Origin of the sequence: Emticicia aquatilis (assembly GCF_014644295.1) — a bacterium.
GTDB lineage: Bacteria > Bacteroidota > Bacteroidia > Cytophagales > Spirosomataceae > Emticicia > Emticicia aquatilis.
Map to the genome: position 1 here is coordinate 519,043 of NZ_BMKK01000003.1, position 115,343 is coordinate 634,385.

Annotated in this window: 84 protein-coding genes (2 of these 84 only partly in view); 24 read left to right on the plus strand and 60 right to left on the minus strand. The window is 38.6% G+C overall.

Annotation, left to right across the window (positions count from 1 at the left end; translation table 11 throughout):
- The 7 genes from IEX65_RS09510 to IEX65_RS09540 all read right to left on the minus strand — a co-directional run.
- Positions 1-4,228 carry the 5' portion of a LamG-like jellyroll fold domain-containing protein gene (locus IEX65_RS09510; protein ID WP_188765809.1) on the minus strand. 3,314 nt of this gene lie to the left of the window's left edge, so only the first 4,228 of its 7,542 coding nucleotides appear in the window; it begins with the start codon at positions 4,226-4,228; its stop codon lies beyond the left edge, outside the window.
- 33 nt (positions 4,229-4,261) lie between these two features.
- Positions 4,262-5,251 (minus strand): DUF8740 domain-containing protein, encoded by a 990-nt coding sequence (locus IEX65_RS09515; RefSeq protein WP_188765810.1) that lies wholly within the window; start codon positions 5,249-5,251, stop codon positions 4,262-4,264.
- Positions 5,252-5,309: 58 nt separating this feature from the next.
- On the minus strand, positions 5,310-5,618 hold the full coding sequence (locus tag IEX65_RS09520; protein WP_188765811.1) for a LytTR family transcriptional regulator DNA-binding domain-containing protein: 309 nt from the start codon (positions 5,616-5,618) through the stop codon (positions 5,310-5,312).
- Positions 5,619-6,015: 397 nt separating this feature from the next.
- Positions 6,016-8,649 (minus strand): 3-coathanger stack domain-containing protein, encoded by a 2,634-nt coding sequence (locus tag IEX65_RS09525; RefSeq protein ID WP_188765812.1) that lies wholly within the window; start codon positions 8,647-8,649, stop codon positions 6,016-6,018.
- Positions 8,650-8,774: 125 nt separating this feature from the next.
- Positions 8,775-9,170 carry a response regulator gene (locus tag IEX65_RS09530; protein WP_188765813.1) on the minus strand — a complete coding sequence of 132 codons (396 nt, stop codon included), beginning with the start codon at positions 9,168-9,170 and terminating at the stop codon, positions 8,775-8,777.
- Between the two features lie 176 nt (positions 9,171-9,346).
- On the minus strand, positions 9,347-10,081 hold the full coding sequence (locus tag IEX65_RS09535) for a LytR/AlgR family response regulator transcription factor (protein ID WP_188765814.1): 735 nt from the start codon (positions 10,079-10,081) through the stop codon (positions 9,347-9,349).
- A complete protein-coding gene (locus IEX65_RS09540) occupies positions 10,078-13,146 on the minus strand; it encodes a sensor histidine kinase (protein ID WP_188765815.1) in 3,069 nt (1,022 codons plus the stop codon). The genes IEX65_RS09535 and IEX65_RS09540 overlap by 4 nt, the downstream gene beginning before the upstream one ends.
- Before the next feature lie 210 nt (positions 13,147-13,356).
- Between IEX65_RS09540 and IEX65_RS09545 the strand changes: the two genes are divergently transcribed.
- Positions 13,357-15,363 carry a tetratricopeptide repeat-containing sensor histidine kinase gene (locus tag IEX65_RS09545; RefSeq protein WP_188765816.1) on the plus strand — a complete coding sequence of 669 codons (2,007 nt, stop codon included), beginning with the start codon at positions 13,357-13,359 and terminating at the stop codon, positions 15,361-15,363.
- Entirely contained in the window at positions 15,360-15,986 is a 627-nt protein-coding gene (locus IEX65_RS09550) for a response regulator (protein WP_188765817.1), read from the plus strand. The genes IEX65_RS09545 and IEX65_RS09550 overlap by 4 nt, the downstream gene beginning before the upstream one ends.
- Before the next feature lie 61 nt (positions 15,987-16,047).
- Here IEX65_RS09550 and IEX65_RS09555 read toward each other — a convergent pair whose 3' ends face one another.
- The 9 genes from IEX65_RS09555 to IEX65_RS09590 form a co-directional block, all read right to left on the minus strand.
- On the minus strand, positions 16,048-16,974 hold the full coding sequence (locus IEX65_RS09555; RefSeq protein ID WP_188765818.1) for a hypothetical protein: 927 nt from the start codon (positions 16,972-16,974) through the stop codon (positions 16,048-16,050).
- Positions 16,975-17,116: 142 nt separating this feature from the next.
- The gene (locus IEX65_RS09560; RefSeq protein WP_188765819.1) at positions 17,117-17,926 is read right to left on the minus strand and encodes a C1q-like domain-containing protein; all 810 of its coding nucleotides are present in this window, start codon (positions 17,924-17,926) and stop codon (positions 17,117-17,119) included.
- Positions 17,907-18,035: a hypothetical protein gene (locus IEX65_RS28120; RefSeq protein ID WP_262891843.1), complete on the minus strand. Its 129-nt coding sequence runs from the start codon at positions 18,033-18,035 to the stop codon at positions 17,907-17,909. The genes IEX65_RS09560 and IEX65_RS28120 overlap by 20 nt, the downstream gene beginning before the upstream one ends.
- Positions 18,036-18,063: 28 nt before the next feature.
- Positions 18,064-20,343: a VWD domain-containing protein gene (locus tag IEX65_RS09565; RefSeq protein ID WP_188765820.1), complete on the minus strand. Its 2,280-nt coding sequence runs from the start codon at positions 20,341-20,343 to the stop codon at positions 18,064-18,066.
- Between the two features lie 30 nt (positions 20,344-20,373).
- Positions 20,374-21,237: a C1q-like domain-containing protein gene (locus tag IEX65_RS09570; protein ID WP_188765821.1), complete on the minus strand. Its 864-nt coding sequence runs from the start codon at positions 21,235-21,237 to the stop codon at positions 20,374-20,376.
- Between the two features lie 119 nt (positions 21,238-21,356).
- The gene (locus tag IEX65_RS09575) at positions 21,357-23,258 is read right to left on the minus strand and encodes a histidine kinase (protein WP_188765822.1); all 1,902 of its coding nucleotides are present in this window, start codon (positions 23,256-23,258) and stop codon (positions 21,357-21,359) included.
- Positions 23,255-24,007, minus strand: a complete 753-nt coding sequence (locus IEX65_RS09580; RefSeq protein ID WP_188765823.1) for a LytR/AlgR family response regulator transcription factor — start codon at positions 24,005-24,007, stop codon at positions 23,255-23,257. The genes IEX65_RS09575 and IEX65_RS09580 overlap by 4 nt, the downstream gene beginning before the upstream one ends.
- Positions 24,008-24,079: 72 nt before the next feature.
- Positions 24,080-24,730, minus strand: a complete 651-nt coding sequence (locus tag IEX65_RS09585) for an acetoacetate decarboxylase family protein (protein ID WP_188765824.1) — start codon at positions 24,728-24,730, stop codon at positions 24,080-24,082.
- Between the two features lie 74 nt (positions 24,731-24,804).
- Positions 24,805-25,329 carry an NADPH-dependent FMN reductase gene (locus IEX65_RS09590; RefSeq protein ID WP_188765825.1) on the minus strand — a complete coding sequence of 175 codons (525 nt, stop codon included), beginning with the start codon at positions 25,327-25,329 and terminating at the stop codon, positions 24,805-24,807.
- A 257-nt stretch (positions 25,330-25,586) separates the two neighbouring features.
- On the opposite strand from IEX65_RS09590, the gene IEX65_RS09595 reads away from it, so the two are divergent.
- The 6 genes from IEX65_RS09595 (at position 25,587) to IEX65_RS09620 (ending at position 30,170) form a co-directional block, all read left to right on the plus strand.
- Positions 25,587-25,871, plus strand: coding sequence for a DUF3817 domain-containing protein (locus IEX65_RS09595; protein WP_188765826.1), 285 nt, complete (start codon positions 25,587-25,589; stop codon positions 25,869-25,871).
- 88 nt (positions 25,872-25,959) lie between these two features.
- A complete protein-coding gene (locus IEX65_RS09600) occupies positions 25,960-27,054 on the plus strand; it encodes a sensor histidine kinase (protein WP_188765827.1) in 1,095 nt (364 codons plus the stop codon).
- A gap of 110 nt (positions 27,055-27,164) precedes the next feature.
- Positions 27,165-27,857 carry a LytR/AlgR family response regulator transcription factor gene (locus tag IEX65_RS09605; RefSeq protein WP_188765828.1) on the plus strand — a complete coding sequence of 231 codons (693 nt, stop codon included), beginning with the start codon at positions 27,165-27,167 and terminating at the stop codon, positions 27,855-27,857.
- A 114-nt stretch (positions 27,858-27,971) separates the two neighbouring features.
- Entirely contained in the window at positions 27,972-28,661 is a 690-nt protein-coding gene (locus tag IEX65_RS09610; RefSeq protein WP_188765829.1) for a pirin family protein, read from the plus strand.
- Between the two features lie 150 nt (positions 28,662-28,811).
- Positions 28,812-29,552, plus strand: a complete 741-nt coding sequence (locus tag IEX65_RS09615) for a dioxygenase family protein (protein WP_188765830.1) — start codon at positions 28,812-28,814, stop codon at positions 29,550-29,552.
- 111 nt (positions 29,553-29,663) lie between these two features.
- Complete coding sequence (locus IEX65_RS09620) at positions 29,664-30,170, plus strand: hypothetical protein (RefSeq protein WP_188765831.1); 507 nt, start codon at positions 29,664-29,666, stop codon at positions 30,168-30,170.
- Position 30,171: 1 nt separating this feature from the next.
- Here the strand turns inward: IEX65_RS09620 and IEX65_RS09625 are convergent, their stop codons facing one another.
- A complete protein-coding gene (locus IEX65_RS09625; protein ID WP_188765832.1) occupies positions 30,172-34,887 on the minus strand; it encodes a translocation/assembly module TamB domain-containing protein in 4,716 nt (1,571 codons plus the stop codon).
- A 153-nt stretch (positions 34,888-35,040) separates the two neighbouring features.
- Here IEX65_RS09625 and tsaD point away from each other — a divergent pair, with 153 nt between their 5' ends.
- The 3 genes from tsaD to IEX65_RS09640 all read left to right on the plus strand — a co-directional run bounded on the left by tsaD (position 35,041) and on the right by IEX65_RS09640 (position 37,518).
- A complete protein-coding gene (gene tsaD / locus IEX65_RS09630) occupies positions 35,041-36,042 on the plus strand; it encodes a tRNA (adenosine(37)-N6)-threonylcarbamoyltransferase complex transferase subunit TsaD (RefSeq protein ID WP_188765833.1) in 1,002 nt (333 codons plus the stop codon).
- A gap of 97 nt (positions 36,043-36,139) precedes the next feature.
- A complete protein-coding gene (locus IEX65_RS09635) occupies positions 36,140-36,988 on the plus strand; it encodes a helix-turn-helix domain-containing protein (protein WP_188765834.1) in 849 nt (282 codons plus the stop codon).
- Positions 36,989-37,071: 83 nt separating this feature from the next.
- Positions 37,072-37,518 (plus strand): nuclear transport factor 2 family protein, encoded by a 447-nt coding sequence (locus IEX65_RS09640; RefSeq protein ID WP_188765835.1) that lies wholly within the window; start codon positions 37,072-37,074, stop codon positions 37,516-37,518.
- A 3-nt stretch (positions 37,519-37,521) separates the two neighbouring features.
- Here IEX65_RS09640 and mtgA read toward each other — a convergent pair whose 3' ends face one another.
- The 12 genes from mtgA to lnt (IEX65_RS09700) all read right to left on the minus strand — a co-directional run bounded on the left by mtgA (position 37,522) and on the right by lnt (IEX65_RS09700) (position 50,739).
- Entirely contained in the window at positions 37,522-38,319 is a 798-nt protein-coding gene (gene mtgA / locus IEX65_RS09645) for a monofunctional biosynthetic peptidoglycan transglycosylase (protein WP_188765836.1), read from the minus strand.
- 45 nt (positions 38,320-38,364) lie between these two features.
- Positions 38,365-39,261, minus strand: coding sequence for a PhzF family protein (locus IEX65_RS09650; RefSeq protein ID WP_188765837.1), 897 nt, complete (start codon positions 39,259-39,261; stop codon positions 38,365-38,367).
- A gap of 11 nt (positions 39,262-39,272) precedes the next feature.
- Positions 39,273-40,307: an SBBP repeat-containing protein gene (locus IEX65_RS09655; RefSeq protein ID WP_188765838.1), complete on the minus strand. Its 1,035-nt coding sequence runs from the start codon at positions 40,305-40,307 to the stop codon at positions 39,273-39,275.
- Between the two features lie 126 nt (positions 40,308-40,433).
- Complete coding sequence (locus IEX65_RS09660) at positions 40,434-41,702, minus strand: PQQ-dependent sugar dehydrogenase (protein ID WP_188765839.1); 1,269 nt, start codon at positions 41,700-41,702, stop codon at positions 40,434-40,436.
- A 65-nt stretch (positions 41,703-41,767) separates the two neighbouring features.
- The gene (locus IEX65_RS09665; protein ID WP_188765840.1) at positions 41,768-42,652 is read right to left on the minus strand and encodes a sterol desaturase family protein; all 885 of its coding nucleotides are present in this window, start codon (positions 42,650-42,652) and stop codon (positions 41,768-41,770) included.
- A 101-nt stretch (positions 42,653-42,753) separates the two neighbouring features.
- Positions 42,754-43,056: a LytR/AlgR family response regulator transcription factor gene (locus IEX65_RS09670; RefSeq protein WP_188765841.1), complete on the minus strand. Its 303-nt coding sequence runs from the start codon at positions 43,054-43,056 to the stop codon at positions 42,754-42,756.
- A 10-nt stretch (positions 43,057-43,066) separates the two neighbouring features.
- Positions 43,067-43,684, minus strand: a complete 618-nt coding sequence (locus IEX65_RS09675; RefSeq protein ID WP_188765842.1) for a hypothetical protein — start codon at positions 43,682-43,684, stop codon at positions 43,067-43,069.
- 50 nt (positions 43,685-43,734) lie between these two features.
- Positions 43,735-45,282 (minus strand): apolipoprotein N-acyltransferase, encoded by a 1,548-nt coding sequence (lnt, locus tag IEX65_RS09680; protein WP_188765843.1) that lies wholly within the window; start codon positions 45,280-45,282, stop codon positions 43,735-43,737.
- Positions 45,275-46,672: a phage tail-like protein gene (locus IEX65_RS09685; protein ID WP_188765844.1), complete on the minus strand. Its 1,398-nt coding sequence runs from the start codon at positions 46,670-46,672 to the stop codon at positions 45,275-45,277. The genes lnt (IEX65_RS09680) and IEX65_RS09685 overlap by 8 nt, the downstream gene beginning before the upstream one ends.
- A 63-nt stretch (positions 46,673-46,735) precedes the next feature.
- Positions 46,736-47,194, minus strand: a complete 459-nt coding sequence (locus IEX65_RS09690) for an amidohydrolase family protein (protein ID WP_188765845.1) — start codon at positions 47,192-47,194, stop codon at positions 46,736-46,738.
- A 147-nt stretch (positions 47,195-47,341) separates the two neighbouring features.
- Entirely contained in the window at positions 47,342-49,069 is a 1,728-nt protein-coding gene (locus IEX65_RS09695; RefSeq protein ID WP_188765846.1) for a 7TM diverse intracellular signaling domain-containing protein, read from the minus strand.
- Positions 49,070-49,215: 146 nt separating this feature from the next.
- Complete coding sequence (lnt, locus tag IEX65_RS09700) at positions 49,216-50,739, minus strand: apolipoprotein N-acyltransferase (protein WP_188765847.1); 1,524 nt, start codon at positions 50,737-50,739, stop codon at positions 49,216-49,218.
- A 74-nt stretch (positions 50,740-50,813) separates the two neighbouring features.
- Between lnt (IEX65_RS09700) and IEX65_RS09705 the strand changes: the two genes are divergently transcribed.
- From IEX65_RS09705 to IEX65_RS09715, 3 genes are read left to right on the plus strand one after another with little or no spacing between them, the layout of a single operon-like run.
- A complete protein-coding gene (locus IEX65_RS09705) occupies positions 50,814-50,981 on the plus strand; it encodes a hypothetical protein (protein ID WP_188765848.1) in 168 nt (55 codons plus the stop codon).
- Positions 50,968-51,147: a PIN domain-containing protein gene (locus IEX65_RS09710; RefSeq protein ID WP_188765849.1), complete on the plus strand. Its 180-nt coding sequence runs from the start codon at positions 50,968-50,970 to the stop codon at positions 51,145-51,147. Before IEX65_RS09705 ends, IEX65_RS09710 begins: the two co-directional genes overlap by 14 nt.
- A 19-nt stretch (positions 51,148-51,166) precedes the next feature.
- Positions 51,167-51,337 carry a PIN domain-containing protein gene (locus IEX65_RS09715; protein ID WP_188765850.1) on the plus strand — a complete coding sequence of 57 codons (171 nt, stop codon included), beginning with the start codon at positions 51,167-51,169 and terminating at the stop codon, positions 51,335-51,337.
- A 6-nt stretch (positions 51,338-51,343) separates the two neighbouring features.
- Here IEX65_RS09715 and IEX65_RS09720 read toward each other — a convergent pair whose 3' ends face one another.
- On the minus strand, positions 51,344-52,915 hold the full coding sequence (locus IEX65_RS09720; RefSeq protein ID WP_188765851.1) for a phage tail-like protein: 1,572 nt from the start codon (positions 52,913-52,915) through the stop codon (positions 51,344-51,346).
- Positions 52,916-53,021: 106 nt separating this feature from the next.
- A complete protein-coding gene (locus IEX65_RS09725) occupies positions 53,022-56,453 on the minus strand; it encodes a beta strand repeat-containing protein (RefSeq protein ID WP_188765852.1) in 3,432 nt (1,143 codons plus the stop codon).
- A 132-nt stretch (positions 56,454-56,585) separates the two neighbouring features.
- On the opposite strand from IEX65_RS09725, the gene IEX65_RS09730 reads away from it, so the two are divergent.
- Entirely contained in the window at positions 56,586-58,412 is a 1,827-nt protein-coding gene (locus IEX65_RS09730) for a sensor histidine kinase (RefSeq protein WP_188765853.1), read from the plus strand.
- Entirely contained in the window at positions 58,381-59,016 is a 636-nt protein-coding gene (locus IEX65_RS09735) for a response regulator (protein WP_188765854.1), read from the plus strand. The genes IEX65_RS09730 and IEX65_RS09735 overlap by 32 nt, the downstream gene beginning before the upstream one ends.
- 3 nt (positions 59,017-59,019) lie before the next feature.
- Here IEX65_RS09735 and IEX65_RS09740 read toward each other — a convergent pair whose 3' ends face one another.
- The gene (locus IEX65_RS09740; protein WP_188765855.1) at positions 59,020-59,580 is read right to left on the minus strand and encodes a DinB family protein; all 561 of its coding nucleotides are present in this window, start codon (positions 59,578-59,580) and stop codon (positions 59,020-59,022) included.
- A 91-nt stretch (positions 59,581-59,671) separates the two neighbouring features.
- Between IEX65_RS09740 and IEX65_RS09745 the strand changes: the two genes are divergently transcribed.
- On the plus strand, positions 59,672-60,169 hold the full coding sequence (locus tag IEX65_RS09745) for a DUF2237 family protein (protein WP_308424952.1): 498 nt from the start codon (positions 59,672-59,674) through the stop codon (positions 60,167-60,169).
- A 96-nt stretch (positions 60,170-60,265) separates the two neighbouring features.
- Here the strand turns inward: IEX65_RS09745 and IEX65_RS09750 are convergent, their stop codons facing one another.
- On the minus strand, positions 60,266-60,844 hold the full coding sequence (locus tag IEX65_RS09750) for a DUF2911 domain-containing protein (protein ID WP_188765856.1): 579 nt from the start codon (positions 60,842-60,844) through the stop codon (positions 60,266-60,268).
- Positions 60,845-61,020: 176 nt separating this feature from the next.
- Between IEX65_RS09750 and IEX65_RS09755 the strand changes: the two genes are divergently transcribed.
- A complete protein-coding gene (locus IEX65_RS09755; protein ID WP_188765857.1) occupies positions 61,021-62,325 on the plus strand; it encodes a hypothetical protein in 1,305 nt (434 codons plus the stop codon).
- A gap of 273 nt (positions 62,326-62,598) precedes the next feature.
- On the opposite strand, the gene IEX65_RS09760 is transcribed toward IEX65_RS09755, so the two are convergent.
- Positions 62,599-64,785 carry an alpha-galactosidase gene (locus IEX65_RS09760; RefSeq protein WP_188765858.1) on the minus strand — a complete coding sequence of 729 codons (2,187 nt, stop codon included), beginning with the start codon at positions 64,783-64,785 and terminating at the stop codon, positions 62,599-62,601.
- 153 nt (positions 64,786-64,938) lie between these two features.
- On the opposite strand from IEX65_RS09760, the gene IEX65_RS09765 reads away from it, so the two are divergent.
- Positions 64,939-66,048: a DEAD/DEAH box helicase gene (locus tag IEX65_RS09765; protein ID WP_188765859.1), complete on the plus strand. Its 1,110-nt coding sequence runs from the start codon at positions 64,939-64,941 to the stop codon at positions 66,046-66,048.
- Between the two features lie 91 nt (positions 66,049-66,139).
- On the opposite strand, the gene IEX65_RS09770 is transcribed toward IEX65_RS09765, so the two are convergent.
- From IEX65_RS09770 to IEX65_RS09810, 9 genes are all read right to left on the minus strand, one after another.
- Positions 66,140-67,030: a hydroxypyruvate isomerase family protein gene (locus IEX65_RS09770; protein WP_188765860.1), complete on the minus strand. Its 891-nt coding sequence runs from the start codon at positions 67,028-67,030 to the stop codon at positions 66,140-66,142.
- A gap of 362 nt (positions 67,031-67,392) precedes the next feature.
- Positions 67,393-68,661: a beta-1,2-mannosidase gene (locus IEX65_RS09775; protein ID WP_188765861.1), complete on the minus strand. Its 1,269-nt coding sequence runs from the start codon at positions 68,659-68,661 to the stop codon at positions 67,393-67,395.
- A gap of 218 nt (positions 68,662-68,879) precedes the next feature.
- Positions 68,880-69,884: a bifunctional heptose 7-phosphate kinase/heptose 1-phosphate adenyltransferase gene (locus IEX65_RS09780; protein ID WP_188765862.1), complete on the minus strand. Its 1,005-nt coding sequence runs from the start codon at positions 69,882-69,884 to the stop codon at positions 68,880-68,882.
- A 10-nt stretch (positions 69,885-69,894) separates the two neighbouring features.
- Complete coding sequence (locus IEX65_RS09785) at positions 69,895-70,311, minus strand: putative toxin-antitoxin system toxin component, PIN family (protein ID WP_188765863.1); 417 nt, start codon at positions 70,309-70,311, stop codon at positions 69,895-69,897.
- Positions 70,308-70,535: a DUF8507 family protein gene (locus tag IEX65_RS09790; protein WP_188765864.1), complete on the minus strand. Its 228-nt coding sequence runs from the start codon at positions 70,533-70,535 to the stop codon at positions 70,308-70,310. The genes IEX65_RS09785 and IEX65_RS09790 overlap by 4 nt, the downstream gene beginning before the upstream one ends.
- 203 nt (positions 70,536-70,738) lie before the next feature.
- Positions 70,739-71,962: a DUF2264 domain-containing protein gene (locus IEX65_RS09795; protein ID WP_188765865.1), complete on the minus strand. Its 1,224-nt coding sequence runs from the start codon at positions 71,960-71,962 to the stop codon at positions 70,739-70,741.
- Positions 71,963-71,987: 25 nt separating this feature from the next.
- Positions 71,988-73,367 (minus strand): alpha-L-fucosidase, encoded by a 1,380-nt coding sequence (locus IEX65_RS09800; RefSeq protein WP_188765866.1) that lies wholly within the window; start codon positions 73,365-73,367, stop codon positions 71,988-71,990.
- Between the two features lie 154 nt (positions 73,368-73,521).
- Positions 73,522-74,568, minus strand: coding sequence for an isoaspartyl peptidase/L-asparaginase family protein (locus tag IEX65_RS09805; RefSeq protein ID WP_188765867.1), 1,047 nt, complete (start codon positions 74,566-74,568; stop codon positions 73,522-73,524).
- 196 nt (positions 74,569-74,764) lie between these two features.
- Complete coding sequence (locus IEX65_RS09810; protein WP_188765868.1) at positions 74,765-76,012, minus strand: ROK family transcriptional regulator; 1,248 nt, start codon at positions 76,010-76,012, stop codon at positions 74,765-74,767.
- Positions 76,013-76,416: 404 nt separating this feature from the next.
- Here IEX65_RS09810 and IEX65_RS09815 point away from each other — a divergent pair, with 404 nt between their 5' ends.
- The 4 genes from IEX65_RS09815 to IEX65_RS09830 all read left to right on the plus strand — a co-directional run bounded on the left by IEX65_RS09815 (position 76,417) and on the right by IEX65_RS09830 (position 82,688).
- Positions 76,417-79,818, plus strand: coding sequence for a DUF7133 domain-containing protein (locus tag IEX65_RS09815; RefSeq protein WP_188765869.1), 3,402 nt, complete (start codon positions 76,417-76,419; stop codon positions 79,816-79,818).
- Between the two features lie 62 nt (positions 79,819-79,880).
- Positions 79,881-80,759: a PIG-L family deacetylase gene (locus IEX65_RS09820; RefSeq protein WP_188765870.1), complete on the plus strand. Its 879-nt coding sequence runs from the start codon at positions 79,881-79,883 to the stop codon at positions 80,757-80,759.
- A gap of 38 nt (positions 80,760-80,797) precedes the next feature.
- The gene (locus IEX65_RS09825) at positions 80,798-81,805 is read left to right on the plus strand and encodes a sugar phosphate isomerase/epimerase family protein (protein ID WP_188765871.1); all 1,008 of its coding nucleotides are present in this window, start codon (positions 80,798-80,800) and stop codon (positions 81,803-81,805) included.
- Positions 81,806-82,022: 217 nt separating this feature from the next.
- Positions 82,023-82,688, plus strand: coding sequence for an SH3 domain-containing protein (locus IEX65_RS09830; protein WP_188765872.1), 666 nt, complete (start codon positions 82,023-82,025; stop codon positions 82,686-82,688).
- A 3-nt stretch (positions 82,689-82,691) separates the two neighbouring features.
- Here the strand turns inward: IEX65_RS09830 and IEX65_RS09835 are convergent, their stop codons facing one another.
- The 8 genes from IEX65_RS09835 to IEX65_RS09870 form a co-directional block, all read right to left on the minus strand.
- Positions 82,692-84,218, minus strand: coding sequence for an FG-GAP repeat domain-containing protein (locus tag IEX65_RS09835; RefSeq protein WP_188765873.1), 1,527 nt, complete (start codon positions 84,216-84,218; stop codon positions 82,692-82,694).
- A 116-nt stretch (positions 84,219-84,334) separates the two neighbouring features.
- Positions 84,335-86,050, minus strand: a complete 1,716-nt coding sequence (locus tag IEX65_RS09840) for a GMC oxidoreductase (protein WP_188765874.1) — start codon at positions 86,048-86,050, stop codon at positions 84,335-84,337.
- Positions 86,051-86,164: 114 nt separating this feature from the next.
- Positions 86,165-86,695, minus strand: coding sequence for a gluconate 2-dehydrogenase subunit 3 family protein (locus IEX65_RS09845; protein ID WP_188765875.1), 531 nt, complete (start codon positions 86,693-86,695; stop codon positions 86,165-86,167).
- 111 nt (positions 86,696-86,806) lie between these two features.
- Positions 86,807-87,685 (minus strand): alpha/beta hydrolase, encoded by an 879-nt coding sequence (locus tag IEX65_RS09850; RefSeq protein ID WP_188765876.1) that lies wholly within the window; start codon positions 87,683-87,685, stop codon positions 86,807-86,809.
- A gap of 223 nt (positions 87,686-87,908) precedes the next feature.
- Positions 87,909-89,564 carry a carboxylesterase/lipase family protein gene (locus tag IEX65_RS09855; RefSeq protein WP_188765877.1) on the minus strand — a complete coding sequence of 552 codons (1,656 nt, stop codon included), beginning with the start codon at positions 89,562-89,564 and terminating at the stop codon, positions 87,909-87,911.
- Between the two features lie 121 nt (positions 89,565-89,685).
- Positions 89,686-90,615 carry a sugar phosphate isomerase/epimerase family protein gene (locus IEX65_RS09860; protein ID WP_188765878.1) on the minus strand — a complete coding sequence of 310 codons (930 nt, stop codon included), beginning with the start codon at positions 90,613-90,615 and terminating at the stop codon, positions 89,686-89,688.
- 59 nt (positions 90,616-90,674) lie between these two features.
- Positions 90,675-92,357, minus strand: coding sequence for a carboxylesterase family protein (locus tag IEX65_RS09865; protein ID WP_188765879.1), 1,683 nt, complete (start codon positions 92,355-92,357; stop codon positions 90,675-90,677).
- A 184-nt stretch (positions 92,358-92,541) separates the two neighbouring features.
- The gene (locus tag IEX65_RS09870; protein WP_229250600.1) at positions 92,542-95,370 is read right to left on the minus strand and encodes a PQQ-dependent sugar dehydrogenase; all 2,829 of its coding nucleotides are present in this window, start codon (positions 95,368-95,370) and stop codon (positions 92,542-92,544) included.
- A gap of 268 nt (positions 95,371-95,638) precedes the next feature.
- Between IEX65_RS09870 and IEX65_RS09875 the strand changes: the two genes are divergently transcribed.
- Positions 95,639-96,367 carry an NUDIX hydrolase gene (locus IEX65_RS09875; RefSeq protein ID WP_188765881.1) on the plus strand — a complete coding sequence of 243 codons (729 nt, stop codon included), beginning with the start codon at positions 95,639-95,641 and terminating at the stop codon, positions 96,365-96,367.
- A 103-nt stretch (positions 96,368-96,470) separates the two neighbouring features.
- On the opposite strand, the gene IEX65_RS09880 is transcribed toward IEX65_RS09875, so the two are convergent.
- The 9 genes from IEX65_RS09880 to IEX65_RS09920 form a co-directional block, all read right to left on the minus strand.
- Positions 96,471-97,133, minus strand: coding sequence for a DUF6966 domain-containing protein (locus IEX65_RS09880; RefSeq protein ID WP_188765882.1), 663 nt, complete (start codon positions 97,131-97,133; stop codon positions 96,471-96,473).
- A gap of 5 nt (positions 97,134-97,138) precedes the next feature.
- Positions 97,139-98,734, minus strand: coding sequence for a TonB-dependent receptor (locus tag IEX65_RS09885; RefSeq protein ID WP_188765883.1), 1,596 nt, complete (start codon positions 98,732-98,734; stop codon positions 97,139-97,141).
- A gap of 54 nt (positions 98,735-98,788) precedes the next feature.
- On the minus strand, positions 98,789-102,370 hold the full coding sequence (locus IEX65_RS09890) for a CRTAC1 family protein (RefSeq protein ID WP_188765884.1): 3,582 nt from the start codon (positions 102,368-102,370) through the stop codon (positions 98,789-98,791).
- 167 nt (positions 102,371-102,537) lie between these two features.
- Positions 102,538-104,334, minus strand: coding sequence for a RagB/SusD family nutrient uptake outer membrane protein (locus tag IEX65_RS09895; RefSeq protein ID WP_188765885.1), 1,797 nt, complete (start codon positions 104,332-104,334; stop codon positions 102,538-102,540).
- Between the two features lie 54 nt (positions 104,335-104,388).
- On the minus strand, positions 104,389-107,565 hold the full coding sequence (locus IEX65_RS09900) for a SusC/RagA family TonB-linked outer membrane protein (protein ID WP_188765886.1): 3,177 nt from the start codon (positions 107,563-107,565) through the stop codon (positions 104,389-104,391).
- A 672-nt stretch (positions 107,566-108,237) separates the two neighbouring features.
- Complete coding sequence (locus tag IEX65_RS09905) at positions 108,238-109,974, minus strand: RagB/SusD family nutrient uptake outer membrane protein (RefSeq protein ID WP_188765887.1); 1,737 nt, start codon at positions 109,972-109,974, stop codon at positions 108,238-108,240.
- 93 nt (positions 109,975-110,067) lie between these two features.
- A complete protein-coding gene (locus tag IEX65_RS09910; RefSeq protein ID WP_188765888.1) occupies positions 110,068-113,292 on the minus strand; it encodes a SusC/RagA family TonB-linked outer membrane protein in 3,225 nt (1,074 codons plus the stop codon).
- Between the two features lie 514 nt (positions 113,293-113,806).
- Positions 113,807-115,021 (minus strand): dipeptidase, encoded by a 1,215-nt coding sequence (locus tag IEX65_RS09915; protein ID WP_188765889.1) that lies wholly within the window; start codon positions 115,019-115,021, stop codon positions 113,807-113,809.
- A gap of 41 nt (positions 115,022-115,062) precedes the next feature.
- Positions 115,063-115,343: the end of a glycosyltransferase gene (locus IEX65_RS09920; RefSeq protein ID WP_188765890.1), read on the minus strand. It continues 955 nt past the right edge of the window; 281 of the gene's 1,236 nt are visible here — the last part of the coding sequence; the start codon falls outside the window, past its right edge; the stop codon is at positions 115,063-115,065.

Genomic DNA, 115,343 nt, shown 5'->3' on the forward strand with positions numbered 1-115,343 from the left:
CCCTATCAATTGTAAGAGTTACCTCTTGTGGCTCGTCAGGAGCTACTGTAAATGTTACAGGTTGCGTAAGTGGTTGTCCATTTAGTCTAATTATTGCTCCATTAGGATTTGAGGCTGGGTCAACAGATAAATCATAATTCATGATTTGTCTTGTTGGGCTTTCATTACCAATTTGCAGTCTATAAACAGCCGCAGTGTTTGATGGTACGTTTACTTTTGAAACTCCGTCCAAACTTTTTAATACGGGGGCAGACCTGCGAGCTGTGACACCCTGTTCCCAAGGACAAGAGGTTTCGGCTGCATTAATTTTAAAAGTAGGAGAATCCCATCTTTTGCCATATCTTACTTCAACGCTGTAGTTATCTCCAACATCATCATCCTCTAAGTGATATGATAGAACTTTAGACTCTTGATTGGTTTCTGTATCATTATTCGATTTAGTATGCTCGTATTTTAATTTTACGTTTCCACTAAAGCCTGATTCGTTTACCTCCAAACCATAGGTATAAGCAAACTCGGCAAATCCTACACTTTGGAATTCAAACGAGTTTTCGGTTGAGTTATCAGTTGCCCTTGACCAATCTCTTACAGCTCCTGCATCAAAAGAAATGCTTTCTATGAGTTCTCCTGTAAAATAGTCAGCATGATTTGCTGCTACAATTTGATACCAAAGGTTTGCAGATAATGAGTCCTTTTTGGTTTTTAAACTGTATAGACTCGGAATAACATCATTGAGGATTTGAAACTCACTGTAAATAAAAGTTGTTGCGATATTCTCTCTTCCAATAATTGGTTTTGCTTTTATCGTAAACTTACAGTTCTTAAAGTCATAATTAAGTTCGTCAGCAATACCATACTCAACGTTTTTGGCAGTACCAATATACACGTCTCCTCCCATTGTACTACCAACTACTTTATCATTAGCGGATGTACTGATGGTTTCGGTTGCAGTAATACAATTATTAGTTACGCTGGAGTTAACCCAAGTTTGATTCGACCCTCCATTTACTGAAAATGTATTGGTAATCTTAGTTTCCAAAGATGCAGCTCCAAAAAAGCTGACATTTTGTTTAGTACCTAACTTTAATTCCAATGTAGCTTCTTGATTTGCCACATTTGTTACCGTTCTTACATGTTGATTACATTTTGTTGTCCCTTTTTCCCACGTTGCGTAACTTGCATCACCAGGGGGGTCTCTGAGTATAAACTCAGGAATTTCAGGGTCACGGGTTGTAAAGGTTGTAATTCTTGGTTTTTGCCCTAAAACGATAGCGGATGTTGTATCAGTAGCGAGTGCTCCATTAACATCAGCAGTTACTGTCAAAAGCTTTTTATACGGTAAAATTAAGTTCGGTAAGCCTGGAGAAAACACATACTTGTAAGTATCGGCTTGCATGGTTAAGGTATCTACTTTTCCATCAGCTATATCGTTTGTGATGGTTAATTTAGCATTAGATAAATAACACTTACCCCCATCGTAGTTTTCATATACACGAATATTGGTTTGTGCTTGGCCAAATGATGGTAGTAATTTTACTCCACAATTATTAGCAGCAAACTCTGCAAGTTCAACTTTAGGTGGAGCAATATAGATGAAATCAACATTAGCAGTTTGATTATCTCTTAAATCAACTTGCTGACCACCCTTAGCCTGAAAGTAATTGTAAATAACTGAGTTCGAGTGTTCTACTACACTTATTCTGAAGGCACGAGCTGGTAAGTCTTTGAACATAAACTTTCCGTCTGGGTTTCTTAGAGTATCGGTTTTTTCAAAGCATCCATCTAATGTAGCCACTTTAATTACAACTCTCGAACCATTAGGAATGATTGATTTGCGGCAAATATCATTTCCTGCTACTTGGCCTGTTATGGTTCTCTTCGTGTTATCTAAAAAGACAATACCTGCTTTAGGGGCTTGGATTTTGCGAATTTCAAAGAAACTTGGAGAAAATAGGTGGTCTTTATAAGATGCACTTAGTTTAATTGTTCGACCTGGCTCAAAATCGGCTGACCATTTACCATTTCTGTCAGTTCTGATTGGGGGGAAGTTTTCCTGCCCATTAACCAAAATATTAATAGAGTCAGCGAAACAAAACGTATTGGAGAATCGTACATACCCCGAAACATTAACAGTAGATACGTCTTTAAAATCAATATTACCAACCGCTGTATTACTTGTGTTTAGATTTACAACTCTTACATTTGGCTCAAATTCATGAGGTTTGGTTTCTTTTCTACGAGCATTATTACTCCAAGAAGCCTTTAGAATAGTTCCTTCACGTGGAACCGATGCTCCGAAGTTAATGGCTGCATAGTCATAAACTTTTGTATCACTACCTTCATTTAGGTCAAAATGGCTAAACAAAATGTTGGTCGTTGAATCTTGCGGAACTCCCAAGACATAATGTTCTTGAATTACGTTTTGTGGAAGGGCGGTTTTGTAGATATAAAACTCATCAACCAAACCTGTATAAAATTTACCAGTAGTAGCATTGGTTGAGTTAGTCGCCAATAGCCACGGATTACCATTTTTCCAGTTGGATGTTCCTGTAAACGATACTGTTCCTTTTAATTCTCCTTCTAAATAGATTTTTGCATTACCCGCTGTGTTGTCAAGTGAAACAGCCAAATGGTAATACTTAGCTCTGATAGCTCCTAAATCAGTAATTGTCCCATTTAGATTTAAGAAAAGCTTGCCATTTTCAATGTAGGCTTCGTAAAGGTTTCCTTTTGAAAGTACAGTTTGACGAGATTTAATATCGAATGGATAAAATAGCACTTCAACCGTTGAGGTATCTGGCATATCATAATCGGTCAGATTTCCGTAAGATTTATCAGCCGCATTAAACTCAAGAGCCGAATTGAACTCAAAGTTTTTTATCGGAGTAGCTCTAAAACCTTCGTTTTGGCTATAATTTATGCCATCAATGACATAGTAGCCCGTTACGTCGGTTATACCGGCACTATACACCTCAGGTTTATCAGAAGAGAAAGTAGCACCGTAGATATTGGCGTTGGTTGGTATTGCGGTATTATCAAAAACTTTTGCACCTACGCCTTCATCCATTTTCCAGTACGAAACCAGCCCACTTTCAGATTTTGATACCGAACGGTTTTTGGTTGAGTTTACCTCTGTTTGGGTTAGCGGACGGTTATAGACACGTATATCATCAATTTTACCTTTAAAGAAACCATCATTTCCAATCTTACTACCAATATTTAAGTAGTTTTTCTCACGCACAATGCTGGCAGGTTTTGTGCCAACAAATTCACCATCTACCATGACCGACATTGCCGCACCGTTATACACCATCGTGACTTGATGCCAATCTGTTACGTTGAATGGGTTAGTCGGTAGATTTGGTAAATAATATTTCAAAGAATCGCTACCTGTGCCATTACCAATATGAAAAACATACCCTTTCGGTTCATTATTTTTGGTAGTGGTAATCCACCAGTTTTTATTGATAGTGCTACCCCAGTCAATGATACCACCTTCGTTGTTTACATCACCCAATTTTACATAAGCTGAAACCGTGAATTTATCCGTCGGAAATTCATCATGGTAGGTTACACAAAGTTCATCGTTTACCCCATCAAATGCCATTGAGTTTCCTGTTAGGGGGGTAAGACGCACTTCTACTCCTGGTACTGGATTGCCAGAATTAGTAGAGACTTTTCCGCTCACGACTCCATTCGGGTTTACAAAACCTACATATTTAGAGGGGCTACCCGTACCAAAAACGTTTTTAGCTACAATACTATATTCGTAATATTCGCCCGCCTGGGTATTAAAATCTAAAAACTCACGTACGTTTTCACCCAAATCGGCCAAGAAAGAGCCATCACGGTATAATATAAAACCCGTTGGGGGAGTAGAAAGCGGGTTTACATTCCACGAAACCTTAATTCTATCCTTAAAATCTCCTTGTGAAGCTATTAAGATTGGAGGTTGTGGAGGCAAATAAAAAGGACTATAAACTCCAAATCCTCCTTGAAAACTTTGCGAAAGCATATTACGTGGCGAAGCTAAAGGCTGGCCCATCACAAAAGTAGAGCGGTTGAATGCCGAATAGGCATTCGTGACAGAGCCATAATTGAAATACAGCTCGCCGAATATTTTTTTATTCTCGTTTGGGTCACAGAGCGTATCGGCTTGGGCAAAAGTTTTTTGCCAACCAAACAGCATTAGCCAACCCAAGAGAATGTAGAGGATTCTCTTTTGCATAAAATTTTTAATTTAAGAATTGACTAATGAATCTTAATTGATACGGATATATACCCAGAAGTTTAAGTTGTCGGGGCGGGTTTCGTTGCCACCCGCAGAACTTGTATTACCTGTAGCAGAACCATAAATAGAGTGTGAGTGACCACCTGCTGATTCAGTAAACAAGCTATTCCATGTTAAGTCCGCTGCACCACTTCCTGTTATCCTTATACCATGTTGAGAAAGACTTAAGTTTTCATTTGCTGCTTTAAATCCACCTACACCATTTGCCCCAGAGTTAATTCTTAGATTATGCGAATGAGACCCATCAGAGTTTGTACCACCACTAATTGATAAATTTGCTGAGTGAGTGTGGCTTCTATAATCTTCAACTTGTACTTGGGCAATCGGGCTATTTGTATCTCTATTATCATCGTAGTTCGTACTATTAGCAAATTCTTGGCTTCTGATAAACAAACCACCACCATTAGGTAGTGAAGTCATTCCCGTAATTTGGCGTAATTTATCGGTTGCAGCCAATGCACGTCCATCCATCGGCACCCAACAGTTTCCATTTACAGCGGCAAATTGCGTAGGATTTAATATTGAATGTTTCACATCTCCCACGGCACCTGAACAAACAACTTCTTGTGCTTTTGGCGAGCCAAGCGAGTAGGGAGCAAAAGTAAGCTCTGTACGTGGCGTAAGTTCAGTTCCTTGTACGGTTACACCAACGTAGTAAGTAGAGGCACCCCAGTTAAGGTTTTCAAGTGATACAGTTTTACCAAGGTGGGTGCTATATACACCGCCAAAGACATTAATGGTTTGGTCTTCTGTCCACTCGGCGGTTCCACCTGCTTCTTGTGTATAAAGCTTGAAAGTGATTGTCTGCTGGCCATCGGCAACTGCTTTGCCATTGGCATCTTTTAAGAAGCCTTGTAGCGATATTTTCTTAGCTTGCTGAGCTGACGCTTCAAAAGCAAAAAACAGACTGAGAGTAAATACTAACGGAATTAATTTCGAAAGTGTAAAGGATGTTTTCATTGTATTTGTAATTTAATTTAAGACAAAAGAATTTATTTGGATATCTGATAAAAGAGAATTAGGAAAATGCAGTTTTGTGCTTGCGGCGAGAATACGTGAATTTTGAATTGTCAGCCAACTCAACCTCCTGTACTCCCTGCTGACTGATTACTTTTTGCGGGTTTATCAGTACGCCTTTATTGATTCGCTGGAAATCTTGAAAAACACTCTGCCAATAGCTAAGGCTATAGCTAACAATAAGCTTCTTTCCGCAGTCGAACTTAACTTCGTTGTAAGGCTCTTGCCCGAGATGCTTGATGTAGAGAATATTCTGGTGTTCGGCTAATTTAATGACCCTTGTCTTACGCCGTGGTGTATTGCTGCTCATATTGCCTGTGTGTTCTTAATTTTTACTTTTTGAGTTTTTGACTGTGCAAATGTAGGGAGGCGTTTTTTTTCCTTGACTTAGGGGTAAACCCCTGTTTTTTTTCCTAAATCTGAACAAATTGAATGGCTATTAACCTTGCCATTTTCTATACAAATATTTACTTATATTGTATGATGAGCAATAGGCTTGCAGGTTCTACACCGTGAACGGTAAGAATATAATACGTGAATGGTAGAACTTATTACGTGAAAGAATTCAGCGAAAAGCGAAGGAGAATGCTTATAAGTACTTTTTTATGTAGAAACAGAAGTTGTTATTAAGAAAAAAGAGTACCCAAAGAGAAGATATTTTCTTGGATACTCTTGAATTGATATTGGTTGTTTTTTAGTATATACGATTAGTTAGTACACCCCTGAATATACGCTTGGAAAACTGTACCATTGGCTGCTTCAAAGGTTGTTCCACCGCCGTTGGTACTGGGTTTTAATTCTACTGATTTACCTGCTTTCATTGTTACGGTAGCAGTGCCAGTAATTTTATTGCTTGCCGAAATGCTCTCTGAGGCTTGGAAAGTTGTCGTACCAGTTGCTTTATCATCGGCTGTACTAATCAAGACTAATGTTGTTGGGCAAGGCGTACTGTTTTGGTTGAGTTTTGTTGTAAAAATGCCTCTTCCGTGAGTGGCAACAGCAACTGTGTTATCAGAAGAACGATAGCGTAACATATCGCATCGTACATTGGCCAAGCTGGCGTTTGTCGGAGACCATTGTGGGTTGGTTGCCGTAATATCACTCGTTGACCAAACACCCAGTTCAGTTGCCAAAAGTACCTGTTTGGTATCAACAGGGTTAATGAGTGCATATCTAATCGGTATATTTTGTAAACCATACCCTGTTTCGTCTTTTGATGTCCAGTTTGTACCACCATTTACCGTATAAAATACCGACTTGATATTATAGTTAGATTTTGTGACTACCATTGTTTGGCCACCATTGGCAAAGTCAATACTTGATACATTTCCTACGGAAGTATTAGCTTTATCCATAATTTTTGTAAGCGTAATAGTTTGGTCGGCATCAGGAAGATTTGCTGTTTTATAAACATCTCCATCGGAGGTTCCGATGTACAAAGTATTCGATGGCCCTACTTTGATAACTGATATTTTGAGGGCTGTAAGAGCTGGTAAACCTGCATCTAAGGTATATACCACACGAGCAACCGCATAATTAGGAGCTGTTCCCGAAATAAGGTATCGTCGTATTTTGTTTTCGGTGACCGACTCATTTTTTATAGAGTAATCGGTATAGAGTTTATTGTTAGGCGAATCATAATCTGCGGCATTAATAAAACTACCTCTTTCTTTATCGTTATCAAGAGCAATTGCCCCTGTTTTGTTAGTTGGACCATTCGGAAAAAGCTCAACATCTAAGTTTGTATAGCTTGCAATAAGGATATTGGAATCTTCTTGGTCAATAAAGCAGAGTCCACCATCACCGCCTTTTATCTCGAAACCATTTCCTAAAGTGCCATAGTTTGAGGTAATCGTTTGTGAACCATTATCTTGAGCTCCACCCATTACTAAACCCGCATTAGCTGCTCCAGCCATTGCAACACCAAAAAATTGTGTTACGTTGTAGCCATTTGTTCTACGCTGAAAATCAGGTGCAGTAGCTGTGGCATCGCCCCACTCAGCTGAATAAAAAACTCCACCATCATTACCAAATATAGCTTCATTCGGAAAACCAGGGCGTGCTGCGAAAGCATGATTATCCACAAAAAACTTATTGGTTGGGGGATAAAAATAATTAGACCCATATTCAAATTTCCATGCTGGATTTCCACTTACTGAAACGCCTCCTGTATAAGAAATTCCAATCGTAGTGCCACCTGCATAAATGACATTTGGGTCGGTTGGTTTTATTCCCAATACAAGATTATATGTGCCTTGTTTACCCGTAAAAGGTGGTTTGGGGTTTGATTCTCCATCAACATCGAGAGGTACAATTACATCTGTCCAATTAGCCCCAGCATCAACACTTTTCTTGAAAAAAGCAACTCTTGAACCCGCCGCTACTGCATAAATTACTTGAGAATTTCCACTTGTACTTGGGGCAAGTGCTAATTCGACTCTACTTGGTGCGAATGTACCCGCTGGTGTGATAGTTGTAAAAGCACTGGCCGTATTATCGGTTGACTTATATATTTTGGGGTTGTTTACTCCTCCTTCGGCAATGTAGAGAATCCCGTCACTACCCATTTTCATATCAGTTATAATGCCAGGATTGTTGTAGTCAATGGCTGGAGCTCCAGTACCAGTCAAAGTAGCCCATGTTGTACCGCCATCGGTTGATTTCAATACCCCTTGAAAAGTAAGTGCAAAAACGTGTCCTTGGGCATTAACTACTATATTCAATACTTCTCTCCAACTGGAAGCAAGAGTAGTACTATTTACATAGTCGGGTATAGTAGAGGTCAATAGCGACCAGCTTGTACCACCATTGGTTGATTTCCAAATGCCACCACCACCTGTGCCAGACGCCCCCGTATTATCTGTTTTATCTGATGCACTTCTTTCGCCTGTGCCTACATACATAATTTGGGTATTGCTGGGGTCATAAGTAATGCAGCCAATGGCTATATTATCCCAAAAATCATTCACTTTTGTCCATACTGTGGTGTTGGTAGTAATATCATTATTGTACCATAATCCACCAGAAACACCACCTGCCCACACTTTCTTTTTGTTGGCATCGTTTGGGTCCCACATTAAGGCACGAGTACGCCCACCCACATTATTTGGCCCACGTTCTACCCAAGTTATGTTTGGAATTGGAGCCATCAATTTTATCATTTTCGACATGATTGCTCTCGATTTTTCGAGTTCATGGCGAGGCATTAGACCTGTCTTGGGGTCTTTTGTTCTCTCGTATTCAAATCTGGCCCTTTCTTCGGGGTTTTCTTTTTCTTCTTGTGATATAGCAAAAAACGGAATACTCAACAAGAGCAAGTATAAGTAGAGGTTATTTTTCATAATAAAAGGTTCTTTCTCTGTAAAATTAGTATGTTTTTAAGTTTTTCTTAGAAAAGGTGCGTAGTAACAGGCATTTTTTATTGAATGGTAAATATCAAGGCTTTTAATATTTTGAATACTTATTTTCAACTATCTAAGGCATACAAATTACGTTTCGAGAATAAAAACGATTCGATATGGGTTTTGAAAATATACTCATCGACTGGTTTTTGAAGATAAAATTTAGTGAAGTGTAGCGATTTGTATTGATTATAATAGACTTGACTTTCGTAGGCACTGCAAATAATCACCCAAGTTGAGGCGTCTTTCAGAAACTTTATGAGGTCGATGCCTGTGACTGATTCTTGTAGCTTGATGTCAACAATAATGAGCATGTATGACCGCTTCGAGACTTCGTTTAGGAATTCTTTCGAGCTGCTTATATAAAGTGTTTCGATTTCGGGAAACTGATTGAGAATCATCTCAATAGAAAGTTGGTCGCTCAGAGAATCCTCTAAGACCAAACAGTTGAATTGTTTCATTATTTATGTGCCTGATTCAATGCACAAAGGTTCTGAACTATTCAAAGAAATGCAATACCAGCTTCCCTGTCATTGCGTGAATGGTAGCTTTTATTACGTGAATGGATGTTTTTTTAGCGTAATTGGTAATCTTGAGTATGGCCCCGAAACATTCGTATATTGATGATGGTTCTACGTTAGACAGCTTTATCAATATACTTATCAATAAATAATTGTTTGTTGCTTCTACTAATCTGAATTTGGTGCTTGTCGATTTCGATATAATTTTCTTTGATATTGATGCGTCGGACGGCATTCATGTTTACCAAAGAATTGCGATTTGCTTTCTCGAAGTAATATTCTTTCAATAAATCTTCAAATGTTTTTAACGAAGTATAAGTAGTATATTTAGTTTTATCAGTGTAAACCGTTGTGGCGTGGTCGGCGGTTTCGATAAGTATAATATCGGTATAGGATACTTTGTAGAGATAATTGCCTTGCTTGAGCATAACGTAGTTGTCGGGAATAATGGTTGTACTCACCGCAGCAGTTTGTTCTTCCTTTTGATTAAACAAAAACGACTCAAGGTTGGTCTTGAATATAAATTCGTCAATTGGTTTTTTGATGAAAAACTTATTGAACTTCAATGACTTATACTGCTCATAATAATCTTTGCTATCCATCGAACTCGAAATGATAACCCACGCCGAAGTATCGGTAATTGAATGAATCAAATCAATACCTGTGAGCGAATCTTGTAGCATAATATCAACAATGAAGATGTGATACTTTTGCTTCGATAATTCCTGCAAAAATCCCTTCGGAGTGTTGACATAAGTTGCACGAATTTCGGGGAATTGGTCCAAAACCATCTCGATAGCCAGCTGGTCGTTGAGGGTATCCTCCAATACTAAGCAGTTGTAATATCTCATTTGTGTTTAGGTAATGTTTCAAATTGCAGTCTGGCGATAAATGTATCTTTACTCTCCAGTTTATCAAGTTTTATGCCCGCTTTTTCTAAGAGGGGTAACAATAAAGTCAGTCCCAGGCCTAAGCCGTTGTGTAATATACGATTTTCGTTACCCCTTTGGTTTTCTATCTCTAAAAAATAATTACTGTCTGATACAAGAACCGAAACTTTAATTTTTGATTGTGGAGTTGAATGTACAATGGCATTAAAAAGTAAGTTTCTTAGTATGATTACGAGTAAACCATAGTCGAATTTTGCCCATATATCGGCATTAACGATTTCAAACGAAAGAGATTTTTCATTCAATTCATCGGTATAAATATCAAAAATCTGATTGATGAGTTCTCCTAAATTTCGCTCTGTGAGATTCAACTCCCAGTTTTTATTGGTACTTTTTACCCAATAGACCAGTTCATCAATGAGCCACAATACTTTTCGACTTTTGTTTTCGGTTTCTTTGCCGAGCAAGAAGAGCCTTTCGTGGTCATTTTTTTGAGTGAGATATGCCAGTTTTTTAGATAAATCATAGAAACTTTGTATCGGATAACGAACGTCATGTACTAACAGTGAAAGCAAAGTTTCTTTCAGTGTCAAGCTTTCTTTGAGTGAGTGGGTTTGTTCATCTACTTTCTTTTGCAGAAGCTCATTGCGTAGGCGTAATTGATAAGTAGAGTAGGTGATAACTCCCCAAATTAAAAGACCTAAAATAATCAATACGATTGGTGCAAAATACCATTCAAAATACAAAGGTTTTTGTCGATTAATGGTTAGTTTTTGGATACGGGCCTCAGTAAAATTATCGCAACTCACAACTCTGATTTCGATGTTTGTTGTACCGTGGTCAATGTTGTTGAGTAATAATTTTCGGTCAGATAGTGGCACCCAGTCACTCTCTACCGACTTATCGCTGCGGTAGTAGTATTTTTTGTTACAATCATACTTATAATCTTCGTATGCAAGTATCAGTTCGATACTGCTTTCGCTGCGTTCGAGGTCAAGAGATGATTGATTGAAGTTAGTAAATTCTCGATTTTTTGACAACCCTTCGTAGGTATATAAGGCATCTATTTTTATATCAAATTGTTTTTCTTTTTGACTCGAAAAATTGATTGGGTTTATTACATTCAGCCCGTTGATTCCACCAAAATATAAAATATCATTATCGTCTTGGTAATGTGCCAATCGATTACACTCTTTGGTCGTAAGGCCATCGGTTTCGGTATAAATTTTTAGTAAAATCCCTTTGTCGTCAAAGTGCCAAACCCCTTCATCTGAGCTGGCCCAAACTCCATTATTTGTGCGATAAGCCGACAGGTATTTTTTTCTCTGAAAATCAATATCTTGTATAAAAGGACTTGTGATTCGTTTGGTCAAATCATAAACCCAAATACCGCTAATGCTGGAAATGAGTAGTTGATTTGCTTCTTTTTTGTCTTTTCGTATCGAAAAACAAGTCATTTGAAAATCTGCTTGTTTGGGAAACGGTATTTTCTCAAAAACTTCATTGTTTTTCAATCGGTATAAACCCGCTTCTGAAGCCACCAAAACCTCGTTTTCGTTGACCACAAAGAAGTCATAAATAATAGAGTTTTTTAAGGTTTTATCAATCTTAGGATATTGCTTGGTTTGTTTTCTTTTCTTATCGTAGAAGATAATTCCCTTCTTTTCGAGTCCCAATAAAAGTCCGTCTTTATACTGAGCAATCGACCAAATTTTGGTGCTATCGAGTTGGCATAAAGTAATGTCTTTGTTTTGTTGCAAGTCTGTTTTAAACAAGGCGTTTTCGCCAAAGAGCAAATCGCCATCTTTGTCTTTTAGTACCGATAAAATGAAGCGGTTATCAGCTCCTATTTCTTTCTCAAATTGTTTGATTGATACGACCTTATCGGTTTTAAGATTTATCAACTGCCTTCTTTTGTTGGTGTTGACAATGAGTCTTTCATCGTCGATTTTTAAGATAGCTCGGCACGAATAATTATCATTGATTTTATCGGGTTGAGAATTTTTTAAAAAAGTCTTTATTTTTTGCTCAATTAGCCTAATGATATGCACACCATTATTGGTCGTCAGAAACAAATTTCCCTTGTTATCGCTGACTATATCATGAATCAAAAAGTCAAACTTTTCTCTTTTGAGCAAAACCATATCTTTATTGAAAAACTCAATGGCATTACCTTGGTTTACGACGAAGAAATCTTTGTTTTTATCATAAATGATATTTCCTAAATAACTGTCTTTTGAAACCTCAAAACGCTTACTGAAAGTACCTCCAACTTCAGTTAGTTCGATAACTCCTTCGGTGATATGTGCTACATAAAATAGACGATTATCAAATTCCAGAATTGACCTGATGAACTTAGCTTTGAGTGGCTCTTGCCTAATGATTTTGCCATCAGTATTTAGATGTATGAGGTGCGTATCGCTTCGAGAGTCTTTTTCGGTACATACAACTATGCCTTTTGTGCCAGCATAAAGTAGTTTGACTGGCGTTTTAGCCAGTGTAGCAAGCAAACTTAGCTTTTTTGTTTTTAGGTCGAAACGATATATCTGCCCAACTTTTGTGCTGATGTATATTTGTCGCTTCGAGTCGGCTATGATTGAGTGAATAGGAAGGTTTTGACCAATGTATTTTTCAATAGCAACCGAGGTCTTATTGATGGGATTGAAAATGACACATCGCTGAATATTAAACGGGTAATACCACTCGAAGTTTTCGGTGAGCCAAAAATTCCCCTCGGCATCTTCGATGGCAGAATTATAGCCTTTGTTTGAATAGGCATTGGCAAATTCAAAGTTTTTAATGTTTCCGTTTTCTAACAGACCAATTTTGTTGTTAGTCAAAAACCAAACATTGTTCTTAGAATCAATGAGTGTGGAATTGACGTGGCTATCACTTAGACCATCGTTATTGGTCAAGTGTTTTCGGATAAGTGCCAAATCATAGTGAACAGTTTGGCCAAAAAGAAAAGTACTTAAGAAAAAAAAGCTTAAAAAAAGCAATTTTTTGCTCAAAAAACGTGGTTTCATTGTGGCTTGGTTATTAGGTCGTAAAACTAAGTAAAATGCGAAATACAAAAAACACCTTCTGATAAGTATTTTTTGTTTTGTTTCGATACATTTTCACTGTGCAAATTTATAATTATAGTATTTTGCTGGATACAAGGGGAAACCCCTGTTTTTGTCTGAGGTATGATTAGTAGGATATTTTAAAACTATATTTGCTTTTTTAAAGGCTGTATGAAAGATTTAAGAGAGTGTTGGCTACTGCTTTTGTTAGTGGCATTTGTAATTTCTATCGGGCAAGGATGTAGCAGCGATGGCGACAAAACAATGAGGAAATCTGAGATTCAAAAATCAGATAGTATTCATAATTGGCTACTTAATGATAAAAATTACGTCAATAAAGAGCAATATCGAAAGGTGTTTATGAAGCATTTTGATGAGGCTATTGCAAAGAAAAACTATGATGAGGCAAAGATGTTACTCGTGGATTATGGAGATATGATTTTTCCGCTTCATGCTTACGATAGCCTTTATCATCGTACATTAAATAATTTTATTGATAAACACAATGAAACACTTCTCAGTGATTCGACAAGTGCAACACTTTACTATCTAAGTGCTAATCAATATCATAATTTGAATCAAGTTGAAAAGATGCGTTTGTTCACCTTGAAAGGATTAGAGAAATGCAATTTTGCTCATGCCGAAAATATGATAATAAGGCTCAAGAACTTCATGGGTTTGTATTATACCGAAAAAAGCCAGCCCGAAAAAGCGATACAGGTTTTTATGGAGGTAATTCCTTTAGCCGAAAAACTAAAAGCCTACAGACGTTTGGGGTCTCTGTATAATAATATGGCATATTGCTATGATATGCTCTATGCCTCAACGGAGTCGGCAAGAATGTATGAAAAGTCGGCGAAGAGTTTTTTGCTGGCCAAGGATACCACTAATTATCTTGATTTATCAATAACCTATGCCATTAACCAACTATTTTTCTCTAACGATACACTCAAGACAGTTCGTTTGATAGATTCTTCTTTGGCGGTATTTGCAAAGTACAAGCAGGCCAGAGGTATGGACAGTTGCAATGCTAATAATGGCTTGGCCTATAAATATTATTTGACTAAGCAGTATGAAAAAGCCAAATATCATATTGATAAAAGTACAGATTACTTCAAATCGGTAGGTAATGAAGAACTCTTGCCTTATAATCAGAATTTAGCAACACTTATTTACTTTGCTCAACACAAGAAACTTGAAGATTCGCCCAAAGTGGAAGAGTTAGCCAAGCAACTTTTGGCAGACGAGAGCTACTATGATGCGATAGAATTATACGGAATTTTATATGCCAATGCCAAGACACAAGGTAATTATGCCAAGGCTCTTGAGTTTCGCAATAAAGAAGTAAGCTTGAATGATTCCTTAACCGTTAAAAATCAAAAAGGACAATTGTTTGAGTTAGAAAAAAAATACGAAACTCAAAAAAAAGAACAAGAGATACTAACTCAGAAGAACGAAATTTCTCAAAAAAATACCTTTATCGCTTTATTGGTGGCTTCGCTTGCGGGGTTAGTTCTGATAATTATAGTTTATTACTTGTGGCAAAAACAAGCGAAACTTAAACAAGAAAAAGAAAATGGTATGAATTTTACGAAGCAACTACTCGAAAATACCGAAGAAGAACGCAAACGCATTGCCAGCGATTTGCACGATAGTATCAGCCACGAATTACTCAATCTTAAATCTATCTTTACGCAAGATTTGGCAGTGGTAAACACAAAGATTGATACAATAATCAACGATATTCGAGGTATTAGCCGAAATCTCCACCCTGTGATGTTTGATAAAATTGGACTCGTACCGAATATCGAACAGTTGGTCGAACGAATCCAGAATCAGAATAATTTCTTTATAAGTACCGATATATCTTATGCAGGAAAACTCACTTCGGCCGACGAATTACAGATTTATCGTATCATTCAAGAAGCTCTCACTAATGTCATTAAATATGCTAATGCTCATGCTGCCAAGATTACTATCGAAGAACAACCCGATAAGATACTTGTCGAGCTGAGAGATAATGGACATGGATTTAATGTAAAAGAAACCCTAAATAGCGGAAAAGCTTTTGGGCTGCATAACATCATCGAACGAAGCCGTGTAATTGGTGGCGAAGCCAACATTACTTCATCACCGAATGGTACAATTATTACGATTAACATACCCAAAAAATTATGAGAATACTTATTGCCGACGACCACCCTTTTACACTTATGGGTACAAAAGGTTTTGTAGAATCGTTGGGCTACAAAGTAGAAGACATCTGTTCAAATGGAATTACGGCCTATAATCTCATTAATACGCATCAACCTAATATAGCCATTCTCGACATCAATATGCCAGGCATGGATGGCCTCGAAGTACTCGAAAAAGTACATAGGCAGAAGCTAAAAACCAAGGTTATTTTGCTTACAATGCACAAAGAAATGACGATTTTCAAGAAAGCAAATCAGTTGGAAGTGTCGGGCTATATTCTGAAAGAAAATGCCCAAGAAGAGTTACAGTTGTGTTTGGAAGCCGTGAAAAAAGGGAATCAGTATGTCAGTAAAAACCTCGAAAATGATTTATTGATAGATAATTCTCAGGGTAGTAGCGATGAACTTTTAAATAAATTGAGTTTTACGGAAAAGAAAATTCTCGAACTAATTGCCCAACAAAAAACCTCGAAACAAATAGCCGAGATGCTATTTATCTCCGAAAAAACCGTTGAAGGACATCGAACCAATATTATTCAGAAGCTCGAACTACCAAAAGAAAAAAATGTGCTATTAGTTTGGGCGAGTAAATATTTTAAAGGATAGCTTTTTCTAATCTAAGAGTTAAAAAAGCGTCGGCAAATTAGTAGTTTGCCGACGCTCGAATTTAATTTTTCAACAATCCGCCACCACCTGCGGCTTTCATCACTTCTTTCAAATCGGCTTGGTCGTTGAAGATTTCTACTTCAATATTCTCGAAACTACCGTTTTCAAACTTATTGGTTTTGGAGGCTCTGCCCAGAATTTTTATTTCTCGTAGTTCGCCATAAACTTTACCAGAAATGATGGCTTTATTGCCAGAAGTTTGCCATTTGCTAATCTCAACCGTGAAATCAGTATCTGCTTTACCATTCACAAAACCGTAGATGGTCGTATTATTTTTATTACCATCGGCCGCTCCCGAAAAATTGATTTCCATGTCTTTAGGACTATACTTGGCAGGAGACTCTTTGGGATTGAAAATCTGAATAGTCAATGTGCGGTCATCGGGTGAATCAACGCTGCCAAATTGGAGTTGCAGATATGGTTTGTCAATATAATTTTTCACTCCTTTTCTCCATAATGATGCCCCTTTGTAAGTCCCTTTCCCTCGGAAAGACTTTCCATCGAGCGTAGTCTTGAAATTGACACTCGCCGAAAGTTTTGCATCAGTTTCGGCTTTCATTGCACCAGTATTTACCTGAAAACCAGCAGGGTAGGCTTTGTAGCCTGCTATTAGATAGTCTTTACCTTTTGATGGGTCTTCGGTAAATTTTACATCAAAAAAACCGTATTCACCTGCCTTGACAGCATTAACTTCTTGACGATTATCTCCTTGAATTTTTACGATTGTACCTGTGAATTTTCTGCCCGTAGGGGCGTAAATTTCGAGTTTGTCATTCTTCTTAATTATTCCTGTTAATACTTTTATATTTCCATATTGAAGCAATGGGTCGTCAGAAAGGAACAAAGTGCCGATTTCGGCAGTGAATGATTGGGAATAGCTCCACAACCCCCAGAGAGAAAATATTAGTGTTAAGATGATTTTTTTCATGAGTTTGAAAATTTAATTTATTCAAAATGAGCTATTTAGTTATTTTATTGAAATACAGATTTGCTAACTGTAAGTATAAGTACACGAAAATCAGGTTTTATTAGACATAAAACCCGATTTTCAATAAGTGTATAAATAAATATCAATAGACCTTATGCCCCATAAATCGAATGGATTTATCACTGACATCTCCTAAAGTTAATGCCTCTCCAGTTACGTTGTTTTTTTGAAAAACCCTCACCTGAACATAGTCGTTGGCATTGAGGTAAATATCTGCACTCAAATTGCTTCCTCCCCGGGCTGTTGCATTAGTGGTTGTGGTATTAAAATGATTGAGTCGGGAGATGTATGGAGTTCCATTTTTTAGAAGAGTGATTTCTAAATAGCCAGAATTTACAGCACTAACCCAATACATAACTGGTATCACAACATCAAAATGATAAACTCCAGCTGAAGGTGCCGTAAATCTGCCAGTTGATTCGCTAAACACTGGGGGGCCACCACTCGCATAGTTATAATCGGCTATGTCAAAAGACGCAAGTGTTTGGCTTGTATTATTATTGAGCAAAATTAAAGCTCCCAAAGGTGCAGAAAAACCAATGTTAGGATTGAAATTAACCGAAGCCCAAACAGGTGTACCGTTCCCAAGAGACATCAAAACATCACCTAAGGTTCCTGCGTTTCCACCCACTCGCATAGCACCGACCAAATTCATCCCAGCCCCCATATTAAACCTTGAATATGCCGTAATTCCAGTACCATCTCCAAAAATCTTAAGCCTTTGGGTGTCGCCAGTATAAAAACTTAAATCATGTGCGTTTTTTGTTCCAATCTCAAAATTACTGTTTATTGCTTGCAAATACCCTTTGAATACTGCTCCTTCATAAAAGGTTATGTAAGGGGCATTTCCTTGGAATCGAGCCACTTCACCACTATCGAGCCACTTCACCACTATTGAATATATGCAATGGAATTGATGAGAGAGTATTTTGACCAATGCCGATAGAGTAAGGCAAAGCTTGTACCTGTGCGATACTACGTAAGCCTATAAAGGCAAACATGAGAGATAAAATAGTTCTTTTCATGGGTTTATTTTTGAATTTTAATGTCGATGTCATAGTAAGAAATTTTGGAAACTGGATTGATGCCAGTTCCTATGACTCTGAAAAGCCCCTGCTTGCCGTCTGCCGTAATGAAGGCAAATACATTTTGGTTATCAATGCCTTTACTGAAGTCTTCGATTACAGCTACGCCATTTTCATAATCTGAATTTTTATTCAATTTATTCTGCAAAAGGCTACTAATTCCAGCCGAATTCTGAACATTGTAGAAATCTAAATTGCTGATTTTGAGTTTAAATGCTTTGTCCGAACCATTCGAGATTTGAATCATGCCTGTGTTCCAGATGTTCCATGAGATTGATTTGAGGTAATCATTCAAAGAACCAACTCCACACGAAATTCCACAGGTTTTCAGAAAACCGAAAGTACAAATCGAATTCTGAATGATGTCATAATACGCCACGCCATCAATGGCTTTATTTGTCTTAGATTCAGCAAAAGTGTAAGTTTTACCTGTATCAAAATCAATCACATTTTTAATATCGCTTTGGTTTTGGCGAGTACCGACTTCGACTCGTACATTCTGAAAATAATTGATGTCCGCAGCCACAGGAAGACTTGTAAAAGAGGCCAGACTTTGAACCCATTTGGCAGATTCGGCAAAGGCAATATCGCCCGTAAGGCTCACATCATAGACGCACTGGCTCAGATATGGCTCACGGTTGATACCCGCCTGACGGCAACGACTTTCGGCTTGCTGAATGGCCGTCAGGCTAAATACAAACTCTTGATATGGGAATTTGGTATCGGTAAAACTCAATGAATTTTTGCCGCTTTCGTAAGTAAAAATAGACTCAGCTTGTTTGATTCGCCACGCATCAGCATAGGCGGGGTACAAGCCTTTAAACGAGCGGTCGGTCAAGGCTTTGCCATCAGTCAATACCAAATCGTTGTTTCTGTTGCCGTCAAAATCTCCTAAAAGACCTTTTAATTTGCCTTTTCGAGCGTCATTCAAATAAACCAAATAATCAATTCGAGATTTATACCTGATAATAACCTCATCTTTGGTGGATGAATAGACTCTGATTTCTTCGGCATTTTTGGTAACCAAAGTATTATCCGAAAGGCGTTTTGACACGAAAGCATCATTTTGAGCTTCACCATTAATCAATAGCCTAAATGGATTTGAAAATACATTTACCACATCTTTATCGAACCTTACGGCAATTCCTGTATTGATTGTTGCTCTTTTCTCGGTAGCATTTACAGGTTCTTGTCTTACTTGAATTAAAAATTTATCAGTAGTTGATTGCACAGCAGTAAACTCGCCATGACCCATAAAATCGTAAGCAAAACCATCGTGGGTTGTAAGGTGTGGGTCGCCATGCCCTCCGCCTACGCCGTCGAGTAAACCTGGGGTTTGGAGTTCGTCGTTGCACTCACAAGCCTTACGTGTGAGCCACGTATTTGCTACGGTCTGGCCACAGTTCGATAAGGCTTGCCCTGTTTCAGTAACAATATTTGTGAAACAATCTCTTTCTGCTCCGCCTGCTTCGGGGCATTGGATGGCTGGACGATTGTTTTGAAGATTATCAATCAATTTCTTGGTTTCGCTACAAGCATCGAGAGCAGTGCGACCTGCTGTGAAAGTAGCAAGAATGCCCAGTTCGGGTGCTGCCAAAAGTGCTGCCCCAGCCGTAATACATCCTGCAATATTTTGCCCGATGTATGCTCCAGCAGCAATTCCACCAATGGTTTTATCGCAAGTCAATACACTATTCGGGCGACCATTTTTGGTATAATCAATGCCATTTGCAAAATAGGCTTTGGCTTTTTGTGCCAATTCGAGGTTACCTTCATACATTATTTCGCCTTTCTTCGAGGAAACTTCTTGACCATCGGCTTTTTTCTTTACCGAAATATCTACTTTATTCGACTGGTAATTGGAAAATTCAATGATAAAACCATTCGATGTTTCGGCTTTTGAAGGCAAGAAATCGGCATTGAAATCATACTTTATCCAACCGTTGTTGGTAGTATTGACCAAAATCAATTTATCGAGATTGGTCATTTCTCCTCTGGCGTTTTTTTTGCCTGCCGCTATGACTTGTAGCTTTTTATCTTCATAAGAAGCCACATAGCCAACCGCAATATTGGGGTTGGTTATGATGGCTTGCTGAGCAGTCGTCAATGAAGCAGGTTCACCCAATTTGAAGGTTGGATTAGTAGTATTTCCACTTCTTGGGACATTATCTTTTGAGCAAGCAAGAAATAAAAATATAGATAAATAAGAAATTATTTTTTTCATCTTAGTGATTCCAGTTTTGGAGGTATCAATTTAAAACACTTTGTACCCTGAAATTGTCCTATTCCCGTTATAACCACCACTGATATTGAGGGTACTACCAGAGATTTGCAAGAATGTAAAATATACAATATCGTTGCTTTGTAAAGCCATTTGAAAAGTACATTCTAAATTTTCTGAATAGGTATTACCAGAATTTACCCTTAGAATTTTGTTAATTTGCTCTCTTTGTACGAAATTCTTATAGGCCCTTATTATTGCAGGTACACCATTATATGAAGCTGATGAAGGATATTGAATCTTTACGGTAAAACTGTAAAGACCATCAGAAGGTGCAGTAAACTCTCCAGTCGAATTATCAAAATTATTGCTAAAATCATAACTCTCTACTAAGCCTGATAATAATACGTCGGTGTTATTAGGTATTGATAAACCACTACTTAAGTAAGAATCAAAACCAACTTTCCTATTCTCCCAAGTAGGCGGGTTTGCCGAGCCTTTTGAAACCAAAATCATTCCATCGGTACCACTATTTCCTCCAGCAGCCTGTAATGAACCACCTAAAAGCTGAATACCGTTATTGAATGTAACTTTCCCAGTCGAGCCACTAATATTCATTCGTTGGGTATCACTTGTATAGAAATCCATGTCGTAGTTGTTTTTTGTGCCTATTTCGAATCTAAGCCCAATAGCTTGTAGATAACCATTCATATTGAGACCATCGTAAAACGAAACATAAGGCCAAGTTCCCTGAAACCGAGCTACTTCGCCACTTTTGTTGATATGAAGCGGAATGCTTGAATTAATGCCAGTACCGATTCCGATGGAGTTTGGAAGTGTTTGTACTTGTGCTATAAGCGATTGTGTAAGAAACAATAAGAATAGTGTTTTTTTCATGGGTATTTAAGAATTTTGTTCTCAAAACTCCTAAAACCTATAAATATCTACAAGCCACAATGAGTAACTGGTGGCTATGAGTTGATAACTTGCAGGAAATGGCAGAAAATCGGTAAGGCTTATTTCGGAATCGTGAGGATAACCTTTGTGCCGACTGGCTGATTTTTTGAATCGAATTTGTCCATTATTTGACAGCTAATATCCCAACCGTGAATTTTATTGAGGAGTTTCAATCGTTCATCATTGATTTTTAAACCCATTGATTGATGTCCGTCTGAATTGCTTTTTAGTTCGGCGGCACGATTTCGACCGATTCCGTTATCATCAATCAGAATTTCTATGTTTTCTTCCAAATCTCTTACGATGAGCTGTAAAGTACCTTTTTCTTTCTTGTTGGTTAAGCCGTGCTTGATGGCGTTTTCTATATAAGGCTGGAGAAGCAATGCTGGAATCATTATGTTTTCTGTGTCAATTTCGGGCGAAATTTCAAAAATGAAGTCAAATTTTTTCTGAAAACGTAGCTGCTCTAGTTTCGTATAGAGTAAAATTGTGTCAAGCTCTTCTTTAAGCGTAACAACTTGCTCTTTTGATTTCTGCAAAATCGAACGAATTAGTGTCGAGAAATCGGTCAGATAATCGGCTGCTTCATCGGTTTTGTTTTTGATGATATAGCTCTTGATAGAATTAAGGCTATTGAACAAAAAATGTGGATTTATTTGCAAACGAAGCGTATTAAGTTCAGACAACGAAACGGCTTGTTCCAAATCGTTTTTCTGATGAATAACTTCGGTAGCTTTATAGGCCAAACCCATCGAGAAAAATAAAATTTCGAGCAAAATACACGCATTAAAATATACATTTGGGTAGTGGTCGAGCAAATCAGAGCTTTGCGGAACCCAGTTCATCCAGCTCGAAATAAACCCAAAAATGCCACCCAAAAGCAAAAAAGTACTACCAATTTTAACATATAAAGCCAATTTAGTTTTAATTTGATAAACATAAAACAACATCAACGCCCCAAAAACTGATAAGAAAACCTGTGTGAAAACACTGAGATAAATTTCCCAGTCGTATCGCTGCAAAATGAGTGTAAAAAGTAATTCCAGTACAATCAAAAAGCTAATACCTTTGAGGAAAAGGTTGCTCAGTTTGCCGATGCGTGAGTGGGTGCGTGCGTAAGCCAGAAATTCGGCAATAAATAAAAAGTAACATAGCTGAGTCACGAGTACATAAAAGTTTTGTCGGAGTGAAATCAGCAACAAAGAAGAATATTTCAACAGGAAAAAGCCGTAAGAGGAGTGTTCAAACCCCCAAGCAACAAAGGCCGACATGGCAAAAAGGTAAAGCGAATAATACAAAATATAGCGTTGTCGGTTGAGTAAATATTGCAGGAATGTAAATAAAGCCAAAAACAATAAAATTCCGAGAAGAGCATAATTGCTGCCAATTGCAAAACGGTTGTCGTAAAGGTCGCTTTCTTTCTTTTTGGCTTCCCATTCATAAGTAACTATCGTGGGCTGGACTCGTATTTTTTTTAGCGAAAATTGGGTGATTTCTACATAAAAATCATAAGTGGCTTTGGGAGGAATAATGATAGGTAAATATTGTCCATCAAACCTGAAAGGACGTTGTTGGTCGGGTAGTAGTTTATCATTACTTGCTTGACTTACAAGTTTCTGATTATCAAACACATAGATGCTGGTTTGAAAGCTGCTCCCTGCCGAAAACAAAGCTTTTAAAGTATCAGTTTTTGAAGGGTTTCTTAGCTGAAATCGAAGCCAAACATTGGCTTTATATCTTGAAATATGATTAAAATCGGGTAGTTTCTTGAAGCCTTGAAATTGACTTTTTCGAATATCATTAATCGTTTTTTGCTTGGTTGAATCCAATAAAAAAAGCGTTTGGTCTGACAAATCAATGATTTCTTTTCGCTGAAAACTGCTGTCAATTTCAATCGCTTTCTGAGCGAGTAAAGGCAAGCAAAAGCTCCAAAGCAGTAGTATGAAAATGCTTTTTTTCATGCACCAAATTTTACCATGCTCATCAATTTGGTTTTGTTGGCTCTCGAAACCTGCAAGGTTGTTCCATCATTCAAAATCACCGAGCCTGTATCGCCCTTGATGTATTTACGCACGTGTTCGAGATTCACCAAATACGAATTATGGATTCGAGCAAAAGTAGAGTCATTCAAGATGCCTTCAAACTCTTTGAGGGTTTTCGAAATCATTATTTTTTCTTGGTTTTGCAGCACAATCGTGGTGTAATTGCCATCAGCTTTAGCGTAGGTAATCTGCTGCATATTCACAAATTCCAAACCCTCGAAAGTTGGAATGGCCACTTGCTGCCGTTTCTGAATATCTTTTTGCATATTTGCCAGCAAAAGAGCAATGTTTTGCTTCATATTGATGTTTTTTTGCTTGCTTCTTATCTTTTCGGTGGCTCGCAAAAGGCTTTCTTTGGTAGTGGGTTTTACCAAATAATCAACGGCACAAAAATCAAATGCTTTAAGGGCAAAATTATCGTAGGCGGTTACAAAAACCACATCAAAGTCAATATTCGAGACTTGTTTCAGTAAATCGAAACCATTGAGAAGGGGCATTGAAATATCCAAAAAGAGGGCATCAAAAGTATTTTGATTGATAAAATTTACGGCCTCAATCGGATTATCGAACTTTTGTAGAATCTGAAAATCGGGGCAGAAACGCTTCAATTCGGCCTCCAGAATATCCAAACACTCGGTTTCGTCATCTACTAAAATTACAGAAATCATTGCTTTTAGAAATAGGTTTTAATCCAAATTTATTGTTTTTTCCTATCTTAAGCAATTGATTATCGGTAAAAACTAAAAATACTTGCTGGTAATTTCGGGGTGCGGAAATTCCATTTCAAAATCGCTAACGGCCAAGATAGATAAAGGTTTTAGCTGCGAAATAGGCGGGAAGTATGATGAATCAACTTCAATATTGAGCAATTTGGTAAAGGATGCTTTGCCTTTGGCGGGTGAATTGGTTATCAATAAATCATTGCCAAGTTTTTGGGCAAGTTTCAGTGGGAAAAATTTAGTAGTAATCGGAAATTTGAACGAACGTTTGTGAAGATGAACTTTGAAGAAGGTTTTTCCAGCAATCATTACTTCTACAACTTCTTCTTTTTCGCTCAATTTAGAGATTCTAAAATCGGCTAATTCCTTCGGAATTCCCCAGTTGGCAATGCCATTTTCTACACTTTCTTGGCTCGAAACATAGATTTTTGAAATCGAGAAAATCTTCTTCTTATCAAAATTCAATCTCCCTGGTACAAACAAAAGTTCGTGATATGGCCCAACGTCTGAAGTTGCATAATCAACCAACATAACTGTACCTACAAAATCGCCATTGAATCTATCAGCTTGATAATCAGCCAGAAAGCCAAGTTTTTTAACAAACGATTTCGGGAAATGATAAAGAAAAATGTATCCATTACCCTTGAGTTTCCACGGTGGCGGTGCTTGCATGTTTTGTTATCAATTATTGGTTGATTGGTTACTGGTTTTGACTGCCTACTGAGAATCGCCCATTGCTCACTATTTCAAAACGCTATCAAAGCCTTAGCTTGTTTTTCGAGAAAATTCCGATAGACCTCAAACGTAAATTCTTCGCCGTTAAAATGAGCTTTCATGTTGCCAAATTTCATGCGTAAACCCATTACGTCAGTTCCCATATAGCTCAAAATATCATTCAAATGTCCGAGTCCAACGGCATTTCCCAACATTCCTGCCGAGATTCCGACCAAAGCTGCTTTTTTGTTATTGAAACTATCGGGGTATCGTAAACCATCAAAGAAAGTTTTCAAAACCCCAGGAAACGAACCGTTGTATTCGGGTACAATAAATACAAATTTTTTGGTTTCATCAACTATTTTTTGAAACTCATTAAAAGCCTCGTTTTTACCTGAATTGTGGTACAGAGCCGAAAAAGCAAAATCGGCTGGGAGTTCTGCCAAATCAATAATCTGACTTTCTTGACCGAGCGATTTTAAAAGATTTTGGTAATTGATTCCTACTTTTTTTGAAAGTGAATGTTGACGGTTAGTACCTATTATAATGCCAATCATGCTACTATTTTCTATGGTTTAATTAATTTTTATTGGTTGTTTTTGTTAGTGAATGACCTCACCCAACCCTCTCCTCGTAGGAGAGGGCTTTACTCCCTTCTCCTCAAGGAGAAGGGCTGGGGATGAGGTACTTAAAGCACAGATTTTCCTCTACCCCACAGTTTAGCTAACAAAAAAAACGATAAAATGTTCACCTTCCGAGAAAATCCCAACGCTCAATTCGCAAATCTCGTATCTTTGTCAAAAACCAAAGATTTATGTTTAAAACCACCTTAGATAAATTCAGAGTCGTAGCCTTTTTAGAAGGTTGTTCGTTTATACTTTTCGGAATCACGATGCCACTCAAATATATGTTGGGTTTTCCGAAACCAAACTATTTTGTGGGTATGGCTCACGGTGTGCTTTTCATAGCCTATGTTGTGCTTTTAACTATGGTGGTTATTCAATACAAATGGTCGTTGAAAAAAGCTGTTTTGGCATTTTTGGCCTCATTTGTGCCTTTTGGTACATTTTATGCCGATAAAAAACTATTCAGAGAATAAATATTCTCCGACAAAAAAGCAGTCTTCTCCTCAATATTTGCCAAATTCTCGTCTGAAATCTTTTAATTTACATCCAAATTAAAGACAGATGAAAGACCAAACTCGCCAAATATTGATTCACGTAATAGCCATCATTGGCTTTTTATCATTGGCGTTTATTCCATTTTTTCAAGGGAAATCCAATGAGCTTTTCAACCCTTTGGCAGGGCGAGAGTTTTTGGGTTATGGCTTGCTGATTCTCATTTTTTACTTCAATTACTATATTCTCGTTCCAAGATTATATTTTTCAAAAAGATACGTTCTTTACTTTTTCGCCATCGTTTTAGTCTATTTGGCATTTAGGCGGTCGGGGAGTTTTATCATTGGGCAAAATGAATTTTTGAATCGTTCGCCGCATCAGATGGTTGGTAAATCAATGCCACCTCCGCCACCAATGTTTAAGTCTGGCGAAAGACCTTCTCCACCACCTTACGGAAAGCCCCCTCATAATCAACCCGAAGGAGATGTATTTATTGATGTCAACCAAAAAATATTTCCGTTTTTGGTGGTAATTTTTTTCTCATTGATTTTGCGAGTAAGCAGCCGTTGGCGAGAAACCGAACGTGAAAAAATGAACGCCGAATTATCTTATCTAAAGGCACAAATCAATCCACATTTTTTGTTCAATACGCTCAATAGTATTTATTCGTTGGCCATCATGAAATCCGACGAAACGCCTACGGCAGTTGTGAAACTTTCGGGCATGATGCGGTACGTTTTGAGCGAAGCCACGACTGATTCTGTCTCGCTCGAAAAAGAAATTATTTATATAAAAAACTACATAGATTTACAGAAAATTCGCTTTGGAGAATCAATTTCGCTCGATTTTTCGATAAATGGTACGACCAATGGCAAACAAATTGCTCCATTGATTTTGATTTCATTTATAGAAAATGCTTTCAAGCATGGCATCAATGCCGAAGAAGATTCGGTCATAAAAATAAAGATAAATATTATTGACGAAGAGTTGTTTTTGAATGTGTTTAATAAGAAAGTAGCGGTACATATTTCGGAAGAAAACAAAAGTGGTTTAGGCGTAGAAAACACACGTAATCGCCTCGAATTACTCTATCCGAAAAGACATAAATTATCAATTTTCGATACAGAAAAAGATTATTTGGTAGAACTTTCTATTGTTTTGTAAGCGTTCGTGGCACGCTGTGCGTGGCACGGATAAAGTTTGTATCTTCTATTTTAATGAATTCATTTTTTTATCCGTGCCACGCACAGCGTGCCACGAGAAATGTATAATCAATGATAAAAGCCATTGCCATCGACGACGAACTTCTTGCTTTGAAAGTGATAGAAAGTTTCTGTGCGAAAGTTGATTTTATCAACTTAGAAAAGACCTTTCATAAGCCCAAAGAAGCCCTCAGATATTTGGAGGAATATCCAGTTGATTTACTTTTTCTGGACATTAATATGCCATCCATGACGGGCATTGAGTTGTTTCGCAGTGTTACACAAAGTACGATGGTTATTTTCACGACTGCGTATAGCGAATATGCTGTTGAAGGTTTTAATCTGAATGCGATTGATTATCTGCTAAAACCATTTACATTCGAGCGTTTCCTGCAAGGTGCCAACAAAGCCCACGAGCATTTCAAGATTCAGCAACCAAACGATGCCGAAACACCGTCTTATTTATACATAAGAGCAGATTATCGTTTGCATAAAATTCCGCTGACTGATATTCTATTTATTGAAGGGTTAGATGATTATTTAAAAATTCATATTGTTGGAACAAAACCAATTGTAGCTCGAATGACCATGAAAAATATGCTTGAAAAACTTCCTGCAAAAGATTTCATGCGAGTGCATCGGTCTTTCATAGTGCCTTTTAGTCGAATAGAAAATGTACGAAACAAAATCATTACAATTGGCGAAGAAGAAATTCCGATTGGTGTTAGTTACGAAAAGACTTTCTTTGAAAATTTTGGAAAATAATGTAGGACAGATTTCTAACCTGTCAAAAGATACGAATTTGCTTTGCGAATAGAATTCTTCATATTTTTTACATCCTTACAGATTTGACAAGTTGAAAACTTGTCTTACTATGCTATGACACAAAACGAAGCAAAAATATTTCTTTCAGCCCAAAGAGGCAAAACCGAGTTGTCTTGGTTTCGGAGTTTTCATTCGTTCAATTTTGGTAATTTCCAAGACCCAAATAAAGAGCATATCGGAAAACTAAGAGTTTTCAATGATAGTACCTTGGCGGCTGGTTGTGGCATGAAAATGCAAGTAGAAAAACCAACCGAAGTCTTGATTTTACCCTTGGTTGGTGGCATCGAATTTAAGAATAGTGCGGGCTATCATGATTTTTTGGAGGCAGGGAAAGTACAAGTTTTTTCGGCCGATGCAGGCATGGAATATGAAGTACTAAATCCTTACGAAAACGAACTAATAAATTACCTTGAAATTTGGATTGAGAAAGAAAATTCCGTCAGACCATCAACGATTTCGGTTGATATTGACATCGAAAAACGCAATGAACTCCTACCGATTTTTTCATCAGTTCATAATGATGCTTTTGGCTATTTTGGGAAATACAATGGCCGAGAAGAAGGTGTTTTTCAAGTGAAAAATACTGGTAATTGCCTTTATGTCTTTGTGATTGAAGGAGCGTTTGAAGTCGATAATAAACTCATGGAAGCCCGTGATGGTTTAGCCATTTGGAATGCTGATGAGATTGAGTTTGAAGCACTTTCAAACGATGCCATGCTTTTGATTTTTGAGATACCCGCTTAGTTTACCGCAGAAATTCCCCTCTTTACCTCAAACTACGACTTTCAAACAACTTTAGTTCGCCCGCCAGCGTCTTTAAGATACAAAGGCAGTTTTCTAATACAAAGATTTGGCGTGTTCGCTCAAAACATTACCTAATAAAATTCTAACAAAATGAAAAGAGAAGATTTTATCAAAAGAGGCTTAGGCTCATTGAGCTTATTTGCGGTTATTCCAGCATTGAGTTCTTGCACAAAAGATGAGGTTGTAGCTGATACCACAACAAGTAGTTCTTCAACAACAATTACTTCTGACCCGACTACAACACCTTCGAGTTGCTCAGTGACAAACTCAGAAACTGAAGGGCCTTTTCCGACAAAATCACCAGCAACACTTGTTACAAATAATATTGTTTCGGATAGAAAAGGTACACCTTTGACCATTAAAGTATATATCCGAAATGTCAATGCCAGTTGTGCTGTGATTAAAGATGCCATTGTGGATATTTGGCATTGCGATGCGGCAGGACTTTATTCAGAGTATGGTGGAACTGGTATGCAAAGTGTAGATATGACTGCCGTGCATTTCTTGCGTGGTCGCCAAACAACCGACACCAATGGTATGGCCGCTTGGACGAGTATTTATCCGGGTTGGTATTCGGGTAGAGCTCCGCATATTCACGTACACGTGTACAATAGTGCGGGTAAATCTTTGCTTGTTACTCAAATTGCATTCCCTGAAGATGTAAGTAAAGTAGTTTATGCACAAGGCGTGTATGCAAGTCACGGCCAAGCTGATACTACCAATGCCCGAGATAATGTATTTAGTGATGGAACATCCAACGAGATGTCTTCTGTAACAGGTAGTGTTTCGGCAGGTTATGTACTTACGCACACGATTTACGTAAAAGCTTGATTTGATTAGTAATAAAGAGTTGAGAATGATGGGGAAATTATTTCTTCATCATTTCTTTTATAATTACACCTTAAAGTAGAAACCAGTTTCTTAATAACTGATAAACAAACAATGGCAAAAGCACAAATAAGGCTCGCTTTCAGAATAGTAATCAATAAAGACTCGCAATCTCGTTGGGAAAAATACGTTTGGGATAGCACTTATCAAGAGTTTTTGATGCAATCGCAACTGTACAATGATGCAGAAAATCCGTGGATGACTTTCAAACAATTATTGAGTAGAAATGAAAAAGCCGAACAGCTACATTTTTTGGTAAGCATGGCGGCACATCCGTATCTTTTGCAGTGGAAAGGACTAACTTACCCGATGCCCGATGTATTGGGTAATAATTATATGCCCTTCCAAAATTACCGACTTGATATTATTGATTCGAGTATAAAAGATAAAAATGCTCACGAAATAGGCATTACTTTTTATTCGCCTTTGCTGACGTTGGTTGATATTGTTGAAGGTCACTACTTGGTTTCGACTAACGAAAATATCTATGAGGGAGTAGAAACCACAATGTACAAGATGCAGCCACGTCTTTCGATAGTTTATTATAAACCGCTTGAGTAGATTAAGGTTTGCTTTGGGTAACAAGTTTACTTTCTGGCTTTTTGCTCGAAATACCCATCGGTAAATCTTTAATTTCTTTCTTTTTGAAGATAGTATTGAAACTGCGAGTATGCTGCAAACTCACACCATTGACCGAGACGTTACTATTGAAATTGTAGTAATAGTTCGGTACACTGCGGCTATAAGCTTTCAATCTCCACGAACCATCTTGGCTTAAAAGCCACTCAACTTCGCCACCGTAGAAATAGTTATTGGTGGTTTGACCTTCGTTTTGCAGAATCGTATTATTGAGACTTACCTTAATATTATTCCCGAATTTGTACGAGAAATTGAGCTGTGTATTATTAATCAAACTTTGGCGGAGATTATTTAAGTTTCCTTTGCCAAACTGCACCGCAACTTCCAAATTAGGGTCAATTTTTGAAGCAATATTTCCGAGTTGATTCGTCAAAATTCCACTGACATTATCAAGTAATAGTTGCGTATCAAGGGCATCTTTGAAACTATTATCATTGAAGAGCCTATTCAATGCCGTAATACCCACAAAGTTATTATTGCGTAATTGTTCGTCGTCGTGAAGACGTTGCTCAAAAGCAATCACTTGCGGTTGGAGGTTCAGCGGAATTCGACGTTGATTAAATTTAATATCAAATTTGGTTGTAGGCTTCATCAGTTTGTCGGTTAGCATGATTGATGCCACAACTGGATAAAGTGTATTCAATTCAGAAGAATTAGCCGTTGTGCTGGTAGCAATACCATTCAATGATACATTAGCTGTGTAACTCGCACCAATGTTAATATCGGCATCGTAAGGGTCGCCCGACCACAAAATTCTGCTACCTTCCGAAATATCAAACTTTCTTAGTTTTGAGATATTCTGTAAGCTGAAATCATATTTCCCACTTTTAATCGTGTAAGGTCCCGACATCGTGAAGCCCCCACGAGTATCATATTCGATGCTAATATTGCCATTCCCAATGGCATTGAGTTGGTCTTGGTTTGTACGGTCAAAGATTACTATACATTCGGCATCGGGTGTAATTGTGAAGTTGAAAGCCATTTTCAGCCCTCCTTCACTACGCACAACAGTATCTTTCTTAACAATATTATCTGCGTTTTTTTGCGTGTTTTTACTCACAAATGTAATACCTTGCTCTTCGGTATTCACGGTTGTTTCTCCATCAAGTGGAATCGTAATTCTTGTGCCTTTTTTGCTCGTTAGATTGGCCGAAATATTCACATTATTTAAATCACCCGTAATGTGCAAATCACCCGTTGTGATGCCCGTTCCGTAGAAATCTTCGTTGTCTCTGATGCCTGTGTTCATGATTTTGAAGCCATCACGACCTCTCATATAGGCATGAATACCCAACATGAAGTTTCCACCACCACCGTTAAAAATACCACCTTCCAACTCTGCAATATTGCCATTTTGAGCGGCATCTCTCACCTTGAAGCCTTTGGCTGCTACAAATCCTTCTTCATTGAAATTCAATTGGTCGTCAAAATACAAATAAGAGTTTAGTGCATTGATGCGTAAAACCCCTTTCTCAAAATCAACTCCACCTCTAATAATTGGGTCGTTGGCATTACCTCTTACGGTAAGCGTACCGCTCGCATAACCACCAATATTCGAGAAAATATCATCGACAAACGACTCAAAAATTTCCAAATTGGTTTTCTTCAAAGTTGCTTTCAGATTGAGTGGGTTGCGGTCGTCTTTTGGGTCGTAAGTTCCCGAAACTCTAAAGATTTCGTTATTGATTCTGATAATATTTCCGTTGATATTGAGGCGTTGTTTTAGGTTATCCCAAAGGGCTTCGCTTGAAATTGTACCTATCAAAATATTCTTGTAAATCAATTCGTCAATGCCAAAACTACTCGTCACGATGGCGTCATCGTAAATATCTCGCATCGTGAGTTTACCGTTTACGATTCCTTTGAGGTCGAGGTCAGAAAGGGGTTTAAGGGTTTGTAAATCAAAATCACGAATATCAATAAACGATTCGACCGTAGAGTCGGGCGAAAACGAACCATTCAATGAAATGCTTTGGTTTTGGTTCGATAACGCCACATCTTGGAAACAAATATCATCGTTTTGGATATTGATTAAGTTGTTTTTACCCAACATCCATTGGCTACCCAGTAGGTCGAGCTTGGTGTTTTTGGGATTGAAAGTAATATCGAATCCTTCTGATAAAAATGCCAATTTTCCGAAAATCTGAGCTTTGTTTGAGCTGTTTTGTTGTTTGATTCGCCCGTCAAATTCAATGACATTTCCCTGTCCCCACATTCCAGCAACTTCAATTTTTTCGGTCGGGGTCATATCGCCCAACTTTTGAGTAGCCGAATTGAAAATCAACGAGGTCAAAATCTTTGGAGAAGTGGCTTCTTTGGAAGTATTAAAATCAAGGTCGTTGCCATAAAAAGCCAAAGTTCCGTAGCGAAGCGTGTCAATTTTTCCTGCCAAAGATAACTCAGCCGTATTTCTGATATTTAGATTGCCGCTTAATTCTGTACCATAAGAAACATAAATATCGGGGTAGAAATAAGCAAAAAATGGGTCAGATTTCTTGAACGTTACTTTATAATCTAACTGATATTTATTGGCCACATCGGCATACGGCAACTGGGCGTAATAATCAAGGCGAGTTTGCTCTTTATCGTAGAAATATTGGGTATATTCTTTCGATAAACGAGTAACATCGGCAATGACCTTGCTCGGGGTAAATTTTCCCGAAATATCAACATTGAAAAACTCAGATAGCAGGCTTATTTTTCTGGAATTATCCGATAACTCTGAAGTGACAAAAAGCGAGTCAATACCCAATTGGCGTTTGTCATATTGCAAAACGGTATTCAATAATTTTGCTTCGCCGAGCCAATTATCCAATTCGTTTCCTTGAAAATTAAGGTTGATTTCGGAGCGAAGTTTTACATCGTTTTTCGAATAACCGAGTGGTCGCAGATTGGCATTTTGCACAATTCCGTGAATATCAAATTTATTCAATGCCTTTGCAAAATCTACTTTTCCGCTCACATTAAAGGCCAAATTTGTGTCTTTTACGCTCACTTTTCCATCAAAAAGCGATTGGCTCATTTTGCCATCGACATAAATATTTTTGAAGTCGTAGCCATTGAACCAAATGCGGTCAACTTTCCCATCGAAATCAAGGGCGGCATCTTTGATAGTAAAACCTTTACCTTTGATTTTTCCAGCAAATGAGAGTTTTTGTAAGTATTCAGATTCTTCAACAAACTGCCCCAAATCAAAGTTTTCAACACTAAGCGAGCCATCGTAAGTTGGTAATGCACCATTGTTTGGCAATTTCATTTTGATTTTTCCACCCACATTTCCCATCGCTGATTTTACGTAGGCATCGGTTTCAAAATCGTTATAAACGCCTTTAAAATTTCCCGCAAAATTAACTACCCCAAACTTATGCACTTGCGAATGATAAAGTGAATCGCCCACGTACTGACGAGCGTCTTCGGCGTCAATTTGGCTGAGCTTCCAGTTCAAATCCATGTCGGCTTTATACAAATCGGGTAGATGCTTGAAGGCAATGTCGCCATCGAGGAAGCTATTTTTACCAAATTTTAGGTTAAAACCTTTCACTTTAAAATCATGCACCGTTCCTTTGAAATCGCCATTGAGTAGGTAAGTTTCTCGATAAGCATACATATCTGTTGCGAATCTTCCAAGGTCTTGAGCGTCGATTTCGCAATCTTTCAAATTGCCAATCATGACCACTTTTTCGTTGAAATCACCAAAGTCTCGTGGACTGTCATAATTGAAAACAACCGAATTTCGGAGGGTTGAATTATTGATTTTTGCATACAAATCATTCAACCGCATTGATCTACGAGAATAGAAGAAATTGGTGTTTAACTGCTTGATTGTGAGGTCACTACGGCGTTCTACTCCTTGCATATTCTTTAGACCGAACGTAATCGTATCACCCATGATGAAGAAGTTCTTGATGTTTCCGTGTAAGTTATTGACCGTGAAGTTATTATAGTCAAACTCTTCTTTTGGGAAACGTGCTTCTTCGGGGTCGGCCAACGTGAAAGTGCCATCTTGAATGTAGGCTTCATCAATCGTAAATGGCGTATTGTGTTCTCCTTTTAATCGGTGTGTAGTATCACTCGGAGCGGTCAACTCTTCAATTCTGGCAAGCCATTTATCAATATTCAAATCGCCATCGGGTTCGTAAATAAGTTTTACTCTTGGATTACGAATCATTACGTAATCAAGGTTATTATCAAAGGTCAGAATCTTTTCCCAACTGAAATCAAAATTTGTTTTGCAGTTGACGTAGAGTTCTTTCACGAAAATCATTTCACGGTTTTTGTGGTCGTAAATCGTGATGTTTTCGAGCGTAATTTCATCGAACCAAGTCATTCGAGCCTTTTCGATGGTTACTTTCGAGCCTAATTTTTGGGATAATAATTCGGTGGCTTTTTGTAAAGTAGTAGTCTGAAATTGTGGCAATTGCATGGCGTAAAATACCAGTCCAAAACCCAATAATAATTGCAGCAGAATCGTTGTAATGGCTCGTTTTGAGTAATAACCCCAAACCAAGCTACCCAATAAAAGAGCAATCAGAATAAGTAAAGTTTTGGGTACGGGCGTAAACACTAACAAGCCACTCATCATCGCAACAACGATGAGAGAAATAAGCGTGAGAGTGATTATTTTTATAACTTTACCCATTTGGTAGAGCAAGTTTCTATCTTGCTTCGTTTCAATTTATTTAAGCACAATTCGGAGAGTTGTGTTACAAATAGTGTTAATTTTGTGTTTTATTTCAAAAAATTAGGTCTGTGGACTGTTGTCTGTTGACTGGGCGGCATTCCGCCGTGGACTATGAATATTTTAGCAATCGAATCTTCGTGCGACGATACGTCGGCCGCTGTTATTTCTAACGGTAAAATCTGCTCCAACATTGTAGCTGGGCAGCTAATTCATGAACTTTATGGAGGCGTTGTACCTGAGCTTGCCTCCCGAGCTCACCAACAACACATCGTTAGAGTGGTTGACAAGGCCATACAAGTTGCGAATATAACAAAAAAAGACCTAAATGCCATAGCTTTTACTCGTGGGCCGGGACTTTTAGGCTCTTTGTTGGTCGGAACATCGTTTGCAAAAGCAATGGCTTTAGCTCTCGAAATTCCCTTGATTGAGGTCAATCACATGCAAGCCCACGTGCTGGCTCACTTCATTGACGAACCTCGTCCAGCCTTTCCATTTTTGTGTTTGACCGTCAGTGGCGGACACACCCAGATTGTACTTATCAAAGACCATGCTACAATGGAAGTTTTGGGCGAAACACAAGACGATGCCGTTGGTGAAGCCTTCGATAAAACCGCAAAATTGCTCGGTCTTCCTTACCCTGGTGGCCCACTGGTAGACAAACACGCTAAGCTGGGAAATCCGTTGGCGTATGAATTTCCTTTGTCTGAAATGCCACAATATAATTTTTCGTTTAGTGGTATAAAAACTTCTATTTTGTACTTTTTGAAGAAGAAAGTTGCCGAGAACCCGAACTTTGTGGCCGAAAACTTAAATGATATTTGTGCCAGTGTGCAGCATACGTTGGTGCGAATGGTGCTACAAAAACTACGCCGTGCGGCACGTGAACTGAATATAAAAGAGGTGGCGATTGCAGGTGGAGTTTCGGCCAATTCAGGACTAAGAAAAACTTTGCACGAAATGGGCGAGAAGGAAGGTTGGAATGTATATATCCCCGATTTTCAGTATTGTACCGATAACGCAGGCATGATTGCAATGGCAGCACATTTCAAATACCTAAAAGGAGATTTTTCAAGTCAAGATGTTAGTCCATTGCCGAGAATGGAGTGGGGGTGAGCGAACGCTTCACATGACCGTTCCCTTAATTTTCAGATAAATCTTTGGAGGGTAGATGGTTTGCTCATACCTTTAATGAGTAAAACCTTTTTAGGGTATGATTTTCAAGCATATTACACCGTCGGCACATCTTCAATCATTTGTAAAAAGGTATTTACTGATACATTTTAAAGTAAATGACCCAAATATTTCATTTATAAAACCCTATACACCTTCGCCCGAACAATGCCTCACGTTTGACCCTCGAAATACAATTAAAAGTGTCAATGAGCAAACTGCTGAGGTAGTCAATCGTACGGCTAATTATATATCTGGTCAGCAAATTTCAAGGTTAAACTTGCATATCCCGAATGACTATTTGATGTTTAAAATCGTTTTTCAACCTGGTGCAATGTATCAAATTTTTGGTGTGCCGCTGGCATTGATGACAGACCAGCATTTTGATACAGAAAGTGTAATCGGTAACGAAATGAAAGGTATTAACGAACAAATGGCTAATGCTGAATCGTACCAAACCATTGTGGATATTGCCGAAAAGTATCTGTGGCGAAAGATTAAAAATAGAAAAAAAGAGGCGAATGCAGTAGATAAAATAGGGGCTATTTTGATTGATAATCCAACAAGTTTTTCGTTAGATTGGCTCGCTGACCAAGCTTGTTGGAGTCCACGTAATTTGGAGCGGCAGTTCATTGAGCGGATTGGTATTAGTCCTAAGTTATTATCTCGAATTAGTCGGTTTGATAAAGCTTTTTTACTAAAACAGCAGAATCCAACGCTTGATTGGTTATCAGTAGCTATTCAGACAGGCTACAATGATTATCAACACTTAGTGAAAGATTTCAAGTATTTTGCGGGTGTAACGCCCAAAGTAATGTTGGCAATTGACCAAAACTCTCCTGAACGAACCTTGGGGCTTCTTCCTGATGTATACACATCTTCTCGTTAGAAATTCGTCGTTTTTTTACCACTTATTGAAAACAACAATCTATGATATTTGCATCAATATCAAGAAACTAAACATTTTACTACATGAAAAAAATTGGATTATTTATAGGTTATGTTTTTTTCTCATTATTGGCAAAAGGTCAAGAGAACAAAGATGAAGCAGAAATCAGACGCTTAGAAGATGCTGAGCGTGTAGCAGTTTTAAAACAAGATTTAGTGACTTTGAACAAAATTTGGGATAAAGATTTCACAGTCAATAACCCTGCAAATGTGATAGTTACTCGTCAACAAGTTGAAGATTTTATCAAGTCGGATGAAATAAAATACGAACGTTTTGATAGAATCGTAGAAAAAATCATCTTTAGAGGAAATATTGCTATTGCGATGGGTAATGAAGTGATAAAACCCCTCACAGGACAAAATATTGGGCAGATAATCAATCGCCGATATACCGATATTTGGTTTAAAGAAAATAAGTCATGGCGAATGCTCGCTCGCCATGCTAATGTGATTGTTGAGATAGGGAAATGATTCTCAAAAACTCCTCAAATCATTGATATAAGCCACGCCACCCAATGCACGCATTTGACGAGCAATAGCTGCAGTACGTCGGTTGACATAAGGCCCAGGCTTGGCCGCTGACCACTTGATTGGGCTTGGCAAAACTGCCGCAATTCGTGCAGCTTGCTGACGAGTTAGATTCTTGGCATTTGTATTAAAATATCTTTTCGAGGCTTCTTCAACGCCAAAAGTCATGCTTCCCATTTCGGCTACGTTGAGGTAAACTTCCAAGATTCGTTTTTTTCCCCAAATCAATTCTATCAAAACCGTGAAGTAAACTTCAAATATTTTTCGGATATAACTTCTTGATTGCCAGAGAAATACGTTTTTGGCGACTTGCTGTGAGAGCGTACTTGCACCACGCAATTTTTTACCTTTGAGATTTTTGCTAAAAGCATTGCTCATGGCTTCAAAATCGAAACCATTGTGGTCGGGGAAAAGTTGGTCTTCGGCAGCGACCACGGCCAAAGGTGCTTCTTTCGACATATTGGCGTATGATACCCAATCATAGTAGATTTTGCTGTCTCGGCCATCGGCTATGGCTTCCATTTTGCGAGCAATCATGGTTGAGGTAACAGGTACAGGTACGAATTTGTATAGCACAACCAGTCCAATCGAAATAGCAAAAAAGTAGAGCGTTATTTTTATAGCCCAATATTTCAGTTTACTTTTCCAATTTGATTTCGCTTTCTTGGAAGCCGTATTTTCTATTGGTTTAGGAGTATTTTTTGTCCGAAATGTATTTTTTCCTCCTCTTGGGTCGTTTGCCATAGCTTTGGTTAGTAATTTACTACAAAAGTCGGAAAGAATTTTCTTTCAAACAAACCATTTGCCTTGTGCAATCAACTTTGTTTTTCCACCAACTTTCAAACTGAAATCTTGTTTTTCGTTTAATTCACCCTTGATTTGGATAAGCGATGGACGCCCCATTTCGTAGCCTTGCTCTACTCGGTAACTGATTTTGTTTGCTTCGTATTTGAGCAAATAGGCAAGCAGACATGAGTTGGCACTGCCTGTGGCGGCATCTTCTACAATTTTTTCGTTTTCGTAGCAAAACATTCTTGTATGAAGCTGATTTTCAGCCTTTTCGGTTTCACGAGTGAAAGTAAAAAATGCCGTTGTAAGCTCATCGGGGGCATTGGTTTTGTATAAATGATTTTCGATCAACCAGTTTTTTACTTGCTCATTGTTGAATCTGATGCGTTGAATAGCATCAAGATTTTTAAGCGGAAGTATTAGATAAGGAAGCCCAGTTGAAACAACTTCAATAGGAGACGTTTCGTCAATATCTTCGGGTTTTAAACCAAACAAATTTGCGATTTCTGAATTAAAATTCTTACCGAAAATAGGGTTGTTTATTTCCAGCCAAAGGGTTTCATTATCTTTGATTACTGGTACTTGTCCAATTTTTAGATTGAGTATAATATTTTGTTTATCAGTGTTTTGAGGGGAATTAAGCAAAATAAAAGCAGTTCCCAAAGTTGGATGCCCCGCAAATGGAACTTCATATTCGGGTGTAAAAATTCTCACATCAAATCCACCATTTTTTTCTTCGTCAGCAATGATAAAAGTAGTTTCTTGAAAATTGATTTCACGTGCAATCTTGAGCATCATTTCATTGCTCAAACCGCCTGCATTTTCAAAAACTGCTAATTGATTTCCTTGATATTTTTCTTCGGCAAAAACATCAACAATATGAAAATTGAGTATCATAAAAACCAAGTTTATTTTATCGAAATCTTACGGATTCGGTTATAATCAGAAACGTAGATATTGCCTTTTGAGTCAACCGCAATGCCCGAAGGATAAGTAAACAAAGCATCTTTGTCATCGCCATCTTTGTAGCCTTCGGTTAGTCCGCCCGCAATAGTCGTTACTTTTTTATCTAAATCAATTTTTCGGATTCTATGTCCCAAACCCATATTGTTTTCAATAAAGTAAATTACACCTGTTTTATCAACACAAAGCCCAGAAACATCTCCGAGATAGGCTTTGGGCAATGTTCCATCACCATAATTAAAGACTTTTGGATTGCTAACCGATGATTCTCCTTTTAGAAACTTGATACTTTTGTCGGGTGAAATTATTTTGATTGGTCCATTAAATGTACTCTCGAAAAATCCAGAGAGCATATAAAAATTATCGTTTTTATCGACCGAAACAATATTTCCATCAAGTTGAGTAGCAGCAGCTTCTACGTTTTTCATCCAATCTCTGTCCAAAACAAGGCTTGGCGATAGTTTACTGAGCGAACTACTGTTAAAGAAAAAGTAATCGCCTTTGGTATTTTTAAATACCGTACTGGTACGCATAACATCAATGGCTTTTGGGTCAATGACAAAATCTTGTAGACCATTTTTCTCAGAATAGGTCTTGCAAAGCCAACCATTTCTCGGATAGATTGTCGAGATAACTACTTCGTCATCCGCTCCTATATGAACTCGATGCGGGGCCGAATCGAATGGTGATGCTTTTGAGTTAATGGTCGAAACTACACCGCTCGGACTGATAATTCTTACGGCATAATTTCCAGCCTCGGCAATGTAGAGATTATCTTTACTATCGATGGCCAGTCCTACGGGGTCGTCAAATAAGGCTTCGGTGAGTTTTCCATCGGTTTTTCCAGTTTGTTCTTTGCCTGCGTAGGTTGTTACGGTATAAGTAATTTCCTTGGGAGTGACTGTTGTTTCGTCGGTTGCCTGTTTTGAACAAGCCAGTAGTGATGCAGCGAGTAATAGTGCGGAAAATTGTTTTATCATTGTGCTAAGTTTTTGGCAAAATAACACAAAAAATTAGCTGATTCAAATGCGGTGGTTAATAAAATCAAAAAGCAGGTTGTGATTGTAAACGACAACCTGCTTTTTGTTTGAAATATTTTTAAAGAACTATTTTTTATAGGCAATGCGGTAGATTGTTCCGCCTAAATCATCACTTACATACAAGGCACCATCAGGGCCTTGTGCAAGCCCGCACGGGCGATGTTGTATCGGGCCAGTTGGTTTTACGAGGTCTGTTCCTGCGAAATTATCAGCAAATATTTCCCATTTTCCTGAAGGTTTATTATTTACGAAAGGCACAAAAGCCACCAAATAACCTTTCTTTAATTCGGGAGATTGACCATGGAATGCAATGAAAGCTCCGTTGCGATATTTGGCAGGAAACATTTTTCCAGTATAAAAAAGCAAATCGTTTGGCCCTAAGTGTGCTGGAAATGCCACAATCGGATTAATGGCTTTTTCGCCACCTGTTTTTTTGCCGTCTCCGCCATATTCGGGAGCAACGATTTTTTTCTTCTGAAATTGGTCATAATAAATATACGGCCAGCCAGCATCATCTCCCTGGTGAAGTTCGTAAAGTGTTTCGGCGGGTAACTCGGCACTTTGCTGTGGCGTATAATATTGCGGATAAAAATCATGGAACTGTCCACGACCGTGTACGGTTGCAAAAAGCGAGTTAGTTTTCGAATTCCACGCTGTTCCGACTGCATTTTTTAAACCCGTTGCATAGCGAATGCCATCCGAAAATGTTTGGTTCATTTTCTCGGCATTGAATTTCCAAATTCCGCCCGCTGAGTCCAGAATCGAGCAAGGCATAATGCCTTTACCTGAGCCTTTTTCACGGCAAGGGTCATTGTAAGAACCTACGGTTACGTAAATATTATTGGCGTTATCAAGCACGAAAGGTTTGGCATTATCACGGCCTTTATCGACCAATCCATCAACGATTTTTTCTGGATTTTCGGGGTCGATAATTTCTTCATTTGCATTTAGTTTATATCTTAAAACACCCGTATTCGATGAAGCATACAAATATCCATTTTTGATGGTGATGCCAGTGCCTGGATAATTCCCGAAGTATTTGGTTTCGTCAATTACGCCATCTTTGTTGGTATCTCGCATGAGCAAAATGCCTTTGTCGTCTTTTAATTTTGAAAGTTTGGCATAAACATCACCATTTTTTGAAACCGTAATGTGGCGAGTTGAGCCCAATTCAGAGCCAAGAATGGTTGCCGAAAATCCAGCAGGAAGTTTGATAGCGTCGGCCGCTGTGGGTTTCTTGACGGGTGGTTCGGGAAGGTTTTTGTAAGAAAATAGGCCAATAACACCTACCAGACTTGCAAGTGCGTAGCTTGAACGAACAAATGATTGTTTCATTGATGAACGAAAGGTTAGAGAGGTTGAATTTTTCTCTAAAATTACGACAACTTTTGGTTGTTCAACTATTTCTTTCCAAATATTCGTTGGAATGGCCTTACGTTTTGCCCCACAAAATCTTTCGGAAAATGCTCGTCGTCGGGTAGTCCGACTGGCAGATTTTCATCATCCGATGGCCAATAATTTGTTCCGAAAAGATAGTCCCAAATACTTAGTGTTATACCATAATTGAAGCCATTTGGGTGGCTTTCAGGCATATATTTGGCGTGGTGCCAAAGGTGCATTTGTGGGCCATTGAGCAAATATTTGAGCGGCCCAAGATTGATTTTGAGATTGGCATGCCCGAGCTGACCCGTGACGAGCGTGAAGATATGGACAATAAAAAAATCGGTCAGACCAACGCCCACCATCGCCAGCGGAATGTATTCGAGGCTACGGTAAATGACGTTTTCCATCCAGTGGTAGCGTAGGAGTGCAGCGAAGCCCATTTCTTCGGTGCTGTGGTGCACTTTATGGAATTCCCACATCCAGCCAACGTTATGCAAAAGGCGGTGAATGGCCCACTGCATGAAATCTCGCATGACGAAAATAATGAGGATTTTCGACCAAAAAGGTAGTTGTTCGATATTGACTGCTACAATATTAGTTATACCAAAAAGTCCGAGAAAATCTTTGAAAGCCTGCACACCCACCATCGAAAGGGCATTGTAGGCAATGAGCGAAAAGAGGAAGTAATTCCACAATAAATAAAAAGCATCGAGCCAAAAATGTTCACGAATCAGAGGCTGATTTTTTCGCCACGGAAACATGATTTCGAGCACCCAAATGGCCAACGAAGCACCAACCAACCAATAAAAATAATTGTGCCAGCTTGGATTCAGCATTTCGTTGATGAAATAACTGAAATAACCAGAATATGCTCCTTGAATGATTTTAAGGTATTTTTCCATTGAGTTTGCTACAAAAAAGAAGGCTTGCGGATTATCCGAAGCCTTTATTTAAAACCCAAAAAAATGTATTTTAGTTTTCGATTTGACAGGGTATTTGAAAATTATATCCAAGCCTGAAAAGCTTTCATTCGGCGGCGAGAGATATGCACTCTTCGGCCGTTGTTGAGTGTAAGTGAAAACTCATCGAGATTGATGAGCTTTACAAACGTTTTATTAATCATTTCAGAGCGGTTGAGCCTCATAAAAGATTGATTATCAGTTCGGTCTTCGTAGAATTTGAGGTTATAACCCGAAAGCAATTTCTTGCCATCTGACAAATGAATAATGGTGTAATTATTATCCGATTCCATCAAAATTATCTTCTTTTCTCTTGGAATCTTCTGAATTATTTTAGGTTGTTTCATGGCTGTTTTTTTATTTTTTGAGTTGCTTGATTTCTTTCTTCAAAGCATCAATTTCTCGTTGTTGCTGGATTGTGTAAAGTGTGAGTTCTTCTACTTTTTCGAGCAGTTTTGATACCATTTCGTCCATCGCTACGCCGTTTTTTACAACTTCAGTAGCTGATGGAAGGTTTGGTAAATGGTTATTTTTGGCTATAAATTTTTCTACTTCTTTGAGCGGCATTAGATAATAATTTTGTTCAAAAACTCTATCCGACCACTGTTTTTCGTTGTCGTATTTCATCTTGAAGGAATTCAGTACAAACTGTCCTTTTTCGTCGAGTTCCAGAAAATTGCGGTCGTTTATCTTGAAAGATGGCGAATTATAGGCCGTTCGCATATTGAAAATACCTTTTACATCTAAACGATATTTAGGATTTGAAAGCCCAATTCCGACTTTCACGAGTGAAGTATCGCCTAAAACTAAGCCATCACTCACCGAAACTTTGGCATTATAGCCAATGGCTGAAGCTCTTTCGAGTGTGTTTTGATTGACACCAACTCCGCCTGCGTAACGTCCAAAATAAGAACCTGATTGAGCAAAAGCTCCGAATGTTAAGAAAAACGAGAAAATGAAATATACTTTTTTCATAGTTATAATGTTTATACAAATTTCACAATGTTAAAAATCTATTGAAATACCTATTTGGAGGTATTTTGATGGCTTTGCCAATAAAACCAACTTAACAGCAAAACAAAAGCGATAAATAAGGCATAAGCAAAAGCATCGGGGTGTTGGGTATAAAAACTTTTCTTGGTTACGAGCAGCACCTCATTGGTTGAAATGTTAGGCGTAAACCACGGAATTTGACCATAAACCTTACCGAATGGGTCGATGAAGCACGAAAGACCACCGTTTGAACAACGAGCTACACTTCGGCGATTCTCGATGGCCCGAATCTTGGTAATGTTCAATAAAAACTTGGTTGCAGGTGTTTTGCCGAACCACGCATCGTTGTTCATGAGTGCAATGTACTCGGCTCCGCTATTCACTAATTTTGCTACTTTTTGTGGGTAGGTTTGTTCCCAGCAAATCGTTAGTGCTACATTAAAAATATTCTCTTTACTACTCAAATAATTGAAAATGTGAGGTTCGTTTCCGCCCACTAAAATACGATTTTGGAATGATGGGTAATCGCTCAAATAGGGCATTGTTTCCATAAATGGTAAGCCGTATTCCTTTTCATAAACCTTTATTTGGTCGGGCGTAATTTTAAGCGAATCCCACATCATGGCCATTTGTGGCGTAAAAACTAATGACTTATTTTTATAGTTATTTCTCTGATTATCAATTATTTCCGAATAACCAACAGCCACCGAAGTTTGCCAACTCGAAATAGCATTTTTGGTGAATTGAAACAAACTCGAATCTTGAAACAAGGCCAGCGGAAAAGTTGCTTCGGGTAAAATAAGTATATCGGGGCTTTGCGTACGCACGGCCGAATCAGAAAGCGACACAATTTGCTCGAATGTCTGATTCAATACCACCGAGTCGAGCGGTAGATAACTATCTATATTGGTCTGAATCAACGAGACTTTTGTTTGGATATTAGCCGTTCCGATGGCACTTTTGGGCGAAATCTGAATTTTGAAAAAACTATACCCAAAAGCCAACAGTAACCATCCAAACGTAAGAAAAAGATACTTTTGGGTTCGGTAAACTATACTAAAAGTCAGTAAAACGTTGAGCATCATCACCCAAAAACTCAAACCCCAAAGCCCCGAAAAATCGGCTATTTGATTAAAATACTGCATGTTAGCTTGCGTATAACCCAAGTGCAAAACCTGCAAATTATGCGGAAGCGGTTGCGTAAGCCATTCGACCAAACTCCACAAAAAGGGTAGTAAAATGAGTGCTTTTTGCCAGCCAATTTTCTTCTGAATAAAAAAATGAATAACAAACGTAAGATTCAGAAACAAAAGCTGACTTAGCAGACAAACCAAAACCGCAATGGGTTTATAATAGCCCGTCCACCAAAAACCAATGACGATGGTGAAGCTATAAACCACCAATGTTTTGAGGAGGTATTTTCCAAACGAATTTTCGTTTTGGATAGACAATAAAAATGGTACAAAAGCCACCAATGCCAATGGCCCTTGATGGAAATCAGAAAAACTGAGGTACGCTAAACCCAACAGAATTCCAGAAAACCAAAAGAGGTGTTTTTGTATGTTGTTCGGCTTACTCATTGATGATTTTCCAGCTAAACTCAATGTTTGATTTTCCTTTTTGTAATTCTTTCACTTCAAAACCCTCACGAGTTTTTTTCGAGATGAATACGCCATTACAATCGCCTTCGAGTTGAATGTTTATTTGAAGATTTTCAAAGTTTTCAACTGGACTATTAAATCTGATAAACGAACTTCCATTTGTCAATCTTCCTTTTCCTCCAACTTTTTGGGTACTTTCGGTTACTAATCGAGCCGATGGTGTAGAACCTAATCTTTGCCAGTTAGTACCATCGAAATAATAGAAGCCAGGGGTGTTGTCAATCTGATAAACCAAAAGTCCAGTTGCAGGAGAGCTTGGGCGGTTTGATTGAGCAATTCTTGGAATCAGAATACCCAAACTATCGCTTTTTACATCTAAAATGGCCGATGGATGTGCTGTATCGTTGTCAATATTGATGGTTACGCCCTTGCTATCATTATTGAGTTTTACGTCATTTCCTTCACTTAGTAAAGAGGTTTGTACTACCGTGCGGTATTCAATTTCGCTCACCGTTACATTTCCACTGGTGCCAGATACTTTTGCCGTAAAATATTCGCCAGTTTTAGTAAGAAAACCGACATGATTCGTTGTCGAAACCAACGTGTAAGCAACAGTATTGTTGGGACGTGTATATTTCTGAATACTCGTAAGCATTCGCAGGCAATCGTATGTACCCGTAGGCGTAGTGATTGTTCCGAAAGCATCGACATTTACGGTAAATACTTCTTTTAGTGTTTTTTGATTGGTAATATGGTCAGTTTCTTCACTGGTACTACTGTAATTATCGTTCAAATCAAACGGTACATCAGCTACTTCGTAGTCAGATTCATCAAATGTATCATCGCTGCCTACCTCCAAATCATAACTACTTCCGATATGATAGACGCCATCAGCGGCAAAATTATAATGGTCATACACATCCATTGGGCGGTCGTTTTCGTCATAATAGGCCGTTCGCATCACTTTATTTGCTCCAGCTACTTGTAGTGCGGCTGGCACGTTACCTACTGCAATAAAGTCTCCTCGACCCGCTCCATTAAAATACGTTAGAAAATTAGCTGGTAAAGCCCAAGTTTGTGGTGTAGAATTATTGGCAGAACCAATATTCATCGAAAATGAAGCATTGTCGTTAGAGTAATTCAGCCATGTTTTACCAACAGCCGTAAACGCATTAAAGTCGGCTAAGGTAATTGAAATAGCACTATTGTTTTGAGCTACCGAATTGTTTTGTGTATTGTTTCTGAGGTTCAAAAGATTGGTATCAAAAACCTGCATTTTGCCCGAACGAGACTCCGCCGAGATACGGCCATTTATTCGATTGCCCTCACCAGTACAGCTCACTTTTCCCCCAAATGAGTAGAAAGACATAAATAGCAAAAAGATTAGAAAAGATATAAATCGTAGTTTCATAATATGATTGGTGGTTTTAAATTATGATACATCTAAACTATTCAAGATTTCGAGGGCATCTTTTTCGGCGGTTTTGTCTTCATCATCGAAGATTATGGCAATAAAGAAGTTAGTATGGCTATTGGGGTTGCCCAAACACGCAAACATAATTCGGTTTCCGTCTTTGAAACCTTCTACGTAAAATCCTTCAAACTCATTAATCTTTACTTGGTGGGCTGCGTCAAGTTCTTGTAGTTTCATGGCTTTTGCTCCTGCTATGGCGGCATCGTCGAGGTCTTCGATGGCTACGTTTTCTTCGTGAATCAGCATCGAAAGTTCCATGCCTTCGCCTTTCATTTCAAATTCTTTGGCGGTGTTTTTCTTTATTCTAAAATCGTCAGGAACTGTGATTTGGATATTGAATTGTTTCCATACGTAGTTCTTCTGAGCAAAAGCACTGAATGAACATAAGATGGCGAAGATGATTAGTAGTTTTTTCATGTCTTTTATTTGTTTGATAATAAGTAAGGGCTAAGAAAGTACAATCCTTTCTTGCTCTTGCAAATCAAAGACATAGTTGGCGGATTGTCATAGAATTTAGCGTGGACAAAGTGTGGACATAGGACTATTTTGTGCAAAAACAGCTATTTAGTTCTCTTGAACTTGCATTTTTTTGTTCAAACGCATTTTGGCTTTGCGTACACTGGCTGGGTCGATATTCAGCAGATTGGCGATTTCTTTCGTAGAAAGATTGAGATGAAAGTAGGCACACAACCTAATTTCGTATTGGGTTAGAGTAGGGTGAGTGATTTGTAATTGCTTGAAAAAATTGGGGTGTACTTGCTCAAAATGAATGCGGAATCGCTCCCAATCGCTTTCTAAATGGAGGTTGTTTTGAATAACAGCTTTGATGTTTTTTATTACTTTCTGCGAAGTATCAGGAAGGTTTTCTCCCAGATGTTGTACGCTCGATTTGAGGTCTAAAAGCAATTCATTTTTTTGCGAAATATAGAGCGTATTTGAGGCCAATTCACGCTGGTTTGCTTCTAATTTTTCTTGTAAATATTGGTTCTGAGCTTGTTGCAGCGTATTCTGAAACACTAATTCCTGCGTTTCTAATTGTTTTTGTTTCAATTCTTCACGAATCAACAAAACACGTTGCACCAAGGCAATAGCCAAGAATAAGGCTTGGGCAATAATGGCAACTTTGGCAAAAATAGCATGGTCGGTCGTGCGAACCACATCAACAAATAAATACAGAAAACTACTTACCAAAATAATTGACATCGAAATGCCATTCGCCACCAAAAAATAGCGAGCCAGCTTGTGCTTTCTCCTAAAACTCAATATAGCTACATAAAAAATACAAACTATCGTGCTGAATATTACAAAGTTGGGTAGTAAATTGGGTAATTTACCAGCTTTTATAATTCGGGAGAATAGCAGGACATTTGAAATAATTACTATGGCAATAAAGCCAAAAGGTAGATATTTTAGCACTAAATCTTGTTTTGGGAGGTTATTTGTGGTGTCGAAGTAAAGACGAGTAATCTGCACGTAACCAAAGAGAATCATGGAAACACCAATATCGAACATGACTCCGTTGATTTCATGAAACATCACGAAACCATTTGGCTGAGCATCTACCACGCAGAAGCGGAATGGCAGTAAAACATTGAAATAAAACTGGTCAGCTAATATAAAAATGATGCCACCGATTTGAGCAACAAGGTAATAAATGAAGGTTTTGTCTCGAAAAACATAAAAAATGTAGGCATTGTATATCAAAAAGAATACAAACACAAATACCGTAATCCAAGTGGCAAGGTCAATGAATTGCTCATTTTCGGTGATATAACTCTCTTTTTCGAGCCAGACCGTAGCTTGAATAGGAGCAGTGGCCTTACGGAATGATTCTATATTTGCTTTAATGTATAGCTCAACGGTTTCGTTGGCTGGTAGCACACATGGCATCAACCAAATATTTCGTTGGCGATTATTGACCATCAAGCCATTCGAGTAACTAAGCCATTTTTGTTGATTTTTGTTGAAATAATACAAGGTATTGTCGGCCATCGGCAGAAACTCAACCATGTATTTTTCGGAATAGGCAAACGGATTATGAACTTTTAGCTTTATCCAGTAAGCGTCGGTTACATTAGTTGCAAGCGTATCGGTATGTTTGAATTTCAGACTTTTATCAGTAAGAATCTGCTGAAATGTATAAGATTTATTGGGTAAAATGCTAAAATCCTTTGATTTTATAGACTCTGCTTCATCAAGTTTAATGATGTTTTGGCTTTGGGCAGAGAATCCCAAAATAACTAAAATTGATAAGATAAAAAATCTACTTTGTAGCGTAATCTTTTTTCTCAATGGGATATAATTTTTAAACTACAATATTAACCATTGACATTCAAAAAACATTTATAGAACCCATACATTTTTTTATGAAGCTTCTCCTAAATCATATTTCAATTTACTGCAATACTAAATTTAGCTTTTCCGAAAAGGTTTAAGAATTACTTTTTAATCCAAAAGTAGAGTATCAGTCCGAACATTATACTACTAATCAAAATTACAAAAAAACTGGGGTGTTTGGTATAAAAACTTTTTTTATTCACCGCCAATACGTCTTGCGAGGAAATGTTTGCAGTAAACCACGGAATCTCTCCGTAGATTTTGCCAAATGGGTCAATAAAACACGAAATCCCTCCATTTGAACATCGGGCTATCGCTCGTCGATTTTCGATGGCTCGTAGTTTTGTGAAACTCAGTAGATATTTTGCTCCAGGAGTTTTACCAAACCAAGAATCGTTGTTCATCATTGTGATATATTCTGCTCCATCACGCACTAATGAGGCAATTTTGTTAGGGTAGGTTTGTTCCCAGCAAATACTCAAAGCCACTTTAAATTTTTCGCTTCGGGCTTTGGCATACAGAAAAGTATAAGGTTCGCTTCCTTTGATTAATCGTCTGCCTTTCAGCGAGTTACAGTTTTCGCAATAAGGCATAAATTCTATAAATGGTAGCCCAAATTCTTTTTGATAAATCTTTACATCGGCTTCTTTGATTTTCAGTGAATCCCAAAAATAAGCGAGTTGTGGCGTAAAGACCAAAGCCAAGTTTTTGAATGAAGTGCTGTCTTCGTAATTCACATAGCCAATCGCTACGTTGGTATTCCAATTCACAATGTTTCTTCGGGCAAAATCTAAGAAACTTTTGTCTTTGAATAATGAAAATGGGAAAGATGCTTCGGGAAGTACGACCAAATCGGGTTTGTGTGTACGTACTGCCGAATCGGAGAGTGAAATGATTTGATTGAGGGTTTTCTGCACAATCAATGAGTCGTTTTCGGCATAACTATCAATATTTGTCTGTATCAACGAAACTTTGGTTTTGGTATTTCCGCTGCCGATAGCACTTGATGGATTAATGTGCAGTATCCAAACCGAATAAATGAGAGCAATCAAAACCCAAGTCGCAGAAAAAAGATAGTATTTCTTTGCTTTTGTATCAATAGCAAAAGTTATCAGAACATTGAGTGAAATCACCCAAAAAGCAATACCCCAAATACCTGCAAGGTCGGCAAATTGATTGAAATACAGCAAATGTGCTTGAGTATAAGCAATATTAAGCACTTGTAGGTTATGCGGAAGCAGGTGCGTAGCCCATTCGACAAATACCCAAAGAAATGGAAAAAGTATGAGCGAACGCCGCCACCCAAAGCGTTTTTGCAACCCAAAATGCAATACAAATACGAAGTATAATGAAAGTAATTGCGTAAAATAACAAACAAAGAATGTTTGCCAGCTGTAATAGCTCGTCCACCAGAAACCTATCGGGCTACTGATGGCAAAGACTGGCAAAATGATGGAAAGATAGGCTTTAAATGAAATTGTTTTCTTGATTTCGAGCAAAAGTGGCACTAAGGCAAACCAAGCCAAAACCCCGAAAGGAAATTCGGGGTAATTGGGATAAGCAAGGCCGTAAAGAATGCCTGATGTAAGAATTGTACTCCAAACAGAACTTTTTAATTTGCTCATCTACAAAAAATTAATTCATTTCTACATATAAATTTATTTAAAAAAACTAATTTGCATAATCAAATTCATAGAAAATGACTATTGTGATTAAAAGTAATAGTAAAAATACTGATGTAGATTTACTATTGAAAAAGTTGAAAGAAAGCCCTAAAAAGCAGGGATTAAGAAAACATTTTGGTTTATTAAAGCGTAATATTGATGGCTTAGAACTTCAAAAAGAACTTCGTAATGAATGGGATTGATTTCTTAGCCGATACTAATTTTCTAATTCAAATACATGAAGGAAAACCTAATGTAGAAGCGTTTCTTGATTATCATTTCGGGGTGTCATTTATTACAGAAATCGAACTTTTAGGTAAATTTAGTGTATCAAAAATTGAGAAAAAACCTTCTCCGAAATTTACTTAACGATTGCTTTATCATTGAGATGAATCAAAATATTAAATCAAGAACAATATGGCTACGCCAGCGATATAAACTCAAAACCCCTGATGCTATTATTGCAGCTACTGCCATCGAATTTCAAGTACCTCTTATAAGTTCAGATAACGATTTTTCTGTAATAAAAGAGCTGGATTTCTTATTTCTTGAAAAGTAAAAAACTTCATTTTTCAATTCTCCAACTAAACTTCACATTCGATTTTCCTTTTTGTAATTCTTTTACCTCAAAACCTTCACGAGTTTTATTTGAGATATAGACTCCATTGCAATCTCCTTCGAGTTGGATGTTTATGATTAAATCTTCAAAATCATCTCGTGGTGTATCGAATTTAATAAAAGTTGTCCCATTTTGTAGTTGATTTTTGCCACGAAAACTCAAATTTTCGCTAATTATAGAATTGCTTGTTCTGATATTTGCTTGCATCGAACTTGACGGTGTTGTACTTAATTTATTCCAAGCTGTTCCATCGAAAAAATAAAAACCAGGTGTATTATCGACTTGATAAACCAGTAGCCCCTCGGCTGGTGAACTTGGGCGATTAGCTTGGGTGATGCGTGGAATCAAAATGCCCAGTGAATCGCTGTTTATATCTAAAATTGCACTGGCATCTGCCGTGAAATCAGTATTATTTATTGCAATCCCATGACTATCATTGTTGATTTTGACGGCAGATTGCGAAGTAAGTGTGTTTGTTGGCACAAAGCGTGTAAGTTCCATAAATCCTACAAGACCTACATGATTGCTGTTTTCTGATTGGACTGCTGCACTAAAGATAAAACCATTTTTGGTTATCCATTTTACTCGTCTGATTTCATAATTAGCTTGCGTTCCATAAGCTACTGCTTCGCTTACTCGTCTGAAATACTTGATGTTTTCAGTTTGGCGTAAACATTGAAAATTACCATAAGGCGTATTGATTGTTCCGAAGGCATCTACAATGGTTTCTGTGCGAATTTTTAGAAAATTTCCATTGTCATTTTCCTCAATCGGATAATCTTCTGTGATTTGATTATCGCCCAATTCAAGTGGCACGTCATATAACTCTACATCAGGTTCTTCATCAAAGTTATCATCACTTCCTTCATCAAAGTCATAAGAAGAGCCTAAATCTGTAACTTCAGTTCCATCAACTTGTAGGTGCATGTAAGAATCGGCCTCACCATCGTTTGGTTCAGAAACTACCTCCTTCAATACATGAGTTGCACCCGCTACCTGCATTGATATTGGAATCTGGCTCGGCAAAAGAATATCAAGCCGAGAGGTATGCCCATCTACATATTCAGCGAGATTAGATGGGAGCGTCCAAGTTTGAGCATTAACGGCATCGGCAATGCCAATATTCATATAGAAATAATCAAAAAAACCTTGAGAAAATAAAATGGATTTTCCTGCTTGTAGGATGCTTTCAAAGTCGGTTTGAGTAATTTGTATGGCTGAATTTACAGAGGCAATTTTCGCATTTGGTTGCGAAATATCATTTTTGAGATTTAGTAACTCTCTATCACTCAAATTAATTAGGCTAATACCATTTGGACAATCGAAACCTTTAAAACAACCAAAAGGGTTAAAGAGACTATTGGGAAACCCAGGAGGGTGCTGTGGGTCTGGTTTCACTTCTACACAACCGCAGCCACTTGTTTGGCTACCACAGCCACAAGTCGAACTTGCTGCTTGGGCATAGAACGCTGATAGAAATGTAGTAAAAAAGATAAGGTGGTAAATAACTCTTTTCATAAGTCTTAACTTAAGATGATTATCTGAAAGAATATTACAAAATTCACTGATATAATGAATCTTTAAAATACCTACATGGAGGTATTTTGAGAGAAAATATCTTTCCTTAATTAACTATCAATATTCTGAAGGTGCCTTGAGCTATTCCACCAGCGGCATTTGTACATCTAATTTTTAGTGTATTATTATCTACATGGTAATAAGATGTCCTGACATATTCCATTAACGAATACTCATTGGCTTGCTCATTAGTAATCATAATGATAGGTTGATAGCCTAAATTATGAACCCACTCTACTTCGGCCATACCATGAGTGGTTGTTCCACCTAAAGTAACTGTGGGAGGTACGGTTATGGCTACACTCGCAGTTCTGAGAGGCGTTTTAGAGTTCCAAGAGGCATTTCCGTTGGCATCACTCACCAAAACAGCATTTTCTGTGGCACCTGTTCGTAGGCGTACTGTTCCTACTACATCAAAATTTGCGGTTGGAGAATCAGTACCGATACCGACATTTGCACCATTTGGATTCAGTGCTAAATTTCTCCATTCATTCAAGTCGCTATTATGACCTCCAATAGTTGCCGTTTGATTGAAAATACCAAATACTAATCTGTTGCCTGTTTGTCCTCCAAAATTTCCAGAAATCCAATCGGTAAGACCCGTTGCTCCGTGTGTACTCGAAACTTTCAAACCTGCCAAACCATTCACTTCCAGCTTTGTAGCAGGGTTTGAAGTCCCAACTCCCATTGCTCCACTGTTGTCAATTATCATTCTATATTGATTGGCAGTGGCATCGTAAACCCCAAATTTATTCGGTCCAGAACCCGCACCAGTGCCAGTACTAATCAAAGCAAAGTCGGTATCGCCATCAAGATAAACAGCAGGGCCTACATTAGAACCACTACTAATTCTAAAACCATTATCCCAGCCATACCCGTGAATATGAAGCCCAGCACTTGGCGAAGTCGTGCCAATTCCCAGTGCTTTATTGGCATTATCCCAAAACAAATTAGCATTGCTCTGCGAAATATTTGAGCCGTTGCTAAATAAAATACTTCCGTTTGTGAGACTTGGGAGATTATATTTATTGTTGAAAGTATTCCAATCGGTGCTGGTTAAAATTCCATTTGTTGAGGCACTCGCATTAGAAAGTGCATTTTGTTTAGTGTTGAATATATTCCAATCAGTACTGGTCAAAATGCCAGAAGTTGTTGCGTTGGCATTGAAGAGAGTATTTTGTTTATTATTGAAAGTATTCCAATCGGTGGATGAAAGATAACCATTAGTTGTACTATTGGCTTGGGACATACTTATAACGGGAGTTGTTGTGCTATTCGTTACCTGCATGGGAGTAGTAGCTGTGACAGAGGTTACTGAATTTAAAGCAGCAGAACTACTACTTAATGTACCATCAGCAGCAACAACCACATTTCGAATGCCCGTACCAGCCATTGACTCAATTTGAACATTTGTTGACCCTTTCACAGCAATTGCTTTTGTCGTCCCATCAATCTTTAATAAATCAACAGGTGTTTCTGTTTCATATAACTTTAATGAAAGGTCGTAGTTATTCTCTGGAGTTGCAATATCGTAGTAATATTTACCCGCAATGTTATTTGGGGCTAAAGCAAGAATCATTTGTCCTCCATATCCTCCAATAGTAAGTGTATAAACTTGACCGGCCACAACAGGTTGATTGAGATTGATTTCTGCATAAGTTGATGGACTATATGGTGGCAGAGAAAAATTACCTATGCTTAAAGTTTCGCCCCCATAGTAACCTTCACCCTTATTTAATATATATTGCCCAGTACCCGTATACTGAGGCCGTCCCACATTAACAGACACTTTGTTGAGTATTCCTGTTGTTTGAGCAACAAAAGATTGCCCAAAAGAATTTTGTGTCGTAATAATCGTAGGGGAATTTGAATAACTATCGACTGTTACACTTGGTTCTACACCACCACCTTGAAAAGTGAATTCTTTACTGTTAAGGCTTATAATTGTATTTTTTTTAAGGACTCCGCCTAATTGCAATGTGTCATTTTGAATTTTGATACCATTTTCAACATTTAGCGATTTTAAAAGACCCTCCGAATTTGTTGATAAAATTTTAGCATTGGGGTAATAGGGTATTCTAATAAGCCCACCCGGATTGAGGTCTAATGTCTCCCATTGTGCATGTAAATCGTTGGTAGCACCAATCGTTGGATTTCCATTTCTTGTACCCATTACTAATCTTGAACCCGTAGAGGCACCTATTGATGAGACAATCCACAGGGATGTATTACCATTGTTTATTGGAGATAGTTGTGAAGATACATGAAGAGGGAAGGTTAGAATATTAGTACCGACTCCTAACTTAAAATTCGTGTTATCCCAAAATAATTTTGAGTTGTTTTGGCTAATAGTTGAGCCATTCGAAAATAGTAAACTGCCCGAATTTAGTACTGGTAGAGTAAATTTATTATTAAAAGTATTCCAGTCAGCACTTGTTAAAATTCCCGAAGCAGTAGCATTAGCATTTGAAAGTGGATTTTGTTTGTTATTAAAAGTATTCCAATCAGCACTTGTTAAAATTCCCGAAGTAGTAGCATTTGCATCTGGTAGTGGGTTTTGTTTATTATTAAAAGTATTCCAATCGGCACTTGTTAAAATCCCCGAAGTAGTGGCATTTGCATTAGAAAGTGGATTTTGCTTATTATTAAAAGTATTCCAATCGGCACTTGTCAAAATCCCCGAAGTGGTGGAATTGGCGTTTGAAAGTGGGCTTTGTTTGCTATTAAAAGTATTCCAATCGGCACTTGTTAAAATCCCTGATGTTGTAGCATTTGCATCTGGTAGTGGATTTTGCTTATTATTAAAAGTATTCCAATCAGCACTTGTTAAAATCCCCGAAGTGGTGGCGTTGGCATTAGAAAGTGGATTTTGCTTATTATTAAAAGTATTCCAATCAGCACTTGTTAAAATCCCCGAAGTGGTGGCGTTGGCATTAGAAAGTGGATTTTGCTTGTTATTAAAAGTATTCCAATCAGCACTTGTCAAAATCCCCGAAGTGGTTGCATTGGCATTGGGTAGTGGATTTTGCTTATTATTAAAAGTATTCCAATCAGCACTTGTTAAAATCCCTGAAGTGGCTGTATTTGCATTTGGCAAGGTATTTTGCTTATTATTGAAAGTATTCCAGTCCGTGCTTGAAAGAAAACCATTGGTTGTTCCATTGGCTTGTTGGATAGTTATGGCCGGTGTTGTTGAGCCATTTGTTACCGATAAAGGCGAATTTGCCGTAACATTCGTAACGGTTCCGCTGTTTCCACTACCACCGCTTGAAACTGCTGTCCAAGCGGTTCCGTTCCAAATATAAAGTCCAGTTGAACCGTCAGTTTGATAAATCAGTTGCCCTTTAACTGGATTTACAGGCCGAGTAGCTTGTGTAAATGAAGGTATTACAGTACCATTAGGCAAAATGATACTTGATTGAGCAAAAAGTTTAGAAGTAGCAACGAGTAAGAAAAGGATAAATATTATTCGCTTCATATGCAAGATTTTTGAGTTACAAAAGACTATGACAAAAGTATAGGCGAGGCTTTCGTAGTAAAATACCTACATGGAGGTATTTTGAGAAGTGAACGAAAAAGATAGTTTTGTAGAAAAATTCAATAAATCAGCTTGAAAGCCTTCCGAATTATCATTTTATCATTGATTCATCATCTTGTTTTAGCTCAAAACGCACCTGTTTTTGAGCTGAACGACGATTTTGAGAGTAGCGATTTGATAGGTTACGTTTCAAGATATGATTCGGACAAACGAGATTCGGTTCAAAAGGTTTTTCGCTCGAAAGATTTCAAATTATCTTCACAAGTCCCTTCTTTCAATGCTGATTTTCAATATCATTGGCTAAAATTTAAGCTAAATCCTGCTCAGAATAAGCAGTTAGTAATTGAGTATCAGCAGATATTCATTGATGAAATTTCTTTTTATTTGTTTGAAAATGACTCTCTGATTCAACAAAAATCTTCTTCATGGAAATTGAATTTTTCTGATAAACCAGTGCCGAGTCGCTACCACGCTTTTGCGTTTAATGTAAAGAAAGGTAAATCATATACAGTATTTTTAATGTGCCACAATTCACACCTAAAATACTCAAATCGGGCGTTTATTAGGGTTTTTGATGAAAAAAGTTATGAAAAGGAAGCTGATATTTATTTATTACAGATTTGTTTAAGCGTTGGGAGTTTGATTTTTGTAACCATTCTGTCATTAGGATTTTTCGGATATTCACGTAAAAGAGTATATATATTTTACACACTTTACATCGTCTCTATTTCCTTGTATATTCTGGTAGTAAACGGGGTTTTCAATCAGTTTTTTAATGCCAATAATTCCTTTTTCGCAAAACCCGAGTTTGGTTCAATACTGGTTGTTTTAAATCTTGCCTTTCATGGTTTGTATGTTTACGAATTTTTTAAAATCAAGCATAAAATCTTTACAGTTGCGTATCTTATATTTTTGTTTTTGAGCTTAATACAGGCTTTGCTTTTTTCTTTTACTCCACAAACCTACATACCTTTTGGTTATATTTATCTCTATTTTGCCCTCCTAATTATTTCAACTTTAATCTTTCATTTCAAACCCAACCGAAAGGCCGTTTATCTTTATTTGGTGGCCTCTGGCCCTGTATTTCTTACTTTTATTTTTGTTATTTTAGGAGCAATCGGTCTGACCAAAATCAACACATTTTTCTATTATTATGCCCACATTCCACTCATGCTTGAGGGTATCGGTTTAGGTTTGGCTCTGTTGTATCAGTTCAATGATGAACGTAAAAAAATTGAAGCCGAATTAGAAAAAAATCGGGTAGAAACGACTCAAAAAATCTTACTCGCACAGGAAGAAGAACGCCAAAAACTCGCACTTGATTTACACGATGATTTAGGCGGAAGCCTTTCGGTTTTGAATCGGGAGTTAGATGATTTTAATGAAAGAAATGGCCAAATTCTTACGAAGTCAGTTAATCTCACCCAAAAAATTGTATCCGATTTACGCACAATCTCGCACCATCTGATGCCGTCATCGTTTGAAGAAAAAGGATTAGTAAAAGTTGTGCAAGAAAGCATCGAAATGGCTAATCGGCAATCCAAAGTTTACTTTGTTTTCGTATATAACGGTGAAGAACGAAGATTACCTCTCGAAACCGAAATCAATATCTATCGAATCATTAAAGAGTTGATAAACAATGTTTTTAAACATTCAGAAGCCAAACAATCGGTTGTGCAGATGATTTTCTTTGATGATTTTTTGTATGTTTCGGTCGAAGACGATGGCAAAGGCTTTGATTTTTCGGAGCAGCATAGTTGGGGAATTGGACTGAATAATATAAATTTACGTACCCAATACCTGAAAGCAAAATTAACCACTGAATCGAGTTCTGCGGGAACTCTCATTAGCCTCGAAATACCATATAATGCCTACGAAAACAAAAATCCTGCTGGTTGATGACCATCATCTGTTTAATGATGGCATTATGAGTTTATTACAAAACGAAGCAGATTTTGAGGTAGTTGGGCAAGTTTTTGAAGGAAACCAAGTGTTAATTTCTATTCTAAAAAATTCTCCAAACTTAGTTTTATTAGATGCTAATTTGCCTAATCGAAATGGTAAAGAATTAGCGGAAGCAATCAGAAGAGATTTTCCGAATGTAAAAATTGTTATCTTGACCATGTACGACGAAAGTCAACTGGTGAAAGAATTTAAAAAACTGGGTGTTGATGGTTATATTCTGAAAAATTCTACCAAAAACGAGCTTCTCGAAGGAATCAGAACCGTTATTGAGGGACAACCATTTTTCGACCCAAAACTCTCGGAAAACTCACAGCAACCCACGCTCGTTGATGATGAATTTATCAAGAAATTCTCGCTCACTCCTCGTGAAATCGAAATGATTCGCATGATTCGTGATGGGCTTAGTTCGCAAGATATTGCCGATAAAAGTAACCTTAGCTTGCTTACGGTAAAAACCCACCGCCGAAACATACATTTCAAACTTAAAACCGAAACAACTGCCGATTTGATAAGATTTGCGAATGAAAATGGTATTTGAAACTCACCAACCAATATATCCAATCGGTGTTATGTCATTCAAACGCAAATAACAAACAACCTGCCCTCGATGATGAATGATATGGTTTTCGAGGGCATAGAATAGTCGCCAAACTGGAATTTTTCCACCCGCAAAGCTTTCCAGTTGCATGAGTTTTTCGGGTTTGGTTTCAAACAAAGTTTTTTCTACCCAAGCATAAAAATCTTTGATTTCGGTTTCGAGTTCAGCTTTGGTTAAATTCTTCCAAAAACCATTTTTCTTTTCCTTTTCATCGTGTGGATTCGGAATATTCAATCGCCCACAAATCTGAGCCGTATTGAATGTAAGGCAATGCACAAATTGGGTACGAAATGAAAACGATTCGGGTGTATATCTAAAATCAAATTTTTCTTCGGGCATCTGATTATAGAGCTTGAGCGTATAATCAAGAGAACTTCTCCAAGCCTCCGAAAACTCTTTCTTAAAGGCTAAAAAATCTTTTTCTGCTTGTTTTTTACTGAAAACTGGTAAGGTTATCAATGCTCCAAAGATTGATTTTAGAGCGTTTTTGCGTGAAATATTCATGTATTGAACAATAGTTATGATTGTGTCTATCAAAAATAAACATTTTTCTACGAAATAGGTTTTTTAAATGTAAATCAGACCCTCAGTATTAATGAAAATCATATTCTTGGTATTGTTGTGCGTATCGGTTTTTGCACAAAATAAAGTTCCTATCAATCAATCGAAAGCGGGTTGTGGGCCAGTGGCCGCAGTAAAACAGACTAAAAATAACAAAATTATGACAAAGAAAGGCGAAAAAAATGTACTCGGAACCGACCTACAAATAGCAGGAAAATCTCCACTTACAGGTTTTTATCGAGATGGTTTTTGCTCAACTGGCGACCTTGATGCGGGCGTTCACGTAGTTGCGGCTGTCGTAACTGATAAGTTTTTACAATATTCAAAAGCTCGTGGCAACGACCTCATTACACCTTACCCAGCTTATGGTTTCCCAGGGTTGAAAGCAGGCGATAAATGGTGTCTTTGTGTGGCTCGTTGGAAAGAAGCCTACGAAGCGGGCGTAGCTCCACCCGTAATTTTGGAAGCAACTCATGAAAAAGCACTCGAATACGTTACGATTGAGCAGTTGCGTAATGCCGAGAAACAATAATTAAACGAATTTTTCTGCGAAAACTACCAAAACCAAAAATGCCCCAAAGGACAACCTTTGGGGCATTTTTGTGTAAAATATCGGTTTCATGTATAATCAAAACGAAATCGGTACTTCAACCAAAGTTGTATCCCAAGCCATTTTCATGGTCGTTTCTTTGTCGTTGCTGCCTTTTACGCACTGAATTGAGAAGTTTTCTATCACTTCGTCGGTTTTCTTGGTGGGTACGCTCACACGTAGCACGTCGTTGTCTTTGTTGTAGCTATATGCTCCCCAAAAATCAAGGTCTTTGTTCAGAATAATTGTCCATTCGGTAGCGGTTGGAATCGCAAAAAGCGAGTATGTGCCAGCTTTTATTTTTTTGCCTTGAATCGTTACATCTTGATAAAACTTTATCTCGGTCGATTCATTTGCTCCCAGTCGCCAAACTTCGCCATACGGCACAATTTTAGTTCCGAAAATCTCACGTTCTTTTTTGGCAGGTCGGCTGTAAGTTACACGCACAATGGCGGGCATATCGCCGATGAGTTTTGGAGCAAATTTGCGGTCATGGGCAAAATTATCGGGATAATACGCCATATCCATCGGACTTTTATCAATTCCACGCATTTTTTGAGCGTTGGCTTCGATTGTCAGTAAAGCAAAAAAGCAAGCGATTAAAATTATTTTGTTCATAGTTTTGATTGATGTTAATGTTGAGTTTTAGCAAAAATACGTAATTATTGGGCAATAAATGCTCGACCAAGACGAGTTTATTTAGAGAAAACTATTTTACTGGGAAACTTAATTTTACGTCATATTTTTTCTAATTTCGAGTAACTTATATCTATTCAAAACCACTCTTAGCTGCAATGAAAAAATACTTTTTTACTTATTTAGGCCTTCTTACTTTTATACTAAATGCCTGTACTTCGACCGAAAAAACAGCCGATTTTAATCCAAAATTCAAGCTTTTACCAGCCGAAAAAATCAAATTTAACTCATTTGTTGATTGTAATATGGCAGAAGTTTGGGTGGGAGACACCTTCCGTATTTTCCCAGGAAAATACGGTGAAGACCCACTTTGGGGCTATGCCAAAGACCTAAAATATGCCGATGGAAAAAATGCCGAAGAAACTTTCAAGAGCAAATCCGATAATTTTCACAGCCCGATAATGCCCAAGAATGTACTGCCAACCGAAGATGGTTTGCATGGTGCGGTTTGGTTCGAGACGGTCTATCAAGATGCAAAAGACAAATCAGGCCGAACGCTTTATGCGGTATATCACAACGAAAACTATCCCCAAACTTTTCCTTACGATTCACTCAAAAATTCGGGTTATAGAGATAGTAAAAAATGGCCTCAAGGCTTAACTGGCGAAAAAAGTCCCGCCGCAGTTTGCAGAATCGGCATTATGAAATCGGTCAATGGTGGAAAAAGCTGGGAAAATAAAGGGATTTTTATAGAAGATTTGAATGCCCGAATGATTTTGAAACCGCACAATACATCGAATACTTTTGCGGGTGGTGTAGGTGACCCTTCGGCCGTTGCGAGTGGTGATTACCTATATTTGTTTTACGGTGAATATGGCTATCCCGATGTTTATGATGAAGCCACTTATGATGCCAAAAAGGAGTGGACAGGTCAGTGTATCAGCGTTGCCCGAATCGCTCTCAAAGATTTAGACAATCCAGTTGGTAAAGCCAAACGCTGGGACGGAAAAGGTTTCAATGCTCCGCACGATGGTATCGGTAAACCAATTGCCTCATTACAAATTCCACAAGAAAATGGTGGAGGAGCAGCATCTTCACCAACGGGCGGTTTTCATTGGGGGCCTTCGGTGAGTTGGAATACGTATCTCAACTGTTGGGTAATGATGATGGGAAAAGTGGTTGGAAAATCGTGGAAAGGTAGCCAAGTTTTTATTTCATTCAATAAAAATCCTGATTTTACGGAGGCCATGAATAGCCAAGAATGGACAAAACCACAGCTATTTTTTGAGAAACCTGGCTATATTCTTTGGTATCCTTCTTTGCAGCCACTCAATACCGAAGAAGATATAAAAGCCCGAAATACTTGCTTGAAACTGGGCAAAAAGGCACGTTTCTTCGTCAAACGAATCAAACCTGGCGATGATGAATATGCTTCTGAGCATATCGTGGAGTTTGAGAAATAGTTAGACATGAGTTCTCAAAAATTTTGTTAGCATAATACTCATAGAGTCTTGTTAAAATTTGATGTTAATCTCATTGCCGTCAGTTTCAACTGACGGATACCTTTATAGAAACAAATTTGACTTTAGTCGAAACACTTATTTTGACTAAAGTCAAATTTGTTATATCTTTATTCAATAACCATCAGCTAAAGCAGACGGTAATGAATTTTGTATTTCCAAATATTGTAAGATTGCTCTTTAAAGGCTTCCTAAAATTCGGGATGATTCATTTTTTCACTCCAATACCAACCAAGTAAAACCCTCGGCAGGAATCGTGACATCAAGCTCAATTTCGTAGTTACGATTGAGTGTATAACTTTTGCTCTTCCCTTCTTTTTCTCGCACCAAAATTTTGTCCGAAAGTCCAGTATAATAAAGCGGAAGGTTGATTTTTCGAGAAATACTTTCTTTCAAAGGGTTGTAGAGCATCACAAAACCCTTCTCTTTCAGATTTGGATTTACGTGCATGATTCCGTCCCAATCTCGGCCATCGGGGCGGCGTAGATGAATAAGGTCGGAGTTCAGAATTGGGCGGTATTTTTTATACCAATCAATCGTTTTCTTGACGGTTTGCTTGGTTTCTTCGGTGTCGTAGAGGCGTGGGCCACGATAACAAGCTTGCACTCCTGCACCGTAATACTGTACCATTAGTTGTTCATAATCTTTCAAATGTTCGCTCAAAGGCTCTAAAACCGCCTCTGCTCCACCACCTTGATATTTGGTGAGCGGCACAAATCCCCAACCCATCGAAGGTGTTTTTTCCCAAGTTCCATCAAAGATATTTTGTCGATTCAAGATTTTTTGTTGCTCACGAGAAAGCGAAAAGTTTACTTCACGATAGCCCAACGCAATTTTATGCGAACCATCCAAAAAATACCAGTCGGGAGCATTGATGTACACGCCCCGCTCATTGAGCCAGCGATAAAATCCTTTTTGCATTTCCATCTGCACCCACTGCGAATCGTCGAGTCCTTTATGGCCAGGGTGTTTGGTCGAGGCACACACATCGCCAGGGTATGGACCATCATGTTCGAGTAAATCGAAGCCAGTTTCGGTGATAAATTTCTTTAGATTATTCAGATAATTGATTCCCCATTGACTGGCCAAGCATGGAGCATTTCCGAAAAAAGCACCTTTATCGGGCAAGCCAGTTTTTGGGTCAATTACATCGTTTTCGTCATCAATTCTGCGGCTACTAAAAAGCGAGTATCCACCCAACAAAACGCCCTTACTATGAGCATAATCGGCCAATTCTTTAAATTTTTTGATGTTTTCGGCACTTACATCCTCCATATTCAGGCCACTACCAAAACTCAGAATCACCATTTCATAGCCAGTTTCGGCACATTGGTCAATTGTGGTTTTTACTTTCACTGGGTCGGTACTGACAAGGTGCATGAAAATCGGATTTTGGGTTGTGTACGGAAAAAGCGTAGCGTACATTCGGCGGCGGGCGAGTCCGTTTCGCTCACGGTCATAATTATCCAACAGCAATTCATAACTCCTAATCGACTTATAAGTTTGATTGGGCAAAAGCTCAAAACCAATACCAAAACTTGGGTAAACCTCCAACACACAAGGAGTTTGAAAATTATAATTTACCTGCGAAGTATAACTCGAATCGACCTTCCAGTGCGTAGCTTGGTCGGATAACTCATAACGCATGGCATTATTGAAAGCGTAGTTGTTTTCGATATAAATACGTTGTGGTTTTTTCATCTGCTCGGGGCTGCCAACTACGGCCGATTCTTCTTCGGGCGTTGCCAATATTTCATTGACCAGTTGGTTGATTTTTAGTGATTTATCGCCTTTGTTTTCAACACTTACCCATTTGCAAATCGTCGGTATATTATCAAAAATCTCGTAGTGTACCGATACCGAAATTCCTTTCAGTTCGGGTAAATTTGACTTAAAAATCAATTCTAATTCTTTGCCTTTAGGGTTTTGCTGATTCATCGCCCAAGTGCGAGACTTGAAATTTACGTGCGGAGTTAAAGGGTTGATTTTGAAAGTTTTATACTGAAAATCCTGCGATTTGCTTTCTAATTTATCAATCCATTCGGTGAGCAAATAAGCGTGTTCTTTTTGACCGTAAAGTCCGCCAATATTATAAGTTTTACCATCAATCGCAATGCGTGCTTCTGGACGTACTGAGCGAACAAACTGCTCGTTGGTTCGTAGATTTTTAAAGTCAATGGTAGCAGCATTGGGCGAAATTCGGATTTGGCGTTTGAGCAATCCATTCGATAAAACAAGGTCTTTTCCGCCGCTCGTTTGATAGATTTCTGCCTTGAAATTTTGCTTTGAAATCAACCAATCGGTGCTTGGCTTAACTTCTTGATAAATAGGTAGTTGTGTAGGTTGAAGGATTTGGGCAAAGCTGAGATTGATGCCGATAAAAAGCAAAAAGATGTGTTTCATAGTTTGGTTGATTGTGTAAGGTTGAAGGTTTGGTAAAGTTAAGGTTTTGTTGTAAAAAAGCCAATAAATTGATTTGAACTATTGATTTTCGGCTGAAATCGCATCGTTGCCTTATTTTCCGTACCTTTGTGGCTCAAATAATACAAAAGAGTTTTGGAAACATTCAAACAAATCGGTGTTTCGGAGAATTTGATTAAGGCTTTGGCCGAAATGAAAATCACGAAGCCTACCGAAATTCAAGCAAAAGCAATTCCGTTTTTGCTCAAAAATACATCTGATTTTATTGGCCAAGCTCAAACGGGTACAGGAAAAACCGTTGCCTTTGGTATTCCGCTTTTGCAGCGAATCAAACCCAACGACAAGCACATTCAGGCTTTGATTTTGTCGCCTACACGTGAGCTTTGTCAGCAAATAGCCAAGCAAATTTTCAAGATGACCAAATACACCGACAAAGTGTTTTCGGAAGCAGTGTATGGTGGTGAAAAAATAGACATTCAGATTCGTAATCTTCAACGTCCGACGCAAATTTTGGTAGCAACTCCAGGGCGTCTGACCGATTTATTGGCCAGAGAAGCCGTTGATTTAACCCACGTCCGAACCGTAATTTTAGACGAAGCCGACGAAATGCTAAGCATGGGTTTTAAAGATGATTTAGATAAAATCTTGAATAAAGTTCATAAAAACAGCAATACGTGGTTGTTTTCGGCAACCTTGCCCGACGACCTCCGTTGGCTGATTATGAAGTATATGTCGCCCGACACGCAGACGATTCAAGTAAGTAAAACTGAAGTAGTTAATGGATTAATCGAGCATCAGTTTTTTATCTGTGAACTCAACCAAAAGTTCGATTATTTAGTGCAATTCTTGCAGTCGCAAGGGGCGGCACGAGGCATTGTTTTTTGTCGAACAAAGGCTGATGTTGAGGTAGTTACGAGAAAACTGATAGGTAAACATTTTGCTGCTGAGGCTATTCACGGAGACTTGGAACAACGTGACCGTGAGAAAGTAATGCGGGCTTTCAAAAACAAAAAAGTACAGATTTTGGTAGCGACCGATATTGCCGCTCGTGGCATTGATATTGAAGCATTGGCCTACGTGGCTCATTATCAATTACCTGACCAAATGGAGTATTACACGCACCGAAGCGGTCGTACGGCTCGTGCAGGCAAGCGAGGAATTTCGATTGCTTTCGTAACTCGTGATGACCTAAAAATGATTAAAGAGATTGAAAAGAAGCTGAATATTAAGTTTACGAAGATATAAGTTAGTCCACGGACGATAGTCAATAGACGACAGTAATCAGTATTGATTTCAAACTAACAACTGTGGTCTATCGACTATTGACCGTGGACTATCAAGCAATATCACAAATCGTAACACCTTGTTTGAGCGATGCGAGAGCATCTGGGCGTTTTGGTACGAATTCTTGTCCGACAAAGCCTTTGTAGCCTGTTTCTACAATTGCACGCATGATGGCTGGGTAATTTAGCTCTTGTGTATCATCAATTTCAGCACGACCTGGTACACCGCCCGTATGGTAGTGCGAGAAATATTTGTGAGATTTTTTAATCGTTGCGATTACGTCGCCTTCCATGATTTGCATATGGTAAATATCATAAAGCAATTTGAATCTGTCGGAGCCAACTTTATCGCACAAAGCAATTCCCCATTTGGTAGTATCGCACATATAATCTTTGTGGTTTACTTTACTATTGAGCAATTCCATCGTTACGGTAATGCCATATTTTTCGGCCGAAGGCATTAATCTTTTTAAGCCAATTGCACAATTTTCGAGTCCTTGTTCGTCCGACATCCCTCTACGATTTCCCGAAAAACAGATAACTTTATCTAAACCTGCTTCTTTTAATTTAGGGAAGATTTCTTCGTAGCTTTTTACCAATTCATCGTGTAGTTTGAGGTCATTAAAACCATCGTTGATGCCTTTTCCTGCTCCCCATGGCATGGCACAAGTTAGGCCGTATTTTTTCAAAATCGGCCATTCTTCGGGGCCTTGCAGCTCGATTGATTTGATTCCCATCGCAACGGCTGCTTTGCAAAGGTCTTCCAGTGGCGTTTTGGCATAACACCAACGACAAACCGAGTGATTGATTTTACCGTTGAGGTCGGCACCGAGTGCTTTTTCGTTGGCTGCGAAAACCTCGTTGAATGTCATCGGAGAAAATGCTACTGCTGTGCCACCAATAATATTTTTGAGTGCCGAGCGGCGTGATGAATTAGTATTCATTATTTGTAAGGTTTTGATTGAATGATTGAGCGGGGAAATTAATGAAATTGTTTGAATCTACCCTCATGTAGTTGGGAATAAAGTGTGTTAGGTAACTTTCCTATTAAAATATTCAGTCATTAGTCCATAGGACTTCAATATTGGTAAAAACAATGATGGAGTCAGTTTTCAGAATGCCGTAGGTATTCAACCTCTTCGTTTATTTGTTGAATACCTACGGCATTCTTGTAGGATTTATTCGGTTTATGCTACCGATATAAAAGTCCTATGGACTAAAAGGCTATGGTTTCATATATTTTTCTTGTCCCAACAATCTAACTGGAAAGTTATCTATGTGAGATTATACGAACCTATGAACCTATCTATTCCCCCAACAATTTATTCAATCTCACCACCGACTGCACCATTGCTCGCACATCGTGGTAGTTGATTTTCCATGAATGGCTCATGTGTCGCCAAATTGGTTCGCCTTGGCGAGTCATCAATGGCCACCATTCGCCTACTTTATGATTAATCATTTTATCGAATACAAAACGGTGAATATTTACGTAAGCATCCCAATATTTTTCGTCTTTTAAGTATCGGTAAGCATCAAGCATTCCGATAAGCATTTCGGCTTGTTGCCAAAACTCTTTTTCTCGGTCATAAACTTCACCAGCGTGTGAGCCTTCCACATAAACCCCACCAAATTCCCAGTCAACACCATTATCAACCGAATGGCTAAATGATTTCTGTATTTGGTCATGATGAATATCATACTGCAATTTCAGAATATCGAGAGCGTGCATGAGTAGCCACGCAAACTCGGCATTGTGTCCGTAGCTCGTATTGTCTTCGGCAGCGGCTTTTTGTCCATCTTCGCTAAATCTGTCCCAACCCCAAACGATGTCGAATTTGATTTGTGGAGCAACCGACCAATCAGCCCAAAACTGCGGAATACCTGTTCCGTATTTCGGGTGCATGATTTTCTTGGTCAGCAATTCGATGGATTCCAATAATTTACGGCGGTGTACTTGCTTGCCCGTGCATTCGTAGAGCGTTGTGAAAGCTTCCATGAGGTGCATGTGGGCATCGAGGGTTTTGCGGTCACCACCTGCTGGGCCTGCACCTTTCAAATCCCAGTTTCGATGGAACATTTCCCAATAGCCACCGTAATGTGTATCAACCACGTGTTTTTGAAGCAAATCGAATACTTTTTCGGCATATTCTTGGCCACGAGGGTCACCAGTAGCGAGAGTGTATTCGCTCAGACTATAAATAGCGAAACTGTGTCCGTAAACGATTTTTTCGTCAATGACTACTTCGCCTTTGCGGTTCATCATCCAATAAAAACCGCCGTGTTCTTCGTCCCACATTTTATTGAGCAAAAAATCTACACCATGACGAGCCATTTCGGCCAGTTTTCCACCGCCATACCCCGCACGATGTGCCGAAGAATAAGTGAAAACCGAACGAGATTGAGCAATTAACGATTTTTCGTCTTCGCCCGAATCATTGCCAAATTCATCGAAATGTGTCAGAAAACCACCGTATTCGTTGTCAACGGTGCGGGAAATCCAGAAAGGTAAAAGGCCATTGTTGAGGTAAGCGACGATTTCGTCTCGCAGCTCTCGGGCATGAGAAGGATTCATGTTGAATAGTTTTTTATAGAGGTTGAATGTTTAAGAACGTTGAATTGGTCAAGGATTTTTCTCAGCCTTACTTTTTTTTGAAAAAAAGTAACAAAAAAACACGAATCTTACAATCACCTCTTGAGAAATTTGGCAAATATTTTGAAAGAACTAATAAAATTTATGAACCAAATTTCTCAAACGGCGTGTAAGATTCATATAAGGAAGTAATATGTAGTTTATTTATTCTGTTGTTCTAAAATCTCATCCAAAGTAGCCGTGCCTGTTTGGTTTAATTTCTGGACCGTTACGGCGGCTGCTAAGTTAGCGATTTCGAGCGATTGAGTGATGTTTGCTCCCGTGCCTCTACTGGCCGAAAATGCTGCCACAACTGTATCGCCCGCACCAACGGTATCGAGTTCGGTGTTTAGCTGTAATGCTTTTACACTTTGTGTTTCGGTTGGACTGATGTACGAAATACCGTGTTCGCCTCTTGTAATTAAGAGCGAGCCACCAATTTTTTCGAGTAGCGTTTGTGCGTGTGAAATGCAAGCTATCTCGTCAGCTTCTTCGATGGTTGAAATGCCTACTAATCGAGCCAGTTCTTCTGTGTTTACTTTTAACAAAATGTTTTTTATATGAAGTCCGTATGCTCGTAAATCAGCTACAAAAAGGCAATTCTGGAACTTCGATAAAGTATCATTTAATCGCTGAATGCGTTGAGGTGTAAGTAATGGATTTGGAAATTGTTGGTTGATAATCAGTACGTTAAGACCAGGTAGTGCTGATTCGATTGCTTCGAGGATTTCCTCAAAAACGGCTTCAGAAAGTGTATTGTGTGTGCCAAAATCCAGCCGATTTTCTTCACCATTGACTGACATCGGTTTGGTATAAGTGCAAGTATCCCAACCGCTCTGAATCGTTTTGAGATTTGTTGTATCAACATTCAGTTTTTGAAATAAATGTTGCATCTCTCGACCATAAATATCATTGCCCATACAGCCAAAAACCTGTAGGTTTTCTACGCCCAAAGCAGCCAAGTTTTGCACCACATTTCCTGCTGCACCGAGCGATGTTTTGGGTTTAACTCCCCAAAAAACCTCTTTGCCAGTTTCAACTGAAAACTCTTGGGTTTGCTGATTGATTCCGTAGTAAAAATCAACGGCAAAATCACCAATCACACCTACTTTTAAGTGCTTAATTTGTTGGAAAATTTCCTTTATTTCGGTGGGTTGGATGGGCATGTTTTGATTTTCAAGTGTAAACATTTTCAATAACTTTCTTAAATTCTTGGATTGTTATTGCTTGTACTTTGGGGAAAGTAATGTTATGAAGTATCTTAAAGTGCTTATCATTGGTAATAATATAGTCGGCATTTGAGGCTATGGCAACATCTATGAACTTATTATCGTCTTTGTCTTCTTCTATGAGTTGCCATTTGTAAAAGGCTTCTGTTTGTTCGGTGAGTGGTAAATTTAACAATTCATCTAAAACTATTTCAGCAAAATATTCTGAGTAAAACCAAGCTAATTTTTCTTCATACTCTTCAATAATTTCATTGGATAGAATCAGAACTAATTTGTCATTTCGTAGCATTTCATACAGCCACCTTTCTGACGACCGCTTGGGGACGATGGCTAACAGAATGTTGGTATCAATCAAAATTCTCATTTATAAGGTATGCGTAAATGAGTGTTTAGTAAATCGTCAATGGTTTGTTGGGACATGCCTTTTTCATCCCAAAGTTTTTCTGATTCGGCATCTACCTTTTGGGCGTAATAATTTGATAATAACGATTTTATTGCCGCCAAATCTTGTTCGTCCATCGGACGAGCAAACATCTTGAGCAAATGCAACTGCACGGCATTGAGTTTGGTTGATTGAGGTGCTGCCATTTTATTTGTTTTTTACAAATTTATAGGTTTTTTGTTTCTTATACTAATTGGTTTTTGAGAGATTTTGTATTAACTCAGAGATGTTTAGTTTGCTAAAAAATTTGTTTTATTTCGGGGAATTAAAGGTGAATGAAGGCTAATGTTCGTTGAAAAGATTCAAGATTGAGTACTAAATAATTTTAGCATTAAGCACCATTTTCTCTTCAATCCACATGCCCATCTTTCTTGAAAGGCTTTCCACTCCAGGCTTTTTTTGAGGTCCATTCTGCTGCGGGAGAAGTCCAAAATGGGTGGGAGGCGGGTAAACCCAGTGGTAAAAATCCGAAAGTGCAGAGATACAAACTACCAGTCGATATATAAGGCTCAGCAATATCGGTTTGATGACCTGCAAAGCCCAATTGTAGCCAGCCTTTGGCATCATCGAATGTACCTTCGGCTTCAAATTGATTTTGCATCACTTTTGTCAAGGCACAACGCACTTGGGCAGGCTGAATATAGCTTGATAGATTATTGTTTAAAGCTACCAAAGCAAGCACATGAAATGCCCCAACTCGATAGGCTATTGAACGTCCGATTGGTGGATAAGTACCTTCGGGAGAAATGAAACGCTCTTGGTGTTCGGCATAGCGAATCATGCGTTTCATGGCCAAATCGTAGTCTTCTTTCTTGGTGAGTTTGTTTTCTACCATTACCTGCAAAACTTCTACGAGCATCGGGTGAATGACAAACGAATTATAATAATCCATCGCAAAACTTGGCCCATCGCCATAGATGCCGTCGCCGTAGTACCATTCTGGTATTTTCTTGAGAGCGTAATCAATGCGAGCTGGGTCATACTCTTCGCCAATTTTTAGTAAAAAAGCCTCGGTCATTGCCGAAAATAATAGCCAATTGCTGTAATAAGCCTTACGATTACGTAGCGATTTGAATTCTTCTACAAAACGCTTTTTTGTTACATCATCAAGTGGGTCCCAGAGTTTGGTTTTTGCTCGTAGAAACCCCTGTGCTAAGAAAGCCGCATCAACTAAAGGCTGCATATCTTTTCTAAAATTCAGATAATCAGCACTTTGTGGATTGACCATGTTTTTCAATCCTTTGAGCAAATCTTCACGCAAGGTTTTGCGGAGTTTTCCTTCGTCGGTATTATCATCTTCAAGAGTCAACCACGGAGAAATTCCCGAAACGGTTCGACCAACAGCCTCCAAATGCGATACTGGAAACTCTCTTTTGTAAGCATTTGGTCCAGTTTCAATGGGCATATTTTTAACCAAAGTTTCTTGGGCTAAATTATGCACAACTGGATACGAGATTTTGTAAAGCAACTTACTCCAATAAGCTCTATTTTGCTCGCCAGTTTCGGTACTTTGAGCGAAGATAATTAAACCTTGTAGCAGCAAAAATGCTGTAAAAACTATTGTCTTTTTCATCGAATAATCAGTAAGAAGGTGCAAATTAAAGGGCGTTTTCTATCTCGAAAGTCCAAGCATATTGACAAGGAATATTGCTTGGGTTTACGGGTGGAGTCATGATAATTAGTGTGCCATTTTTATAGCTAAATTTTACTTCACCTTTGTAGCCCAAAAGGCTTACTTTGCTCGGTTTTGCTACGTTTTGAACCGTTATCACCTCTTCCCACTTACGACTGATAGCGTATAAATTTTTTCCTTTTTGCGTAAAATAAAGTGTCGATTCTTTGGTGTAGGCGGGTGCTTTTGCCCATTTTCGAGAGCCATAAATGGCATTGCCGTTTACCTTTAGCCACGAACCAATTTCGTGTAAACGCTCTTGCATAATTACGGGAATCGTGCCATCGGCGGCTGGCCCAATATTAAGCAAAAGATTACCTCCTTTGGCCACAATATCAATCAACTGATGTACCAACGATTCGCCAGTTTGGTAGCTATCAAGATTTTCGTTGCGGTTATAGCCAAACGATTCACCCATGCCTCTGCATTCTTCCCACGGACGCTGAAAACCACCCGTTGTTTCGGTATTGTCGGTTCCGCCATGACCGTATTCGGAAGTGGCAAAACTGCCGTGTTTGCTCTTTGTATCATTTCCCCAACGGTCATTTACCACGATATTATCTTTTACGGTTGGATTATTAAAAAGCCACGCTAAAAACTCCTCACTTTTCCAAGTTTTGGCTGGGTGGTCCCATTCGCCGTCTGTCCATAAAATATCTGGCTGATAGCGAGTTACAAGGTCTTTCATTTGCGGCAACATTCGCTCATTGACGTACTGATGTACATCGCTTTTGTAAGTTGGGTTAAACCATTCATAGAGCGAATAGTAATACCCCATTTTGAGGTTTTTGGCTCTGACAGATTTCATTAAATCGCCCGCCAAATCTCGATGAGGCCCAACATCTACGGCATTCCAGTTCCATGACTCTTTGCTTGGCCAAAGCGTAAAACCTTCGTGGTGTTTCGAGGTCAGAACCACATATTTTGCACCTGCTTGTTCAAAAATAGTTGCCCAATCATCGGGTTGGAAAAGCTCAGCCTTAAAGCCCTGCACAAAATCTTGATAACTTTTATCTCCGTAGTTTTTCTTGTGAAAGGCCGTGAATTCGGGGTGAATTTTCAGATTTGGAGCGAAAAGACGTTGCCAATACCATTCGGCGTAACCGCTACCAAAGCCATCAGCGTTTGATTTTGTGGCCCACGCTGGCACCGAATAAAGTCCCCAATGAATAAAAATACCAAATTTGGCATCTTCAAACCAAGTAGGAGTGGGGCGTTGGTCGAGACTCTGCCAGTTAGGTTGATATTGGGCTTGACAGAAAATACTTGAGAACAAAAAAGCGGTAAGAATAAGGTGTTTTTTCATTTTAGGTTGATAGATAGAGGTGTTTTTTGTTGAGTGAAACTAAAATTTCATTCCAAAAGTAGCAAGCCTTCACTTAGGTAAATTTAGAGCATCTTTCTCCAAGAAAATTTCTTGATGAAAGATGCTCTATTATTTTTGATAAATTGGAAATCAATTATTTGTAGTGGCTTTTTGCCATGAAAACCTTTCCACCTTCATCGCTGGCTGTAACTGAATAGCTAAAACCTGGATTTATAGAATAGGCACCATATTCGCCAGCTTTATTGATGGCAATAAACCCAACTTGGAAGTTCTTAGCTTTTTCGGGATTGATTTTTACCAAACGCTCAATGGCACCTTTGCAGGCTTCCTCGGGCGTTTTTCCCATTCGCATCATTTCTACAACCAAGTGTGTTCCTGCAATACGAATTACTTCTTCGCCTTGACCAGATGAAACAGCCGCACCGATTTCGTTATCAACAAAAAGACCCGCACCGATAATTGGCGAATCGCCCAAACGGCCTTTCATCTTAAAACCCATTCCACTCGTGGTACAAGCCCCCGAAAGATTTCCCGAAGCATCTAAAGCAATCGTTCCCATGGTATCATGGTTGAATGAACCATCTTCAAATTTATTCGGAGCAAATGGCCCGTGACCTTCTTTCTTTTGTCCTTTGCTTTGTTGCTGCTCAATGTTCATCACGGGCTTATATTCCGATTTTTTAAGCCATTCTTTGTATGTTTTTTCGGCATCGGCCGAGAGCTTATCAGGTTCTAATTTAAAGCCATTGGCCAATGCAAATTGCTGAGCTCCTTCGCCTACCAAAAATACGTGGGGGGTAAGTTCCATCACTTTTCGAGCCACCGAAATCGGGTGTTTGATACGTTGCAAATAAGCTACTGCACCACAGTTGGCGTGTTCGTCCATTATACAGGCATCGAGCGTTACTTTTCCATCACGGTCTGGGTTTCCACCTAAGCCTACGCAGCAGTTAATAGTATCTTCGATTGAATTTGCTCCTGCCTCAACGGCGTCTAAGGCACGGCCATTTTTTTCTCGTAAAATCTTCCATGCTACTGCATTGACGGGCAAGCCACTATCCCAAGTCGAGACAACGATTGGCTTTTGTGGAGCAACAGATTTTTTGGCAAATGCTTGACTAATTGATAAAAACGGCAAACTCAGTACCGACCAATGTAAAAAGTTCCTTCTTGATTGCATAGTTTGTTGATTTGTTATTAGGGTATTGGTTTACTGGTAAATTGGTTACTGGTTAACTGGTTATTTGTGACTTATGCACTGGTAAATTGGTTATTCGCTTCGTAATGTATTAGTTTTCCAGCAACAAGTAGGAATGTTCTTAATATACCAGTAACTAATATACAAGTAACCAATTTTCCAATAACCAATCCACCAATTACGCTGTTTTTAAAAGAGATTCTACCACGTAGGCATGTACACCAAAGATTTTGGCATCTTCGCTGAGTTGCGAAATTTCGATGCTTAAATCTTCTTTGAAATCGGTCAAACAGTATTTATTAATAGCGTGTTCGATTGGATTAACGATGAGTTTTTGTGCCTTCGATAAAACCCCGTCAATAATAATAATTTGTGGGTTGAATAAATGCACCGCAATCGAAAGCCCTTTTCCGAGTTCGAGTCCGATATTATGAATGATGTCAATCGCAAAGCCATCGCCTTGTTGGGCGGCATCAATTACCATTTCGAGGTTGATATTTTCGAGCGAATCTTTGTATTCGCCGAGTTTTGAAACTTGTCCGTTTCTTAGGCCTTCTTTGATACTTTTTAGCAACGAAGAAGCCGAAGTAATGGTATCCAAACATCCTACTTTTCCGCAGCTACAAAGGACGCCATCAGGATTTACCTGAATATGCCCCAACTCGCCAGCGAAACCCGATGCACCATCAAAAATTTCGCCATTTAGTACGATTCCTAAGCCAATTCCCCAATCAACATTCACCGATAACACGTGTGATTTTCCTTTAGCCAAGCCAAAATGATACTCGCCAAAAGCCGTTGCTTTTGAATCGTTTATCACAAAAGTTGGTAAATTGAAGTGATTTTCGATGAGTTTTCCGAGTGAAGTATTCTCGCTATTGAGGCTTTTGTAGGTGTAATTGATACCCGTTTTTTTATTGACCAGTCCTGGAATCGAAACACCTAATGCAATCACTTCTCTGCCTTTCGCAATTTTTTGTTCAAGGACATTATCAACTAATTGAAAGAGGGTTTGTAAAAAAGAAGGGTTGTTTTTGAGTTGTAAATCAAATACTTGTGAAAATGCAATTTCGTTTTTGAGGTTTAAAACTGCAATGCGTGTATCGTGGGTGTTTATATCAAGTGTGAGAATAAAGTTTTTGTCGGGGTTGATACCATAAATAGCTGGTCGGCGTCCTTGCTTCGAGATTGCGAACCCAGTTTCAGAAATCCACTTTTCTTCGACGAGTTCATCAACCAAAGCGGTAATAGATGGAATACTAATATGCAGCGAATTTGAGAGTTCGGCAATCGTATTTTTGTTATTGAAGTAGAGGTCGTACAAGATGCCTTTCTTCTGTTTATTTTTCTTAATATCTACAACAGACTCACGGCTGTTTGCTTCTACTTCCATTTCGGCAATAGCTTCATTTTTAGTGATTAACATAATAGTTTAGGTAATAATAGGTTTAGTTTTGGTAAATGATTAAGCAATTTATCAAATAATTGCAAACCATTATCTTTAATTATCCTAATAATTTCAAGTTTATTTAAGATAATTTAATTGATTGACTAAAGTAAACGATATATTTTAATTAAAACAAGAAAATTGGGGTTGCAAATTAAAAAAAATTAGTATTTAATCTCTTTTTAATTAAATTATTGAATTTGTTTTGTGCAATCGTTTGTCTCGTGGGTATTTTTCATCATTTATATAGTTATACCACGAAAATAGCCATTTGGTCGAAATCTCACGTAAAAACATTTATTTACAGAATGCCAATTTGAATCAAATTGCTTATTTTTAAAGTCCAATTCTATCTTAATACTATCCAATCAATTAACAAAACTATGGTTCTAAGTAAACTCCTAAAAAGCAAACTCGTTTGGGCTTCGGCATCAACTATTTTGATTGTCTCCTGTGCTAAATTTGGGAAAAAAGAAACACCTTTGGTTATCAATGAAGACCCTACAAAGGCAGTTGCCAAGGCCAAAGAAATTCGTGAGAAAACATCAGCTAAAGTAATTGATGGCATTGAAATGACCCTTTGGGCGTCTGACTCGCTCGCACCTGACCCCGTTGCGATGTCGATTGATGACCAAGGACGAGTATATCTGATTCGTACGAATCGTCAAAAAAACTCTGAATTTGATATTCGTGGACACCGTGATTGGATGACCGAATCTATCGGACTGCAAACCGTTGAAGACCGTCGTGCATTTTTGCGTAAGACTTTCGCCCCAGAGCGTAGCAAAGAAAACGAATGGCTCAAAGACATAAACGAAGATGGAAGCCACGATTGGCACGATTTAGCCATCGAAAAAGATGAAGTTTGGCGTTTGGAAGATACAAACGGCGATGGAATTGCTGATAAATCAATGCGAGTGTTGAATGATTTCTTCGAGGAAATCACCGACGTGGCAGGCGGGCTTTTGGTACGTGGCAAAGAAATGTTTATTGGTATTGCCCCTGACCTTTGGCGAGTAAAAGACACCGATGGAGATGGTATTTTTGACAAGAAAACTTCAATAAGCCACGGTTATGGTGTGCATATTGGTTTTAGTGGACATGGGATGTCAGGCGTAACCGAAGGCCCGGATGGACGAATCTACTGGAATATTGGCGATATTGGAGCAAATATTACAACTGCCGATGGCAAAAAATTCGAGCATCCAAACTCAGGAATCATTGCTCGTTCAAACCCTGATGGCAGTGATTTTGAGATTTTTGCAGCTGGTTTACGAAATACGCACGAGTTTGTTTTTGATGAATACGGGAACTTGATTTCTTCAGATAACGATGGTGACCACCCTGGCGAAAGCGAGCGTTTGGTTCACGTAGTTGAAGGCTCTGATGCGGGTTGGCGTTCAAACTGGCAGTACGGAAAATATACTGACCCGAAAAACAATAAATTTAATGTTTGGATGGACGAAAAACTTTCTAAACCTCGTTGGGACGGTCAAGCGGCTTACATCATTCCGCCAATCATGAATTATCATAATGGCCCAACTGGTATGGTTTACAATCCAGGAACGGCTTTGGGTTCGGAATGGAAAAATAAGTATTTCTTGGTTGAGTTTGTAGGAACTCCAACTCGCTCACATATATGGTCGTTTGGTTTAAAACCAAAAGGTGCATCGTTTGTACTTGATGGTGAAAAAGACGTAGTGAGTGGAATTTTGCCAACTGGAATCAAATTTGGCCCAGATGGTGCATTATACGCTGCCGACTGGATTAATGGTTGGGATACGAAAAATTACGGAAGAGTTTGGAAATTAGATGTGACGAAAGACAAAAACGACCTCGAAGCACTCAGAAAAGAAACAAAACGCCTCATTCAGCTTGATTATACTGCACAAACTGATGCCGCACTTTACGACCTACTTTCAAATGTAGATATGCGTATCCGTCAAAAAGCACAGTTTGAACTCGCAAGTCGTGGACAAAAAGGTTTTGCTCAATTCACCAAAGCTATTGCTCAAACCAATAATCAGCTTGCTCGTATTCATGGCATTTGGGGAGTTGGACAACTGACTCGCCAAAATAAAACTTTTGCTTCGCCATTATTACCTTTGTTGAAGGATAAAGATGAGGAGATAATCGCTCAAGCAGCAAAAATCATCGGTGACGTAAAACTCGAAAACACAGGTAGTGAATTAGTGCCTTTATTGAAAAGTAAAAATCCAAGAATTCAGTTTTATGCAGCTGAGGCATTGGGCAGAATCGCTTACCAAGATGCAGTTACACCATTGATTCAGATGCTCGAAGCCAACAACGACGAAGACGTTTATTTGCGTCATGCGGCAGTTTTGGCACTTTCTCGCATCGGAAAAGTTGAGCCAATTGTGGCTTTGGCCAATAACCCAAGTAAAGCACTTCGCACAGCTGCGGTTTTGGTTTTACGCAGAATGAAAAACGATAATATCGCTCTTTTCTTGAATGATAAAGACGAATACATTGTAGCCGAAGCTGCTCGTGGTATCAACGATGATTTATCAATTCCTGCGGCCTTACCTGCTTTGGCGGCTACTTTGGCCGAAACTCGTTTTACGTCTGAGCCATTGCTTCGCCGTGCTATCAATGCGGCTTTGCGTGTGGGTTCGCCAAAAGAACTTGATTTATTGATTGCTTTCTCAACTCGTACCGATATAAAAGATAATATCAAAGCTGAGGCATTGGCTACTTTGGGAACATGGGGAAATCCATCAGTTTTGGATAGAGTGGATGGACGTTATCGTGGTGTTTTAGTGCGTGATGGTGCTTTGGTGAAAGCTAAAATTCAGCCATTTGTTGGTAATTTCTTGAAAGAAACCAATGCCGAAACGCTCGTTACGATGGCAAGTTTGTTATCGGAATTGAACATTACCGAATACAACAACGAATTGGTAAATATCTACAATAGCACTGATAATGCCAAAGTAAGAGCGGCTATTTTACCTGCCTTGAATAAACTCAAATATGCAGAATTAGAGTCGGTAATTAAGAAAGGAATGGACGATAAGGACGAAAGCGTACGAACAGTAGCCTTAAGTCTATTGAACAACGATAATGTATCGAAAGAAAGTTTGCCTACGCTCGTGAAAACAATCTTTACGAAAGGCAGCATCAGAGAGCAACAACAAATTTTGATAGTTTTGGGTAAACTAACGATTGATAAAACACAAGAAGTTTTATCGGGTTTGATTGACCAATTGAAAGAAAAGCAATTATCGCCAAATGTTTCGCTCGAACTAAAAGAAGCAGTAGAAGCTTCGGGTTCTGAGGCTCTGAAAACGAAAGTGGCTGCCATCAAACCAGGTGCCTCAATGATGGATGAATACATGGAGTCGCTTTTTGGTGGAAACCGAAATAATGGACGTAATATTTTTAATAATAACTCTACTGCTCAGTGTGTGCGTTGTCATAATATGGGCGGCGAAGGTGGCTCGGTTGGGCCAAATCTTGCGAAAATTGGTGGTACACTGACTCGTGAGCAAATCTTGCAAGCACTCATTGAGCCAAGTGCGAGACTTTCACCTGGTTACGGAACGGTTTCTTTAAAACTAAAAGACGGACAAGAGGTAACAGGAACACTCGCCAAAGAAAATGCCGAAGAATTGGTAATTACGACCTCCGATGCCGAGCCTTTGGTGATTCCAGTTTCACGCATTGCCAAACGAGAAAATATGCCATCGAGTATGCCGCCAATGGGTAGTTTACTCTCAAAACGAGAAATTCGTGATGTGGTAGAATTTTTATCGAATTTGAAATAAAAAATCAAGAAACGTTCAGTAACTTAGTTTATTGAACGTTTCTTTTTTATAATCATTTTACAATGAAACGAATACTCGTATTTGCTTTGTTTTTAGCTACTTATGTTGGCTTTGCTCAAGGCCCAAAGGTATTAATCGTGACGGCTCACCCAGACGATGAAACGATGTTTCCTGCTACAATCTTTAAGATTACGCACGAAATGAAAGGCACGGCTGACTTAGCCTTGATTACCGATGCTTCGGGTGGCTATAATGGTTTGGTGGCTTCATCTTATTATGGTAAAAACCTGACTGATTCTGCTACGGGTCGCATCTATTTGCCTTTACTTCGTAAGAAAGAATTGTTTTGTTCGGGTGAGGTAATGGGTATTAGAAATTTCTTCTTTTTCGACCAAATTGATGATTTTTATCAACTCGACCCGCTACCGTTTTTAGCAGGGCAAAGGTGGGATATTGATTTTTGCGACAGAAAATTAGATAAGATTCTGAAAGACGGACAATATGATTATGTTTTTTGTCTGATTCCGAGTGCCGAACAACACGCTCATCATAAAACAGCTTCGATTTTAGCCTTACGGGCAGTTCAGCGAATGAGAGAGGGTAATCGTCCCGTGATTTTGGGTGGGCGTTCGCTCAACAAAAATTATACATACTCTTTTTCGCAATTAGAGGCTTATCCCGAAACTAAGATTTCATCAACTGCACCGGTTTTTTACTTCGACCGTTCGTTTGGTTTTGGCGAAAACAATCAGCACAGCTATATGATTGTGGCTGATTGGGTAAAAGCTTGCCATAAATCGCAGAGTGGAGATATGAATAACTCGATGCACAAAGGCGAACTCGAAACCTTTTGGTATTTCGACCTTAACGGAAACAATAAAGTAGAATCAACGAAAGCTTTCTTTGAAGATTTACGCAAGAGTGGTTTTCCAACTAAATAAGTTTTAAAATTCATCTATTCATACCTATCCTTTTTATCATGAAAAATCAACTTTCTCGTCGTGGTTTTATGACCATCGCACCAATGGCCACACTTGGCTTGGTATTGAGCAAACGCTCTACTAATTGGCTCGATAAACCTAATTCAAAATTCAATGGTGTACAGATTGGGGCTATTACGTATTCGTTCAGAAGTATGCCGCATGACATTGACCAATTATTGCAGTTTTGTATTGATTGTAATGTGAGTGCTATCGAAATGATGGGCGACCCTGCCGAAGATTTTGCAGGAAAACCTAAGAATCCGAATCCGTTTAGAATGGGGCCGCCACCACGCCAAACTGCTGGCCAACCACCACAACGCCCACAAATGACCGAAGAACAAAAGGCTCAGATGGCAGAATATAACAAAAGCGTTGCGGCATGGCGTGCAACTGCCTCGATGGATAAGTTTAAAGAAATCCGTAAGAAATTTAATGATGCGGGCGTAACAATTTATGCGTTTAAGCCCAATGCTTTTGGTGCAAATAACACAGATGCTGAAATTGAATATGGAATGAATGCCGCCAAAGCTTTGGGAGCAACTTCGGTAACGGTTGAACTTCCTACCGATTCGGCTCAAACCAAGCGTTTGGGAGATTTTGGCTCAAAACATAAGGTTTATGTGGGGTATCATGCTCACTTACAAGCAACCGATACACTTTGGGACGAAGCATTGAGCCAATCTCCATATAACTCGATGAACCTTGATTGTGGACACTACATTGCGGTAGGTGGAAAGAACACAAAAGAATCATTATTGGCACTAATCGAAGCCAAGCACGACCGTATTACGAGTATGCACATCAAAGACCGCACTGCCGATGGCAAAGGCAACTTAGAATGGGGCAAAGGCGACACACCACTCAGAGAGATTTTGACTTTGATGAAAACCAAGAAATATAAATTCCCTGCAACGGTTGAGTTAGAATACGAAATTCCAGAGGGTTCAAATGCCGTAAAAGAAGTTGCCAAATGTGTAGCTTATGCGAAGGGGTTGTTGGCTTGAAAAGCGTTAATTAAATTACGATATGTTAACAAAGACACTGAAAGTGTCAAACTTGAATAGCACTGATTGAAAATCGGTGTGGAATAATATATCGAAAAATACGAACCCTAAAAGGGTTCAACTTTTTTATGGTTCGTATTTTATACTTTTGTTATTATTACATAATTGAGAAGTGATTCAAAGTATTCAAGTGCTTTGATTTTTAAATTAGACTTTCATGAAATACTACTTGGTCACGCTTTTCTTGTTTCAAATTTCTAATGCTATTAGCCAAAACCTTGTTGATATACAAAAAAAGTTAGATAGTTTGGAAGCAGAAAAAAATAAAATCATTCGAAACTCATTTCCTCAAAAAATAGAAAAACTTCAAAATAAAAATGATAGTTTAAAAATGAAAAGACAAGAATTGTCTTCTTTGTTGGAAGAACTTAGCTGGCAAATTATTAACAATGAAAATGAAATTATTTCTTTAAAAAAGGGATTGCCTTATCCAACCTTTCAAAGTACCTCAATTACTTCACTTAGTCAGATGCCACTTAAATCTGCACCAGAACTAACGAGTGATATATTGTATTGGATTCCAGAAAATGCGGAGATATTAGTGCTTGATTATGTTAATAATGAGTGGATAAAAATCCAGCATGATGGAAAAATAGGGTATTTATTAGATACAAGTTTTGATAGATATCCTGACGTTAAAAAGCAAATTCTTAAAATAAAAGAACATCGAGAAAATATAAAAAGAGATTTCATAAAAGTTGATACAAATTCTTCTTCTGGAAGTTCATCAAATTCTAACAGCCATGTTATAAGAACTGGGCCCAAAGATGGGCACTACTATATTAACTCAAATGGTAATAAAACTTATATAAAAAAGAAGTAAAAATCACCTCAACCGATTCATCAAAACCAATACCGCAGTATCTTTTTTAGATTCGTTGATTGCTCCACGTTTTTTCCTATCAAAATTTCCGAGTACAATATCTTCATCGCCATCGGCATCGAGGTCGGCGGCATCCATCACGAGCCAATTTCCTGCATTTACTTCTTTGATTGAGGTTGCTGAGAAAGCAAACTTTCCCTTGTTTTCGAGGTACACAAAACCTTCTTTCGGCTGATTCATGAAGTCAGGGAAATAGGCAATCGTAGCAATGTCTAAATCTCCATCGTTATCAAAATCACGAGCGAGAGCCTTAAAACAACCATTGATTGGATAGAAAAAGGCTTGTTTGTAGTTATTTTTGCCGTCATTCAAATACCCATAAACTCCGTGATAAGGTTTGAGTACGGGCGTGGTATAATCGGCATTATCGCCGCTGGTATAGAGAATATCCTTGTGGCCATCTTTATTTAAATCTACTAATTCAAAAAACGAAGAACCATGAACTGGCGAAAATCTTAGAATTTCTTTGGTATCAAATTGAGTCATGCCTTCGGCATTTTTTCCTTTGTTCGTAAACAGAAAAATCCCTTCTTGTGCTTGAGCAAAAAGCACCCAAATATCGGGCAAACCATCTTTGTTTACATCATCAATATAAGCCTTTATTGCTCCTGGAAATGGCCTGATTATTTGCTCTTGAAATTTATTATTTCCCAAGTTTTTGTGCCATGTCAAAGACCCATTTTTATTGCCATAGCCACAGACAAGCTGGTCGATGAGTCCATCTTTATCCAAATCAACGGCAATGCTCTGTACGGGACGAGTGAGGTTTTCGAGAAGCATTCCTGTGTTTTTGAAATTGTTTTTCCCATCAAAATCAAAGCTATGTAGTGAGCCTTTGGCTAAATCGTTTGGGTTTAAAATGCCAATATTCGTAAAATATCCAGCTCGATTTCCTGCTTTTTGAAGCGTATTTCCAAAATCAATATCAACAATGGTTTCTTTTACTTTTTGAGCAAAAATGGTTGATGTTTTTTTATCAAAAATGCTCAACATCGAATCACTGGCAGCGTAGATTTGTTGGGTTGCACTATCAATTTTTATGTAAGTAAGCGATGGAAAGCGGCTTTGCGGAATAGCAATAGGTTTGACTGAAAATTTATCAGTAATACCCAAAATTGGTTCACGATTTTGTGCAGGAAGTTTCTCAGGAGCATTTGCTTCATAAAAAGCTACAATTTTGCTCCATTCTTCGGGCGTGATACTTGCTACACTCTCAAACTTCCCATCAGCACCTTTCTGAATATCTGGGTACGCTTCACCATTGACAATCTGTAAACCCAATTGTTGAGCCATTACTGGCAAGACATTATTTTTCCAAGTCGTTTTATCAAGTAAACTTGGTTCCGGGAAAAGGTGGCAAGAAGCACAATAAGTTTGAGCCAGTTTTTCGCCTTCTGATTGCTTATTGCAGCTTAGCGTGAATAATAAACCGATGAATGAAAAATAGCTTACTACCTTAAAAAACTTCATGCTCGTGGTTTTAACTTTTAAATTACTTCAAATTTAGTCTTTAACTTACTGATGTCCAAAATAAAAGGAAGCCTTCGCTCAAAGCGAAGGCTTCCTTAAAATATTTGAAGAATCTATTACAAATTCTTTTTCTTCAATTCTTTCACCGCAAAGTCAGCCGCACGAGCTGTGAGTGCCATGTATGTAAGTGAAGGATTTACGCAAGATGCTGATGTCATCGCCGAGCCATCAGTTACGAAAACGTTTTTCGCTCCCCAAACTTGGTTGTTGCCATTCAAGACCGAAGTCTTAGGGTCACGTCCCATACGGGCTGTTCCCATTTCGTGAATTGCCATACCCAAATATGAGCCACGGTCATATCCTTTTACGTTTTTCACACCTGATTTTTCGAGCATTTCGATAGCGTCGTTTTGCATATCGATACGCATTTTTTTCTCATTTTCTTTCAGTTCGGCATCAAAAACTGGTAACGGAAGTCCCCACTTATCTTTTTCGGTTGGGTGTAAATATACACGGTTTTCAAAATAAGGAAGGGTTTCGCCGAAACCACCGAAGCCCATCGTCCAGTTACCTGGTTTTGTTAATTCTTCTTTGAAATCTGCTCCGAAACTTAGTTCGGCTACGTTGCGTTGCCATCCTTGGCGGCTACCACCACCTTGATAACCAAAACCACGTAAGTAATCACGTTTGTCGTTGCCGATATTGCGATAACGAGGCACGTAAATACCATTGGCACGGCGTCCGTAGTAGTATTTATCTAAGTCTCCTTCCCACTCGCCCGATGCACCTGTGCGGAAGTGGTGGTCCATCAGATTATGTCCTAATTGACCCGAATCATTACCAAATCCATTCGGGAAACGGTCTGATTTCGAGTTGAGCATTAAGGTTGTAGAACCTAATGTACTTCCACAAACGAATATGATTTTTGCATAAAACTCACGTACATCAAGTGTTTGTGTATCAATGATACGCACACCTGTAGCTTTTTGAGTTTTAGCATCGAATAAAATTTCTTTGGCAACCGAATCTGGACGGAGCGTTAGGCGACCAGTTTTGGCGGCAGGAGGCAATGTACAAGATTGTGTACTGAAATATGCACCAAACGGACAACCCAAGGCACATTTATTACGGTATTGACAAGCTGCACGACCAACGCCCAACTGTTCTTTACGAGCTTCCGATAAGTTGGCTACACGCCCAATGGTCATCGTGCGACCTGGGAAGTTTTTCTCAAGGCGTTTACGAACTTCTTTTTCAACACAGTACATTTCCATCGGTGGTAAAAACTCACTATCAGGCAATTGAGGTAAACCGAGTTTTTCGCCCGAAATACCAACAAATTTCTCAACGTAAGAATACCACGGAGCAATATCTTTATAGCGAATCGGCCAGTCAACTGCAATTCCATCTTTTAAGTTTGCTTCAAAATCAATATCGCTCAAGCGATATGATTGACGCCCCCACATGATTGATTTTCCACCAACGATATTCGGTCTGAACCAGTCGAAACGTTTATCTTCTTTGTATAAAGCATCCGAATCATTCATCCAGTACTTTTCGCTCATTTCGTTGTATGGATAATCACGAGCTAATTTCGGGTGACTTTCTTTTTGAGCAACAGTTAAACGTCCGTTGTATTGCGACTCCCACGGAGCTTTCATGGCGTTTTCGTAGCCTGTTACGTGTTCGAGTTGGCGGCCTTTTTCGAGCATCAATACTCGCATTCCTTTTTCGGTTAATTCCTTTGCTGCCCAACCTCCCGAGATACCCGAGCCGATTACGATGGCATCGTAAGTTTGGTCTTTTATTAAATCTATATTTAAGTTTGCCATTGTTTAATGCTAATTAGAGTTTTTTTATTTAAGTCTAAGAATTGAGACAAAAGACATGAGATTTATTGAGTATATTAAACTCTTTTGTCTCTTGTCTGTAATCTAATTTCTCAATTATAATGCCCAAGCTTTCTGACCTGGTTTGAGTGGAATACAAGCTTCGAATTTACCTGGAATTGGTAAATATTCTAAAGCTTGCGTTGCTCCGATTTCTGAAGTGAAATAGCCAGTCACGGTTAAGCCTTTCATCGTCAAGAAGAAAGCTTTATTATCAACCGTACTTTGTTTAACCATTTCGTTTTTCTGAGCAACATCAAGTGCCGCAAACCCTTTGCCGAACTTCGCTTGGCTATCGGCATCAAGTTTTGCTAAACCAGCATAAAATTTCTCTTGCTCTGGTTTTTCGTAACAATCACGCATAACACGTACAATAAACTTCTCAACACCTGCGGCTTTTGCTCCTGGAGTACCAGTTGTTGGAATAATAATATCGGCTACTTCGGCCAATAAAGCTGATTGGTCGGCTGTTACAGCAACACTTTCGCCAGTGTTGAGAACCTTTCCCATAGCACCTGCCATTAATGGTGCAGAAAGTACACCCCCGAGTAGGAGAGTGGCTCTTTGTATGGCTTCTCTACGATTCATATATATAAGTTTTGATTGAGTAAATGTTGTAATATTTAAATGTTTTGTTTCAAAAAATGTTTGAATAAGGTGAAGTTTTTTGTGCTTTTATTTCATCAATGCTGGTTGATGTTATCGATGAAAACTTTCTCCGACAAACTTCAGTACTTCGGGCAAAGCGGTACGCCAGTATGACCAAGTATGGCCGCCATCACGCACCCTAAATTCGTGCGGAATCTTCTTGTCAATCATCATGGCATGAAGTGCCATATTTCCTTTTATCAGGAAATCGTCGTCACCACAATCAATGTAGAATTTTACTTTTTTCAAATCATCTGCATTGGCTGTTTCTACGATTTTTATAGGAGCATTTTTGTAATAATGGTCGGTTAGACGTTCTTTCCCTTTTAAGTCTTTTCCATACAAATCACCAAAGACCGAGTTCCATCGTGCATTGTCCATCGTGCCAGTTGCAATTTCATCATCAGTCCAAACGGCAGCACTTAGTGGAGCGGCTGCTACAAACATATCGGGGTGTTTGGTTGCGTAAAGGAGCGTTCCGAGTCCGCCCATCGAAAGGCCAGCTACGGCTCTAAACTCTTTCTTTGCACGAATTCTGTAATTTGATTCGATGTAAGGAATAAATTCTTTGATGAAAAAATCTTCAAATTTTGTTTTGCCATCGAAGGTATTCATATACCACGTTACGCCAGCATCGGGCATTACGATAATCATCGGTGGAGCTTCACCACTATTGATGGTACGGTCGGCAATTTCGGGAGTTTGACCAAATTGAGTCCAGCCTGTTTCGTCGTCGGTGTAGCCGTGAAGTAGGTAAAGAACTGGATATTGACGGTTTGTTTTGTCGTAGTCGGCAGGGAGATAAATGCTGTATTCAACATCTTTGCCGAGAGTACTGCTTTTAATTTTTAGGCTTTCTTTGATAGTTCCTTGTTGGGCGTAAGTAGCGAACGAGCCTATCATTAATAATAGCCAAAGTAAACGTTTCATTGTGTCGTAGTATAAGGTTGAATAAAAGTCAAATATAGTAGATTTCTTGTCAGATTTTATAAATAAAATGAGAATAAATCTACTATATTTTAAATTATTTAGATAACCACAATAGACACAATGGGTTTCACAATAGACACAAAGCCATGACGATATAAATCTTGTGTCTATTTCGGACCGCCGATGCGGAGCCTCTATCGTGCCTATTGTGGTTAAAAAACTTTTAACTCAAAGTTTTTCTTGCTTCACGGTCAGGGTCATTTTTTACGATACATTCATCATTGAGAATCATGGTCTCGCCATTGGTAGAAGTATATTTTGGCCAATTTGGCAAACCCCCACCGTTTGGATTTCCTGTTCTGGCAAAATTCACAAAAGATTTTGCCATTTTTTCTGAAAGTCTTCTTGGCCTTGCTCCTCCGCCCGTGTGCGTAAGCATGAGGTCGGTGTTATAAAACCAAAAGCAAATATCATCGCAGTGGAAAGCTCGCATACGACCATCGAAAAGGGGAGGCTGAAAACCAAACCATGCCAAATAAACAGGAGCTTTTTGTTTGGCTTTTGCGTCAGCTGCAGCAATGGCACCTTTACGATTACTCATTATCATCGACCAAATTTCTACTGGTTTTTTATCGGGGAAAACCTTGGCGTAACTATCTACAATTTCGCCAGTTTTTTCGCCAAAACGAGATTTGAGCTTTTCCTTCACATCATTGAGTGCAATGTTTTCGAGTGCAGAATCAACTCTACTTGGCGATTGCTCATTGAATGTTGTACAGATAATCATTGGTACATCAGCCGAAAAATGCGAGTTGCTTGCATAAAATGTGCCTTCGTCTAAGAAACGCCCATCGGCAACGGGTGCAAAACCACCACGAGTAAGATTCATGCGTTTGGCTTCATCGGCCATTTTAGCCGTAGCACGGTTGGCAATATCAATATATTCTCTCCACGGAATTTGCTGTAACTTACCTATTTCATTCGGTTCTAAACCTGCTTCTTTCAACACCATTTCACCCAGTTTTTCAGAATATTCTTTTGATAAACCGTTGAGCGATGAACCACTAAGAGCCACTGCTTTGTGGAATAAACCCTTGGCTGATGGCATGGCAGTAAGTGAACAAACTTTTGCACCACCACCTGATTGACCGATGATGGTTACATTACCAGCATCGCCACCGAAATTAACAATATTATCACGAACCCACTCTAAAGCCGCTACAATATCAAGCATACCTACATTGCCCGAAGCCGCTAATTTATCACCACCTGCTTTGGCTAAGTTTGTAAAACCTAATGCTCCTAAACGATGGTTGAGCGAACAAAAGACCACATCACCAAATCGGCTAAGGTTTTCGCCATGATACCCATCTTGTTCGATTCCATTGCCGTTTACAAATCCGCCACCATGTAGCCAAACAATTACGGGACGTTTTTTCGAGTCGAGGGCGGGAGTCCAGACGTTGATTCTCAAACAATCTTCACTTACATCATCATAATTCCAGTGGTCAACAAACGAAGCATATTCGTTAGCGTAGCGTTTTTCCATGATTTGTGGAGCAGAATTTCCCCACCAAACTGCTGGTTTTATATCTGTCCAAGAAGCTGGTTTTTTGGGAGGCATAAAACGGTTTTCGCCCGAAGTATCAGCCCCGTAAGGAATTCCCAAAAATGTATGGATTCCTCGCAAAATATAACCTCTTACTTTGCCATATTGTGTGTTGGCAACTGCAATATTATCACCAACAAAAAGCACTTGTTCGTCTTCTTTTTCTTTAGGTTTAAAACCCTTAGCCTCAGAAGTAAGCGTAGAACCAAGTCCAAGTCCAGCCGTACTTAAACCTAATTTTTGAATGAAATTTCGGCGATTTGATTTCATTTTGATAATTTTTATAGGGTGAATAGATGGTTTTTACTCCACGGTCGATGGTCAACAGTCCACAGTATGGGATACATTAGTTTCTTCCTATGGACTATTGACTATCTACCGTGGACTTATCTTAAGCTACAATTTTCTTCAAATTATTGAAGCTGGTTGTAAGGTTATCTACTGGTGATGGAGCTCCGTCTTGTTCGACAAAGAAATGTTTTACACCCGCAGTTTTGGCAGCTGCAAAAATTGGCTTAAAGTCGATGTAACCTGTGCCAACTTCCACTGGTTTTTGGGTTTCTTTGTTTAAATCTTTTACGTGGAAAAGTGGGAAACGACCAGGGTGTTTTTGGAATAATTCTGGGATATTTACACCTGCTTTGGTTGCCCAAGCAAGGTCAAGCTCAAATTTGAGTAAATCAGGGCTTATTTGTGAGGCCATCATATCAAATGGACGTTGTCCTTCAATCGTTTCAAACTCGGCCGTGTGATTATGAAAAACAAAAGTTAGACCTGCTTTTTTTGCAGCTTCACCTGCTTTTTGAAGGATTTCGAGCGAAAGTTTTATCTCCTCCATTTTATTGACAGGAATACTGGCACAAACTAAATATTTTGCTCCACCTTCGGCAACTTCATCAACAATTTCTTGCGTATTATTCAGTAAGTTTTTCATAGGAGGCATGGCTGGGCGAGTAGGTGCTGGAGCAGCTCCGTCGGCGGCAGGACGTGGAGCTGGACGGTTAAATGGAGCTCCACTTACGTGGTGGGCTTGCCACGACATTCCTAAATCAGATACCAGTTTGGCAAATTCTTTGGGTTTCATGCCATAAAAACCACCTTTCATACTAAATGCTGATTCGATTTCTTTATAGCCGATTCCTGCAATTTGTTTTAAAGTTCCTTCCACATCCTTGTCAATAACCGACATCGTTGTAAAGAGTTGAACACCAAAGTTTTTTACTTTTTTAGGGTCAATAAAAGCATCGGCCAAGTTTGGTAACATCAAACCACCGAGTGCCAAAGCACCTGTATTTTTAAGAAAGTCTCTTCTGTTTTGCATTGTAGTTAGTAATTATTGAATATGAATATCTGATTTGTTTCATTAAAGCTTTGAGCCTACTACTTTGTGTATATTACTCCCGATGCTTTCATTTTTTCAGCTTCTTGACTTGGAAGTTTCCAGTTATTATCGAATCTTCCGCCCGAAATAATATTTGAATTATTGCCTTTGAAAAGCACAAAATCTTGGAATCTACCTAAGGCATTCATGGCTGCGGGAGACCCTTGACGAGTTGGAGCTCCGTTGGTCATTTCTGGAACCGTCCACCACGGTAAACCCGAATTAACCAAAACGTAATGGTTGCCTACTGGGAAGGTGTATGACAAACCATAATCAGTAGCCGAAGCATTGAGATGGATAGGGAGTTTATTAGCAAATTTTTCGATTAGGGTATTGGTTTCTTTAGTACCAAATAAAATCAAATTCGATGATTCGATGTCGCTTGGGCGAATCTCTTTATCGCTTAATGTTCTTGGAAAAACCATCACTCTACCTAAGAAATCTCCACGATAAACTGACCATTCTGCAGCTTTTTGTGCATCGGCACGGCGTTTGGCCAATTCATCTGCCGAAGGATTTCCTGCTGTTCCGTAAACATAAATATGGCGGTCGGCAATAGCTTCTGTCATCGGGCCTTCTGCACCTACTTTTTTAGAGATTTCGGCTGGCGAATAGTTGCCTTCAGCCCAACTTCCTGTGTTTTTTGAAAAAGTAAGGCTGCTGCTATTTTGAGCCGTAATGGCTTTACCATCTATGATAACTTCTACTGGACTTCCCTTTTTGTATTTTGGGTGGTTTTCAAGATTTAGCGTGAATGTGTTTAGCTCCGAAGTTGCGATTTCGATACGATTTTTATCAGTGAATTTCGCATCAATTGAAGCGGTTTTTCCTACCGTAAATTCATTAAAAGTTACCCAATAAGCTTTATTATGCTTATACTGGCTTGCTGCAAAACGAACTCTTTCGGGGTAAGGATTTCGCTTGAATTTAGAGAACCACTCAAATATAAATTCATCTTTATAGGCATTTTCCCAGCTATTATGTTGCACACCTGGATACTCGGTATATTCTACTTGAGTGCCTACCTCTTTAAAACGCTGTACCCATTTGCGAGTTGAATCAACTTTTACGGCAGGGTCTTTATCCCCTTGAAAGAAATACATAGGAAAATTAAGTGCATTTGGCACTAATTCGAGTGTACCAGCGGGTGGGGCAGGGCAAACGGGTGCGATAGCTGCCCATATATCAGGGTGACTTAGGCCAATCCACATCGTTCCGCCGCCGCCCATCGAAAGGCCAGTCAGATAAGTGCGATTTTCATCAATCGAAAAACGTTTTTTAGCATCAGCTATCATATCCATCACGTCTTTTTCGACGACTCCTTGATAACCCATAGTTCCACGAGCAAACGATGAAATGACAATATAGTTTACGTCTTTCCACTCCGGGAAATAGCGACTTGCTTCTACATCAGACTCACCTTCGGCATTGCTTTTTCCAAAAACTCTACGCAAAGAAAGACGGTGATTTGAACCCGCACCGTGCAGCATTACTACTAAAGGATATTTCTTCTTAGGGTTGTAATTTTTCGGAATATAAAGCCCATAAGGTTGTTCGGTGTCATCTACATCCGAATGAAAAGTAAGCACTTGTGGGCCTGCGGGTAATTTTTGAGCCAACGACGAAAGGAGTGTCGCAGAACTAAGAAGTAGCGTTAAGCCAATTTTCTTGATAGTATTCATAGTTTTGAGGTTAAAGAGTCTTAGCTTGTAAGAATAATGACTACGAAAAAAACAACTGTCATTTTATTCGTAGCCATTCGTGTAAGGATAGGGAAGAAGGGTTTATTTTTGTCGTAATCTCTTCAAAAATTGAGAATTGGGTTTTTACACCCAATTCTCGGTACTGTACTTATCTTAGGGTTTATTATTCGCTGGCTTTAAACTCAATTGCCGAAACTGCCATTACGATTTGCGTATCTTTTGCTTTATCATTTCTGAAAACCAGATACACATCATGTTGGCCAGCATTTTGAGGAACGTTTATTTTGAGTTTGCTATTCATATTTGGGCGTGCTGGTGGGGCAGCAGGAGGCGTTCCTGCGGCAGGTGTACCAGTAGTGGCTGCTGGTTGAGCAGGTGGCGGTCCCATACGCATTTCTCTTGGTTCAATTTTATCACTTGTGCCAATCAAAGTACCAGTTGGAGAATCAAGACGAAGCTCAATCACACCACCTGATGCACCTACACGAGTTTGTGCCTGAGCAGTAATTTCGATTTCGTTGATACCCGTTAAATCTACATTATTATAACCCAAATAAGATTTATCACCTACCATCGAGAACGAACGATTAGGAGTAATGACTAACTGAGTACCTTTCGATTTATCGGCCAATTCTGGGTTTAAAGTTGGGTTTTTCAACACAACTACATCTTCGGTAGCTAACGATTTCATTACTTTTGTGCCTTTGTCTTTGTAAGCCGCACGCAAAATGTATGTGCCGTTAGATTTCTGACCATCAGGTATTTTTGTTGCATAACTACCTTGCGTTGGCATTGATTTGGCAGTTTTTGGCTCGTTGATATTCAAAATATAATCAACCATAATGTTGGCTTCAGCCATCGAAATTTGTGGGTGAGCTGCCATTACGTGGTCGCCCCAAACACCGCCACCACCATTGATGATTTTCTTAGAAAGATACTCAACTGCTTTGCTATCACCTTTGTATTTGTTGGCTACATCTTTTAGGCTTGGGCCAACTGATTTTACATCAACAATATGACAAGATTTACAGTCGCTTTTAGCCATCAGACGTTCACCCATTGAAGCAAATGCTACGGCATCAACGCCACGGTGATTTTGCGATGCCTCGATTTTATCATAACCAATTGGCATATAATCAATACTCACGGCTACTTGCTCAGGTTTGATTTTTCCGTTTGTCAAGCTACCATCTTCTTTATCTGCAACCGTTACTTCGTAGTCGATTGGTTTATTCGGGAAATAGAAAGTTTTGTTGCCTTTTTTGATATTGAAAGCCACCGCTGGCGGTTCGTTTCCAACTTTTATTTCGAGTGACTCGCTGTTTTCTTCACCTTTTCCGTCTTTTACGGTCAAGGTTACATCATAAGTACCTGGCTTATCGAGTAGCACGCTTGCGTTTTCGGTTTTGAAAACCTTTTTGCCAGCTTTGCTTTTCACTTCCCACAAATACGTTAGTTTATCGCCATCTGGGTCGTTTGTACCAGCCGATGAAAGGTTCACTTTTAAAGGTGCCGAACCTGTCAAGTTATCGGCTTTGGCCACTACTTTTGGCATACGATTTCCGCCGTTGTATTCTACTTTTACGAGGCGAGCGTTATCGTTTCCTCTAAACCAAGCTGAGCCGTATTCTAATACGTAAAGGTCGCCATCTGGTGCAAAATCCATATCGATTGCACTACCAAAGTCGGTGCTTGGCATGAAGCGTTCCATTGATTTATAGTCGCCGTTTTCATCCATCGTTACCGACATAATCCAACCACGCATAAATTCAACAATCAACCATTTCCCTTCGTAATAATCAGGGAAAACACGTTTTCCGTTAGGAAAATCAGATTTATGGAAAACTGGGCCTCCAGTAGCACTACGGCCTGAGCTTCCAACCAACGGAAATTCTTCAGAAATGCCATAAGGATACCAAATAAATGCTTTTTGTGCTGGAGGAAGTTGTTTCAGACCAGTATTGTTTGGCGAATCGTTGATTGGCTTGGCTGGGTCATAAGTAGAATTCGGACGAGGTTTTCCTGTTTCAAAATCCCAGTCGGCATAAGCTTTGTTATCGCCGATAAAATACGGCCAGCCAAAGTTTGAGGCTTTGCGAGCTTGATTAAATTCATCGTATCCACGTGGGCCTTGCTCTGAGTCAACTGAAGCATCTGGGCCAACTTCTCCCCAGTATAAATAACCAGTTTTGCTATCAATCGTTGGTCTCCACGGATTGCGGTGTCCCATTGTGTAGATTTCTTTTTTTACTAAACCATCACCATTATTTGGCAAAGTTTCGTAAAGATTTCCTTTTGGAATGCTATAAGTAGCATCAGCTTCGGGCTTGATTCTCAAGATTTTACCCGTCAAACTATTTGTATTTCCTGCACCACGTTGGTCGTCCCAATATTCCCAACCTTTTCTTTCGTCAAGGTTTGCGTAGCCCGGCGTTCCGCTGTTTGACGTATTATTTCCAACTGTCAAATAAAGATTTCCTGCTTTATCGAAAACCATTCCACCACCTGTGTGGCAACATTCTTCACGTTGGGTTGGTACATTCAAAATCACTTTTTTCGAGCTTGCCACTAATTCTTCACCACGCAATTCCCAACGAGCCAATACGTGCTGGTTTACGTCAGGGTCAGCATAATACATATAAATCCAGTGGTTTTGCTCAAAATTTGGGTCATGAATCAAACCCATCAAACCTTCTTCTGCTTCACGTTTTACTCCTTTGGCATTTGTATATTTTGTATTTACTGGAATCGTTGCCAGGGTCTTGATTTCGCCAGTTTCGGGGCTGTATTGTTTTAATGCACCTTTGCGTTCAACGAACAAAACTCGGCCGTCTTTTAACAAAGTCATTTCCATTGGCTCGTCGAGTTTTTCGCCCAAAACTATTTTCGTAAAGCGATTTTCGTCGGGTGCTTTTTGAGCCATTACATCGAAGCTGCTTATGGCGGTGATTGCCGCAAATATGCACGGTAAGACTTTTCTGATTTGTTTCATTTTTTTGTAATAAGGAAAATTATGATTCATGTGTTCGGAGTAAATGATTGTAGGTTTTTAATAAACAAAAATGCAAATAAGATTTTTTTGAAAAAGGATTAATCGGCACATTCTTTAAAGTACTCGACAAATAGGCTTTTTTAAAGGATTTATTGGACTTTTGGTTAATTAGAAAAGAATTCGATTATTGTCACATTTTGATACAATGATAGAGGGTTTCTTTGATTATTACAAATAATTCTTTATTTTTGTATAAACCTAAACTCTGATGACCGAAAATACTGACCTAAAAGAATATTGGGAGAATAAACCACGCCTTTTGCCAAACGTTTCGATTGATTGTGTAATATTTGGCTTTCACGACAATCAACTTAAAATCTTACTTCTGAAATATAAAAACACCGAATATTATGCTTTGCCGGGTGGGTTTATAAATTTAGAAGAGGATTTATCGGATGCTGCTTTGCGAGTTTTGGAGGAACGTACGGGCTTGAGAGATATTTATTTGGAGCAGTTTCATGTGTTTGGAAAAACTGACCGACGCTATGACGAAACACATCGCCAGATAATGGCGGGTAATGGCATTACGATGAAGCCGAATCATTTTTTAATGAATCGTTTTATTTCGATTGGTTATTATGCTTTGATTGATTTGTCGAAAGCGGCCCCAAAACCCGATGGACTATCGGATACCTGCGACTGGTATGATTTATATAAAATTCCTTCGTTGATTTTCGACCATAACGAAATCTTACAAAAGGCCCTCGAAACTCTTCGTTTGGCTTTAGATGAAAAATTGGTTGGCTTTAATCTTCTGCCCGAAACCTTTACGATAAACGAAATACAAAAACTTTATGAAACAGTTTTGAACGAAAAACTTGTTCGCTCGAATTTCCAGCGAAAAATTTTGAGTTTGGGTATTTTGGAAAGAATCGAAAAGAAAATGACAGGTGCTGCCAATAAAGCACCGTATTTGTATAAATTTATTGGAGAATAAAGGGATTTTCGACGGGATAGTTCGTGCGATTACGCATTTTTTATCTTAAAATATCATCATTATCATAAAAACCTGCGTTCTATTTCTTGAATTTTAAAATGATTTAAGACTTATTTATTTCTAAATTATCATCCGATTCAACGATTTTAGTTTCATTGTTTAGTATTTCCCATCGGTAAGAACAGACCTTGCTACTGCCACATTTTGGGCAAGTCCAGAGCCAATTATTATCGCTGGCAATTTCGATGTCTGTTTGTCTGATTAGTTTTTCGACGGCTGTTTTTTTATTGCTTACATCTTCTGATGATATGAGTTTGTTGGTGTCGAGTATTTCTGCTAATCTATTGTCTTTCAGGCGATTAACGAATATTTGAGGCGAGATACTTGCACATACAAAACGCTCAATATCAATGGCGTTAATGCGGGCTGCTCCGCAATCTTGGCACCGCCAACCGCTTATTTGGGTAGAAGTAGTATTGATTCGAGTAAGAATATTTTCTAAGGTATCGCCATTGGCCAAACCATAAGCCAAACTTTGCAACATTCCGAATACACGCCCTTGCCACAAACCTGCCAAATCTTGATTGCCTATCACTACGTCATTAAACGAACCCATGCCTCCGTACGCTCTTAGGTGATGCTCGGTGCTTTTGGTTTCTTCCCAGTTTTCTATGTCTTCGGTCATCCAATTTGCCCAAAAGTCATATTGGTTTTCGAGTAAGATTGCCCGTAAAAGCTCTAATGATAGTTTATAATAATCGGTCATTGGTTTTATTTGTTTGTTACGATTACAATCGTGCCATTTGCTCCTCTCGCTCCGAAGGCCGCACTATTGCCATATTTTACTGCACCCAGTGATTTTATATCACGAACATTCAAATTATTTAAGATGTTCATCACGGTACTTTCATCATCAATAAAATTACCGTCAAATAAAAGTGCTGGTGTAATAGAGCCACCACCCCCACCTAAGTTGGTATTTGTACTGCGGAAATGTATTTGGTATTGCCCTTGAACGTTGATAACCATAAGCCCTGGAATACGACGAAGTAAATCAAAAACTGTTAGATTTTGGTCGCTTTCGCTTATTTTTACCGTAATATCATTTGATACAATTTGTGGAATCGTACGTTCTTCCGTTATTTCGGCAACCTCTTTCTTGTTGAAATTTGTCCCTTGAATCTTCACTTCACTTTTGATGCTATCGACTTCAAAACCTTTGAAAGCAATTTTTGAGGTGTTGCTTTCAAGTGGTGGAAGTGTGTCAAATGTTTGCGTTTGTGGGGCATAATCATCGGGCAATAAATTTGCCATTCCTTCTGCTCCCCAATAACCTTTTATCAGAATACCGTTAGGTTTGCTTAACCAGCCATTTTCGGTAAAAGCAGCATAAATACGAACTAAATCTATGATTGAGTAGGGGTGTGGATAATCGGCAAAAATGCGAATCGGAACGTAGCGGTTAGTAGAAAAAACCATTATCGGAAAGTCTGATTGCAGAATATATTGACCATTTTCGGCATCATACTTACATATTTCTTCGGGTGTGCATTCGGCCAATGCTCCATAAGATATTTCGCTGGCTACGCTTGTTCGACCGTAATACATCGTTTTCGGACGGAGGATTTTGAAAATTGCAAAGCCATTTTCTTTGAGTTTTCGCTGTGCAAGTGAGACCAAAAAATTTCGGAAAGAATCATTGTAGGCTTTTTCTCTATTTTTTGCCCATTTTTTTGATTGTTCTGCCGAAACCGAGTCAAGATTCGTGAAAAACTTGAAACCTGCAAGATAGGTTTGCTCGCCATCGGTTTCAAATTTCTCCATCTGAAAAGCTATTTTCAATCCAAACGCATCGTTTTGAATCATAATGGGTTCGTCTGCTGTGGCAATAAGTTTTTTCTTATTGTTATAATCCAGCTTAATTACTTCGGGATTTAAGATTTTACAGTCTTTAAAAAAATTAGATTCTCCCAGTAATCCCCGACTGAAAAGCTTCCATTTTCTCCGCCATTCTCTATCGTGTTGAGCTATAACTTTTACTTCGTTGAGTTCGACACCATTTTGCAGGACGATTGTTAAATTATGTTGCGTTGAGATTCCTTTGATAATAGTCGTGCGATACCTTTCATAACTTATAAATGAGGCAATTAAATCAGCTTTTTGAATATTATTGGGAATTTTAATGGTATAATTTCCATTAACATCGGTAGTTGTGCCGATACGAGTGTTATTGATAAAAACATTGGCAAACGGAATGGGCGTTTGATTTCGTTCGACCACTTTTCCGCTAATTTGCCAATAGTTATTTTGCGAAAATGAGGTATCGAACGAAAGGATAAAAACAAAAAACCATATTAGTTTTTTCATTTTGGGGTGTTCAGTAAATGCCCGATATAATGCTAAATTACATCAGGCAGAATTTTATTTAATAATACGTTTCGCACCTTTGGTATTAATAATCTCGACGTTCTGAATATCTGAGCTAATTGTCAGATTATGAGCAGATTGTGATAAAAACGATGAACCAAATCCGATTTCTTCTCGACGAGTTTTTCCGTTTTTGAGTTTAATCAAAGCGGTTGTTTCGTTGGATTGTAGTGGAATCGTTTTTACAGGAAAATGATAATCGAATACCTTTATTATATTTTTGTTTTGTGATGTGAGCGTGCGTAACTGCCCTTGTGGACTCATTACTTTTACGAGTGCTTTGGCATCGCCCGTTACACAAAATCCACTTTTTTCGAGCGAAATTGGCTCAAAATTGCCGTTTCCTTTGCCTTTTAGCAATAAACCATTGAACGCATCATTACGCCCCGTACCCAGTTCTATGCCGAAATCATTACCCGCTAAAAGTACATCAAGGTTGCCATCTTGGTCGAAATCTTGGGCTATCATGCCGAAAATCGGTGCAAATTGAGCTTCAAGTGGCAACTCTTTTATCTCGAAATTACCATTTCCTTTGTTTTCTATGTAGCTGCTTCTGAGCCAGTTAGCTTTTAGCACAAGTGCATCTTTGAGTTCTTCGGGTTTCAGAATTTCCTTAATCGTAGCTTGCGAAAACTTCGCATAGTTTTGAAAACGTTGACGAGTTTGAATAAACTGTTTTGCCAAATCATCACGGGTATTATACGGAAACTCTTGGAGTTTATCTTGTTGGTCTTTGAAATAAACCGTCGGAATGGCATCGAAGAACCCATCATTATTGAAGTCTTTGGCGTATATGCTGAATGGATGCTCGTCGGAAGCTCGCATGAGCGTATTGATTCCCATATTGCCAGCAATGTAGTCGATGTCGCCATCATTATCAAAATCACCCGAGGTGATGCTATTCCACCAACCGATTTTATTGACAAGAGACTTATTCGGTGTCTGAGCGAAGCCGAAGACTCCTTGATTATTTTTTAAGAACGTTATCGGCATAAATTCTCCTGCCATTACTAAGTCTTGCCAACCATCATTGTCAAAATCCGACCAGGTGATGTCGCAAATCAAACCGATGTTTTTGAGTTGTGGAGCAACTTGAGTCGTTACGTCAACAAACTTCCCTTTATCGTTTCTCAAAATATAGCTACTTACAGCTTTAGGATAAGCCGAAGGCTCGACACGTCCACCCACAAAAAGGTCTAAATCTCCATCGTGGTCATAGTCAGTGGCTTTTACACATGAGCCACTTTTTAAGAATTTCGGTAGAGCATCGGCAGCTAATTGGAAATGCCCTTTGCCGTCATTCAAGTAAAATTGGTCTTGTAATGAAGGAGAATTTACTTGAAACTCCGAGCTTCCACTCACAATATAAAGGTCTAAATCTCCATCACCATCGGCATCGAAGAGTAGTGTACCCATATCTTCCGTGATTTTTTCTTTTCCATCTTTACCCGAAAGTAAATCCTGAACCGAAAACTTTCCATCTTTGCTTTGAATTAAAAATTTACCTTTATGATTGTTTGAGCCGCCCACAAAAACATCTTCTGTGCCATCGCCGTTTACATCACCAACTGCCAAAGCAGGCCCAAACTGAGATAATTTATGCGGAATTAGCTTCTGCACATTGAAGTCGATGTAGTCTTCTTCTTCGTGTTTATAGTCTATTTTTAGTTGGTCGGTAATATCATTAAATAGCAAATTTGCCTTAGCCAACTGTACTTCGGGGAGGGGAGGAGTAGCATTCTTCTCGTCAAGCGTAATTACTTGATTAGCATTGATATTATCAAGTGTTTGGGTGTAGCCATTGCCCCAAGTTACTTTTAGTTGTGCTATTTGTTTGTGTTTACCTAATCCAAAATGAGCAATTGGCTCGACGGTTGAGAGGTATCCACGATAAAGCGAGTGTTCATAGATTTGTTTTTCACCTTTACCATATTTGATTTCTACCAATGCTCCAATTCCCGCAATATTACTTTTGTTTCCTTTAAATTTTACCCTCAAATAATTGCTTTCTTGAGGTCGGAGTTGCACTAAATTATTCTGATAAACCGATGCCGAATCGTTGATATTATTGACCACATAGTCGAGGTCGCCGTCGTTATCGAGGTCGGCATACGCTGCCCCGTTCGATGAAGTTGGTTGTGTAATTCCCCAATTATCAGTCACATCATCAAAGCCTAAATGCCCGTTGTTATGATACGCAAAGTTTTTGAGTTTAACCGAAGGAATATAGTCTAAAAGGTACATCGGTGAAGCGAAATTACCGACTGACGAACGATAAGCGATAAAATCTAAATCAGTAATATCACGAGGAAAACCATTGGTGATAATAATATCTCGGTAACCATCATTATCAAAATCAGTGACCATCGGTGTCCAGCTCCAATCGGTTTGAGCTACTCCAGCCGCAAAGCCAATTTCACTAAATACCATTTGCCCCTTTACTGGATTTTTACCTTGATTTACCTGCAATGTATTGCGAGCAAACTGATAGATATAATCGAAACGGTCGTTGTTTTGGTAAGTGATATAACTATTGGCAGGAGTCATCATTTTCTTGCGATAGTTGGTGGCAGGCATCATATCAAGTGCAATGATGTCCATTAGTCCATCGTTGTTTATGTCGGCCACATCATTACCCATTGCCGAGTAGGAGGTATGCTTAAAATAATCTTTTGCTTGCTCAGTAAAAGTACCGTTTTTATTATTGATATAGAGAAGGTCGTTGGTCAAGAAATCGTTGGTCACATAAATGTCTTTCCAACCATCTTGGTTGATGTCCGTAATGTTGATGCCCAGCCCGAAAGCGTCATCAAAAATACCTGCTTCTTTTGAAACATCTTCAAAATGAACTACACCTTTTTCGAGGGTATTTTTATATAGTCTATCCGATTTCTTTGAGAAAATAATTTTACCTTTTTCGTTATATTTATTCGGAAAACGGCTGTCTTCCATTTGGTTTACTACTAAATAAAGGTCTAAATCGCCGTCGTTATCGTAATCAAAAAATGCAGCCGTTGTTGTGTGAGTAGTGTCGGCAATGCCATATTCTTGAGCCATTTCTTTGAAAGTAGGCACGCCTTCTTTATCAATGCCTTGATTGACATAAAGTAAATTGGCTCTTTGTGAAGCACTTTTTTTGACGGTTGCTGCGATGTAAATATCCAACAAATTATCATTGTTGATATCAATCAATGATACTCCACTGCACCATTTACCTTCTCCATTGACTTTAGCTTTGTCGGTTACATCAACAAATTTCAAAGCACTACTCGAATCAGCAGTTTTATTGAGGTAGAGTTTATTACTTACCTGATTTCCTGTGAAGTAAATATCGGTTTTGTTGTCATTATTGAAATCGCCCATTGCAACACCTCCGCCATTGTAGATGTACTCGAAACTCACGATGTTCATGGTATCATTTTCTGTAATTCGATTAGAAAAATGAATACCCGTATCTTCGGCCGAAAGAGAGGTAAATAATGAATCGTTTTTCTTACTACATGAGGCAAAAAAAACAATACCTGTAATGAGAAATGAACAACACAAAAACAGCGAAAATCGAAAAAAAACTTTCATGGGTTGAATAAACGTAATTATAAAAAAATAGAGATGGCAAAAGTTGCCATCTCTTTAAGATTTATCTGATAGTTTAACTTAATCACAAAATCAAATGGCTAAATCAAAGATAGTCGAAATATCCAAAACAATAAAGCGACTATCTAAAAAAGCCCTTTTTCTACTCATTAATTATAAGCAGCATCTTGTACTAAGGTAGCTCTTCCATCTTTCTCCGACCTGTCGATTGCTTCTTGAGGAATCGGGAAGAATTCGTTTTTACCTTTTACAAATCTTGCACCTTTTTTGTACACACGTTTGGTAGCTTCTACATCGTTGTATTTGTTCAACACATCAGCCGAAATACCCCATCTTTGTAAGTCAAAGAAACGGTGGCCTTCCATACCAAATTCGAGACGAGTTTCAAAACGAACGGCTTTTCGAGCCACTGTTTTATCAGTCCATGGAGCAGTATAGTTCTTGATTACATAGTTAGCCGCAGGCTCTGGATTACCTTTTGAATCGAAGACCAATGTATAGGCATCACGGGTTGAACCTTGAATGGCTTTTTGTACAAAGCCAGCAGGATTTGCCGCACGAGTTCTGATTTGATTGACGAGCGTACGTGCTTTATCTAAGCTTCCAATTTCAACTTCACATTCGGCCAACCACAATAAAATCATGCTGTATCGCATAATACGGTAGTTGTTGCTTGTCAAGTTACCCCAACCATTGATACCAGTAAAGGCTTTTGATGGAATGTGCTTTTTCGGAGAATAAGGCCCTGCGTAAGTTTGGTCACGAATGAAGTCAACGTTATGGATTTTGTAGTCGATAAACAAAATACCACGACGGCCAACTGTATGGTCGAGACGAGGGTCTAAGTTTCCTACATAAGGCGTGAATGGGTCTTCTAATTTTAAACCTTGGTCATTTTTTACATCTGAATCGTTGAATGTATCAAGCAAAGGCAAGCCATTAGCATCGGTTTTGAAAGCATTTACCAAGTTTTGTGATGGTTGGTAGAAACCACAACATCCCCACGGTGAAGCATAAGGGTGAGCCAAGCCAACACCAGCGTTGGCAGCGTCGCCCGAAGCACTCGATGAAGCATACTGAATCTCGAAAATTGATTCTTGGTTATTACGAGTTGAAGCATCGTGATTATCTCTGAAACTTTCAACTAATTTGAATTTACCGCTATTAACGATTTCTTCTAATAATGCTTTAGCAGCAGTCAATTTTGCAGTATTTGCTGCACCAGTTGCCACATCAAAGCCTTGATACATCATAGCTTTTGCTTGGAAAGCCTTAGCAGCCCATTTTGTAGGCCGACCCACTTGTGCTTGTTTATCAGGCAAAACCGAAGCCGCATCAGCAAAATCTTTTTCGATTTTTGCCCAAGCAGTAGGGTCAACTGGCACTTTTGTACTTTCCAAATCATTCAAATTAAATGTAGCATCATCAATATAAGGAATATTTTTCCACATTTTCTTTGCTTCAAAATGAAACAATGCACGCAAGAATTTCGCTTCAGCGAGTACTTGTGCTTTTCTTTCAGCACTGATGTCTTTTACTTCTTTCAATGTATTAATTGCGTCATTTGCACGGGCAACACCTTTGAAAAGACCTCTCCATTTGTTTTTGATGTGGCCATTGGTTGCTTGAAAATCCCATTTTTCGAGGAATGACTCTTCTGGTTGGTCACCCGCATCAGTACCTTTATAGGCATCATCAGAAGTAAGACCACCAAAAACCCAGTTTTGAATATCATTCTCCCACGGAGCTTGGCCATCTAAACCTTGGCCGTCGAGCATGGCATAGGCACCCAACAAAACGCCTTCTACACCTTTGGCTGTTTTTAGTGCCGTTGGGCTATACTGTGCCTGCGGGTCACGAGTCAGGAAGTTGTCGCTACACGCAACTGCCAGACTAAAGACGATGCCAGTAACAAGTGATACTTTAAGAAAATTATTATTTTTCATATCTTGAATTAGATTTAAATTTTTGTCTCGATTTTTAAGTAAAAGAGTGATTAATTAAAAACCAAAGTTGATACCTAAGATTACTGTTCTTGAAACAGGCATATAACCTCCATCAAAGCCCAAGGTATTATCAACTCCTGTTTGAATTTCAGGGTTAAGACCTGTGTACTTAGTAAATGTTGCTAAGTTTTGTACTTGCATGTAAACCTGTGCATTATCAAGGGCTGTTCTCTTGATTGTTTTCGATGGCAAGTTATAAGTCAACTGAACATTCTTGATACGGAAATAAGAACCATTTTCGATGAAATAGCTTGAAGGACGGCTACTAACTTGGTCGTTGGCATCCATGATAGGCACAGTGCCTGATGGGTTTGATGGTTGCCAAGCTTCGTACAACGCACGCTTCGAGCGATTGCCTTGGAAAGTATTGAAATCAGAGAAATAACGAGTATAGTTAAAGATGTCATTTCCTTGTGTACCATTGGCAAAGATTGTCAAATCAAATGCTTTGTAACCCAAATTTAAGCTCAAACCATACGTAAAGTCTGGGTGAGGATTTCCGATAATCGTACGGTCAGCATCAGTAATTTTGCCATCTCCATTTACGTCAGCCACTTTAAATTTACCTGGCTTGTTATAATCTTCGTACTTAGGCCAAGCATCGGCTTCGGCTTGTGTTTGGAAGATACCTTCGATTTTGTAACCATAGAAAGATGAAATTGGCAAACCTGCTTGAGTTAAAGTAATAGCTGGTACACGTGAAGCATATCCGAAATAACGAGTATTAGGGCTTGCATCCAACTTATCAACGTTATTGCGGTAAGTAGAAAGGTTAGCCGAAATACTATAACGTAGGTTACCAGCCGTGCTTTTATAGTTTACTCCCAAATCAAGACCTTTATTGGTCATTTGTCCTACGTTAAATGCAGGAGCACTCGCATCACCAGCTGTAAATGTCAAAGGTGTTGTGAATAACATATCCGAAGTTACACGTTTCCAAAGGTCAATTTCAAAGTTTAATTTGCCTTTCAAAAGTGAGGCATCTAAACCTAAGTTTGTAGAGGTTGTTGCTTCCCATTTTGCATTAGGATTACCAAAAGCTTGTGCATCATAACCAAGCCCTGGAGTTGTCTGACTACCATCAATCGGATAACCAGCGTGGAAAATATCAGAACGATAAGTTGTATATGCGTTGTAATCACCAATTTTTTGGTTACCAGTTTTACCCCAACCAAAACGAAGTTTCAAATCGCTCACAAATGGTAGCGATTTTGCAATGAAATCTTCTTGCGATAAACGCCATCCTAAACTAAACGCAGGGAAAAGTGCATTACGTGAAGCAGATAAGAAACGTGATGAAGCATCATTTCTGAGAATTGCTTGTACTAAATATTTGTCATTGTAAGAGTAGTTAACCTTACCAAACTGAGAGAACAAAGTATAATCTTTATCAACACCACCGTAGTTCGAAACTTTGGTTGGGTCACCTAAGTTTAAGTAGCTGATGATTGGTAAAGTTTCAAAAGCATAACCATTACGAGCAGCACCAAAAGTTTCGCCAAATTGTTTGATGGCCTCAACCCCAACATAAGCATCTACTTTGTGGATGTTGTTAAATACTTTGGTAAATGATAAAGTATTTTGCCATACCCATTGGTACTCATAAACCGACCTCGACTCCGAACCATTATTGAAGCTACCCTCAATGTATTCTGGGTTGGCACGACCAATGCTCAACTCTCTTTGAGTGGTAATATCAATACCTAAGCTGGTTTTTGCAGTCAAGAATGGAAGAATGTCATATTCGCCATAAACATTACCGAAACCTCTCAAACGGTATCTTCTGTTGTCAGCTGCACGAGCAAGTGTTGCATAAGGGTTTGAGTTGTTACCTAAGTTAGCACCACGAGAACCTGAATAAAAACCTGCGATGTCATAAACTGGCAATAAAGGATGGTGTTTGTAAGAACCCGAAACTGCGTTTTGCTCTTCGTTGTTGTTAAATCCACCTTTACGATTATCAAGCGATACCGTAAAGTTTTCACCGATTCTCAACTTTTTGTTGATAGCCGAAAACTCAGTGTTTGAGCGTAAAGTATAGCGGTCATAACCGATAAACTTCACCACACCATCTTGTGAAAAATAACCTACTGATAAAGCATAACGGCTATTTTCCGAGCCACCACTTGCCGATAATTGGTAGTTTTTGATTGGTGCAGTTTGTGTTACTTCTTTCCACCAGTTTGTATCTGCCGATTTCGTAATGGCATAAATATTATCAGGAGTCAACGAGTAAAGAGCAGGATTTGTATTGGCAGCACCCTCTTTTCCTGCACTCGGAAATACGTAGTCAGGAATTGTTACTTCACCATTTGGTCCAAAAGTATATTGTCCGTGTGAAGGAGTTTTTCCCGCATATTTATCTGCTAAATATAGGTATTGGCCTAATTCTTTGGCATTTAGAGCTTGTACATCATTAGATACTTTTTGTGAACCATAGTAAGCCGAGAAGTTAATTTTAGCTGGCCCAATTTTACCTTTACGAGTAGTGATGATTACAACACCATTGGCAGCACGTGAACCATAAATTGAAGAAGCCGAGGCATCTTTCAAGATTTGGATGGTCTCAATATCATTTGGGTTTAAGTTACCTTGATTTTCGGTTGGTACACCGTCAATGATAAACAGTGGGTCGTTATTACCAATTGTACCAAAACCACGAATACGAACGGTTGCATTACCACCTGGAGTTGCATCATTTACGATATTCAAACCCGATGCACGGCCTTGTAATTGTTGGGCAAATGTGGTTGCGGGTACTGATTGGAGTTCTTTGGCATTTACCGTTGTAACTGCCCCAGTGATATCTCTTTTAGACTGTGTACCGTAGCCTGTTACTACCACCTCATCTAAATTTGCGGCATCTTCTTCCATCGAAACATCAATGGTACTTTGCCCACTCAACTTTACTTCTTGGTTTTTGTAACCAATTGAACTGAACACTAAAATGCCCCCTGAACTTGGTACATTAATTTTGAAATTTCCACTGGCATCACTGATACTACCTGTGTTGGTGCCTTTTACTGTAATACTCGCCCCAGGTAATCCTTCTCCCTTCGAGTCAGTGACTTTCCCCGTAATTGATTTTTGTGCAAAAGCCACTACTGACATAAGCAACAGTAGCCCGCAAAACAGAGTCCCTTTGATGGGAACAAAGTAATTTTGTTTCATAGTTTCGATTTTAGTTTAGAGTAAATTAAAGAATTGGTTGATAAATTAAATATGTAATAAAAATGTAAATACATAGTGATTTCGCCTCAGCCAATAACTGTCTTATAGCTTCACTAAAAACTTGTTTAGAGAAGTTATGAAAAACCTTTTGAGCAATTAATTATATGCAATAGCTTTTGTGTTAATTCCTATAACTCGAAGAAGAGAGTTGTGGGATATTATATGTTGCTCGTGGGAATACTTTACGAGCTAATAATTCAAATGATATGAATCCTATTGATGCTTGGTTAGAACAATAAACAAAGCACTATTTTCTATCACAATTTTATAGATGGGAAATGTCTTAACGCTTAACGAATGTTAATAAAATTACATTTATCATCGTTATTGTGCAATTATAGCGATTCGATTAAATTTTTGCAAACATTTCTTAATATTTTTATATTTTTAAAAATATTAATTAAAAAATATTATTAATTCTTGTGTTTGAAGTAGCATAAGAGGAAAGTTACCTAACTCCAATCATCTTATTAAGTTGGTAGGGGAGTAGTAACCGACAATGCTTGAAGAAAAATGAAAACGAAATATGTAGAAAACCAAAAACGTCATGCAGAAGTCTCCGCATGACGTTTTTTATTATTTTTAGATATGTTATTCTGAATAATCAGAATATTAATATCCAGGATTTTGCTTTAAGATATCAGCACCTAACAAGTCAATTTGTGACTGTGGAAGTGGTAATAAAGCATGTTTAGCTTGATATGTTGCACCAGCACCTAAAGTATTTGGTAGGAATTGGCTTTCATATTTCAAGTAAGCATTAATATCAGTAACATCAGTTCCCCAACGTACTAAGTCGAAGAAGCGGTGTCCTTCCATTGCTAACTCCAATTTACGTTCGAAACGAACAGCATTACGAGCTACTGTTTTATCAGTCCAAGTACCACCATAAGGCTTAATTACATATTTAGCAGCAGGACCACCATCTTGTGTAACAAAACCAGCTGGGTTAGCAGCACGGTTACGAACCATATTTACATACTCTTGTGCTTTTGTTAAGCTACCTACTTCAACTTCAGCTTCTGCAGCCATTAATAAAACATCAGCATAACGAATGATGTAGTAATTTAATGCAGTATAACCAGGAGTCCAAGAACTATTATCTTGCAACGAACCTTTATCAGATTTGTAGTAAGAGTATTTCTTTGGAGAGTATGGACCACCATTTGGTTGGTTACGAATCCAGTCAAATCCTGGGTGTTTTTGCCAGTCTAAGAACATGATACCACGACGACCGATAGTGTGGTCAAGACGAGGGTCAACTTCACCTGCATCAGGAGTAAACGGAGTACCTGATTGGATACCCATATCAGTTTTCAACGCATTTGCTGGTAAGTTATACGAACCATCTAATAATGGTAAACCATCTTTTGTACGGTATGAGTTACCTAATTCAAAGCTTGGTTGGAAGAAACCACAACAGTTACCTGGGCCATTCGGACCAGTATTGTAAGGCCAGTTAAGGTCACCATCAGCATTAGCATTATTTACGCTACCAGTGTTAGCTGCTGCTTGCAACGCAAATACTGATTCTGAACTGTTATCGTTAGATGCTTTGAATAAATCAGAGAAGTTTGCTACTAAGGCATACTTTTTACCATTGGCAGTTACACCGTTTGCAATGATGGCATCAAACAAAGTTTTTGCTTCAGCATATTTTCTTTGTGCCATGTAAGTTTTTGCTAAATATGCGGCAGCCGCCCATTTGTTAGCACGTCCTGCTTGTCCTTGAGTAGCAGGCAAAGCATCGTAAGCAGCTTTGAAATCAGCTTCGATTTTTGGCCACAAATCAACATCATTTTTGATTTTCTCAATACCACTACCTACGTCAACTGTTTCATCAACATAAGGAGTATTGTTGTAGTTTCTTTTCAATTGAAAGTAAAAGTGTGCTCTCAAAAATTTTGCTTCTGCACTAATACGAGTCTTATCATCAGCAGTTACATCAGCTTGAGCATCTTTCAATAAGCCTAATACGTTGTTTGCACGAGCTACACCTTCATATAAACCACGGTAGTTATCGTTGATTACACCTTGGCTTGAAAGATATTCGAAGCGTTGGATTGGGTTGATATCAGAAAAGTCACCTGGGTCAGTTCCTTTGTTGCCATCACCACCACGAATACTACCCCAAACCCAGTTTTGCGGGTTTACCATACGAGTACCATAACCACTCATTTGTCCGTAAGCAGAGATTAATGCTCCTTCCAAACCTTTTTTTGTAGTCAACTGTGTTTTTGCAATCGCACCAGTTGGCAATACTGTAAGGAAATCTTCCTTACAAGAGTACCCTATCAAAGTAAGCAAGGATACTGCTAAAGTTAATTTACTAAAAATATATTTTCTCATTTTAATAATGAATTTTTGAGTTAAATGTTTTTTAAAACTTACTCTTATTAGCTCCAGCTTCTAATATAAAAGCTGAAGCTAAATTGGATTAAATTAGAATCCTAAGTTAAGGCCAACAGTAAAGCTTTTTGTCATTGGGTAGTTACCTACGTCAATACCAAAGTTTGTATCAGCATTACCACCAACTTGAGGGTCTAAGCCTTGGTATTTAGTAACTGTAAACAAATTGTTTGTAGAAGCATATAAGTGTAATCTGCTTACTTTCAATTTATCTAAGATACTCTTAGGTAAGTTATATCCTAAAGAAACATTTTGAAGTCTCAAATACGAACCATTCTCTACATAGAAAGAGTTAGCTTGTGTATTTGTACTGAAGTTAGAAGCAGTTTCAAAAATCGGAATAGTTGCTCCTGTATTTTGTGGTGTCCAAGAATCTTTCACACGCTCAGAGATAGCTGCTCCAGAGAATGAAGGATAGAAATCAGTGAACCATTTAGATACGTTGAAGATTTTGTTTCCGATTGAAGTATAAAGGTAAGCCGATAAGTCAAATCCTTTGTAAGTCAATGTGAAGTTTACACCACCAGTGAATTTAGGGATTGGGCTTCCTAAATAAGTACGGTCATTAGCATCAATTTTACCATCGTTGTTAAGGTCAGCATAACGGAAACGGCCAACACCTTTACCATCTTGAGCAGGAGCTGCATCAACTTCAGCTTTAGATTGGAACAAGCCTAATACTTTATATCCATAGAATGAAGATAAGCCATAGCCCAATTGGTTACGGATTGGGTTGATACCACGGAAACCAGGGTTAACGTTAGTCAAGTATGTTTGACCTTCAGCAATTGCAGTAATTTCGTTTTTCAAGAAGCTACCAGTTACGTTTACTTCGTATCCTAAATCAGTAGTAATTTTTCCACGGTTGATAACTTGGATGTCGATACCTTTATTTACCATTTTACCAATGTTTACTGAAGGAGCAGAAGCTTGGAAACCAGCAGTTGCAGTAATTGGTAATTGATACAATAAGTCTTTAGTATCTTTTTGCCAGAAGTCAACGATAACGTCTAATTTACCTTTCAAGAATGAACCATCGATACCGATGTTTTTAGTGATAGATGTTTCCCATTTAGCGTTCGGGTTTCCGATACGAGTACGGTAGTATCCATCAACAATGCTTGAGTTAGAACCATTGATGTCATAACCTGAGTTATCAACTCTTGCAGCATATAAGCTATATTGGTTGTTAGGGTCAACGTTGTTTGAGTTACCCATTGTACCGTAACCACCACGAACTTTCAAGTCTTGAACCCAAGGAAGGTTTTTCATGAAAGATTCTGATGATACACGCCACGCAGCAGATACCGCAGGGAACACACCATAACGGCTGTTAACACCAAATCTTGAAGAACCATCACGACGAATAACACCAGTTACAATATATTTATCGTTGAATGTATAAATAGCTCTACCAAAATATGAGTTAAAGTTTACACCTTTAAACAAGTTACTTGATGGTGGGTTTTTAGTTCCCAAAGTAGTAATTGTTACATAGTTAGGGTCAGTAGAGAATGGATTTAAACCATTTGCATTTAAGTTACGTCCAGCACCAGTATTCAATGCTTCTTGGCCAACTAAAGCTTCGATATTGTGTTTGCCAAATGCTTTTTTGTAACTTGCTGTATTTGTGAAAGTCCATCCGAATGAATAACCACCACCTTCATTGTAACCGAATGCTGAGTTATTTTCAGAGTTTTCATATTGCCAACGAGTATAACCCCAGTTGTAGAAATTACCGTAGTTACCCGCTGCTGAAGAGCGTAATGTTAAACCTGGGATTACATCTAATTCAACATAAACGTTACCATTAGCTAAACCATTGAAGTTACGGTTGTTTAATAAACCTTGTTGGTTAGCTACTGGGTTACGTGGGTTATTGAAACCTTTTGCAGCAGTACCAGCGTATCCACCGAACTCATCATAGATAGGAATGATAGATGGCATACGGAATGCTTGCAAGATGTCGTTTTCGTCAGCTGCGATACCGTTACCACCAGCACCACCAGTTTGTCCTAATACTTGAAGGTAAGTTAACTGGATGTTTTCACCGATACGTAAGTTTTTCAATACGTTAAATTCAGTATTAATACGGAAAGCATAACGTTTTAATTGGTTACTAATCAAGATACCTTTTTGGTCTTGAGCAGAAAAACCAACATAGAAACGGCTGTTTTCGCCACCACCACTGAATCCAAGAGAGTGTCTTTGGATTGGAGCTCTGCGAGTGATTGCAGCATACCAGTCAGTACCCGCTTTGTTAGCTTTGATAACTTGGTAGATAGCACCTGCCGATGGGTCGATGTTATATTTTAATTTTTGAGCAGCTAAATCAACTGTTCCGATAACACCTGGAGTTCCACCAACACTTAAATAATCAGGAATAACTGGAGTTGAACCTGAACCAAATTGAGGGTGTCCAAAAGCCTCACCTGAGTTTCTTTTAGCATTCCAAGTCCAAGTTGCAAAATCAGTTGGATTCATCATTGCTTGGCCATTACCTGGGTCAGTAACACCATACATGCCATCATAAGTTACATTAAGTTTCTTAGCACCTTTTGTTCCTTTTTTAGTAGTATATACGATTACACCATTGGCAGCACGAGCACCGTAGATAGAAGCAGCCGAAGCATCTTTCAATACAGTAGTTGACTCGATATCATCTGGGCTTAAGAAGTTAGTCGAACCTACTGGCATACCATCAACAACGTAAAGAGGCTCGTTACCACCGAATGCACCAAAACCACGTACACGGATTTGGCTGGCAGTACCTGGTTGACCGTTAGTTACAACTGTCAAACCTGCAACTCTACCTTGTAATTGTTGCTCAACGTTACCTGATGGCACAGCTGTTAAATCTTTTGATTTTACAGTTGAAATCGCACCAGTTGACTCACGTCTTTTGTCAATTGAGTAACCAGTTACAACAACTTCATCAAGACTTGCAGCATCATCTTCCATTGTTACGTTGATTGAGCTTTGTCCTGTTAATTTTACTTCTTGAGTTTTGTAGCCGATTGAGCTAAATACTAAAGTTCCACCCGCATTTGGCACGTTGATTTTGAAGCCACCATTTGCATCACTGATTGTACCCGTTGTTGTACCTTTTACAGTGACACTGGCACCTGGTACACCATCTCCTTTTGCATCACTTACTTTACCACTTACGGATTTTTGAGCAAATGCAACTACGGACATAAGCCATAGTAACCCGCAAAACAGAGCCCCCTTGATGGGAACAAAGTAGTTTTGTTTCATAGTTTTGATTAAGTTAAAAAATTAGAAAAAAAATTGATTAAGATTTTTCCTTATATATACAAATTACTTGTTAAAGTAAGGTTTTGCTACTACTAAATACCCGATTAAGTGTATTTGGCACAATTATAAGAAGCGTCTTGCCTTGTTCCAAATATTTCTCAATATTTTTATATTTTTCTGATGAAGATGTGATTGACTTTTCGATTTAATAGGTATCCTCTCAAAGCCAATTTTCGATATTGTATCAATCTGATGCAATATTAAATATTTTATAGAAAACTACAAAATATTTCTATTTGTAAAATTAATTTTCTTTATGAAAAAGATTTTTTTACATTAAATATAGAAATATTTATATAGATGCAAATATACAAAACTTTACAGTTCTATTGATTGTATAGACAAGTTTTTATTATGAAATGTTAAAATAATGCTGATTTGTGCAAAAATCTGTTGAAAATTGAGAAGAAAATAAAGTTGTGTGGAAGTGTGAAAATTTTAATAAGTTATAGAATTATTTTTTTGAAAATTTTTCGGCTTCGGCCAAAACTCGCATGGTATTGCCGCCCCAAATCTTTTTGATGTCTTTGGCAGAATAGCCACGTCTGAGTAACTCGATTGTTACATTTTTTATCTTACTTACATCCTCAACACCTATTACATCGCTACCGCCATCCATGTCCATACCAATTCCTACGTGGTCGATTCCTACAAGTTTAACTACATGGTCGATGTGGTTTACGACGTCTTTCACGGTTGGGACATCGCTTGGGTACTTATACTTAATCTGACGGAGTTCGGCATTTAGTTTTTTCTTGTCTTCGGGTGTGGCATCGGCTTTTTGTACTTGCATTCTGATTGTTCTTATCGAAACTGCTACTTCAGCCGAAGGCTTCTTCAAAAAATCGGCCACGAAGTTTATCTGAATAACTCCGCCTTTCGATGCCAACAATTTTATCATATCATCGGTCATATTTCTCTTTACATCGCACAAAGCACGGCACGAAGAATGTGAAGCAAAAACTGGAACTTTGCTCAAACGCATCACATCATAAAAAGCCGAGTCTGAAAGGTGCGATACATCAACCACAATTCCCAAACGATTCATTTCGGCAATACATGCTTCTCCGAGTTTGCTTATTCCGCCGTGTTCTGCTCCTTGTGGGTCGCCTGACGAATCGCTCAAATCATTATTGAATGAATGAGCAAGCGTAATGTAGCGTAAGCCTAAATCATAATACAATTTCAGATTTGATAAATCGGTGCCAATTGGCCAACCGTTTTCCATTCCTATAAATACGCCCAGTTTTCCTTGCTTGTGGGCAGCATAACCTTCTTTGGCGGTCGTAACTAAACTTACTTTATCGGCATTATTTTTTACGGCTTCGTGAATTTTAGCAAAAATCTTTAAGGCTTTTTCTTTGGCTTCAGCATTGGCTTCGGGGGTTCGTTTTCCTTGCCCCAGATATACTGCAAAAAACATGGCGTCCATGCCACCTTCTTTCATTCTCGGAAAATCTATCTGTGTACCATCTTCGGCGTAGTTGTGTTTTGCTCCAACATCAAAGCCCTCCATTTCCATCATATTGATAGGTGCATCGGCGTGCGTATCGACCGTATAGGCACTGGCATGAATCTTATCAGCTTTTTTTAATAGACGTTTTTCGGCTTTGTCTTGTGCAATGCATAAAAATGGTAGGCAAAAAAGTAAGGTGTAAAGATGTTTCATTGTTTTTGAGGTTTAGATGAAGGTGTATTGCCAATTGTTTCTTATTTAAGTTTTCGACCTTTCCATACATATTCGCCTTGTTTTTGAGCTACAAGTCCAAAAAAGACTACATACAACGGATAAACAAGCTGCACGAAAGGAATCAACCAAATTAAGTTTTTTTTACGTAAAAAACTGACCATGAGGCTCAAAAAAATAAATTCTGCCGAAAATTTTAAGAAAAGACTCATCAGAAATGTTTCGGTAGAAATAAAATCAGCAAACCAACTGACAAAAGTTAGAGGTACGAGCAGATTTGCTAAGAAAACAAAAACTGCTAAAG

Excerpts from the sequence above, each read along its gene's own strand:
- IEX65_RS09525 (WP_188765812.1), bottom strand. The coding sequence starts at position 8,649 with ATGAAAAATAACCTCTACTTATACTTGCTCTTGTTGAGTATTCCGTTT.
- IEX65_RS09780 (WP_188765862.1), bottom strand. The coding sequence starts at position 69,884 with ATGCCCATCCAACCCACCGAAATAAAGGAAATTTTCCAACAAATTAAG.
- IEX65_RS09735 (WP_188765854.1), top strand. The coding sequence starts at position 58,381 with ATGCCTACGAAAACAAAAATCCTGCTGGTTGATGACCATCATCTGTTT.
- IEX65_RS09605 (WP_188765828.1), top strand. The coding sequence starts at position 27,165 with ATGATAAAAGCCATTGCCATCGACGACGAACTTCTTGCTTTGAAAGTG.
- IEX65_RS09775 (WP_188765861.1), bottom strand. The coding sequence starts at position 68,661 with ATGAATCCTTCTCATGCCCGAGAGCTGCGAGACGAAATCGTCGCTTAC.
- IEX65_RS09625 (WP_188765832.1), bottom strand. The coding sequence starts at position 34,887 with ATGGGTAAAGTTATAAAAATAATCACTCTCACGCTTATTTCTCTCATC.
- IEX65_RS09905 (WP_188765887.1), bottom strand. The coding sequence starts at position 109,974 with ATGAGAAAATATATTTTTAGTAAATTAACTTTAGCAGTATCCTTGCTT.
- IEX65_RS09840 (WP_188765874.1), bottom strand. The coding sequence starts at position 86,050 with ATGGCAAACTTAAATATAGATTTAATAAAAGACCAAACTTACGATGCC.
- IEX65_RS09725 (WP_188765852.1), bottom strand. The coding sequence starts at position 56,453 with ATGAAGCGAATAATATTTATCCTTTTCTTACTCGTTGCTACTTCTAAA.
- IEX65_RS09805 (WP_188765867.1), bottom strand. The coding sequence starts at position 74,568 with ATGCAATCAAGAAGGAACTTTTTACATTGGTCGGTACTGAGTTTGCCG.
- IEX65_RS09745 (WP_308424952.1), top strand. The coding sequence starts at position 59,672 with ATGAAAATCATATTCTTGGTATTGTTGTGCGTATCGGTTTTTGCACAA.
- IEX65_RS09795 (WP_188765865.1), bottom strand. The coding sequence starts at position 71,962 with ATGAAAAAGACAATAGTTTTTACAGCATTTTTGCTGCTACAAGGTTTA.
- IEX65_RS09895 (WP_188765885.1), bottom strand. The coding sequence starts at position 104,334 with ATGAAAAATAATAATTTTCTTAAAGTATCACTTGTTACTGGCATCGTC.
- IEX65_RS09810 (WP_188765868.1), bottom strand. The coding sequence starts at position 76,012 with ATGTTAATCACTAAAAATGAAGCTATTGCCGAAATGGAAGTAGAAGCA.
- IEX65_RS09635 (WP_188765834.1), top strand. The coding sequence starts at position 36,140 with ATGATTTTCAAGCATATTACACCGTCGGCACATCTTCAATCATTTGTA.
- IEX65_RS09770 (WP_188765860.1), bottom strand. The coding sequence starts at position 67,030 with ATGAATACTAATTCATCACGCCGCTCGGCACTCAAAAATATTATTGGT.
- IEX65_RS09835 (WP_188765873.1), bottom strand. The coding sequence starts at position 84,218 with ATGAAGTTTTTTAAGGTAGTAAGCTATTTTTCATTCATCGGTTTATTA.
- IEX65_RS09710 (WP_188765849.1), top strand. The coding sequence starts at position 50,968 with ATGAATGGGATTGATTTCTTAGCCGATACTAATTTTCTAATTCAAATA.
- IEX65_RS09870 (WP_229250600.1), bottom strand. The coding sequence starts at position 95,370 with ATGAAACAAATCAGAAAAGTCTTACCGTGCATATTTGCGGCAATCACC.
- lnt (WP_188765843.1), bottom strand. The coding sequence starts at position 45,282 with ATGAGTAAGCCGAACAACATACAAAAACACCTCTTTTGGTTTTCTGGA.
- IEX65_RS09570 (WP_188765821.1), bottom strand. The coding sequence starts at position 21,237 with ATGAAAAAAACACTATTCTTATTGTTTCTTACACAATCGCTTATAGCA.
- IEX65_RS09860 (WP_188765878.1), bottom strand. The coding sequence starts at position 90,615 with ATGCAAAACAGAAGAGACTTTCTTAAAAATACAGGTGCTTTGGCACTC.
- IEX65_RS09815 (WP_188765869.1), top strand. The coding sequence starts at position 76,417 with ATGGTTCTAAGTAAACTCCTAAAAAGCAAACTCGTTTGGGCTTCGGCA.
- IEX65_RS09875 (WP_188765881.1), top strand. The coding sequence starts at position 95,639 with ATGACCGAAAATACTGACCTAAAAGAATATTGGGAGAATAAACCACGC.
- IEX65_RS09685 (WP_188765844.1), bottom strand. The coding sequence starts at position 46,672 with ATGTCTTTCTACTCATTTGGGGGAAAAGTGAGCTGTACTGGTGAGGGC.
- IEX65_RS09880 (WP_188765882.1), bottom strand. The coding sequence starts at position 97,133 with ATGACCGATTATTATAAACTATCATTAGAGCTTTTACGGGCAATCTTA.
- IEX65_RS09890 (WP_188765884.1), bottom strand. The coding sequence starts at position 102,370 with ATGAAAGTTTTTTTTCGATTTTCGCTGTTTTTGTGTTGTTCATTTCTC.
- IEX65_RS09585 (WP_188765824.1), bottom strand. The coding sequence starts at position 24,730 with ATGCAAGCACCGCCACCGTGGAAACTCAAGGGTAATGGATACATTTTT.
- IEX65_RS09910 (WP_188765888.1), bottom strand. The coding sequence starts at position 113,292 with ATGAAACAAAACTACTTTGTTCCCATCAAGGGGGCTCTGTTTTGCGGG.
- IEX65_RS09545 (WP_188765816.1), top strand. The coding sequence starts at position 13,357 with ATGAAAGATTTAAGAGAGTGTTGGCTACTGCTTTTGTTAGTGGCATTT.
- IEX65_RS09885 (WP_188765883.1), bottom strand. The coding sequence starts at position 98,734 with ATGAAAAAACTAATATGGTTTTTTGTTTTTATCCTTTCGTTCGATACC.
- IEX65_RS09740 (WP_188765855.1), bottom strand. The coding sequence starts at position 59,580 with ATGAATATTTCACGCAAAAACGCTCTAAAATCAATCTTTGGAGCATTG.
- IEX65_RS09900 (WP_188765886.1), bottom strand. The coding sequence starts at position 107,565 with ATGAAACAAAATTACTTTGTTCCCATCAAAGGGACTCTGTTTTGCGGG.
- IEX65_RS09750 (WP_188765856.1), bottom strand. The coding sequence starts at position 60,844 with ATGAACAAAATAATTTTAATCGCTTGCTTTTTTGCTTTACTGACAATC.
- IEX65_RS09830 (WP_188765872.1), top strand. The coding sequence starts at position 82,023 with ATGAAATACTACTTGGTCACGCTTTTCTTGTTTCAAATTTCTAATGCT.
- IEX65_RS09595 (WP_188765826.1), top strand. The coding sequence starts at position 25,587 with ATGTTTAAAACCACCTTAGATAAATTCAGAGTCGTAGCCTTTTTAGAA.
- IEX65_RS09610 (WP_188765829.1), top strand. The coding sequence starts at position 27,972 with ATGACACAAAACGAAGCAAAAATATTTCTTTCAGCCCAAAGAGGCAAA.
- IEX65_RS09825 (WP_188765871.1), top strand. The coding sequence starts at position 80,798 with ATGAAAAATCAACTTTCTCGTCGTGGTTTTATGACCATCGCACCAATG.
- IEX65_RS09520 (WP_188765811.1), bottom strand. The coding sequence starts at position 5,618 with ATGAGCAGCAATACACCACGGCGTAAGACAAGGGTCATTAAATTAGCC.
- IEX65_RS09785 (WP_188765863.1), bottom strand. The coding sequence starts at position 70,311 with ATGAGAATTTTGATTGATACCAACATTCTGTTAGCCATCGTCCCCAAG.
- IEX65_RS09600 (WP_188765827.1), top strand. The coding sequence starts at position 25,960 with ATGAAAGACCAAACTCGCCAAATATTGATTCACGTAATAGCCATCATT.
- IEX65_RS09855 (WP_188765877.1), bottom strand. The coding sequence starts at position 89,564 with ATGAAATCAAATCGCCGAAATTTCATTCAAAAATTAGGTTTAAGTACG.
- IEX65_RS09565 (WP_188765820.1), bottom strand. The coding sequence starts at position 20,343 with ATGAAAAAAATAATTTCTTATTTATCTATATTTTTATTTCTTGCTTGC.
- IEX65_RS09530 (WP_188765813.1), bottom strand. The coding sequence starts at position 9,170 with ATGAAACAATTCAACTGTTTGGTCTTAGAGGATTCTCTGAGCGACCAA.
- lnt (WP_188765847.1), bottom strand. The coding sequence starts at position 50,739 with ATGAGCAAATTAAAAAGTTCTGTTTGGAGTACAATTCTTACATCAGGC.
- IEX65_RS09915 (WP_188765889.1), bottom strand. The coding sequence starts at position 115,021 with ATGAAACATCTTTACACCTTACTTTTTTGCCTACCATTTTTATGCATT.
- IEX65_RS09590 (WP_188765825.1), bottom strand. The coding sequence starts at position 25,329 with ATGATTGGCATTATAATAGGTACTAACCGTCAACATTCACTTTCAAAA.
- IEX65_RS09800 (WP_188765866.1), bottom strand. The coding sequence starts at position 73,367 with ATGAAAAAACACCTTATTCTTACCGCTTTTTTGTTCTCAAGTATTTTC.
- IEX65_RS09660 (WP_188765839.1), bottom strand. The coding sequence starts at position 41,702 with ATGAAACAATCATTTGTTCGTTCAAGCTACGCACTTGCAAGTCTGGTA.
- IEX65_RS09670 (WP_188765841.1), bottom strand. The coding sequence starts at position 43,056 with ATGAAACAACCTAAAATAATTCAGAAGATTCCAAGAGAAAAGAAGATA.
- IEX65_RS09845 (WP_188765875.1), bottom strand. The coding sequence starts at position 86,695 with ATGAATCGTAGAGAAGCCATACAAAGAGCCACTCTCCTACTCGGGGGT.
- IEX65_RS09540 (WP_188765815.1), bottom strand. The coding sequence starts at position 13,146 with ATGAAACCACGTTTTTTGAGCAAAAAATTGCTTTTTTTAAGCTTTTTT.
- IEX65_RS09535 (WP_188765814.1), bottom strand. The coding sequence starts at position 10,081 with ATGAGATATTACAACTGCTTAGTATTGGAGGATACCCTCAACGACCAG.
- IEX65_RS09550 (WP_188765817.1), top strand. The coding sequence starts at position 15,360 with ATGAGAATACTTATTGCCGACGACCACCCTTTTACACTTATGGGTACA.
- IEX65_RS09650 (WP_188765837.1), bottom strand. The coding sequence starts at position 39,261 with ATGATACTCAATTTTCATATTGTTGATGTTTTTGCCGAAGAAAAATAT.
- IEX65_RS09575 (WP_188765822.1), bottom strand. The coding sequence starts at position 23,258 with ATGAAAAAAAGCATTTTCATACTACTGCTTTGGAGCTTTTGCTTGCCT.
- IEX65_RS09760 (WP_188765858.1), bottom strand. The coding sequence starts at position 64,785 with ATGAAACACATCTTTTTGCTTTTTATCGGCATCAATCTCAGCTTTGCC.
- IEX65_RS09820 (WP_188765870.1), top strand. The coding sequence starts at position 79,881 with ATGAAACGAATACTCGTATTTGCTTTGTTTTTAGCTACTTATGTTGGC.
- IEX65_RS09690 (WP_188765845.1), bottom strand. The coding sequence starts at position 47,194 with ATGAAAAAACTACTAATCATCTTCGCCATCTTATGTTCATTCAGTGCT.
- IEX65_RS09720 (WP_188765851.1), bottom strand. The coding sequence starts at position 52,915 with ATGAAAAGAGTTATTTACCACCTTATCTTTTTTACTACATTTCTATCA.
- IEX65_RS09755 (WP_188765857.1), top strand. The coding sequence starts at position 61,021 with ATGAAAAAATACTTTTTTACTTATTTAGGCCTTCTTACTTTTATACTA.
- mtgA (WP_188765836.1), bottom strand. The coding sequence starts at position 38,319 with ATGGCAAACGACCCAAGAGGAGGAAAAAATACATTTCGGACAAAAAAT.
- IEX65_RS09715 (WP_188765850.1), top strand. The coding sequence starts at position 51,167 with ATGAATCAAAATATTAAATCAAGAACAATATGGCTACGCCAGCGATAT.
- IEX65_RS09640 (WP_188765835.1), top strand. The coding sequence starts at position 37,072 with ATGAAAAAAATTGGATTATTTATAGGTTATGTTTTTTTCTCATTATTG.
- IEX65_RS09580 (WP_188765823.1), bottom strand. The coding sequence starts at position 24,007 with ATGATTTCTGTAATTTTAGTAGATGACGAAACCGAGTGTTTGGATATT.
- tsaD (WP_188765833.1), top strand. The coding sequence starts at position 35,041 with ATGAATATTTTAGCAATCGAATCTTCGTGCGACGATACGTCGGCCGCT.
- IEX65_RS28120 (WP_262891843.1), bottom strand. The coding sequence starts at position 18,035 with ATGTTTGCCTTTATAGGCTTACGTAGTATCGCACAGGTACAAGCTTTG.
- IEX65_RS09655 (WP_188765838.1), bottom strand. The coding sequence starts at position 40,307 with ATGATAAAACAATTTTCCGCACTATTACTCGCTGCATCACTACTGGCT.
- IEX65_RS09790 (WP_188765864.1), bottom strand. The coding sequence starts at position 70,535 with ATGGCAGCACCTCAATCAACCAAACTCAATGCCGTGCAGTTGCATTTG.
- IEX65_RS09620 (WP_188765831.1), top strand. The coding sequence starts at position 29,664 with ATGGCAAAAGCACAAATAAGGCTCGCTTTCAGAATAGTAATCAATAAA.
- IEX65_RS09515 (WP_188765810.1), bottom strand. The coding sequence starts at position 5,251 with ATGAAAACATCCTTTACACTTTCGAAATTAATTCCGTTAGTATTTACT.
- IEX65_RS09615 (WP_188765830.1), top strand. The coding sequence starts at position 28,812 with ATGAAAAGAGAAGATTTTATCAAAAGAGGCTTAGGCTCATTGAGCTTA.
- IEX65_RS09865 (WP_188765879.1), bottom strand. The coding sequence starts at position 92,357 with ATGAATACTATCAAGAAAATTGGCTTAACGCTACTTCTTAGTTCTGCG.
- IEX65_RS09555 (WP_188765818.1), bottom strand. The coding sequence starts at position 16,974 with ATGAAAAAAATCATCTTAACACTAATATTTTCTCTCTGGGGGTTGTGG.
- IEX65_RS09850 (WP_188765876.1), bottom strand. The coding sequence starts at position 87,685 with ATGAAACGTTTACTTTGGCTATTATTAATGATAGGCTCGTTCGCTACT.
- IEX65_RS09705 (WP_188765848.1), top strand. The coding sequence starts at position 50,814 with ATGACTATTGTGATTAAAAGTAATAGTAAAAATACTGATGTAGATTTA.
- IEX65_RS09675 (WP_188765842.1), bottom strand. The coding sequence starts at position 43,684 with ATGAAAAAAGTATATTTCATTTTCTCGTTTTTCTTAACATTCGGAGCT.
- IEX65_RS09665 (WP_188765840.1), bottom strand. The coding sequence starts at position 42,652 with ATGGAAAAATACCTTAAAATCATTCAAGGAGCATATTCTGGTTATTTC.